Origin of the sequence: Photobacterium rosenbergii (assembly GCF_003026455.1) — a bacterium.
Classification (GTDB): domain Bacteria; phylum Pseudomonadota; class Gammaproteobacteria; order Enterobacterales; family Vibrionaceae; genus Photobacterium; species Photobacterium rosenbergii.
Map to the genome: position 1 here is coordinate 57672 of NZ_PYMB01000005.1, position 115343 is coordinate 173014.

Genomic DNA, 115343 nt, shown 5'->3' on the forward strand with positions numbered 1-115343 from the left:
GCTAAATAGCAGTGCTGATGTGCCGAAGAAGACCACGGCTAGCAGCGCTGGATATTGCTCAAGCACGCCACCAGCTACCGCTTCAATCGATGGGATATGCACGCCGATAATCGTTGCACTGAGCCATACAATGCCCAGAATAACCACCAAGCTTTCAGCGCCATCGGCAAAGATCGGCGCTTTCTTGATAGAGGTTAGCGGTACCTTACAAACCATGGCCGTCACAAAGCTTACCAGCATCATGACGATAACAATGATGTCGCGCGAGCCTAAGTCGTGGCCAAGCAGTGGTTTGAATAACAGCAGGGCGACAATGAATACAACACCCGCAAGGAACAGCCATACCGAACGTTTTGCCTCTTCCGATGGCGCCTGATGCTTCTGCTGCTCAGGGGTGAAATTAACCAGCCCTTTTTCAACGCGCTCTTGGAAGATCGGATCATCCTTTAGCTCGCAGCCTTGGCGACTGGCAATGAAAGATGCAACGATAACCCCAAACAAGGCCGCAGGCATAATGACGCTCAATGCCGTACCGAAGCCAACGCCCATTTGCTCAACCACTACGTACATTGCTGCTGTAGCTGCCGAAATCGGAGAGGCCGTAATGGCTATCTGGGAGGCAACCACCGCCGAGCTCAATGGCTGGCTAGGACGTACACCATTTTCTTTGGCCACCTGCTGGATAACGTTCAGTACTGACATGGCGGTATAACCCGTACCCGCTAAGGTAGTCAGAATAAAGGTCGTGGCAGGCGCGAGAATATTAATGTGACGCGGGTGGTTGCGCAGCATACGTTCGGCGACATTGACCATGTAGCTCATCCCACCAGCCTGCTGCATCACAGACAAGGCAAGGATCACCGACATGATAATTAGGATAACCGAGACCGGAATATCGCCCGGCGGCAAGCCAAGGCCAAAGACAGCTATTGCCATCCCAAGCCCTCCAGCCAAACCTACCCCGATCCCGCCGAGGCGGGCAGCAAGAACAATCGCACCTAATAGTAAACACGCATGGATAATAATCATTGGATACCTCCGCTCCTGTTATTGTTTCAGGAGTTCATTAATTTCGGCACTGCTGGCCGATTCAAATTGAGCCAGTAACGCCAACCACTGACGGCTTCTTCCCTCGCCGACTTTGGGCACTACACAGGCCGTGAATTTTTTCTCGATATCTTGGTTGGAAAGGGGCTTTTCCGGATTGCCTTTGGCAAGGTCATTGGCGATTGCAATGGTTTCCCCAGAAGTCAGGGTTACCCGGATCTTAACTGGTGCGGTACCAATGAAACCCAGCTTTTCCAATTCGGGATCAACCCGCATTTGGATCCGAGCCATTAATGCCTGAATGCGCTCATCCTGCACTTTGTCATCAACAAACTCTGCCACGCCCACCCCGCCGTATATCAAGCGGGCAGCTAAGGCGTATTGCATCGAGAATTTGGCTTCAATAGCATTTTGCGGATTTGAGCAGACAAGTTCCCTAGGACCGAGCAAGCTAGCACCTACCTGAATAAACTCAATGTCTTCTGGAGCAAGGTGACGCGCCTGTAGCAACTCATCCCAACAGTCGATGGCAGGGTGGCTGCCGCTGCAGCAAGGATATTGTTTGAAGACCAAGCCGTTTTCCAACAAGTCCCAGTATTCGCCCAAAGAAACAGAAGCTTGGGCAAAGTCTGTACGCTGAGCAAAACACTGGCCAAAACCATCGGCTGCTTCGATGACATTCGGCTGCCCAGTTACACCTATGTGCGCCAGTTCAGCAGCGTTGACACCATTGAAGGCAGCAAGGCCGGCATGCATGGCCTTGGTTTGGCTACCGAAGTTGCCACGAACACCCGACGCCGATGAAGCTGCAATCGCCAAGGCATGGGTTAAGCTATCTTCATCAAGATCCATCAAAATACCTGCCGCTACTGCCGCGCCGAACACACCTATGGTCGGTGTGGTATGCCACCCCTGTTCTGATAAGGCCGGCATCAACCAACGGGCGATCTGATGCTGGGCTTCGACACCTGCAATATAAGCCAGCAATATCGCTTCACCGCCAAGTTGACGCTCTTGTGCCACAGCAAATGCAGCAGGGGCTACCGTCACGGTAGGGTGACCTATAGTGGCCCAACTGACATCATCAAAATCCAGGGCATGGGAAGCTGCACCGTTGGCATAACTGGCATACGCTGCCGAACTTGTCTGGCTAGTACCAAATAGGTTGCAGTGACCTGAAGGAGCCCTTAAAGCAGACAGTTTCTGAATATTTTGCGCGACAGGCATCTCGTTGCCCGCAATCGTAACCGCGATGTAATCTGTTAAGGCAGTGCGCGCAACCTCAACCACAGGCTCAGGGATATCCTGCCATTTGAGGTTGACGCACCAATGGGCGATCTGGGCCAATAAGGGCGTATTCATCATGCCATTTCCTCTAAAGTGGCACTCGCTTCCTCTTTCATCTCAGACTGGTAACGTTTTACCGCTGCAGCGCTGGCTTTTGGATCTGTCATCACCATTGGGTCCAGCAGATAATCAGCCTGCTCTGGGGTAAGCAACTTCTCATCCAACACGACATCCCGGACGGTGCGGTTTTCCTCAAACGCCCTTACAGCGACTTTGCTGCCTACCTTGTAGCCGAACAAAGTGGCAATTACCGTCGCCAGAGCGGTACTTTTCTCGGCATATTCGCGGCATACCGCTTCATTGGGTAGCAAGTCTTTGAGGCATTTCTCGACAAACAGCGGGATGGCATTGGTCAGTAGGGAGCAGGACTCGAACAGCGACTTGATAATCACCGGCTCCCAAACGTTGAGATCCAGCTCACCGCCCTCGACGGCCATGGTGATCGCGACATCATTGCCAATAACCTGATAGGCGATTTGGTTGATAAGCTCAGGCATAACAGGGTTGATCTTGCCCGGCATAATGCTCGAGCCAGGCTGTACCGCAGGGATCAACAATTCATTGAAACCGGCGCGAGGACCACTGCCCTGAATACGGAAATCTGTTGCCATTTTTGATAAAAATGCCGCCAATTTCTTCAATTGTGCCGCAACTTCCAAGTAGGCATCACCATTTTGCAATCCGTCGAAGAAGTTTTCCTCAGCAACAAAAGGCTCATTGGTGATAGCCTGCAATTCAACATATACCTGCTCTAGGTAGCCTTCATGGGTCGACAAACCAGTACCGACAGCCGTTGCCCCGAGCGGCAAATCCAGAGTCTGCTGGCTGGCAGCAATCAAAGCTTGGTGCAGGCGACGGGTCTGGTAAAGGTAACCACTGAACTGTTGGCCTAGGGTGATGGGTACGGCATCTTGCAGGCAGGTACGAGCGAGTTTAACCACATGGTCGAACGCCTGGGTTTTCTCTTCCAGCATGGCTTCAAGCCCTGCGACTTCAGCAATTAAGGCATGCAGATTCATCCGGCAAGTCATCTTCATTGCCGCCGGAATAACGTCATTGGTTGACTGGCCCATATTGACATGGGTGTTCGGATGAACGGCCTCTGAGCCCTTGTTACCCGTTAAGATTTCATTGGCACGGTTTGCGATGACCTCATTGGCATTCATGTTGGTCGAGGTGCCGCCGCCACCTTGGAACACATCGATTGGGAACTGGTCATCAAACCTATTATCCATCACTTCCTGAGAAGCCTGGACGATGGCATCAGCAATGGTTTTATCCAATGCACCGATATGGCAGTTTGCCTTTGCCGCTGCCTGCTTGAGCGCTGCTACCGACCAAATATAGTGGGGAACTTCTGCAGCTGTACGGCCTGAAACTGCAAAGTTCTCGACAGCCCTTTGGGTTTGGATGCCGAAATACGCCTCATCCGGCAGCATCATTTCACCTAATACATCGACTTCTTTTCTCATTGCTCAATTCCACTGATTTTTTTAACTGAGGCAATTGTATTGCAGATGATGTAAGGAAAGTTTGAAGTCGATCGGTACTTGGCTAGCAGTGGGCAATATAATGAATACTATTAGTTGTTCTTATAGTAAGCACAAATTATGGATAATATTGCTTTTGATCTCCGCCAATTACGAACTTTCATTTCCGTGGTTGAATCTGGCTCTTTCAGCCAAGCGGCCAAGCAACTCAACCAGACCCAGTCAGCGGTTTCCCAGCTGATCCAAAGCCTTGAGCTTGCCTTAGATAGCAAGCTACTCGACCGCAGCAAACGGCCAATCCAACTGACGATTTCTGGCCGGGAGCTCTATGAACAAGGCAGCAAACTGTTGATTGAATCACGCAAATTGCAAGACTGGATGCATTCCATTGAAAAAGGGAAATTACCGCGTTTACGGCTGGGAATGGTGGATTCCGTCACCCAGCTGGCCGGTATCGAGATCCTTAAGTACCTGCAACCCAAGGTTGCCCATGTACATCAGGTAACAGGTACGGCACCTGAGCTATTGGCTTCGCTACAGGCAGGCAAGAGCGACATCATCATTACCATGTCTAACCAGGATGTCCCACAGGGTTTGGCAATGATGCCTTTATTGAACGAACAGTATGTCATCGTCACCCCCAAAGACTGGCCGCAAAAGGACATCAAAAACCTTGCCAGCAACCAGCCTTATCTCGGCTATGAAAACTGGACGCCGACTGGCACCCAAACCAACAACTGGCTTAAGTGGCGAAATATCAATGTCAGCAGCCAATATTCGCTGGACCGGGCAGACAATGTGCTGGGCATGGTCGCCGAAGGGCTTGGCTGGTCACTGACTGCCCCTACCTTCCTCGCGCGCCAGATCAACCTGCTCGATCATGTCGACTGCCACCCACTTCCGCCGCCGAGCATGACCCGCCAACTCGTGGTGATCTCCCGCAAAGGTGAATCAGACAGTTTATTGCAGCAATTTGTTACCGATGTGCGCGATATTATCCTCAACCAAAAAGTCTTTGAGGTTCAACGCCGATGGGAGTGGATGTCTGTCGGACTGGAGACAAACCCAGCCCACTGAATCAAAAATCCAACAAAACGGCACTCTGCTTATATAGCTGAATTGGCGGAATCAGCCGTTTTGGCCTTCCCTTTCCCGCTAGTAGAAGAGAATGTATCCGCACTATCTCTTCTGAAGGATAAACACCTGATAGCCAAACAGCTCGAAGCCCTGATGGTAGATATCCAATTCAGTCTGGATATCTTTAATCGCCTGCGACCCGGCCATGGCCTCTTTCAGTTCGTTGACCCGTTGCTGAAGCGGCAAGAAGTACGCCTGCCATGCTTCGTCGCTCAGGGTAAAATGCTTGAGCACTTCATAGCCTGCTGCCTGCGCCTGTTTGATTCGCTCGTCGACAGTTGTCATATCTGGGTATTCCTTGCTCCAGAATGCTTTCCTTTCCGCGCTTGGGTTGTCGGTATGCCAGACCAGATCGCTCAGTACCAGCACACCACCGTCTTTCAGCAACCGCCGCCATTGATTGAAGGCGTTATTGACCCCCATGATATAGGCGCAGCCCTCGGCCCAAATCGTATCGAAGCTACCATCGCTAAATGGCAAATCCGTCATGCTAGCGCACTGGGTAACTACTCTCCCTTCGACACCGGCCTCAGCAGCGCGCTCTTGCAGCCGGCTAAGGGCGTCTTCATGATTGTCGACGGCAGTGATCACCGCGTCGGACTGATCTGCCAACACCGTGGTAGCAATGCCCTGTCCGCAGCCAATTTCCAAAATACTCTCAGGCTTTGATGGCAGCATACCGAAAGCCTTGATGGTCTCGGCTTCCAAACCCGGTCCCCAACGGTCAAGACTTTGAAAAATCCTGTTGAAGTCCGCCATATATTGTTCGTGTGTATTCATGTCTTTTGATAACCACTTCAGTCTCAGAGCCTGCTTCTCATCAAAGCCCTGTTTCATTAACCAATCCAAATGTGCATCTGGGGCTGTTTGTTCCAACGACTGGTGCCATGCCGTCATGTCCGACTCCCCCAGCATCGCGGCGAGCAAATCCCGTGATTGCTGTTTGTGAGCAATCTCTTGGTCAAGCTGATACATCCGGTTTAGCAGTAGATCACGGTCAACCTTGGCCTCGAGGCAGGCCTGGCATTCCTTGAGGGTCAGACCACCGGCCTGCAGCTGCTGCAACAAGCGTAAGCGCTGGAGATCCCTCTCACTATAGATGCGGTAACCGTTATCAAGCCGCTTACCGGCAATCAAGCCAAGCTTCTCGTAATACAACAAGGTAGAGCGCGATAGTCCCACTTGCTCTGCTAATTCTGAAATCCGATACATGGCCAAGCCCTATGCAATGAAGCCGTAACCTTAAACTATGAAGCTATAGACAGGTCAAGAATACTCATTATCAAACCATTCTTTTGTTCTAGCACCAACAAAGTAGCCACTAAATAGTGATAAATTATTCATTCTTCAACAAAAGGATAGTTTGGCTGCCATGAAAGAAATCACCACCCTTGATAGTAAAGTCGTCTACCAGAATAAATGGATGACGGTCCGGGAAGATAAGATAAAGCGCCAAAGCGGAAACAGCGGGATCTACAGTGTTGTCGAGAAGGCAGATTTTGTTATCGTCCTGCCTATCGAAGATGAGCACATCTACCTGGTCGAGCAATACCGCTACCCGCTGGAAAAACGTTGCCTGGAATTACCGCAAGGTTCGTGGGAAGAAGAGCCAAATGCCGATCCCGCAGAACTGGACGCAGGTGAACTTCGTGAGGAAACAGGATTGGTTGCCAAGCAGCTCACTTATGTTGGCTTCCAGCACCTGGCCACAGGCTATTCCAGCCAGGGTTACCACATTTTCCTAGCAACCGGGCTGGAACATACCGAGACCGATTTGGACGACGAAGAGGAAGGCTTGATCAGCCAAAAGGTCAGCCTGAAGGAATTCGAGGCAATGATTATTGACGGCACCATCACCGATGCCAGCAGTGTGAATGCCTATGGATTAGCCAAATTGAAGCAGCTGATCTGACACAAAGGCTCAAATCACACCCAGCATCACCAGCACGTAGCTGATTGCCGAGAGCGCGACAGCGGTGGAGAAAAACAGATTCATACCGACACTGCGCAGATTAAGCAAGGGAAGGGAATATCGATAATCCACACGCCGAAGTTCAACCAGAATCAACAAAACGAACGAGGACACTGCCAGCATCCCAGCGGTCACAAAAAGCACTGGGGAGTCTTTGCTCCAACCGATTTTCACCAACACGGCCGTGTGAAGGAACAACACCAAGATTGTCCTCGACCATGACAAGAACGTACGCTCCGGTTGGAGTCCGATATCACGGTTACGCTCAATCGGTTCTGGCGAGGACGGCTCAAAATGGTGGGCTATCTGTTTTTCAGCCATCAGAACAACTTCATGATCAAGACGACTATGGTCAGCACCAGCCCCATCATAATGACGCTCATCACCTTGAGGTGCCGGGTATAGGGCAACGGCTTACTGCGGCGCATTGCCATCTCATTACGTCGCCAACGGCGGTAAGCAAGAATCGAAAGGTACGCCGATACCAAGGCAAAGGATACCGAGAGGATTAACCTGACTTCAGGATTGGCAAATTCCGGAGTGAGCTGGTCTAGGGCAATCGCAGCCGCGAGAAAGGCCAGTGCAGTTCTGATCCAGGCCAGGAACGTCCGCTCATTGGCCAAGGTAAAGCGGTAGTCCGGCTCTTCCCCTTCTTTGCTCCACTTCATCTATCCCCTCCCCTGATGCATTTGCTGCCTGATCTGCTGTACAGTATTTTTCATAAAATCAGAGGTGTGGGCAAATAGTTTTTTGTATGAAGGGCACAGGTAGTTGTGCCGGTATGCCTCTCCAGCATCGATAATTCTTTGTTTTGGGCAACCGCCATGGCACAGGGGTCTGAACTCACAAGACAAGCATGTAGACGGTAAAGTCTCGGATTTTGCCAGACCAAAATCACGTTGCTGGGGTGAGTCCACCATGGCGGCAAGTTCCAGCTCATCAAGGTTACCCAGCTTGTATTCGGGATAGACAAAGTGATCGCAAGAGTAAATGTCCCCATTCGCTTCGGCGACTAGGGCATTGCCGCAATTTTCGCTGAAAATACACAACCCTGGGGAATAACCGAGCCAAGTTGCCAGGACACTTTCTAGCAATTGGATATGGATCTGCCCAACATCTTGCTTGCGCCATTCATCAAAGACTTCAACCATAAACTGGCCATATCCTTCACGCGGCACAGAAAAAGGCTGGATGGCGGGTGTCTCCTGAAGCGAACGCAGTTGGCTAGGTTCTGTTTCAGCCTCAACTATCGGGATAAACTGCATATGCTGGGAGCCGAGGGATTTCAGCAACTGGTAGGTCGCCTTGCCATGCTTCCAGTTTTTGTCGTTCACCACTGTCATGGTATTGAATTCGACCCGATACTTTTTCAGGAACCCAATTGCTGATTTGACGCGCTCGAAAGTGGGTTTGCCATTGACCGAAATTCGGTAGGCGTCATGCAGTGGCGCATCACCATCGATGGAAATCCCGATCAGAAAACGGTGTTCGGCGAAAAACCTAGCCCATTCCTCATCAATACCAACCCCATTTGTTTGAAAGCTATTGGTGATCGTTTTACCCTTGGCATATTGGCGCTGCAGCTCGACCGCACGCCGGAAAAAAGCCAACCCAGCCATCATGGGTTCTCCCCCTTGCCAGGCAAAATGGACAATATCATCGGGCTGAGCGGCAATATAACTGGCAACATATTGCTCCAACGCCTGTTCGTCCATCTTACTCTTGCTATCACCGTAATAGGTTTCTTTCTCGAGGTAGAAGCAGTAATCACATTTGAGGTTGCATTTGTAGCTGGCTGGCTTTGCCATCAAGTGGAAGCGCTGCTGGGCCGGTTTCGTCATGGTCGTTTCCCACAAAATGGAAGCTCCCCCCTGCACTGGCTGGTGGATGCAAGGAGGAGCTATATTTCGTTATTCAGCTGTTTCCAGCGATTTGGATTTCAGGTTCTTGGCATTAAATTCAAGCCCGATACCCTCTTGCTTCAACCACTCTTTCATCCGAGTCGAGGCATAATCAGACACTTGCTCGTAACCTGGCTGGTTAAATACGTTCTTGGTCTCGTTAGGGTCCTTTTCAAGATCAATCAGGATTTGGTAATCCTCACCGTAAACATGGCTTTCGACATATTTGTACTGCTTGAAGCGGAACATTCTGGCAAAGTAACTTTCACAGAATGTTTCCTCATGAGTCATGGCATTGTCTGTCATGCTGTTCTTGAAACTACTGCCATCGATCCCCTCAGGAACATCCAAGCCACACATATCAAGCAGTGTCGGCATGATATCGACAGTGGAAACAATATTGTTGTCGTCGACTTTTCCAGGATTCACCGCTGACGGGTAACGAATGATCATCGGGGTTTTTACTGATTCTTCGTAGAATACCGTCTTGGCGATCAGGCGGTGGCTACCCATCATCTCACCGTGATCGGCGGTAAACAGGACAATGGTGTCCTCTTCAAGTCCCTGTGCTTTGAGGGTTTCAAGCACCAACTCGATAAACCAGTCGGTATTTTCAATCAACAAGCCGTAGGTCGAAATAAACTGCTGCCAGTAGTTTTCATCCAGCTCCTCGAGCTCTTTGTACATGTAATCTTCATGCTTGATCATGCCCGAGATAAACCGGTCGGTGAAATTGTCCGGTAATGGCTTACGATCTTGGCCACGTAGGTATTTCTCATCGTCGTCGCGGCAGAAGAAAATCGCATCGGAGATATTCTTGCCACCGACCGGACCACCCAATGTTTTACAGATATCGTGAGGGTTGATAAAAGACAGCGTCATGTAGAACGGGTTATCACGGTCACGTTTGATAAAGTCCAGTGCATCTTTAGTGAAAATCGGATCAAACACTGAGCCCTCTGCCAAGTAGCCGCCACGGGAGCAGGTCATGCTGCCGAAGTCTTCAATCCCTTTCCAACCGTAACCGGCAGCGTGTTCCTTACCAAAAAAGCCAGTGTCATAACCTGCTTTTTCGAACACCTCACCCATGGTTTCTGTTTGAGCCAGGAAATTCTCCGTGGTCGGAAACTCACCGGTAACATGCTCAATGATCTCTTCGTTATCAATCAAGCCATGGTTATGTGGCATCAAACCAGTAAACAAACTTGCCCGGGCCGGGCAGCAAAGAGGGTATGAGCTGTAACTTTGCTCATAACGAATACCTTCTTCGGCCAAACGGTCGATACCAGGGGTATTTAACTTACCCTCATCACCGGAACCATCCGCCATCTTGGTTGACCACTGATCAGCGATAATCACAATCACATTGGGCTTTTTCTGCAAAGTAGTGCTCATACTATCCATGCCTTATATTGAAATTCACACTTAGACGTTCACGCTGTACTACTATCTACAGGTATTGTATTGAATTCATCACAGATGTCTATCAGCAGTTAGATGACCAGGATCACAAAACACGTAAAATTGTTGCTAGGAAAAATAGTAAGTTTCACTTATAAAAATCATTAAAGGTTGGCACTCTTTTAATTTGAATAAATCAATATTGTGACTAACATGAAAAAAAGAAGAATTAACTAATATATAAGTCAACATTTCAATTTTCATTAAGGGTTAATAACTATAATTAAATTAACCCCCGGTATGATAGAGGATAATATAATGAAAAGATTGTTCACCGCATTAAGCATAGTTGTACTATCTGCCTGTTCTTCAACAGAAAATACCTACTCAAACATTGATAACTGGGATGAACACGGCTACCGAACCGGTTTATCTGGAGAGGTTGCAAAGCAAGAATCAAAATTCTCATATGCAGACAAAGATAATTACAACGAATATTTAAATGGATATAAAAGGGGTCAACAAGCGTACTGTGAACAGGACGCCTATTTGTTAGGGTTGACGTCCCAGCCATATAAAGGCGTTTGCGATGAAATAGATAACTCTTTTGCTTTCGACTACCAATTAGGATTAAGTCAAATAAGAGATTACGGCTCTAATTTAAGGGATAATATTAACCGCAGTGTTAATTCAACCCGTTAGCCGCATCACACTGAAACCAAACTAGGCAAAGGAGTGGCCCCACTCCTTTGCCATTACGATTTTATGCGACTTTTGACGCCGAACGTCGGGCTTCGGTGATCAATTGGGTCAAAGACAGTACGTCTTGGCGTTTCATCATATCTTCGATGCAACAATTTAACTTGCGCCGCCAGTTAGGGTACTCATCGACTGTGCCCGGTATATTGACGGGCAGATCCATCTCAAGCCAATCTTCAAGCTGCAGACTCAGCAGTGACGACGATCCGGCAGCCAAGTGGCATTGCATACTGTGGCTAAGGACGCGATCCATCTCTAGGTAGCGGGCATCACGGCTGAGACCAGGCGGCAACATACCATGCCCGTCCATGCTGTTGATGATCTGCTGCTTGTCGTGAAGACGACTGTCATAAAGTGTCTGAAGTTGCTCCTCATCCGGATACAGGCCTAGCTCTTTGCCCATTTTTAAGTCCTCACAATGCCAGAAACCACGTAGGGTTGGCATATCGTGGGTACACAGTGTCGCCATAGACTGGACCGGATAGTGGGCTGGAGAATAGAAACCACCGTCTTCAGCAGCCTCAAAGAAGAAGACCTTGTAGGAGTGTACGCCGGCCTCTTGCAGCAAGCCCACAATTTCATCCGGTACCGTACCGAGATCTTCACCGATGACCGCACATTGGTGACGGTGACTCTCAAGCGACAGCAAACCAAGCAGTTGTTCTACCGGATAATTGACGTAAACACCATTGCTTGCCCCTTCACCTTTGGGGATCAACCAAAGCCTCAATAAACCCAGCACATGGTCAATGCGCAAAGCACCGCAGTGACGCATGTTTGCCCTTAGCAGTTCGATAAACGGACGGTAAGCCTGTTGCTTCAGCATCGAAGGGTTCAACGGCAGCAAGCCCCAATTCTGTCCCTGTGGACCCAAGACATCCGGTGGCGCGCCAATGCTGAGATCTAGGGTCAATTCACCCTCGCTGGCCCAAGCATCGACACCTCCCTCACTCACGCCGACAGCCAAGTCACGGTAAAGGCCAATCATCATGCCTTTTTCATGCGCTAGTTGCTGTGCCTCCTGGAGTTGGATTTCCGCATTCCATTGCAAATACATGTAGAAGCGAACCAGTTCCTGGTTATCAGCAATAAAGCTCTGTACTGCGCGTTTTGAGAAGTGGCGATATTGTTGCGGGAATACCGGCCATCCCCACACTGTCTCGTCCTCTTTCTTGAGCTCGGCATGGAGCGCATCAAAGGCAGCTTGTTTCAGCAACGAATCGCCCCCCTCCTCGACAAAAGCCTCAAACGCTTTGGCGTAGTCAGTTTGATTCGCTTCATGACGGGTACAAAATTCCTGGTATAACATCGCCAATACTTCAAGCTTGGCTTCCGTCACACCGGTATAATCTATCCACTCGTTATCCCGCATGGCTTTTAGGCGGCTTTGAAATGCCAGATCACCCACCTTCTCCTGGGCGCCAGCACAGAAAGCAAACTCCGGAATGGAAGGAACGTCCAAATATATGATGTTGAGCCAACGACGAGATGACGGGCTATACGGACTTGCTGCATCCGGCTGGGCCGGGTAAAGGGAGTGAATCGGGTTCAAGCCGACAAAGTCACCTCCCTGCTCAGCGATTTTGGCGATCAGTAATTTCAAATCACCAAAATCACCCACCCCCCAGTTGTGATGTGATTTTAAACAGTACAGTTGGACACTGGTTCCCCAACTCTTATGCCCTGCAAGCATCGCAGGTTGCTTGTAGCAAGATTTCGGTGTGACAATCAGATCCGCTTCATAAGGTGTTTTTTTGCGTTTGCGATGTAGGAAAAAGCGGTGATACCCCATTTCCATGGTATATGGCAATGAGACAGTCAGAGGCCCGTCTGCATCCCTTTGATCGGAGATAACATGCTGCTTGATCTCACCACGGATAGTCTGGCCTGATTCGCTGATAATCTCCCAGTTGAAATCAGCAGGGCGAATGCTACGTCCAATATAGAGATCGACATGGATCGGGTGGTTTTCTTTGGCAAAGATCACCGGCTCGATCAACCCCTTGCAACTATGCACCTCTGCTGCCGACGCCTTCATTTCCTCATCGGTCGTGGTTTGATAACCCAATCCCTGCAACACTCGGGTAACGATAGTTTCTTGCGCTTTCTCTTGCTCACCCCAGGCGTTGGTATAGCTATCAGCGATACCGGCTTGAGCAGCAACCTGGTTTAGTACTGTTTTTTCAATCATCACTGGCTCCAATAGCGGCCTCCCGGCCGCTACCTATTTCCTTATTGACGGTGGGCTGGGGTCAGCCCCCAAATGTTATTGGCATAATCACGAATACTGCGATCCGAGCTGAACTTGCTCATGAGTGCGGTATTCAAAATAGCTTTGCGGGCCCAAGTTTTCTGGTCGCGGTATTGGGCATCGATTTTCTCTTGCGTCTTCACATAATCGGCAAAGTCAGCCAGCACTAGGTATGGGTCGCCCCCTTCTAACAGGTTGTGGCGAATTGCCGCCAACTGGCCAGGGTTACCTGGTGTGAATTCATCGGTATTGAGCAGATCCAACGCTGCACGTAACAGGCTATCAGCATGGTAGTAGCGGTAAGGGTCGTAACCCTCTTGCTTGAGTTTTTGTACTTCATCAACCAATAAGCCGAAGATGAAGATGTTCTCGTCGCCCACTTCTTCCCGCATCTCAACGTTTGCGCCGTCCATCGTACCTATGGTCAATGCACCGTTCATCGCGAACTTCATGTTGCCCGTGCCAGATGCTTCTTTACCAGCCGTCGAGATCTGCTCAGACACATCCGCTGCCGGGAACAGGATTTCTGCTAAGCTGACACGGTAATCAGGAATGAATACCACTTTCAGCTTGCCGCCAAGACGTGGGTCGTTGTTTACTTTCTCTGCCACCTTGTTGATGGCAAAGATAATGTCTTTCGCCAGTGCGTAACCCGGCGCTGCTTTCGCGCCAAAGAAGAATACTCGAGGGTGCATATCAAACGTTGGGTCGTTTAATAGGCGGTGGTATAGCGCCAGGATGTTCAGCAGGTTTAGGTGCTGGCGCTTGTATTCGTGCAGTCGCTTGATTTGGATATCGAAAATAGCATCAGTATCAAGCTCGATACCCATGTTTTCTTCAACCCAATCAGCCAAACGCTGCTTGTTTTCTTTCTTCACTGCCATGTAGCGCTTCTGGAAGGCTGCATCGTCAGCGAACTTCTCTAGGCCAGCAATTTTCTCAAGGTTGGCCGGCCAGTCATCGCCCACTTTTTCGCTAATGAGAGCAGATAGACCAGGATTACAGTATTTGATCCAACGACGTGGAGTGACACCGTTTGTTACGTTGGTCAAGCGGCCAGGGAATAGCTCGTTGAATTCAGGGAATAGATCGCGCTTAACCAGCTCTGAGTGCAGGGCTGCAACACCGTTTACGGCGTATGCGCTGACAACACACAGGTTAGCCATGCGAACCATACGCTGTGGACCTTCCTGGATGATAGAAAGCTTGCGCTTCACTTCGTTGTTACCCGGCCAAGTTTGCTCAACCAGCTTCATGAAACGGTGGTTGATTTCGAAGATGATTTCCATATGACGCGGCAGCATCTGCTGGATCAAAGCTTCGCTCCACGTTTCCAGTGCTTCTGGAAGTAGTGTGTGGTTGGTGTATGCAAAGGTCTTCGAAGAGATTTCCCACGCCTTGTCCCAGCCTAGTTTGTACTCATCTAGAAGGATGCGCATCAGCTCTGGGATAGCAATGGTTGGGTGAGTATCGTTAAGCTGAATTGTCTCAAGCTCAGATAGTGACTCGATAGAGTTACCCGCTGCTTCGTGACGGCGCAGAATGTCTGCAACCGAACATGCACAGTGGAAGTACTGCTGCATTAGACGTAGAGCTTTACCTTGGTCGTGGTTATCGTTCGGGTAAAGAACCTTGGTCACGTTGCCCGCTTCCAGTGCAGAGTACTGGGCACCAACATAGTCACCGTCGTTGAAACGGGCAAGGTTGAACGGAGCGTTCGAACGGCACTCCCAAAGGCGTAGCGGATAGACGCTGTTGTTGTCATAACCGACAATCGGTAGATCCCAGGCAACACCTTCAACGGTCATTGCTGGTACCCAGCGGCGGCACTCTACACCGTTCTCATCGGTGTAAGCTTCAACATGGCCATACAGGCAAACTTCTTGGTTCAGTTCTGGGCGAAGAATTTCCCATGGGTAACCTTCAAGGCCACGCCATGCATCCGGCGCTTCAACCTGACGACCATCAACAAAAGACTGACGGAACAGACCGTACTCATAGTGCAGACCGTAACCCACTGCAGGGTATTCCTGTGCTGCTAGTGAGTCCATGAAACAAGCCGCTAGGCGACCTAGACCACCGTTACCCAATGCTGGGTCACGCTCTTCTTCCAGAAGGTCAGTCAGGTTCTGGCCCATTTCTTCCATTGCGTCAGCAACATTTTGGTAAAGGCCCATGCTGATAAGGTTGTTGCCGGTTAGGCGGCCGATCAAAAATTCCAGTGAAAGGTAGTTAACACTGCGGGCTTTCTGCTCGGCAAGATTCTTTTCGGTAGCTAACAAATTACCGGTACTGATCTCGGCTAGCGCTTTGCCCATAGCTAAATACCACTGGCGAGCAGAAGCTGTCTGAGGAGTGGCTGCATAGTGAGATGAAAGAAACATTGCTACACGTTGTTTGAAGGTGTTTTTATCAAACTGTTGTTTTGTCATAGACATAATTAACGCCATAAAAGTAATGAATTGTTGTTCTGCAAAGCTATTGCCTTGAACTTTTGAAGCTGTCATGTAGCAAGAAGATTCAAGCTGGGAATTTGCCCCTTCAGCAAAGTTCCTACCAGTATCAAAGCACTTTCCGTGACCATTAACGCTACCCACAACATCGCCAACCTCATCCTGGTTGGTTTGCCCTCTCGTTCCTCTGCCGACCACCTTGGCTATAGGGATTAAGTAGCAACAAATGGGCTATGTAGCATGTCTTACTTCGATAAAGCCTTTTCAAACAGATATCTATCCGATAAATACCCACTTAGGCCCAACCGTTAAATTGTAGTCGTACATGACGTACTACCAAATTAATCAGTTCATACTTTGGACTAAATACCCTCACCGATGAATTGTGATGGAATTCACAATCGGTGGGCGCAGAGTTTGAACGAAATCACATTTCGTACACCTCTAATTCCCAGCAGGAAAGTACTCAGAAAAGAAATAAAAAAACGGCATATTGCCAAATAGACAATATGCCGTTTCATCCAGAGACCGATCCGTTCTAATGACTGATTTTTAGGGTCACTATCTCGAAGGGTGAAAGGGTTATGACTTTATTTTCGGTCGGCGCACTCTGATAAGAAAGCGGCCTCTCCATCAAATCGACTTCCTGTACCCGACTGCCCAGGCGGCTATCCCACCGCAAGGATGTCTGTGACCGGCAGCCAAAGGTTTCAAACAAACGAACGATAATGCCACTACCGTCTTCTGCTGGTTTTACTGTCTCTACAACGATACCGGGTTCGCTTGAGCTAACCAGAGTCATCGAATCGGGATAGGACATTGCCGCAGACGCTTCCTTATTTTGTGCCTTAACCTGAAGCAATGGCTCAAGGGACTTAACCCGCAACGGGTTGTTCAGTGCATAACCTTGCTGGACTACCCCCCCCAGACTGGTAGTCACCCTCGTGGGTATAAATAGAGTAGATAAAGAAATGCTCACCTATATCCCCGAAGTTATCTGCGGTATACCCTGCCTCTCCCTCATGGCCAAACTCCGATCCGGGCTTCTTCTGCGAACGCAGCAACGTCACCTCAAGCGACTGATCTTTAACCCGATAACCGTATTTCGAATCCGACATAATGGCTACGCCACATTCACCATCTGATAGATCAACCCATTTATGGGCAGGGATCTCATCTTTCGCTGCGGCATGCGAGTCATCACTATGGGTCGGGCGGTTGATAACCCCAAACTGGATATTGCACTGCGCCTCATGGGCCACCACCGATACAGGGAAACGAGCCTTCAGGGATACATCCTGCTCATGCCAGTCAATATAAGTCTGGAAATCAACACGGTAGCTGCCTGCGAGCAGTACAATTTCCTGTACCACAACAGATTGGTTGTAGCGATAGTATTGTTTAACCGCCGCTCGCGGCCCATCGACAATAGCCTCAGCACGCTCAAAACACAGCACTGATGATTGTCCCTCGCGGTATCCATCGGCAAAGTCCCACGCCGCATACTGGCTGGCGCGCTCATGGTAAGCCCTCAGTTCATTTCCGATAGTGCCAGTGCTGCTATCCGGTGCAATAAACTCCTTGGCCAATTGCTTGTCGAACATAGAGCGGATCCCACCATCAGGGGCAAATTCCACCCTCATGCAATCACTTTCCAGATAATACGGCGTGGCCTGCATCAACACTTCAGACTGTTGTTCAACCTGTTCATTCACCGCATAACCCAGCGGGCCAACTGCCACTTCTTGCCATCGCCCATCAATATTGATCCACTCATTGCGAGCGAATGGCGCTGTATTGTAGGCAATAAATGGCTTGTTGAAGCCACCCAGGCTGAGATTTGTCTCTACCCTTACTTCTAAAACGGCCAACAGCTCCCTGGCTTGCTCGAGCATACGCCGGTAGTCGCTTTCTGCTTCCCGGTAGACCCTGACAATCGACGAGCCCGGTAGAATATCGTGGAACTGCAGGGTAAGCGTTTCTCGCCACAGTTGGCTGACAGCTTCACGCTCCTCGCGACTACACGGGGTGACAGACATCATCATCTCGAGATCATGGAGGATATGTTCCATGTCACGGTTGCCCCGCTTGGTTCGGGACTCGGTGGTAAAACACCCCTGGTGTGCCTCGAAATACAATTCCCCCTTGAGCGAAGGTAACTGCTCCCGCTTACTTTCGGCCCTAGAGAAAAAATCATCTACCCGGCCATTGCGGGCTTTGGGCAAGCCCTCGAGATCCTTGATCCGCTGGAATCGTTCGATATGCTCTTCAGCGGGGCCACCGCCGCCATCACCTACCCCATATACCATCAAGGCTTGATTGAAAATGGCCTTCTCCTTGTAATTAGCCTCCAGCCGCAAAGAGGATGTGGCACGTGCACGGCTATCATAGGTATCTTCGGGGAAGTTGTGCATAATCACCTCCGAGCCATCTAGTCCCTGCCAGCGGAACAGATGGTGCGGGAATGGATTGATTTTGTTCTGTGACAGCTTTTGCGATGCAATGTAGTTGACGCCCGACTTCACCAGTATCTGCGGTAATGTAGCCGTGAAACCAAACACATCCGGCTCCCACAGGTAATTGACCTCCTGACCGAAGTGTTCAAGGGTAAACTGGCGGCCAAACATAATTTGGCGGATCAAAGATTCTCCGCTCACCAGATTAAGATCTGACTCTACCCAGAAGCAGCCTTGCAATTCAAACCGCCCTTCGACGACATGGTGCTTGATACGTTCGAATAATTGCGAGTAGTCATCTTTGATCCAATCAAACAACTGGTACTGGCTCGCCCCAAACAAGTAATCTGGGTACTTATCCAAGTTGGCAACTGCTGTAGTAAATGTTCTCATCGCCTTGCGCTTACCCTCCCGCAGGGGCCACATCCAAGCCAAATCCAAATGGGCATGGCCGGTAGCGGTGATATCAACGCTTCCCCCAGTTGATGGCTGGTCGTAAATATCGGCAAGCAACTGCCGACATAGTGCAATTTCCTGATCAGTAAAGTGCACCAGCGCCTGATCAACGCGATCTAAAACTTGATGAAAGCGAGCAAAGCGGGCCTCGTTAGAAATCAACTCAGGCTTATCTTTGGTCGACACTCCTTTCGGTTGGTGGGAAACTTGCCCGCTATCCCCCTTGAGCCAGTCGACCAGCACCTCAACATCGTAATACAGAGCTTTTAGCTCTGAATGACAAGTACCCAAATGTGCATCAGTGATTACCCCGCCATTTTGGACATAACCAAATAAGTCGTTACACCCGGCATCCACCCAAAACTCGATGGTCTCACCGAGTACCCCTTTACTTAATTCCACCAGCCACTTGCCTGGTTTATCCGGTGGGATCCCGTAAGAAGACATTTTGTTGGTAATGCCACGGATAGGGTTGCCTGCTGCATCGTGCACCAAGCCTTCCCCACCAATATCGACCATCAACACCAAATCCAATCCTTCATCGATAGCAGGTATTTGGCCAGATAATTTCATCCAAGCACAATCAAATAACCCTCCCCACGAATCTCCAATTCTAAGCTGGCAATGCTCTCCCTTTCGCTTATCAGCAAAAGAAAGCGGCTCCTTTGATAACCAGCCTTCTATTTTCATTTCTGACAATGGGATATATACTTTCCTACCAATTCTTTCGAGCAGGTTCGAAGCATTTTCTATTTTGTTTGGGTTCATAAGAAAAGCCTATCAATGAAATTATTTATAGGTGGAGTAAAGAATATTTTAATCAGCAAGCATCAATATGACTTAAATGATGATTCATTAATAAGTCATAATGGTGATTTTGATATATTAAATAAATGGCCATCTAATAAGACGACCAGTCAATATAGATTTAAATAGCGTTAATTATTTAAAAAATAAATTAAGCATATCAGGAAAGCGTTTGGCCCATGCCGATTCAGTATGCCTCGCACCTTCATCCACCGCATAATGCAATCTGAGGTGAGGTTTGGTTTTCAGCACAGCACTCATAGTATTGGCACCCTCTAAATAAATTTGCTCAAAGTTAACCCCCCGACTGCTGCTCTCTTCTGTTCCTATATCCATATAGACGAGTACATCTTGGTCAAGTTGGCGATGGTTGAGGTAGTTAAGCATTTCAGGTTGGTTAAACCAAAAAGCAGGAGAGAACACGCCGGCTTTGGCAAAAACATCAGGCCGCTCCATCACACCATACAAACTAATGAAGCCACCCATCGAGCTGCCTGCAATCGATGTATCGAGGCGGCCGGGAAGCGTGCGGTAGTGAGTATCAATGTAAGGTTTGAGGGTGTCAGCGATAAATGCTATGTAATCACTTCCCTGGCCTCCACTCTGGTAAACGCTGGTATCCCAGTCTGGAAGATCAAAACTTTGATCCATCTTCCATGGCGAATATTCATACATTCGACAAAGGCCACCATACTCAGCGCCATTATCAATCCCTACGACAATGACACCTTCTTCACCGGCAAAGAACTGATCGACATTTTGCGGTATTTGCCAGGTCTCACCGCCATAGCTAATTGCAGGATCGAAGAGGTTTTGACCGTCATGCATATAAATAACCGGGTAATCACGTCCTGACTGGTGATAACCTTTTGGTAGCAACACCCGGACGATTCTCTCACGCCCTAATTGAGGCATGGTGAAATTATTTATAATGTGATAACGGTCAGTGCTAAGCATAATTAACCTTAATCCTTAGGTAAATTTAATTGATCCTGAACCATTTCATTGGTTTGCTCATGAATGGTTCTAATGCGAACAGGTTGAATATCTGATGACTTTTCAAATTCAGTCAAATAGATATCATTGTGAAAATGCTCTGCTGTCATTTTCACCATCAAGCGATTATTGGTATAAAGCCCTTCACTTTCCTCACGATGAGAAAAAATAAGTGCTTGCGACATATCGACAACCATCATGAAGCGGTGAGATGGATATAAATCTTCGTCTTTGTCAAAGCGGGAATAAAGCTCCACTTTTTCGTGCGGCGTTTCAATGCGGTTAAACGAGAAGCAAATGATCCGAACACCACGCTCGATAGCCTGGCAAATTTCATCGCCAAAAATACCCAACCTGAAGTCTGAGTTGAGATAGATCTCCACTTTTGCCTGACTGATCATCTCCCTGGCTCTCTGCACCAGGTTATCATAGCCCGTCAGGTTGTAGATAAACTCCTTCTCTTCCTGCAGCATCATCTTGGAAAGTTCTTTTTTCAAGATGCTGATATTTTCAACCGTTTTTTTCTCGATTTGGCTGAAGATAAGGTCAGGAGACTTCGCCTCATACTCCTTGGTATCACCTTCCGACATGAAGATGTAGCCATTGTTGTAGAGGTTATCGATAGATGAATATACCGATGAACGGGAAAGTGAAATTTCTTTAGCGATTTTATAACCACTTGCCCGGCCATTTTTCAGCAAGTTGATGTACACGAGTGCATCCGTTTTAGTAAACCCGAAGTCCATCAGTTTAGTCACGAGATCTGGCACAATTTGTCCTTTAAAGCTATTCACAATCAGCCCTTTAGAATATCACTAAGTCACAGAGGCGTCCAAGCCGTACCACTAATTGTTCGCGCCCAATCACATTCAGTGATTTAACTCGATAGCAATAGGCACCCAGCGAAAATGCCGATTGATATCGAGTCGGGGGGATAATTCCCCCCAACACGGTTAAAGCCCTAGAATTTGATAGCCGTAAGGTTCAAGTTCTACCTGCTGTAGGCCGATTTGGACTGCCTTTGCGCTGTCTGAGTTATTCAGGACAAACGTCAAACGGCCACGCTGGTAAGCAATACACTGCTCATCAGCCACATCGACCCAAGAAATAGAAGGGTCATTCAATTCAGGATGGCTCAGACGTAACTGGATCATCTGCTGGATAAACTGACGGAACTCCAGATCCTGCTTGTTTTCATCCCAAACCATACAGCGGCGGTTTTTGTCGTAACTCATACCACGGTCACCGTCCATGCCCACTTCGCCACCGTAGTAGATACAAGGCGATCCGACTTGGGTAAACATGAACAGGTAAGCCAATTTGGCTTTGGCCTTGTCACCGCCGCAAAGGGAAATGATCCGCGAAGTATCATGGCTATCAAGCAGGTTGAACATAGCCTTGTTCACATTGCGCGGGTAAGACATGTAAGAGCGGCTGACATCATTGATAAAGCCTTGCTTGTCCGACAGGTTGTGGGCAAAGAAATCGGTGATAGCTTGGGTCATCGGGTAATTCATCAATGAATCATATTGCTCGCCCCGCAGCCATGCCATGCCTTCATGCCAGATTTCGCCCAGGATGTAACAATCGGGCTTGACCCCTTTGACGACCTTGCGGAAGTCACGCCAGAACTCGTGATCCACCTCATTGGCAACATCCAAGCGCCAGCCATCAATATCAAATTCTTCAACCCAGTGGCGGGCAACATCCAACAGGTACGCGCGGCACTCTTCGTTTTCGGTATTTAGTTTTGGCATCTCCAGTACATTGGCAAAGGTTTCATAATTGAAGTTCCAAAAATCCCACTGATCTTTTGGCGTATCTGGATATACTGGGAATTCATTGATCCAGAACCAATCGGCATATTTGGAATCCTGACCTTTTTCTACCACATCCAGCCAAAGTGGTGACTTGTCACCAATATGATTGAAGACCGCATCCAGCATGATTTTCATACCACGGCGGTGGGCTTCCTTCACAAATGCCTTAAACGCTTCATTGCCGCCGAAGTGCGGATCAACGTTGTAGTAATCGACGGTATCGTACTTGTGGTTGCAATTAGCCGTAAAGATTGGGCAGAAATACAAACCATTGACGCCAAGATCCTGCAGGTAATCCAACTTGTCGATAACACCCCATAGATCGCCGCCCATGAAGTTGTGCTCGGTCGGCTCGGTTCCCCACGGTTGGACACCGGCAGGGGAAATCTCAGGGCGACCGTTAGCAAAGCGCTCCGGGAAAATCTGGTACCAGATGGTATTTTCAACCCATTGCGGTGTTTCCAGCACATCACGGGGATTGATATAAGGAAAACAGAAGAAGTTACTGATATTACTCATCTCGACTTCTTCAACCGCCGGATCAGAGATATCGACGATACGCTTTTCACCATATACAAGCTTCTCACCCGTCTTGCCATGCAAAATAAATCCATAGCGCGAGCGGCGTTTGGGTGGTGTAAACTCAGCAAACCAATGGTCATGGTGCTCTGTCTGCCCTTCCAGCGACATCTTCACTTCATTGCCACCGACCCAGCCATGGGCTTCACTGCCACCGAGGTTACCGCCGTCCAAGCCGCCTTCGGCCCAGTGGTATGGGTCACCGATCCACAGAGTTACTTTTTCGACTTCATTTATTGCCGTGCGCAATCTCAGGTGTAATGTCTCTTTATTAAAGGCGTAAGCATCCGCACTCTTTGGCGTATGCACAATAGAGCTTTTCGTTATCATCATTTTTTCCTAATTTTTTACTGGCATACCTGATTAATAGGTATGCCTTTGAATTATTCTTTTACAGCGCCACTCACAAGGCCTTTGGCAATATGTTTTTGGGTAGCAACAAACAATAGAGTAATAGGGACAGCAACCAATAAAGCACCTGCGGTAAATAAGGTAAAGTTTTCCGCCGTACCCGTTCTTATCCAGCTAAAAATACCAATTGCCAATGTCATTTTTTCTTCGCTACGTAAGATCAATGTCGGCAATATAAAGTCCATCCAAGGTGCAGTGAACGACATTAATGCGACGAAGACTAAAATAGGTTTGGCCAACGGTAATATAATCTCGAAAAATATCGTAAAGTGACCGGCACCATCTATTTTTGCCGCTTCGTCAAGCGATGTCGGTATCGCATCGAAATACCCTTTTACCAACCATGACAGGAAAGGTAAGCTCCCCGTTACATAGACCAGCAAAAGCCCCCAGTAACTATCAATCAGATTTAGCTTGGACAACAATACATAGATTGCTGTCATCGAAAGGAACGCTGGGAACATCTGCAACACAAGGATGCTTAGCATAACGTTACGCTTGCCCTTAAAACGATAGCGCGAAAACGTAAATGCCGTGATGGTCACCAGTACCAAGCAAATAAGCATATTTGCAATGGCCAACCAGAAGGTATTTTTATACCACTGGATATAAGGCGTATCATTTAGCAGAGTCCGGTAATGTTCCAAAGTAAAATCGAAACCGGAAAAGCTTGTCGAAAATAAATTCGTACCTGGTTTGAATGATGCCATTACGGTCCAGATAACAGGGGCAAGCACTGCCAGGGCATTTAACGTCAAGAATATATATACAAATACCGTACTTGTTTTTAAGGGTTTATTACTTGCCATAATTACATACCTACATCTTCTTTGAATGATTTCATTCTTCTGAACTGCCAGATAGCTATCGTTGACAAGAAGAGGAAAATCACAATCGAAACGACCGCTGCAATATGATACTGCTGGAAGTCAAGAGTCAGCTTATATATCCAAGTGATCAAGATATCGGTATGACCCGCAAACCTGTAATCTGGATTAATCGGCCCGCCCTCGGTAAGCAGGTAAATAGCACCGAAATTATTAAAGTTATGGGCGAATGTCATTACCAGTGATGGTGCCAATTGGCTTAGAACCATAGGCAAGGTTATTTCCCAAAACTGCTGTAATTTACTGGCACCGTCAACCTCAGCCGCCTCATAAAGATCTGCTGGGATATTGGTCATAGCGCTAGATATCATCAGCATGAAGTAGGGTGCGCTCGCCCAGACACTAACCAAGATCACCGTAATTTTGGCAATAAACGGGTCGGATAGGAAAGCGATAGAATCAAACCCCATGCCGTTAAGCAAATTGTTGACCGGCCCCACCCCGTTAAGCAATAACCTAAATACCAATAGCGATACGAATGCCGGTATAGCGTAAGGCAAGATAAAAATAAGGCGCCAGGCTTTCTTAAACTTGATGTCCTTGTTTTCAACGGCAAGCGCAAGCAGGAAGCCAAAACCAAACGTCGCCACTGTTGCACATACAGCCCAGGTGATGGTCCATGTTGCCACCCCAAAGAAAGTGCCGGACCAAATATCGAGTTCGAAGAGGGCAACAAAGTTCCTGAAGCCAACCCAGTCCACCAGGTTCCTTGGTGGGATATGGTTCGGCGCAGAGTAGTTGGTAAACGCCACCATTACCGTAATGGCAATTGGCAGGATGATGAACAGCAAAGTTGCCGCGGCAGCCGGTGACAGCATCATAAAAGCAAAGTGCTTTTCATAGGCCTTTACCAGTTGCTGCTTGAGGCTCAATGTCTCTGGCACCAAATGGCGAGCATCTTTGACGTTGGCAACGTACACCAAGGCAAACAGCCCAATTAAGAGTAGTGACACAACCCCTTCTACCAACATAAAGATGGAATTGTCACCTTGGATAATATCGAACCCTTTACGCTGCTGGGCCACTTCGCCCAGAGTGATCAGCCCTTTTGCTGCCGCCAATAAATCCACGGCAAAATACAGAAAGGCCAATTGAATAAGCAGGAATGTGAACCCCCGTAAATAGGCACCATTTTTTATTTGGCTCCCCCCCATCACAAGGAGGGAGATAGGCGCATTGAGCGCCTCAACTCTCGCAGTTAATTGCATACCGGCTACCTAAGGTTAGTTATTGCTGCATTGAAATCTGCTGTTCGATAATTCTTTCAGCACGGTTCAAAGCACCTTCAACATTGCCGCCGTTATTCCAAATATCAGTGACTGCCGCAGCCATTGGCTGCCAGATGTAGCCCATTTCAGGAATAGATGGCATGGCATCTGAATAGAAACCCTGCTGGATCATCGCCTGGGTAAGCTCATCGGCTTCGTCTGCAACATCATTCATCACAGTTTCAACCGGCGGAATAGCACCAGTCATCTCAAAACGTTTCTTAGCCATCTCCTCGGAAGAAACGAAGTCAGCAAATAACTGGGCCGCTCGAGGGTACTCGGTGAAAGCAGAGACAACCGCTAGGCGAACAGTAGAGAATGTGCGTGGGTGGTGGCCATCAAGGGTCGGGATTGGAGCAACACCCAGGTTGATACCGGACTTTTCATATCCAGGAGCGGCCCACGGACCATCGATAATGGCCGCCACTTTACCTTCCTGGAACAAACCACGACGCACCTGCGGGTCACGGATATCGGCAGAGTTTGCGCCATTGGCCGCTTTTAGCTTGAGCATTGAGGTTAAACCGGCAACTGCCCCTTCGTTGGCAATCCCCAAGTCTTTGGCATTGGCACCATTATCACCAAACTCATAGCCGCCCTTCATGGCAAAAAACATTCGTGACTCGTAATAGTTCTGAACATCCCACAGCAAGCTATATTGCTGTCGGCCAGGCTTATTAAATTCTTTAGCAAACTCAATAAGTTGCTCGAAAGATGTTGGGGTTTCTGCTAACAAGTCCTTGTTATAAAACATAGTGACTGTTGCAAAAGAGACAGGGAAGCCATAACTCTCACCATTGATCTTGGCGGCTGCAGCGGCACTGGAGATAAAGTCGCTTTCGATACGCTCAGCGCTAACTAGGTTTTCCATTACGCCACCGGCAACAACTAGGCGTCCCAGTGTATCGTGCTCGACTTCAACCACATCGCCGACGACTGTCGTACCACCATCTTGAATAAGGCGGGTTGTCGTATCAACAGGTGATAGCGAGCGGAAGGTGAACTCCACATCATAATCATTTTGCTGGTTGAACTGTTCAGCGGCGTACTGCATGAACTGAGAGCTGGCACCATGGTCCGCCCAAATCATCAGTTTTGCATCAGCTTCAGGGACAATCTCCTGGGCCAGTACCGATCCGCTTATACATACTGAGGCAATTAATGCGGGTAAGATGGCTTTATTCATTTTTAGTTCCTTTCTGCATTTCACGATTAGTAGTACACCCTGTACTTCCAATTAGAGCGTATAGGTGAAATAAAGGTCAACCACTCTCTGATAGTGATTTTCTCTTTTTGTGACTGCAGTCATTAATTGGGTGTTTTTTTATATAGGCGGATAAAAGAAGGGCTGCCTATTAACATCGATATTTTCAGTACGCCCCGACAATTTAAATTCCACTTATTCGATAACTCTTAAAAATACCAACGCGAATAATTATTGAGATCTCGCTCAAACTTCGTAGCCAACAGAAAAGATATAGATCACAGAATTCACAACATTGCAGTGACTAAAAAACCAACATCAATAAACATAGTAGTACACCCTGTACCACCACCTAAAAATTACATTTGTCTAGCAAGGAACTAAACAGAATGAACAAGACAATCTTGTCCGTACTCGTTGCAAATGCGATGTTTGCTTCAAATGCAGTGGCTGATACTTTTTCAACCAGTCCAGACTCTGCAGAGCAAGACTTTTTTGCAACCATCGTTGACGGTACAGGGGGTAGCATTGGGGCTTTCTTCGAGAAAGAAGACAAAAAAGCCTACAACGAAGACGGTAGCCTGATCGGGAAAAATGAATACACCGAGAACAGCATTATTACCGGTTTCCTCTACAACAAAGAACTTCCGGTATCGCTGAACTACTCGCTGAAGCAAATCCAGAATAAATGGCGCACCGCAGACGGATCCTTCTCCCAAATCGATGACGGCTTTCAGGTATCAACCAACCTGCGCTATAACCGGGGCCTTGGCCGTGGTTTCAGTACCGGCTTGGGTTGGGCGACGGAATTTGAACGCAGTGACCGCAACCAGAGCAACACCAAAGGTGACCTGACACAGGACCAGCATGAGTTCTACACCTTCCTCGGTTATTGGAATAATGACTGGAAAGGGGGGTTCTACTCTGAATTGAGCTACGGTATGACCAACGAGACCAACTCGCTGGACGCCGGGTTATGGGGCGACAAAGATACCACCTACTACAAAGTTCTATTCAAGCCCTACAAAAGCTTCGGTAAGTTCTTCGCTGGTGTTGAATTCTATTACGAAGACAAAGATACCGATGGCCGGGACGGTTCCTTCCTAGAGAACTTTGAAGAGTGGTACATTGAGCCAGAGCTAGCCTATAGCTTCGATTTTGGTGGTCGCCTATTCGTGAAACAGCGCTACAGTGAGAAAACAACGACCCAGACCAATGGCGACAGTTACTTTGGTACAGTGAACAAAACCACGGTCGGTTATCAGCATAACTTCAAAAACTGGTCTGTCAGTGGCGAAGTGGAAATCTTCAATGAAGACAAAGATGCAAAAGCGGAATGGACAGGCAACGAGAAAATCGGCAACGGCCATGAAGAATACAACAAGCTCAAGCTGATGGCTCAGTACCGCTTCTAACCCTACAGGAAACAACATTATGATAAAGGTCACCGACATTGCCGAGATCCTACAAGGCACTGTAATAGGCAATACGGATATCAATGTCGACAGCATTGTCGAACTCGACTCTCCTACCCAAGGAGGATTGGCTATTATCCGCCAGCCCGGTGACCTCAAAAAAGTCGCTTCCTGTTTAGCCGATGTCATCATCGGACCGGAGTCAATCCGCCTGGATACCCAGGCCACGGTCATCGCTATCAACCAACTTGACGCCAAGCTCATCAATCACTTTCTGACTTGGTTCAAGGTGTCGCAATACCGCCTCGACGATCAGGGCAACACCTCGGACATCGAAGGTGTCTACATCGGTAAATACACATCTATCGGTGAAGGCTGCCACTTTAAACCAGGGGTCAAAATCATGAATGGCGTAAAGATTGGCAACAATGTCGCTATTCACGCCAATACGGTGATCAAAGAAGGCACCATCATTGGCGATAACGTCACTATCGATTCCAATTGCTCTATCGGCAACTATAGTTTCGAATACCTGACCGACGAACGGGGCGAATACATCCGGCTCGAGAGTATTGGCCGCGTGGTCATCGAGGACAATGTCGACATTGGCTGCAACAACACCATTGACCGCGGCACTATCGGCAACACCGTGATCGGTGCCGGCAGCAAACTCGATAACCTGATCCAAATAGGTCACGATGTCAAAATTGGCCGACACTGCCTACTGATATCACAAGTTGGTATTGCTGGTTGGACAGAGGTTGGTGATAACGTCATTATCCATGGCCAGGTCGGCATTACCGGCGGGATTAAAATTGGCCACAATACCCGGATCAAAGCACAAGCTGGAGTGACCCGATCTTGCCCGGACAACAGCCATCTGTCGGGTTACCCTGCGCGTGACACCAAACAATACCTAAAGACCCTCGCCGCACTGAACTCCTTGATAAAGAAAAGCGAACAACCCGAGCAGCGAGCCCTACATTCCAGCGAACCCGCCCCGCAAACAGGCTGGTTCAGCAAGATTTTTAATTTTAAATAAGATTTTCGGAGTAATTCATGGCGACGGTAAGCCTACGTAAAGTAGAAAAAGAATACGAAAACGGCTTCAAGGCAGTGCATGGTATTGACCTTGATATCCAAGACGGTGAATTCATGGTTTTTGTCGGTCCATCAGGTTGCGCAAAATCAACCACTCTGCGCATGGTCGCCGGGCTTGAGGATATCACCGGCGGTGAAATTCGCATCGGGCAGAAAGTTGTCAATGACCTTGCCCCGAAAGACCGTGGGATTGCCATGGTATTCCAGAACTACGCCCTATACCCTCACAAGACGGTCTTTGACAACATGGCCTTTGGCTTGAAGATGCAAGGCAAGTCGAAAGAAGAAATCAAGCAACGGGTTACAGAGGCCGCCGAAAAGCTCGAAATCACTGATTTGCTAGACCGCAAGCCGAAAGAGATGTCTGGTGGCCAGCGCCAGCGCGTTGCGGTAGGGCGTGCCATTGTCCGCAAACCGGATGTGTTCCTGTTCGATGAACCGCTTTCCAACCTCGATGCCAAGCTAAGGGTTTCGATGCGAGTCAAAATTGCCCAGCTTCACCAATCCCTCAAAGAAGAAGGCAACCCGGCAACCATGATTTACGTCACCCATGACCAAACCGAGGCGCTGACGCTGGGAGACCGTATTTGCGTATTGAACCAAGGCCAAATCATGCAGGTCGACACGCCGGCAAACCTCTATAACTTCCCGGCCAATAAGTTCGTGGCCGGCTTTATCGGTTCGCCAGCCATGAACTTGGTGGATACGGCGTTGCGCGAACAGGAAGGCAACTATTACATTGAAATGGCCCCGGGGCAGCAAGTGGTGATTCCATCGAACAAAACCCACGCTCTCAAGCAACATACCGATAGCAAAGTATGCTTCGGGATCCGCCCGGAACATATCAGCATTGCCAAAAACAAAACGGACCTCAATGTGATTGAGGGTAAGTTGGCGGTGGTCGAGAATATGGGTAATGAAAAATACTTACATTTCCGGGTTGGTGCGAATGTCATTATTGCCCGTGTGTCATGTGTTGATATTTCCACCTCAGATATCGGTAAGAGTTTTTATTTCAATTTAGATACCAGTTTCTGTCATGTATTTGATGGCGAAACAGATGAGAATATATCGCTATAAATAAAAAATAATTTAAAAGAAAGGGAGTTAGACACTCTCTTTCTTTTGCCTCGCAGTAATAAAATTAAATATTTAATCAATTAGCCTAATTCCCAAACATTTATTCGCAGCTTGCATATAGCCGCGAAGGTTCACTTATTGGCATGGGCTACGCATTAGTAATTTTAAGCGGCTTTATCATTCACCCCCAATGAGAAAAGGATCCAACATGGCAAACGCCCGTCCCCTACCCCAGGCTTTTCAATGGCTGACCTGCAAACACATTCGCCCAAGCGGTTGGCTAGCCGAGCAAATGCAGTTTGACCTCAACCATGGTTTTGTCGGTCACCTTGACCAACTAGTGCCAGAGTTGATCACCGAAGATGATATTTATGGCGAGCACCGCAGAACCCTCGCAGATAAAGCCAAGGACGTCGGGTCTATTGCCCAAGATGCCGACTGGGAGGTGCAATACCTGTGGTGGAACGCCGAGACCCAGTCCAACTGGTGGGACGGTTTTGTCCGCCATGCCATGTTAGTCGGCACCGAAGAGCAGCAAAACAAAGTTCACCGCTATATCGACCATATCCTTTCAACCCAGGATAACGATGGCTATATCGGAATTTATGCCCCTGACTTGCGCTATAAGGCGAAAGGCGAGAACGGAGAATTGTGGGCACAAGCCGCTCTGTTCAGAGTGCTCATCGCCTACTACGAAGTGACCCAGAACCAAGATGTACTCGATAGGGTGATCAAAGCTGTCGAGCGAACCATGACGGCATGGCCAATCAATGAAAGCAAACCTTTCGATGTCACCGAATCCTACGCGGGTGTTGGCCATGGTTTGGTATTTACCGATGTCTTGGACAGGCTCTACCAGCTTACCGGCAAACAGCAATATCTTGATTACGCCCATTTCCTCTACCGCGATTATTGCCGCTATCCACTGTGCGACATCGACATCCAGCTTGATGCACTGCTTGACCCGGATTACCGCTACCAAGGGCATGCCGTCCACACTTGGGAGCATCTTCGCCCGCTGCTAACGGCCTACTTCGCCACCGGAAGTAAAGATCTCAAGGCAGGCCTTGAAGCCTTTGTCGGCCGATTGCCGGATTACCTCACCCCGTCGGGTGCCCCAATTGGTGACGAATTTATCTTGGGCAAACAGGCCAATGCCACCCAAGTCGGCTATGAGTATTGCTCAATCCATGAGTTACTCGATGGGTTTACCCACATGCTGCAAAAAACCGGCGAGTTCAGCTGGGCCGATCATATTGAAAATATGCTGTTCAATGCTGCACAAGGTGCCCGCCACCCGGATGGGATGGGGATTGCCTACCTGAAAACCGACAATTCCTATTCGATGCTTGGTGAGGCCGGTGTTCATAGTGATGGCTGTACTGCCCATGAGGTCCAAACCCGCTATAAATATTCCCCAACCCACCAGGAAGCTGCAGTCTGCTGCGTCCCCAATGCCGGACGTATCTACCCGTACTACCTCAAAGCCATGTGGATGCAGCAACAAGACACCATCATCAAGCCGCTATACGGACCGAGTGAGTTTACAACCGAAATCAAAGGCCAGCGCCTGACGATTTCCGAACAAACCAATTACCCAGCCGAGCACAGTGTGGTGCTGCAGTTCTCTGCCGACTCACCGGTTCAAGCAACACTGCGTTGCCGCCTGCCAGGTTGGGCCAAAGGTGTCTGTGTCAAAGGGGCCAATGTCGAACTGGGTGAAGGTTGGTTTGAGATAAGGGGCCAATGGCAGGGGCAAAGGGTTGAAATCCAGTTCAACACCCAGCCGCAACTGTGTACTGACAACTTGGGCGACCATTATTTCCGCTATGGCCCGTTGGTTTATAGCTTGCCGATCAAAGCTATCGAAACCATCGACAAACAACTGCCCCTCGTGCCATTCCAGGAGCGCTGTTACCAGACTGAAAATGGCTGGTTGCCGGTTGAATACAACCACAACCCGCACACAGAGCTGGCCAGTCTCGAGGCAACAGCAGCCCTCCCTTGGGGGCAGTACACCCCGCTCCGTACCGACCTCGGATATCAAGGCCAACAATTTGTCCTACAACCTATGGCCGCGCATATTTTGCGTCAAGTCACTTTCAAACCAAAGGCATGGTAACCCGACATGGATACGAAAACGCTCACAGTCAGCATTATTTGCGGCTCGTTATTGGCAACACTTTCTCTATGGGTGGCGGATTATAGCTTGGCAGCACTGGGCAGTTTGGCGGCATGCTGTACGACCCTTGCCTACTTGCCTCAGGTCATCAAGATTATCCGCTCCAAAGATACCCAGAGTATCTCATTGCACATGTATGCGCTGATGGTGTTCGGGGTATTTTGTTGGTTTATCTATGGCATGAAGGTCAATGACACCCCTGTGATGCTGGCCAATGCAATTACCTTGCTGTTATCAATGGTGATTCTGTTTATGAAGCTTAGCGAGCGTCCACAGTAAAATAAAAAGGCCTGCACGGAGGCAGGCCAAACTTTGCTAATTAATAGCTAGGTAGTCACAGCTTGTTATTTTTCGACAATGCTTTTTGAGCCCTTACATTTTTTCAGTAAAGGTACGGGTTATCACATCCTGCTGTTGCTCTTTGGTCAGCGAGTTGAAACGGACCGCATAACCCGATACACGGATTGTTAGCTGCGGGTATTTCTCTGGGTGCTCGACAGCATCAAGCAACATGTCACGGTTCATCACGTTGACGTTCAGGTGCTGGCCACCTTCAACGCCTACCCCATGCTCGCCCGCTTCGTGATGGAAATAGCCGTCCATCAGCGCTGCCAAGTTTTGCTTCTGGGTCTCGCTATTTTTGCCCAATGCATTTGGCACAATCGAGAAGGTATATGAGATACCGTCTTTGGCAAAAGCAAACGGCAGTTTCGAAACAGACGTCAGTGAAGCGACCGCCCCTTTTTGATCCCGGCCATGCATCGGGTTGGCACCTGGACCAAACGGCATACCGGCGCGGCGGCCATCTGGCGTATTACCGGTCTTCTTGCCGTACACCACGTTAGAGGTGATAGTCAGGATCGACTGGGTCGGCGTTGCCTCGCGGTACATGTTCATTTTCTGGATTTTCTTCATGAAGCGCTCAACCAGATCACAGGCAATGTCATCGACCCGGGCGTCATTGTTGCCGAATTTCGGGTAATCGCCGTCGATCTCGAAATCTACCGCCAAACCGTCTTCATCACGGATAGGCTTCACTTTGGCAAACTTAATCGCTGCCAGCGAGTCGGCAACTACCGACAAACCGGCTATCCCGCAGGCCATGGTACGCCTTACATCACGATCCATCAGTGCCATCAGGGAAGCTTCGTAGCTGTAACGGTCGTGCGAGTAGTGGATGATGTTCAGCGCCGTCACATATTGGGTTGCCAGCCAATCGAGCATCTCATCAAAACGAGGCATCAAGCTATCGAAATCCAAGGTTTCATCAGCAATCGGTGCCTGCTTAGGACCCACTTGCACTTTCGATTTTTCATCAACCCCACCGTTGATGGTGTACAACAATGCTTTCGCCAAATTGGCACGGGCGCCGAAGAACTGCATGTCTTTACCGACTATCTGCGGGCTGACGCAACAGGCAATGGCATAATCATCGTTGTTAAAGTCCGGGCGCATCAAATCATCATTTTCATACTGCAGCGATGAGGTATCGATAGACACTTTCGCCGCATATTTCTTGAAAGCCTCAGGCAGTTGCTCTGACCACAATACCGTCATATTGGGCTCAGGTGCCGGGCCCATGTTGTATAGCGTATGCAGGTAACGGAAGGTGGTTTTGCTGACCAGGGTACGACCGTCGACACCCATACCGGCCATAGCCTCGGTCGCCCAGATAGGGTCGCCAGAGAACAGCGAATCATAATCTGGAGTACGCAGGAATCGCACCATGCGCAGTTTCATGATGAAATGGTCCACCAGCTCCTGGGCCTGTGACTCAGTGATCACCCCATTAGCCAAATCCCTTTCAATATAAACATCAAGGAAAGTCGAGGTACGGCCCAGCGACATCGCCGCGCCGTTTTGTGATTTCACCGCGGCCAAGTAGCCGAAATAGGTATATTGGATTGCTTCTTGGGCCGACGTGGCCGGCGTCGACATATCAATACCGTACTTCAGGCCCATAGTGCGGATATCTTCCAGTGCCTGAATTTGATCGGCTAGCTCTTCACACAGGCGAAGGGTCTTCTCGAGATCTTGGCCTTGCTCAAGGAATGCCTGGGTCGATTTTACTTGCTCTTGCTTGTCTGCTTTAAGGAAATCAATGCCGTATAGGGCAATGCGGCGGTAATCACCAATAATTCGGCCACGGCCGTAAGCATCGGGAAGACCGGTAATGATGCCTGATTTACGACAAGCCAGAATATCCTTGGTGTAGAGATCAAAACACGCTTTATTATGGGTCTTGCGGTATTCGGTAAAAGTTTTTTCTACCATAGGGTCAAGCTGGCGGCCATATACCTCACAGGAGGTTTTCACCATGCGGATACCGCCATTGGCAATAATAGCCCGCTTGAGCGGTTTGTCGGTTTGCAGGCCGACAATGGTTTCCAGATCTTTATTGATATAACCCGCATCGTGGGAAATGATGGTTGAAGGCAGGTCGGTATCAAAGTCAACCGGCGCATGGGTGCGGCTCTCTTCTTTGATGCCCTCTAAGACACTATTCCAAAGCGCGGTGGTCGATTCCGTCGCGTCGGCAAGAAATGACTCATCGCCTTCATACGGTGTATAGTTGGTTTGGATGAAATCGCGGGTGTTAACCTCAGTCTGCCAATCGCCAGCGGTAAAACCTTTCCATGCTTGAAGCATTTCAGTAGTTGGAATAGTCATAGTAAATACCTAACAATAATCGTGTTCTGAAAGACTTTAATTGTTTAAAATCTGAAATAGAGACAAAGCAAACCTATCTTGCTATTGATAAATAAAGACTGGGAAAGCACCCTTTCAGGTATTATTTAAACGCTATTTATCAAACTGCTTGATACACAAATTAGATTCGGTTTGTTCACTTCATCTTGATGACTGAATGGTAGGACAAATCGCACTATGATTAAAATGAATGCTTTTCATTTTTTTAATGCGCAGAATGCATATATTAAGTGACAACCAATTTACACATTTGATTTCAGTTACTTAATTACAGACCTCGTGTTCAGCAAGACTTATATATCGCTTAATTTTTCCCTGTTTCACCTATATTTCTGATTATTGCTCGCTTCCAGATGCGATAAAGCCTTCAGCAAACATTCTCGCAATGTCTGTTGAAGGCTTTTAAAAGTAATAGGCTTTGATCTACGGTTATATTGGGTTAATACCCAAAACCAAATCCATCTGTGGAACTTTCCCGCTCCATTTCCAATACAAACTCATCATAGCCAAACTGGTATTGCCTTCGGAATTCATTGCCATCAGGCATGCCATCACAAATCCCGAAATAGCTCTGCCCTGAATTACCCAAATTCCATGCCTTATCGATATCGCAGTATTCAGCTCGGCCCATTTCATAGCCAACAGAATACTTTTGCTGCGCAGCAAACAAATCACCACTTACCAGCAAAGAGAGATCCCTGACCCGATGGCCTTTCAATGCATCTTGCTCGCCCAGAGACTGCCAGTCATTGGCTTCAGCGTATGTCTCAACATAGTTATTGGCACTACATGCGGTCAAAGCCAGCACCAGTGAAACGCCCAATAAGGTACGCATCCGTTTGTAGTTGTTCATCAATGAATATCCAAACTAGAAATTGTATTAAATATAACCGAAATTCTGCAAAGGATAATTATGGCACAAGGCGATAGGCTTTTGATATCGATGAAAGATTTGGCAATGAACCAAAGGTAATGAAGTGTTTAGCTGGGTGGCCTGTGGGGCAGGCGCTGCTGACAAATTCCAGCAGCGCCAATTAACAGCATTAGGCAAGGATAAGCAGTGGTGCGATCATCGACAGAGAGATGGCTGCAGAGAAGATAATCGCAAACGTCATTTTTTCGCTCATTTTATAATTTCCTTATGATGCGGGTGGCAAGCCACCACAAACAATACTTTCAAATGAATGTTATACCACCACACAACATAAAGATACATTTTATATATTACTTAACAGAAAATCCTTGTCTTAATGTGCTGGCACCAATACCAATTTGCCGACAAACTTTTTGGCTAAGAAGTCTTCCTGCGCTTGGTGGATTTGCTCCAGCGGATAAGTTTTAGAGACAACCGGTTTGATTTCCCCCGCTTCGATATAACTTACAAGGTTTTCAAACACATGGCGCTGCTGGTAGGTACAACCAAAGAAACTGAGATCTTTGAGGTACAAAGTACGTACATCCAACTCGGTCAGCGGGCCACCGATTGCACCGGCTACCGCGTAGCGACCGCCACGACGTAATACTTCTGGTAATTCCGGCCATTGCTCGCCAGCGACTAGATCAATCACCACATCAACAGCCATGGTCCCAAGCGACTCGATCAAGCTATCACCACGTGCAATAGTTCGGTCAGCGCCCATCTCTAGCACTTGCTGATGCTTGTCAGCACCGCACACTGCTATAACACTGGCACCACGGCGCTTGGAAAGTTGGACTGCCGCCGCCCCGACACCACCGGAGGCGCCGGTTACCAATACCACATCACCGGCTTTGACATTGGCACGGTCGACCATGTTTTCCGCCGTTGAAAAAGCACAAGGAAATGAAGCCAGTTCGACGTCAGTCATGGTGCTGTTGACAGTAAATGCCTCGCCAGACAATGCCTTGGTGTATTGGGCAAAACCGCCATTGCACTCAGAGCCGAAAGTGATGCAACGGAATGATTCATCTGTTTGCGGGTGCTGCTGCATGGCACGGACCATCACCCTTTCACCAATACGGGACGGGTCAACCTGCTCGCCTACTGCCACAATATGGCCGGCAACATCTGCACCCTGAATACGCGGGAAGGTCAGCGGGATCCCCGACCAACTGGCATCCTGATCATCGATAGTGTCAAAACCCTCTGAACCACCTGCATTGGTATCAGTGGTCACTTGCTTGGAGTACCAGCCAATCCGGGTATTGATATCGGTATTATTCACCGCGCAGGCACCGACCTTGATCAACACTTCGTCCCCGGCAAGTTCAGGTAGCGCTAAATCGTCACGCAATACCAGCTTATCCAAGCCACCGTGGCCGGTTAGCACCACGCCTTTCATCGTATTTGGCAATGAAGTTGTCATTACAGTCTCTCCCACATCATTCAGAATGCCTTCGGCCTTGATCCAAAGAAAAAGTAGACTCCAACAATAATCGCAACAATCAATTTAGCCAAACGAATAAAATTAACCTATAGATTTAGCAATACTAAATCTATAATGATTTTTAGGCCGTTACCCAACTAAAGGTGACCTACCTTTACGCTCCCCAAAGAAGACGTCGAAATGGACACGCTGTTAGATTTAGAGTTGTTGAGAACCTTTGTTGCCGTTGCAGAGACCGGTGAAATCAAACTTGCCGCCGAGCGGGTATATCGCTCCAGCGGTGCCGTCAGCATGCAGATGAAACGCTTGCAGGAGTTGGCGGGATGCGAGTTACTGCTCCGCAGTCACCGTGGCGTTGTCCTAACCGATGCCGGAAAAGTCTTGCTCAGTCGCAGCCAGCAAATGCTGGCCCTCAACAGCAGTACCCTTGCCGCCCTCAGCGGCAAAGATATCTCAGGCCAGTTGACTTTCGGTATACCCACCGACTACGCCGCAGATTTCACCCGCCACTTTATGCCGCTATTGAGAGCGAAAATGCCCAACTTGGCAGCGAAAGTGGTATGTGATAGAAGCCGTCACCTCAGGAAAAAGCGCCAAGCCGGCACTGTCGATATAGCCATTGTCGCCGGAGAGCCAGGGATTAAGGACGGCATGCCGCTATGGAGTGAGTCGGTTAACTGGGTAAAATCGCCCAAGCTCTCGCTGAACACGGAGCAACCGGTGCCTATAGCCCTGTTTGACGGCGATTGTCTGATCCGCGATCTAACTCTCGCAACACTCGAAAATGCGGACATCCGTTACGAAGTTGTCTTTACTAGCCCAGTTCTCGATAATATTGCCGAAGCAGTATATAACGGCCTGGCCATCTCATTGTTGCCAGAATCACTGCACAAATTCGGCCAGACCCAGCAGATGTTACCCTCTGAACCTTTCCACGACATCTTTACCCTAAACGAACGCCTGACCTTCAATCTTATCTATACCCAAGGGCAGAACGCGCATACGGTAGAAACCATTTCTACCTGCTTTCTCCATGCCCACCAGCAACTCCAATCAGTATCGACCTAATTGCCCGTCTAGGGCGTTGCCGTGACATAAAGTTTGACCATAACATACAATATTGAGACCCCATCAAAACGGACCCCAGAATGAAAATTGATTTGACTAAGATGGTGACTGAAAGCCGCAACAGTGCCAGTGCCGAGATTGATACGCTATCGACTGTCGATATGTTGAAGGTCATCAATCAGGAAGATCAGAAAGTCGCCCTTGCTGTCGAAGCGGTTTTGCCTGAAATAGCCCGTGCAGTCGATGCCATTGCCGATGCCTTCATGCAAGGTGGTAGATTGATATACAGTGGCGCAGGTACCTCTGGCCGTTTAGGTATCCTTGACGCTAGTGAGTGCCCGCCTACTTTTGGCAGTAAACCAGAGCAAGTGGTAGGCCTGATTGCAGGCGGCCATAAAGCCATTCTCAAAGCGGTCGAAAATGCCGAGGACAACCGTGACATGGGTGCAGGCGACCTGCAAGCGCTGGACTTCAGCAGCAAAGATGTTTTGGTCGGCATTGCCGCCAGCGGCAGGACCCCTTACGTATTGGGCGCGATGGAATATGCCAAGTCTGTTGGCGCGACCGTAGCCTGTATCAGCTGCAACCCTGATAGTCCGATGAGCCAATCGTCTGATATCGCCATCACGCCTGTCGTAGGCCCTGAAGTCGTCACCGGATCATCACGCCTCAAAGCCGGTACAGCACAAAAACTGATCCTCAATATGCTAACGACAGGTGCAATGATCAGAACCGGTAAGGTCTACGGCAATTTGATGGTCGATGTCGAAGCCACCAATGCCAAGTTGGTCGAACGGCAGAAAAACATTGTGATGGCTGCAACGGACTGCAGCCGGGAACAAGCCATTGATGCACTCAATGCCTGCAACGGCCACTGCAAAACTGCGATAGTTATGCTGCTAGCTGGCGTTGATGCCAACCAAGCGGCTTCACTACTAGATGAAAATCAAGGCTTTACCCGCAAGGCTATCAGCAGTAAATAAAGCTGGAATCAAGCTCGGTCGAGGCAATGTGATGGAAAGTGGCAGGGCAGAAATAAAAATGCCCAGCCGAGGCTGAGCGAAATTTGCGAGTGTCCAAATCAAGACACAATTAGCGAGTCAAATTCTAGCAAGTAGATACAGGTAAACATTGTATCTGCATCCATCATAGCCACAGTTTCCTTAACCAAAACTGGCGCGACTACATTAATATTAGTCCATCTCCCATATTTGAGACTGGTCAGATGTCACCGTCAGGAAAAACCATTCACCACTATTATTTGTGGCATGGGACTCCTTGCAAAAACAGATAGATAAAATCAAAAAACCGCCGCTAGCAACAATGTACGGCTTTGTACCAGGTTATTGAGCCCAGTTTCACCAGTCGATAAAATCCACGCCAAACTAATAAAACAGCGTATTTTATGACAAAGTTCATTCCGGCCATTCTCCTGCTTTGCCCTCTCGTCAGCCAAGCCGCCAGCCAGCCTATTACCCATGAAGTGGGAGTCCGCTTGGGCGGCGGTGGGATGTCCAATAATCACCACAGTGATGGTGATGCAGGCTTCACTTTCGAGCTTGGCTACAACTACCACTTTAACCGCTATTTCTCACTCGACACCGGCTATTTTGCCAACAGCGGCGGTTTGAGTTACCTCGGCACACTTGGCCTTTCCCAATCGGTTTCCAGCTATAGCGGTGGCTTACTAGGCGTAAAAGCGGAGTACCCTGTTACCCGCTTTACTAATATCTATGCCCGTGGCGGGATTAACTACGCTGCCCTAGACCTTGATACACGCTACCTTGAAACCCGCAAGGGCAAAGACAATTGGCACACCCGTACCGAACGCGGGTTCTCTCCATATGTTGCCCTCGGTGCCGAACTCGCTCTCGGCCAGCACTTTGGCATTAGTGCGGAGTACCAACGCATTGAACTACCGCAGCATTTCAGCAGCGACCATTACTTGTTAGGGGTTAATTTCAAGTTTTAACAACAACATACCGCTTGCAATCATAATATCACTACATAGTTCATTCGAATTTTTAGAACGATTAGCTCAAGTTCACCTGATGTTGATCTCAGGCGAAGCTGCCTATTCTGTATCCAACAACACAGGACAGTTACCCGGCATCAGGAATTGCCGACAGATTCGAGGACAGCACTATGAACACATTGATCAACAAAACACTTTCGTCATCAGCCACTTTCGCCCCTCTTGCCCTACGAGTACCGGCAGGGATCATTTTCATGGCTCACGGCGCGCAGAAACTATTCGGCTGGTTTGGCGGTTACGGCCTTGAAGGTACGGGCAAATGGATGGCATCCATCGGACTGGAGCCGGGTTTTCTGATGGCATTAATGGCAGGCGGTGCGGAGTTCTTCGGCGGTTTGTTCATCCTACTTGGCCTGCTCACCCGACCAACCGCGTTGGTACTGGCCGTTACCATGGTGGTTGCCATTGTTACCGTACACTTGGACAAGGGCTTGTTCATATCAAACGGTGGCTACGAGTTTGGCCTCGCATTACTGGCAATGTCTGTCTCGCTGCTGGTTTCAGGTGCTGGCCGACTCAGCGTGGACAGCCTGTTGCTATCGAGCCGCCAACAGAATAAAAGCCCAGCTTTAGCCTAATCAGCTTAGGCAGTAAAAAACAAAAACCACATAGATATATCCAATCTATGTGGTTGTTCTTTTATATTATGGCCCGAGACTATATGTTCGCGACATACCTAACCATAATAGAAAGCCGTAGAGTTAATTACTTTCCCCCGCTTTCAGGCGACGTAGCAATTCTTTCACCTCTGCCCTGCCGGCTTCAGATTTACACAGGCTAGCTGGCGAAACCAACCCCAAGGCGATGTTCTCGGTATGCAGCCAGTCATCGGCTTTTGCGTGATCGCCAAAATAAGCCAAGGCATCATCGTATAACGCATCGGGAATCTGTTGTTTATCCATAAACCTTCTCCTTACCGGTACTACTTATCCTCTCAATATTAAACTAGCCTGATTTCATAACAGCATCAGTTAGCGATATCACAATTGACCGACAAAAGTGAAAACCATACTCTTATAGCCAATTAAGATAACGACAAAAACAACAAGCCCAACCTCCAGCTGGCTGCTTGCGTTTGCAACAAGGAAACCTGCATGAGCAACACCGTTGATTTAAGCCTGCTCATTGAGCGCATCTCTGCCGCAGATACCGACGAACAGCGTCAAATTTTCAATGAACCCGAGATCCAACAGCTCGAAGCCGGTGCCTTCGCCACCTTGTTCGAAGCCCTGCCGCTTGATGAGCGTATGGAGCTATGGCGACAGTTGCCGCTCAACGATCACGTCGATGTGCTCACCGCAATGCGTGGGGACACCCGGCAATGGGTGATCCAGTCGCTGAGTGATACCGAGCTGGATCTCGTACTCGGCAAGCTCGATAACCTGTCATTGATTGAATGGGCCGACTCACTGCCCGAAGACATTATTGAGCGGGCAATTGAAAAGCTCAGTAAAGAAGATATCGAGCTGTTTGACCGCGCCAACCAATACGATGACGATCAAATCGGCCGTTATGCCAACCCCAAGATACTGTCTCTGCCGCAGGGGATCTCAGTCAAGCGCGCCATGGTGCTTCTGGAGCGTTACGGTTACCAATACCCCGCCTCTATTTATGTGGTTACCCGCGATACCAAGTTTGTCGGTACCGTCAATTACCAGCAACTGATCGAGGCTGAGCCGCTGACCAAATTGAGCAGCCTTGCCGATACCGATACGCTGGTGTTGGAAGATGACGCCTCATTGACCGAAGCCGTTGAAGCGATGGAGCACAGCCAGCAGTTCAGCCTGCCGATTGTTGATGAGAATTTCGCCCTCATCGGTGAAATTGATACCCACCTTGCGCTTGAGCTAATGCGGGAGAACTACGAAAGTACCTTGATGGCCAATGCCGGTATGAGCGAGGAGGATGACCTTTTCGCCCCAATTACCAAAAGTGCCAAGAAGCGTGCGGTATGGCTGGGTATCAACCTTATCACTGCCGTGCTGGCTTCAATGACCATCAGCCTGTTCGAAGACGTCATTGCCCAGGTGGTCGCATTGGCTATCTTGATGCCAATCGTGGCTTCGATGGGGGGGATTGCCGGTAGCCAGACCCTGACCCTGATGATCCGCGGTATGGCCCTCAACCAGGTCACTGCCGGTAACCGCCGATCGTTGCTGCGCAATGAGCTGGGAATAGGCTTCCTCAACGGGGTGCTGTGGGCAGTTTTGATCGGTTTGATGGCGGGGCTTTGGTTCCAATCGCCGATTATCGGCGCAATCATAGCGGTCGGTATCGTGGTCAATATCATCACCGCCGCACTGTTCGGGGTAATCATCCCGGTCGTGCTCGACAAGCTCAAGCTTGACCCAGCACTGGCCGGCTCGGTGATCCTAACTACAGTCACCGATGTAGTCGGCTTCTTCGCTTTCCTGGGAACCGCTAAGCTGTTACTTCTTTGATACTCCTTTCCAAGCCGGGTAGCGATGAATACGCCTCATCGATGCCCGGTAGATTTTACTTTCGCCGCCGTATCCTGATCGACAATTTCGCGTATCGCTGCCAGCAAAGGATGCTGATCGGTGTACTTCTTGCCGTAGTGAAGATTGAATTCATAGTCGAAATCATCAGGGTTCAAGCCTTGGTTGTGCTGGATTAGGGTTTCCAGTTTATCTAACCCCTTAGCCACTTTGGCCTCCGGCGTCTCGGCCTGCTCATACTCATCCCAAAGCGCTAGGATATGCTGCTGCATCGATTGATTCAGAGGTGCTATCAGGGTCTGGAGATCCAACCTTTCCTGATGGGACTTATCGATACTCGGGTCTTGGTCAACTGCAGCAATATCACCGGATATCGCCTCACCTAAATCATGGATCACGCACATCTGCATTAGCTTGGCGTGATCGATTTCTGGCATTTCCCGCTCGAACAACATCGCCATTAAACACAAGCGCCAAGTATGCTCAGCGGTGCTCTCTTTGCGGCCCTGGGTAGTATGGGCACTTCTCAATGTGTCCTTCAATTGTTCGGCCTGGTGGAGGAAATCCAACATACCCAACATGTCACTTTGCTTCATCAAACTGTCACCTGCCTTTAAAAAGCCATTAATCCAATCGTCATAAATCGCATCAATAATACTCCCAAATCGAATGTGTACACGTGTTCACATCTGATTTCCTTTTTCATTCTATGAGCTTTTTTACCTTTTTGGGAGACACGCAGTGATACATTCTGGAACGCCACAACGTGCATTGAAGCACAGTCTACTGTGCCTTTCTCTTGCTTATGCCGGCCTTGCCAGCGCAGCAAACTATGAGATTTCGGTTGTTGCCGGTGGTGCTGGTCCTAATGACCATTACCGCACCGACGCCATTGAGATGGCAGCCAATATCCTGATGCAAGAGGCTGATGCCGCAGGCGAAGAACTCAAAATCACCGTGAACAAGCGCAACTATGCCGACTGGGATAGTTTCAAGCAAGCCGTCACCCTGTCTGCCGAATCTGGCTCAGCGCCGGATATCGTGGTAACCGGCCACGTAGATATCGCCCCTTGGGCACAGTCGGGCATTATTGCACCGGTCGAAGACTATGTAGATATGGATGCATGGCCGCTGAATAACCTGTACCCGAACCTTGTTGATATCTCTTCTTTCAACGGTATGGTTTACGGCATTCCCCAAGACTCAGAAGCGCGTCCTTTCTTTGCCTGGAAAGAATACCTAAAAGGGATTGGCTACGACGATGATGCTATCGAAGCCCTACCAGAACGTATCGAATCAGGCGACTACACCCTTTACGACATGCTGGAAGATGCGAAAAAGGCACAAGATAAGGGCCTAGTTGCCAAAGGCTACGGCTTCTACCCGCGTGTTACCAATGGGCCTGACTTCTGGCAGTTCTACACTAGCTTTGGTGGCCAGCTACAAGACGAAGAAACAGGACGTTTGATTTTCGATAAAGCCGCGATGGAAAAAACCTTCCAGTTCTTTGCCGATGCCGTTGAGATGGGCGTAACACGCCGTAACCACATAGGTACGCCTTGGGATCAGTGGTACGCCGAGGTTGCAAGCGGTAAAGCTGCATTCTGGCACGGCGGAACCTGGCACTACTCCCGTTATACCGAAGCAGAAGGTCTTGACGACTTCTTCGGCAACGTGCAGTTCGGCCTGATCCCTGCCGGTAATGAAGAAACCAAGGACTCAGCCAACACCCTGACTCACCCTGTCGTCTATCTGATGACCGAGCAAGGCGATGATGACAAGATGGAAGTCGCAGCCAAGCTTATCAAGATTGCTTCCGAGCCACGCATCAACACCCTACATGCGATTAAATCGGCCCACTTGGCTATCAGCCCTGAGCAGATGAACATCGGACTATACAGCAACGACCGCTGGACGATGGAAGCGACTGAGCGCCTTCTTCCTCATGCGACCTCAATGCCAAACAACGCTGACTTCGGTGCGTTCTGGAACATTTACTGGAAAGGTCTGGAAGCAGCTTGGACCGGTCAGAAAACGGCGAAACAAGCGGTTGCTGACGCAGAGCAAGAGCTACGCGGCACCCTTGGCAACGGTGTGATTATCCAATAATCCAACCGCAATCCCTCCGGTTAGTCATTCCTGATTAGCCGGAGGGCAACAGAGAGAGCCCCATGAATCGTTCCAAAACCCTGGGCCCGGTGATGATGTCACCCGCCCTAATCTTTGTCGTTCTATTTTTCCTGCTGCCGGTTGTCATGACTGCTGTATTCTCCTTTACCAACATGAGTACAGCGACTGGGATCAGTGGCGGAACATACCAAATTACTCCGTCAGCACTGCGTTCGCTCAGCGCTGATCATGATATGGCCTCACTGGCCAATGAGCTCAGGGAAACCCGCTTCACCGTCGATCAAGCAGGGTTATCTGACCTAACTGAAGGCAAGACAGACACCCGTTTTATCGAGCAGCTACAAGTTAACCTGCTGGATCAGTCGTTTGGCAACCGCCGTGAGCTCACCCGTGAAATGCGCACACTGCGCTACAGTCCACGCAGTGCACGTGAACTCAATACCATCGCCAACCAGTTCCAACGCTCTGTGGGTACCACACGCTATGACAGCAAAGAAGAGATACTGGCTGCGGTGAGTGCTGCCGGGATCAGCCTCGACGAACAAGAAGCCGATGCCCTGTTGAAGGCATCTTATACCGGCTGGGTCTGGACCAAGGAAAACTACCAGCGTATGACCTCGCTGCCGGATACCAAGACCGCGCTAAGCAACACGCTAATGTACGTATTCACCACATTGACTTTGTTCAATGTCGGCTTCGCGCTGGTGCTGGCCATTGCCACCCACTACATGCCGAAGAATATTGCCGGTTTCTATCGCGCAGTATGGCTACTGCCACGTATCACCCCGCCGGTACTTTACGTCCTGCTTTGGAAATGGCTGGCTTGGGATACCGGTTTTATCTCCAACCTACTTGGAATGTTCGGTGTGCAATCGAAAAACTGGATGCTCGACACCCCAGCCCACGCATGGACATTCGTGATTCTGATCAACGGCTTTGTCGGGGCCTCAATGGGGATGCTGGTGCTGTCCTCAGCCATCAATGCCATTCCTAAAAGCCACTTTTGGGCCAGTGAAGTGGATGGCGCCAACCGCTGGCAGCAGATCCGCTACATCATCCTGCCGCAACTGCGCTGGCCAATTCTATTCATGACTTGCTACCAGACTTTATCACTGCTGGCTTCATTCGATTACATCCTGCTGGCAACAGGTGGTGGCCCGGGTGGGTCAACCGAAGTGTGGGCACTGCGGGCTTTCCACACCGCCCTTAGCAACTATGCCGGTAACCTGCAGTACGGCTACGGCGCAGCACTTGCCATGGTACTGGTTGCCATCGGTATGGTGATGTCGATTGTTTACCTCAAATTGTTTGGCTTCAACAAGATGGTCGCCAAACCACGTATCGAGATCTAGGAGGCGTTATGTCAGATATCCGAACCAGTCGCAAATCTGTCATCGCACTCGGTGTGCTCAGTGCACCGCTATTGCTGATGTACCTGTATCTCATCATAGATACGTTCTCAAATACTGCTCCGGGCGCACTGCTGCCTTATGAATTTACTCTAGAGCACTGGCGCTTTTTGTGGGAAGACTTACCGGGTAAACCTAACATCTGGGGAGTGACGTTCAATACCTTGGTGTTTTCGGTGGTATCTACCCTGCTGACCCTGTGTATTGCATCAACCGCTGCCTATGCACTGTCGCGCCTGAATATCCCAATGCGCAGCTTCTTCCTCGGCGGGGTAATGGTGCTCCACTCTTTCCCGACGGTTACGCTGCTGATTGCCATCTTCCTGATCCTGCAATACGTCGGCCTTTACGACACCTTGATCGGGGTGATTTTGGTCAAAGCTTCGCTGGAGTTGCCATTTGGCATCTGGATCCTCAAGGGCTTCTATGACTCTGTGCCATGGGAGATCGAGATGGCCGCGATGCAAGATGGCGCCAGCCGCTTCACCGTATGGCGCAAAATCGTCCTGCCGCAAGTGGGCTCGGCATTGACCGCACTGGGTATCTTTTCGTTCCTCGCCAGTTGGAGTGAGTTCATCCTGCCGCAGGTGCTGGCACCGGGCAATGACGCGCAAGTGCTGTCGGTGTACTTGGCGGGCTTGATTGCCGATGACAATAACTTCGACATGGCAATGTTTAAATCGGTCGGGCTGTTCTACGTCCTGCCCGTGATCATTCTTTTCGCAATTTTCCAAAAACAGCTGATGAATATGTACAGCGGAGGCAACAAAGGCTAATGGGTATTCAAATTAACCACTTCACCAAGACGTTTGGCGATACCACCGTCATTGACAACATGAACCTTGATATTGGCTCCGGTGAAATGATTGCACTGCTTGGCCCTTCGGGTTGCGGTAAGTCGACGACGTTGTTCGCGATCAGCGGTATCCACAAAATCGACGGCGGCAGCATTGTTTTCGCTGGCAAGGATGTCACCAAACTGCCGCCGCAGGAGCGTAACGTCGGGGTCATTTTCCAGTCCTACGCGCTATACCCGCACATGACGGTCGAGCAGAACATCGCCTTCCCGTTGATGATCCGCAAGGAAAGCAAAGCCGAGATCAAACGCAAGGTTGAAGAGATCGCCAAACTAGTGCGTATCGATAACCTGCTGCACCGCAAGCCTGCCGAGCTATCGGGTGGTCAGCAACAGCGTGTATCGCTGGCCCGTGCCATTGTCAGGAAACCGGATGTACTGCTGCTCGACGAACCGCTTGCTAACCTCGATGCCAAGTTACGATTGGAAATGCGCTCTGAGATCCGCCGTATCCAACAAGAAACCGGTATCACAGCGGTACTGGTTACCCACGATCAGGTCGAAGCAATGAGTATGTGTGACCGCATCGCGATCATGAACGGCGGCAAGATTGTCCAGGTCGATACCCCGAATGAGATGTACCACAACCCAGTCAATGACTTTGTTGCCGGCTTCCTTGGCAACCCGCCTATTTCATTTATTGATGGCGAGCTGTGCGCAGGTCACTTCATCAATGGTGAAGACGGTATCAAGCTGCCACTCGTCGATGGCTACCCAGAGAACCAAGCTGCAAGAATCGGCCTGCGCCCAGAGCATGTGATCCTTACCGAAGATAGCAATGAGGTGACCAACTGTGCGACGGTTTGCTTCATTGAAAACCAAGGTCGCGAGAACCTATATGACCTCAAATTGGCTGATGGCAATGTTATACGCACCATCCAACCTGTGCGCGATGACCTGAAACTGGGCGACACCGTTCACTGGAGCATTAACGCCGAAAACATCCTACTGTTCAGCCTTAACGGAGACCGCCTGTATGCTACGTCAGCAGCGCTTAAACAAGCTAGTTAATCGTGCCAGCGAGAAGCCGCTGTGTATCGCCCACCGTGGTGCCAGCGGCCACAAACTCGAAAACACCTTGGAGGCCTTTGCCTATGCTGCCAGCTTGCATGTCGAGATGTGGGAAATCGATGTCCGGCTAACCCAAGATGGCGTATGTGTTGTCAGCCATGATGACAACCTGATGCACACCGCTGGGATTAATGCCGACATTTCAGCAATGACCTTTGCTGAACTACAAAACCACCAGCTTTTCAACGGTGAGCAAGTACCTACTTTCGAGCAAGTTCTGGCACTAGCTTTAGAAACTGGCTGCGGGCTGTATATCGAACTCAAGGGTGAAGGCGCAGGCGTTGAAGTACTGCGAATTCTGGAACAACAACCTGCCCACAGCATTGATATCGGCATCGGTAGTTTTATTCCAGAGTGGGTTGCCGAACTGAATAATATCGACTGCCCATACCCGCTATCGGTTTTAGTCCGTGTTGGCGATTGCCCATTCGAGCAGGCCGAAAAAGCCAAGGCCGATATGATCCACCTCTGTTGGGAGCGGGCATCCGATACCCCGCATGAGTTCCTTACCCCGGAGATGATCAATAAAGCACAATCGCTCAACCTGCCTATCGTGATCTGGCATGAAGAGCGACCGGCCGAAATCGAAAAGCTGCTGACCATGCCGGTTATCGGTATTTGTTCGGATTTGCCGGAGCTGATCACCGGTTATCGCCCGGATGACAGCAACCCGATTGAATTGGTGCTGCACCGTGGTGCCAACGATGTGGCACCGGAAAATACCAAAATCAGTGCCGAGATTGGCTACCGTATGGGGGCCAAAGTGATCGAGCTGGATCTTAATACCAGCAGCGATGGCGAGCTAATGGTGATACATGATCTCACCGCCGATCGCACCACCAACCTGCAAGGGCCAATTGAATCGCTAAGCTGCGAGCAACTGAACCAATGCGATGCCGGCAGTTGGTTTGCGCCAGGCTTTAGCCAGCAAAACGTCAGTCGCTTTTCGGACTTCCTCGACCTTGCCAAACAATATGACGGCGAGCTGTATGTCGAGTTGAAGCAAGCGGATGTCGATCAGGTTATCCAGCAAGCCCGTGCGAGTAATGCGCTTTCTCGCTGCTTTTTCTGGAGCTTCAATAACGAGTACCTTGAACAAATCAGCCAGCGCTATCCTGATGCCAAACTCATGAAGCGCCGTCAGGATTTCGCCTCATTGGATACGCTGATTGAGGCTGGTAAGCCTACCATTATCGAATATGACTACCTTATCGATGATTTGAACGAATTCAGCCAGTGCCGCGATGCAGGTATCAAGGTGATGCTACGCTATCCTGGGCAAGATATTGAAAAGTGGGTCGAGCTTATCGGACTGCAGCCTGACAGCGTCAACATCGACCACCCTTTTGCTTTTGCCAGAGCCTATGAGCAATGGTTACGAACGGAGCAAGGTCTGAAACTGGAGCAAACTGCTTGAGCACCACCAAGTTAAAACAAGTCACCTCTGTGGATGTTGCCAAGGCGGCCGGGGTTTCCCGCGCCGCCGTTTCACGGACATTTTCCAATAACGGCTATGTGTCCGAGGCCACTAGAGAGAAAGTTCTCGCTGCTGCCAAAGCGCTAGGCTATCGGGTCAATCATCTGGCCCGCAGCCTCAACCGCCAACGCTCCGATCTGATTGGGTTGGTGGTTGCCGACATGGATAACCCATTTCGTAGCCAGCAAGTCAACGACTTGAGTGAAGCCATTCTTGCCAATAACCACCGTCCCTTGCTGATCCCGACCGCCAAAGGTCGAGACAGCTCACAGGTGATAGATATGTTGCTGCACTACAATGTGTCTGGGGTCATCGTCACCTCGGATACCCCACCTGCAGCCATCTTTGAAACCTGTGCGGAAAATCAGGTGCCCGTGGTTCTAGTCAACAAGCAGGACAAACATCCTCTTGTTGACCGCGTGCTATGTGATAACGCTGGCGGTATCCGCCTGTTGCTGAAAGCATTTGCCGAACAGTGCTGCAAACATATTACCGTCATCAGTTCGCAAGCCCACTCCTACAGCATCCGCAAGCGCGAGCAGTTGTTTTTCCAATACGCCGAGCAGATGGGCATCCGTGTCGATGTGATTTATGCACCCAGCCATTGTTATCAAGGCGGGCTAGAAGCGGCTGAAAACCTGTCGGCATTTGAGACTCGACCAGACGGCGTTTTTTGTACCAATGACTACCTTGCCCTCGGCCTAATTGATGGCCTCAAGGACAAAACCGGCAAACATATAATCGATGACATGTTTGTTGCCGGATTCGATGACATGCAACAAGCCAGTTGGAAAAGCTACCAACTGACGACTATAAAACAAGCCACCGATGAGATGGCAACACAATCCGTCGAATTGCTGATCAGTCGCATTCAGCATCCCGACCAAGCAGCACGTACCTGCTACCTGGATGTCTCCCTGATCCGCCGACAATCACTGTAATGGAATAACAATGAATAACGACTTACAACAACGTTACACCTTTGCCTGCCAACTCGCTAAAGAAGCCGGTACGATTGCCCATACCTACCAAAAGAAATTGGTTGAAGAAGGCTTGGATATTGATATCAAAGGCCGACAGGACTTCGTCAGTATCGCAGATAAAGAGACAGAGAATTTCATCCGCCAGCAACTCAGCCTCCACTACCCGCAAGATGGTTTCCTTGGTGAGGAAAGCGGCGTATCCAACCCTGACAGCGAAGGGACCTGGGTGGTCGATCCGATTGACGGCACCACAAACTTCCTGCGCCAGCAACCAATGTGGTGTGTGTCGATTGCCTATGTGGTAGAGGGTGAGCCGGTGATTGGGGTGATTTACGACCCATGCCATGACGAACTTTTCTCAGCTCTAGTGGGTCAAGGCGCTTGGTTAAACAACCGTCCTCTAGAGGTCAACCAAGGTGATAACGCCATTGTCGGCTTGGTTAACCTTGGTTATTCGGCAAAGATGCCGCTGGAAAACTACCTAGCCACCATGACCCGCTTGCTAGAACACGGTATTGAGCATCGCCGTCATGGCTCCGCCGCACTCGGCCTTGCCCACGTAGCCGCAGGACGCTTTGACGGCTACCGTGAAGACTTTATCAATGCGTGGGACATCATGGCGGGTATTGCTATTTTGCGTGAAGCCAAAGCCGACGTCACCTTCAACCAAGTTGAAGGTGGTTATGCTATTCAGGCCTCGATCCCTGCAATCTCCGACTTGCTAAAAGGTTAACACTCCTGCCTGTGCGGCTACCTCTTCTCCAAAAACATCGGTAGCCGCCTTCAGCCACTTATCGCGTCAGGTCCAGCTTACAGATGAAAAGAAAATCTACACTCAGCCACCAGCAAAGCTTGTGGCTGATCAGTCTTGTGCCATTTATATGGGGGATGCTCACCGCAACCACCAATTTATTGGTCCCTTATTTACAGGATGTCTACTCGCTAACCTATACCCAGTCGATTTGGGTCCAGGTTATCTTCTCTTCAACGCCTATTCTTGCCAGCCTGCCTACAGCAGTGCTGATAGGTCGGGTCGGCTTCAAACCCAGCATGTTGCTAGCCCTTGGCCTGTCGGCTATTGGCTGCGCAATGGTATTGATGGCGGGTAGCTATGCCTCATATGGCCTGACTCTATTCGCCATTGCCGTTATTGCTATGGCAGTGACAGCCTTGCAGGTGGTGGCCAACCCCATCATTGCAGAGATTGGCCCCGAATCAGGCACTTCGCAGCGGCTGACCTTCAGCTCCACCGTCAATGCCCTCGGGGTAACGCTAGCCCCGATGCTCGCAGCAGGATTTTTGTTCCGGGAATATGAACAGTCAACAGCCGAGCAAGCCAACAACTTGTTGATACCTTTCCTTGCTCTCGCTGCCACCATCATCCTTATCAGCATTGCCCTAGCAAGACTTCCCATCACATATCCTGCCACTCCCAACTCTCCACAAAATCAGAACCAGACGAAAAGCCGGCTGATCAAACACCGCCATTTCTGGTTTGGTGTACTCGCAATATTCTGTTATACGGGCACGGAAGTCAGCACCGGGACTTATCTTATTAGCTACCTGAGCCATGCTGGCGGAATGAGCTTTGCCGAAGCGAGCCGTTTCATTGCAATGTACTGGGGAGGGGCGATGCTAGGTAGGCTTGTCGGTACATTCCTGTTCCTCAAGGTCAGTGCGCGCAAAACACTCATTTTCAATGCACTGCTGGCTGCCTGCTTTACCCTCACCGCCATCATGCTGCCGGGCAGAACCAGCGGATTATTGCTGGTCGCTCTCGGCCTGTGCCACTCCATTATGTATCCGGTGATTTTCTCGCTGGCGGTCAAAAAGCTAGGCGGCGATATGGCAAAGGCAACCGGCATTTTAGTCATGGCCGGCTGCGGCGGCGCAGTCCTGCCTTTCGTTCAGGCACTTCTGGCGGACACCTTCTTTATCGCCGATACCTTCTGGCTAACATTCAGCTGCTACTTGGTCATCGCCTCCTTTGCTATCAAGGGCTACCAGCCTAAGCCTTGTGAAGAAGAAGCTATGCTTAAAGAGGCGGTTTGAGTATTGCGGCAAGATAAAGCCAATAAAAAAGGGATCTAACAAACGTAGATCCCCTATCACTTATCAACCTGGGCGGGCTGCCCAGTTTTTACTTCACAATGTTCTGCGCTGTTGCGTAGAAATCACGTGCCCTTGCCCAAACGCCGTTTGGATCTTCACCTTTGCACAAGGTCAGAAGATGCGGCAGCAATTGCCCAGCGAAATCTTCGCTGCTTTCTTTTGGCAGTACTGTCGGTAGGTGATCCACCGCCTGTACATATAGCCCGCTGACATCCGATTCGATAATCGGCTTGGAGAGCTTGGTGCTTTGGTTGTAGATGCGGATTGGGTTATCCGGGTTGTTCGGATCGCAACTGACATCGCTAACCATGCTCAGACGTGGGTTTTCACCCAGGCTTTCCTTGGTAATGAACGGAGGCGTACCTTCAGCAAGGTAAGCACAGTTGACCAAGATGTCGTAATCATTGATAGCCGTAAACGGGCCGCCCGCTTTGGTTTCTTCGATATCCCAACCATCAGCGTCGATACCTAGCTCGGCAAACAAGTCCAGTGCACCACGGCCACAACGGCCAAACTGACCGATAACCAACACCTTTGGCTTCTCTGACAGTGTAGCAACCTGCTCGCGCAGTACTGCTAGGTAATGGTCGCGGTCTGGGTAGCTGCCCACCGCGCCGAATACGTCTTTACAGTGTAAATGGTGGATAAAGCCCGACAGGCCAATCGCTGCGCCGACATAGCCCGCCCAGTAGCCAAAGGCACAAACACGCTTACCCATTTCATCTTGCAGGAACTCTAGATCAAGGATTTGACCACCACCAGCGTTGAAGCGAGACAGAATCTGTACCGCTTCATCTTGGCCTTTGAATGCATGGGCAAAGTAAATGTGCTGGTGCTTGAGCGGGAAGTCGTCTTCTGCCAGTTCTTTCAAACCCAGGATATAGGCGTGCTCCGGTGCGTCAGTCCAGCTATGGCCTGCCGCCAACTCACAGCCTACATCAACATAAGCCTGATCAGGAAAAATACGGGTGTCGCTGCGCTCGACAATCACCTGAGCGCCTGCATCAATCAGGGCTTTGGCTCCGGTAGGTGTCAAAGCTGTACGGTGCTCACCCACTTTTACTTCATCTCTTAGCCAAAATAGTGTGTTCATTTTCAATCCTTTCTAAACGATAGCCAATTAAGCTATCTCAACTTAAGCGGTAACAGGGCTGGCTGCGGCCTGACGGCGCACCATCAAAACAATCAACGCAACTTGCAATACAGCGGCCAATACAATGGTGTACGGGCTACGGGTGATTTCGGCAATCATGAAACCGATGCTGGCGGTTACGCCAGTCAAAATAGCGTAAGGGAACTGGGTACGGACGTGGGACACATGGTCACACCCGGTCGACATCGAACTAAGGATAGTGGTGTCTGAAATCGGAGATGAATGATCACCCAGCATACCGCCACTTAGCGCTGCACCAATACAAATCAGCGGGTCAGCACCCAACGCACTGGCAACAGGAACGGCAATTGGGATCAGGATGGCAAAAGTGCCCCACGACGAACCCGTTGCCACCGAAATAAAGCTACCGATAACGAAAATCAGGGCAGGCAACATAAACACCGGCAGGCGATCATTCATCACCTGACTGATGTAATCCCCGGTACCCAGAGACTTACAGATATCACCCAAGGTCCATGCCAATAGCAAGATAACCAAAATTAGCATGATTCGCTGCATACCCGACACAAAAGTGTTGAAGGCTGTCGAGGCGGTCATAGTTTTGGTATAAGCGTAATAAGCAATCGCCGTCACCGAAGCAATCAGGTAACTGGTACCGAGCGATGCACGGATCACCGGGCCATTGATAGTGCCATGAAGGTGGTAGTTATACGTGAACAGCGCAACCAGCGACCCGAATAGCACCGCCAGCGGCAGTACAATCAGTGAAATACGGCCTGATTTCACCGGTTGGTTGTCTGCCTGCTGCTCACTCACCTCAGTTTGCTGGCGCGCTTGCTGCTCGGCTTCAGCCATTGGTCCCCAGTCTTTTTTCAGCACCGCGTAAACAGGTACACTGAACAATGCCAGCAAGGCATACAACTGGTAAGGGATCACCTGAAGAAAAGTCGTAAATCCATCGACCGACTGGCCCATATTATCGAACGCGTTTTCAATTAGGCCCTGTGAGTACACACCCCAACTGATAATCGGGATAAGCACACAAATCGGCGACGAGGTCGAGTCAATGATGAACGCCAGCTTCTCCTTGCTCATCTTAAGCTTGTTGAAGATTGGCGAGAACATCGGGCCGAGGATCAGCGAGTTGCCCGAATCGGTAAAGAATACCCCGATCCCGGTAGCCCAGGTTGCTAATTGGGCTTTCAATGGCGATGACACATAACGGGTCGCCATGGTCGAAAACGCCGCCATGCCACCGCTTTGCTCAACCAAATAGATAAAGCCGGAAATGATGGTGATAACAATAATGATCTGTGCGTTACTGCCCGATGCAAGCTGTGTGAACGGCCCATCAGACAAGAACATCAACGCAGTATCGACAGGGTGACCCTTGGTTAAGATCAGCATGCCGCTGATCACTGCAACGCCTAGGGCCAAAACAACATGCCGGGTAGTAAAGGCGAGTATCAGCGCCAACACCGCGGGTACGATGGACAATAATCCGTAATCAGCCATTCGTAGACTTCTCCTAAAAAACAACATCAAAAAATGTGAGTATGTAGAGGAGGGCGTAAGGAGTACGCGAGAGACAAAGGCCGTACGAAATCGGTAGGCGAACTTACCTGTTCGAAAACAAAAATTGCTGTAGCTCTCCATCCGGACAAGGTCCGAGATGACAGTGCTGCTCCTATTAAGAACAACCCCAGCAGCTTGGCTGACGACCAAAACCACTTCGGCATTGACTCCTTTCGTTTAGCTTCACCGGTTGTCGACCTTCACTAAACTACTCTTAGGCAATGCGCCTCTACGTTGCAGGCAGTGAATAACCACCCGCTCTGTATTGAATAAAACACAAAAACGTATAATCCAAATCAACTTGACGCCACTTTGTGACAAAGATCACACAATATATTTCACTAAACACTTAATTAACAAAACATTGCACTACTGGTTACCACGGTTGCAGCAACAATAACCACAAAGGCTGTTTTTTGCTTTCAGGCGGCAAATCTCATATCAGTATTTATCTGAATTAGGAATCACGGTGTCAGAATTGACCAGAATGGGAGTTAAAGTAAAGGTGCAACAATGGAGGTTAAGGGTGCATATTTACCCATTACTGCCCACCTTACCCGAATAAAATGAGGGTAAAGGGATGTTGAGGGAAGAGTTTAAGATCAGAAATAGCAGGTATAAAAAATGCCGGCCTAAGCCAGCATTTTCTTCTGATAAGTTCGACGACTTATAGAGTAACTACGTTCGCAGCTTGAGGACCTTTCTGGCCTTGCTCGATGTCGAAAGAAACTTTCTGACCTTCAGAAAGAGTCTTGAAACCTTCAGAAGCGATAGCGCGGAAGTGTACGAATACGTCTGCACCGCCGTTCTCTTGAGTGATGAAACCGAAACCTTTTTCTTCGTTAAACCACTTAACGATACCAGTAGACTTAGACATGTGTTGTCCCTTATGTAAATTCATTTAAACCGCTAGCAAATAGCTACGGTCAGGTAAAAGTGAATTATTAATGTGACGATAAATATAAGGGAAACAGTTAGATACAGTACGAAGACGTAGCAGTATCAGATGGTTTAACTTGTACTTGATGTTGCATTAAATAACTCTTCTCAAATTGAGCCTGCGTATCATAACAACAGAGTGAAAAATATGCAGCGTATTTTTGACATTTCTTCGTTTTATTTTTTCGGACGTTAACTATTCATTCAGTAATCACCCTGCTGACGAACACATTTCGAAACACTTCCCCAAGGCATTTTTCAGCATCTATTCAATCAGCAAAGTTATGATGGAGGCGAAATATCCATAGGAAAAGTATTGTTATGAGTGTGTTCGACCTTATCGCTGAAAACCAGATCCAAGACTACAACCGCCGCAAGGCCAATGGTGAAGTGAAGGAATCACGCACGATCCAGCCGGAAGAAAGAACCAGCTTCGAGTCCCACCTGTTCAAATCGATTATTGGCTGTTATGAAAAAGCCGCTGAAAAGTCAGAAGGTGAACGCCAGGCACTCGAAGAGCGTGCCGAAAGCCTGCGGATGCAACTATTGATCGGCTTGGAGCAAAAAGGGATGCGCATCACTGCCCAGTCAATGGCAAAAGAACTAATGGCTAAACGCCAGGCTATTTTAGGCACAGCATAACCACTGAAATATGTCTTTTTGTAACAACAAGTTACGCATTGTGAATTCTTGCTGAGGCATCGATCTCAAATATACAAAACTTCATTGCAACGTCACGACGTCAATTGATAAACCTGATGCATATCAAGTTTTGCGCTGGCAACTTCTGGTTAATTTGTAACCAAGCAGAGCGGTCAGGAGGACGATGTTATGAAAGTACCTATTCGATGCCCAGAGTGTGATAACACCTCAGGTTTAAACCGAGTACGACGTAAATGGCACGAAAAATCACTGGTTACCACAGGACAAGAGAAATTGCAGTGTCCTAAGTGCCTTTCCTTCTTTATGCGGGGGATCGGCCAGAATGAGTTGCTCTATGTCGGTACCCATGATGCAGTGAAGAAAAAAGAACCCGTGTTTGAGGTGTAGTTTCTCCATTTGCAACTAGACAGGCTCAACCAATCAAAAAGCGCCAAGCAGCATGCTGGCGCTTTTTTTGCTATGAGGCTAGCTTTCGAGTTCGTGCTGCAACTTGTCGAGCTCTTCAAGTATCCGCAAGAACTTCTCGCCGAACGGAGTTACATGGTACTCCACCCGTGGCGGTAGCTCGTTGAAAACGACTTTATCCAAAATACCAAACTCAACGTTCTTCCTAAGACATTCATTGAGTACTTTGGTTGATAACCCTTCTACGGCTCTAACCATTTCCCCCGGCCGGTTGATACCGTTTGCCAACAATTGGTACACCGTCAGTGACCACTTACACCCGTATATCGTTTCAACCATGCGCGCAGCGCGCTCAGGGGCGGATTTACGTGAAAAAAAGTTTTCTTTTGTTTTCATAAAGATGTACCAAAAAGTACCTACCCCACCGATTTGTACTGACTATTCAGCAGGTTAATTGTGAACCTAAGATTAGCTTATCGCACACAGGCAGGAGAAAACAAATGACCTTTTCCCACACAGGCGCAGCCCTCATTATCGGTGGCACCAGCGGTATGGGCCTTGAGACAGCCAAACAGCTAAGCAGTCAAAATATTGATGTCATTATTGTTGGTAACAACCCCGATAAACTCGATAAGGCTTTGAATGAACTTAAAGTCAAAGGCAGCAAGGTTACCGGCCTACAAGCTAATCTCTATCAGCCACAAGATGTCGACAAACTGATCGATAGTATCAATAGCCATAGTGCCATTAGCTACATGGTGAACGCTGCAGGATATTTCAATCCGAAAGCCTTCATTGACCATTCGATGGCCGATTATGATACTTATATGGAGCTCAACAAAGCGACATTTAGGATCAGCCAAGCCGTTGCGATAAGCATGATTTCACATGGCGGCGGCAGTATTGTGAACATCGGCTCGATGTGGGCAAAGCAGGCTATAAAGGCAACGCCGTCTTCGGCCTACTCAATGGCAAAAGCTGGGCTCCATGCCTTAACCCAACATATGGCGATGGAACTGGCCGAGCATAATATTCGCGTGAACGCCGTCTCGCCTGCGGTGGTAAAAACGCCAATTTACGGCGCGTTTATCGAACCTGAGCACATTGATGATGCCTTGGCTGGGTTCAATGACTTTCATCCTATCGGCCGAATTGGTACACCGACAGATATTGCCAGCAGCATCTCCTTCTTGCTATCAGATGATGCCAGTTGGGTAACCGGTGCTATCTGGGATGTCGATGGCGGCGTGATGGCAGGCCGAAACTAACTTTACATCAAGACCTGGGGAGAGGGACAACATGCTCAATATGGATTTTCAACAACGATTGGTCATTGGTACCGAGCAGATGGACTGGCAGCCAAGCCCGGCCAATGGGGTATGGCGCAAACCGCTGGAAAGGGAGGCCAAAGAGTCGGGCCACACCACCAGTGTCGTCCGCTATGCCGAGGGCTCATCATTTGCCCCCCACCCTCATCCAATGGGCGAAGAAATTTTTGTCCTTGATGGCGTTTTTTCTGATGAAACCGGTGATTTCGGTCCAGGCACCTATATCCGCAACCCACCGGGTAGCCAGCATGCACCGTTCAGCAAGGAAGGGGGTACGATTTTCGTCAAGCTCAACCAGTTCTTGCCTGACGATAGCCAGCAGGTCCGGATAGATACCCGCCGCACACTATGGCAACCGGGAATCGGTGGGTTGCAGGTCATGCCGCTGCATGAGTTCGGCCACCAGCATACTGCCTTGGTAAAATGGCCGGCAGGTGAACGATTCCAGCCACACCGCCACTGGGGCGGAGAAGAAATCTTGGTGCTTTCCGGTGAGTTCAAAGATGAATTCGGCAGTTACCCAACAGGTACTTGGCTACGCAGCCCGCACCTGAGCGAACATTTTCCTTTTGTCGAGCAGGAGACGGTGATTTTGGTGAAGACTGGCCACTTGCCCGATTAAGCGCTTTGCAGGATATAGTAATCGACCTCATGCTCGGAATAACTGTAGGCAAAGCCGAGTTTCTTTAGCACATTGACCGAGCCGGCATTCTCCGGCTCGACACCGGCAATAAAACGGGCTGCGCGCTCACCCTCGGATAGATAATCCACCAAACCTTGCATCGCCTCAGTTGCAAAGCCTTTTCCCCAATGAGCTTCAGCCAGCACATACCCAAGGCGGAAGCCGTTTTCTGGCTCTGGGAAAACAAACAAGTATCCCACGGCTTGTTGTTGCTCGGTAAGTCTTAGGACAGAGCCTGTCTGTGCCATAGCTTCGAGCCAAATGTCGACATCCTCTGCAGTACGGAAATTCTGGCAAGAAGGTGGCAGGTGGCGGCTGACCGGTTCGGTAAACATGGTCATAATTTCGTTCTGGATTCCCGCAGCACTGCGATCAAGCGTCTTGGCCGATAACCTATGGGTTGAGAAGTTGATGTCGATTTTCATTACTTGGTTTCCTCTTAGTCGCTCCCGCTATCTTAATCAAAAATGCCGCTGGTGAAGATAAATATTTCTCCATGTTCATCATGCCATCGAGTCGTTATGTTCCAACTTGTTAACTATCTCAACATCTACGTTCACTACAACACATATGCTTAGAGGCAGTAGCCTCGAACATGAAGGAGAACCTCATGGACGTGCTTATTTTGGCCGGCCTTATCCTGCTCAATGGCGTTTTTGCCATGTCAGAAATCGCCTTGGTCACTGCACGAAAAAGCCGCCTGCAAAAGCTGGCAGGCACTGGCGATAAAGGCGCAGCAAGTGCCATCAAACTTGGCGAAGAGCCGACTCGATTCCTCTCTACCGTACAAATCGGTATTACAGCTATCGGTATCCTAAACGGGATCTTCGGTGAAGCCGCCCTCGCCGGACCATTGGCTCAATACCTACAGCAGTTTGGCCTTGCCGCCAAAACCAGCTCCGTCGCTGCCACCACCATCGTTGTTGTCGGGATCACCTACCTATCCATTGTGATTGGCGAGCTGGTACCCAAACGCCTTGCCCAGCTCAATCCGGAAGGTATTGCCCGTATCATGGCCCGCCCGCTGACGGTATTAGCGAGCCTATCAAGGCCATTTGTGTTTCTGCTAGCGACATCTACCGAGCTGACTTTGCGGCTATTGGGCAAACAAAATGCAGACAACCAAAGCGACACCTTGACCGAAGAAGATATCAAAGCGGTTCTGGCTGAAGGCTCACAAAGCGGTGTCATCGAGAAGCAAGAACACGCCATGGTCAAGAATGTCTTTCACTTTGACGATCGCAAGGTGACCTCGCTGATGACCCCGCGCAGTGAAATCGTGGCACTGGATCTCGACAAGCCCGACGAAAGCAACCTCAATTACTTGGTAGCCTCGAACCACCAGCACTTCCCGGTCATCCAAAACAGCATCGATAACCCAAGAGGGGTCATTACGACCAAACAGTTATTGCAGTACCACATCGCGAGGCCGCGCAGTCCAATTGAGCATTACCTGTTGCCGCCTGTTTTCATCCCTGAGAACTGGACCGGCAACCAGTTGCTAGAGCACTTCCGCCATTCGGGGGATGTAATGGTGTTTGTGGTGGATGAGTATGGCGACGTACAAGGTATCGTCACACCTAAAGATATCCTTGAAGCCTTGGCTGGTGAGTTCAAAACCCGTGCCCCCGAGGATATCTGGTCCGTCGAAAATGAGGATGGCAGTTGGTCGATGGATGGGCTGATCCCTATCTTGGTAATGAAGGACTTACTCGAGCTCGATGCCCTGCCCGATGAAACCCAGCATGGCTACCATACCTTGAGCGGTATGTTGATGTGGAGCCTCAGCGGACTTCCTTCTGTCGGAGACTGCGTTGACTGGGAGGGATGGCACTTTGAAGTCACCCAAGTCGATGGCAACCGGGCTGATAAAATCACTGTGACACGAATAGCGCCAATAGAGAACGATACCGAAACAGGTACTTCATCAGAGATAGAACAAGAAAGTTCGCTAGGCACCCAAGAAGGGGCTCCCGAACACAATACCAAAAATGCACGTTAGCGAGCGATGTTTTACACAGTCCTGTCTTTACACATAAAGATCAGGCGTATATTCCGCTGCCCCCATTCATCACGGCCACACCGTGTGACTTAGCAGGGCAAATAACAGGTGGGCAGCATCGCCCACCTTTGTAATTGGCTTAAACAGCTTCGCTGTTATTTCTGAACAATATCAATGAAAACACATGTTATGTATCTGGCACTGAGCCTTGGTTTGCTCGGTGCCTCTTCATTTGCCCATGCCGATGACAAAATCACGCTGGGAAGAACCATCTTGCTGGGTAAAAGTGATCATGGGGCGCAGATCCCCTTGTTGGTATGCCGCCGTGTTGATGCAATCAAGGTAAAAGCCGAGCGTGATATGCGGCTGGAGCGAGTTGTAGTGACCTTCAACAATGACGACACCAAGACCATCCATTTTCACCGCAAGCTAGACAAGCATGACCAAACAGACTGGCGCAAATTTGCCTATACACGATGTGTGAAAAGCCTCGAGGTATATGGCAAGGCTGAAGGCTCATCGGCTGGCGTTAGGGTTTACGGCCGACAATAAATCCATTGTAAGCACAAATGCAAAAGGGCAGTAGCTACCGCTACTGCCCTTTTATCTGTCACCAATGCGACTGGTTATTCTGTCCGGTAAGCCAACTGTGTCATCTCCGAGGCCTCTTGCCACTGTTCGCTGCCCTGCCACCAATAAGTAGTCTGGAACGGTTGTGACATATCCAAGCTCTGGCCAATCAAAGGTGTCACCAATTCCACACCATGTACTTGTGCCTCGGCAATCAGGTCATTGACTGGCTCATCCCACTTGTGCAGGAACAGTTCATACGTTGACCAATGGACAGGGAACAACTTATCGCCCCCCACATCCAAATGCGCCTGCATGGTATGGGCTGCCTGCATATGGCCCCAGCCTTCTACTGGGTAGCCCTTGCCATCTTTTACGTTAGCGGCAACTTCGATAAAGGTCATATCAAACGGCCCCAAACGGTCACCAATTTGTTTGAAGTGCTCACCATAGGCCGAGTCGCCACTGTAGAACATGCTTCCCGCTTCAGCCTGAATCGCCCAAGATGACCACAATGTTGTATTGCTATCGAACAAACCACGGCCTGAATTATGGTTAGCCGGTGCCGAGGTGATACGGACAGTACCGACGGCAACACTCTCCCACCAATCAAACTCTTCGATATTACCCGGCTTCACACCCCACTTTTCAAGGTGGCGCCCGACACCCAGCGGGACAAAGAACCGTACATTCTTATCGGCATAGAAACGGGCCGTTGCTTCTTCTAGGTGGTCATAGTGGTCGTGGGAAATCAGGATCACGTCTGGCAGCGGTAAATCTTCACGGCTAACCGGTGCATCGACATTACGCGAGAACATTCTGGCAAATGCTGATGGCGACGCATAGTCAAATACCGGGTCAACCAACATACGCACACCGTCTGCTTCCAAGAATAGCGATGAGTGGCCAAGCCAAGTCACACGCAATGCATCACTTGCAGTTTCCAGCAATGGCGTATCCACCGCTTGGAATTGCAGACGCTGCTGAGGCTTGTACTGGTCGCGCTGCATGAAAAATTTCCACATCACAGACAACATACCTTCTTCACTTTGGACACTAGGCATGTTGGTAATGGCTTTACCATCTTTAAACTGAGGCGAGCTGGCGATTCTAGCTTCACGGATTTCCTGGCTACGTACATAGCTGCCATCTGTATCTGCAGCATTTCCACTGTTGTAGGCCACCAGGCCAAGGGCGCCCATTACTGCAACCAGAGATGCTTTCAGTGTAGTTTTCATTTGTCGCTAGCCTCAAAAGTAAACGATGGTGTATACTTTCAATCATAGCTATTAAATTTAAAAAGTAAACACACCCGTTTACCTTTTAATTCTACGTCATCACGCATTTGGGTAATTTTTATGGGTAAAGTCGCTGAAATTAAACAGGAAAATATTGTCTGTGCCGCACTGGAAATTTTTTCTGAAAAAGGGCTCGAACAAGCCAGTATGGAAGCGATTTCGAAGAAAGCAGAAGTCTCCAAGCGGACGCTTTATAAGTACTATCCAACCAAAGAGAGTCTGTTCGAAGTCATTGTCGAGCGGTTGGTATCCAATGTAAAAGTGATCAGCTCGATTCCGTTTAACCCTGATCAAAGCATCCAAGATCAGCTAACCCATATCGCTCGAAAAGAGGTCGAACTACTGTGCAGCCCATGCTTTATGGCTGTTGCCCGGGTAGTGATGAGTGAGTGTATCCGCTCAAAAGAATTAGCAGCTTTGATGGTCGAGAAATTCCAGCCCCTTGATGGCTGCCACGGCCTTAGCCAGTGGATTCAAGACGGCGTTAAAGCTGGCAAGCTCGAAGTTGCTCATCCAGAAATTGCCTCTGAGCAGTTTATCGCCAGCCTCAAGGCGACAATTTTCTGGCCACAAATCATGGCTCACATGCCAGCTCCTGGCCCTGAGGTTCAACTGGCGACTATTGAATCGGCGGTTAAACAGTTTGTTGCAGCTTACAAAATTGACTAAGCCTTGATGATCCATGGAAAAATGGCATCTACACTTGTTGTACTATCAACGACAAGGAATTTGCCATGCATCGTGTTTTAATTTGCCTTTTTGCCCTTACCCTAAGTTCAGGGGCGGCAGCTGACGTAAAGATATCCGGTGACGGGTTTGAACTCAGTAAAGACTGCCTGAAGCTAGAGTCTGACAACGTCAAAATCACCTCAGAAGAGTGTGAACAATGGAAAAAGAACCAAGAAAACCGCAGTATCCACGGTGATGACAACCCAGGCAAAGGCAACAAGAAAGACAAAAAGCCTAAAAAAGAAACATATTAGTCCTTGATACCTCTGGACGGGTTGATTCCGTCCAGTCGCACAGCAAATACAATTCAAGCTTCAGAACAGTAGGGCTTACACAATTTTCTATAATCGATTCAACTTGTCGATGCCCATCTGATTGAGTACATAAGAAGCACTAGGATCACCATAGGAAGCACCTTCCTTGAGCCAATAACGAACGAGTGATTCATCGCTTGGACCCATTTCGCCCTGTGCCTGCAACAAGGCAAGCATATAGTGCGCATGGGGGTGCCTTTTTGCTGTTGCTGCCAAATACCACTCATAGGCCGCTGTCGCACTTTTCTCGACACCAAAGCCAAAATAATACATATCACCGAGGTTATATTGGGCCATGGTATTCCCCTGCAACGCGGCTTGGGTCAGCCATTCCACGGCTTTTTCCTCACTGGCAATCAGGCCTCCGTAGCCCAGCGCATAGGCCTCGGCCAAGGCAAGTTGTGACTGACTATCACCCAGCCCAGCCGTCAGTTGCAACCGTTTAATCTGCTCGGGGGTTTTCTCTGCAAATACTGGCGCCGAAACGACAACAGCCCCAACACCACCTGACACGACAAGAGCACACATCACATTGCTGATTTTACGCTGCATATCCATCTCCTTGTGTTGAATATCGATCCTAATCACGATTTATATTGAATTTATGAAAAAGTGATGCCAGTTTTGTGACCTTGTAAATCAGTAAATTAGCTTTGGTTTATCTCACCATTTCCCAATCGGAGTGCAAATATGCACCAGAGCCGTTTCTGACATCCAAGGTTCACAGTTATTGTGTACATTATTACTAAGTAAGTTGATCGCTTGCTCGCCTTTTGGCGTTTATCTCAGGACAGACGCAGTCTGCTTGTTCTTGAACGGGAGTGTTGATATGACTCAGGAAGCGTTACTTTCATTGATGCAACGGGGGCAGTTCACGCCAACCATCCTCAATACTGCAGATTCAACCTGCTATTTGATTGGCGGGGAGGACGAGAAGGGCAATTTTTACCACTTGAAAGATGAGGAACATCATTCTGTGACTTGTCCATCACTACAAGAAGCAAAAGAGAAGCTGAGCAAATTGGGGATTCACCAAGCGGTATTCGAGATGGTGACACCCTATGATGAGATGATAGGCAGCAGCGATAACACCGGCGGCAAAGTCCGATACGATATTACCTTCTGACTGCCCATGTAGATCTAAAAAATTAGGCTGACTGACGGATCATCAACTCAGTGCCGAGTTCAATTCTACGCTCGGTTTCTAGCTCTTCAATTAGGTTGACCAGCATGGTCGCGGCCTGTGACCCTAGCTGGAAAATCGGCGTATCTACGGTAGTTAGCCCAACCGGCAACATATCGCTGTTGGGAATATTATCAAAACCAGCAACGGCGATATCCTTTGGAATCGACAACCCTTTCTCCAGCAGGGCTTTCATTGCACCAATCGCCATCAGATCCGATGCTGCAAATACCGCATCAAAGTTGACCTCTTCCATATCTTTCACGATCTGGTAGGCATCTTCCTGATAATAGTCGGCCTTGTAGGCCCAGCTTTCATCGTAATCGATACCATTATCGAGCAATGCCTGGCGATAGCCCTCGAAGCGATCCCGTGCCGCCTTGATCACATCCAATTTACCGAGGAACATGATTTTGCGATAGCCACTATCAATTAGGTATTGGGTCATCCGATAGGCTGACTGGTAGTGCTCCACCAGTACCGCGTTGACGGCTTCGTCCTGCAAGTCCCTAGCAATAGAAACAATCGGTACGCGATGGTCAAAAAGCGATAGGAACTGCTCATCTGGCATACGGGTACCCCAAATTAATACACCGTCATAGAGGTTGGAGTTCAGCTCGCCCTGAATAAACACCAACTCATTATCTGCCTTGGCCATACGCAAAGTCAGCTCATAGCCATGCTGATTCAATGACGAGCCAATACCATTCACCAGTTTGTAGATATACGGGTTGGTCAGGTATTCATAATCAGGGCCGGAGATAACCAAACAAATATGCTTGGTTGACTTGCTGGCCAGCATTTTTGCAGCGCGGTTCGGTACATAGTTGAGCGTTTTCGCCGCTTCCATCACTTTCGCTTTGGTCGCTTCGCTCACCCGATTTTTATTATTCAGTACATACGACACCGTTACTGCCGAAACACCTGCCACCTTGGCAATATCTTTTAATGTCGCTGCCATTTACTACTCCACCACCTCAGCCCAAAAATTGTTTTCGAGCCTCAGTTGTATGCCTCAAAGAATGCTTGCTTAACGACGTCCAGCCTACTATTCAGCGGGTGAACGTCAATGCTGTTGGCATTATACCGAAACATGAGCCAGCGCACACAGCGACGCTTGGCAACTTTAACGAGATCACATTTTCACAGGGAAAACGTTTTCACTTTATACCTGCCTGCTTATTATCATCTCAAACATGCTTAAACGCTTAAGCAAGCAAAAAAGCGATTATTTAAATGAGAGAAACAGGTATGAAATACACCTTTGAAGCCCGCCAGTATGAAATTGTGGTCGTTGGCGGTGGGATCTCCGGCGTTTGCGCCGCACTGGCAGCAGCGAGACACGGCGCGAAGGTCGCATTGATCCAAAACCGCTCTGTATTAGGCGGCAATGCCAGCTCAGAAGTACGCATGCACATATGCGGCGCGGATTATCATGCCAGCAAGCAAAATGCCCGCGAAACCGGGATCATTGAGGAGATCCTGCTCGATAACCGCTTGATCAACCCTCAGCACTCATTCTCGGTGCTCGATACGGTGCTTTGGGAAAAAGTGACGTTCCAAGATAATCTGGATCTGTTCCTTAATACCCATATGACCGATGTCGAAATGGATGGCGGACGTATCGTCTCCATCAAGGCAGAACAAACCACAACAGAACGCCGCTTCGAATTCTTCGCCAACAACTTCGTCGATACCTCGGGCGATGCCGTGCTGTCACTTCGTGCCGGAGCCGATATCCGAACAGGCCGCGAGGCACGTCACGAATATGATGAGGAGCTTGCCCCCGAGCAAGCCGACAACGTGATGATGGGCAATACCCTGATGTTCGAATCCAAGGACATGGGCTACCCGGTACCGTTCAAAAAGCCAAGCTGGGCCAACACCTACAGCGAAGAAGATCTCAAAGATCGCAGCCACCGCGATATCACCGCCGGTTATTGGTGGATCGAGCTGGGCGGTACCGAACTCAACACCACCCGCGACGGCGAGGTGATCCGTGATGAGCTACTCAAGGCGGTTTACGGTATTTGGGATCACATCAAGAACGGTGGCGACCATGGTGCCGACAACTACGTGCTCGATTGGGTCGGCATGCTACCGGGCAAACGGGACAGCCGCCGAGTGCTTGGCGACTATGTGCTTAACGCTAACGATCTGTTCGGCGCACGGGTATTTGAAGATACCGTTGCCTACGGTGGCTGGCCGATGGATATGCACGTCAAAGATGGCCTGAAGAGCAAAGAGTCTCCTACCAAGTGGATCGAAACCAACGATATGTACGCGATCCCTTACCGCAGCCTATACTCCCGCAACATCTCAAACCTGTTTGTCGGCGGCCGCAATATCAGTGCCTCCCACATGGCATTCGGCTCAACCCGTGTCATGGCAACCTGTGGTGTGATCGGCCAGGCCATTGGTACAGCGGCAGCAATGACTATCGAAAAATCACTGAGCCCGCGTGAAGTGAATAACCACATTCAAGAGTTACAACGCCGCCTGCTCAAGGACGACTGCTACCTGTTCGGTATTCAGGACACCGACCCCAACAACCTTGCCCTACAGGCAACCGTTTCTGCCACTTCCCAACAAGAAGGCTATGAGGCCGGCAAAGTCATCAACGGCTTCCAGCGTAATATTGGCGAGCAGCGCAACCTGTGGGCCTCACAACCACTCTCCCCTGAGGGTGAAACGCTAACCCTGAACTTTGGCAAAACGATCAAGGCGTCAGAAGTGATCCTCAACTTCGACTCCAACCTGTCGAATGAAATTATGATCACTATCTCCAAACCCAATAAAGCAGCTCAACGAGAAGGCTTCCCACTGGAGATCGTCAAAGACTACCGCATTGATTACCTACAGGGCGGCCAAGTCGTCCACCAACACTCTGTTACCGACAACCACCTACGCCACAACAAGATCGCACTCGACCAGCCCGTTAACTGTGACGCTATCCAGATCACAGTGACAGCAACCCACGGCGATCCTTGTGCCCGAATCTTCGAAGTTAAAGTATTCTAATAACGATATAGGAATGAAACGATGAGCATCTTAGACGTAATTGTCCTCATAGCCTTCCTGGCCGGTATGGTCGGGATCGGCTACTGGTCCTCCAAGCGGATGACCAACAGCGCCGAAATGTTTTCTGCCGGAGGGAAATCCCCTTGGTGGATGTCAGGCATCTCGGCCTACATGACCATGTTCTCTGCCGGTACCTTCGTGGTATGGGGCGGGGTTGCCTATCGCCTTGGTGTGGTCGCCATTACCGTTTGTATGAGTATGGGTGTCGCGGCCCTGATTGCCGGTTACTTTTTCGCTGGCAAATGGAAAGAATCCGGCGCAACCTCAGCCGCTGAGTTTGTTGGTGAAAAATACGGCCAAGGCGTACTGCAGATGTACACCTGGCTGGGGATTGTCACCCGGATCATCGGGGTATCGGTAGCCCTGTACTCAGTGGCTGTCATTGTCAGCTCGCTGATCCCCGTTTCGCCTGACAACTTCTTTGCCGATGAAAATGGTTTCTTTAGTGTCAACTGGCTGATCATTATCGTTGGTACGGTGATCATCCTCTACACCTTCCTTGGCGGCCTATGGGCAGTATTGCTGACCGACTTCACCCAGTTTGTGGTTTTGATGTTGTCTGTTTGCCTGATCTTGCCAATGATTTACAGCTTAGGTGGTGGTAGCGAAAATATTATTGCTAACCTGCCAGAAGGACACTTGTCGTTCTTCAACAGCAGCTACACCCAGATTTTCATCTTCGGTTGGATCTTGGTGCATGTGTTCAAGGTCGGTGGTGAGTGGGCATTCGTCCAGCGTCACCTTTGTGTCGAGTCACCAAGAGATGCCCGCAAAGCCTCTTACCTGTTCGGCGCCCTATACATCATTACGCCAGTGCTTTGGATGCTGCCTCCGATCATCTACAGCACCATCAACCCAGATGCCAACCCTGAGCAAGCGTATATCTTGTCGGCACAAGCCGTGCTTCCTGTCGGTATGCTTGGCCTAGTGGTTTCATCGATGCTGGCTGCCACAGCGAGTATGGCCTCGTCCGAACTCAACGTGTTCTCAGGTGCCCTGACCACCGAGTTCTACGGCAAGCGAATCAACCCGCAGGCCGACGATGGGCAAATGATGAAGGTTGGCCGTATCGTAACCATTATGCTGGGTATGCTGGTTATCGGGATCAGTATCTCTATTCCTTACTTGGGCGGGGCTGAAAAACTGATTGTCAGCATTACTAGCTTGTTTGTAGGGCCGATGGTTATGCCTACCCTGTGGGCATTGTTTGTCGGCAAGGTCACCAAGCTTCATGCCTACCTGACAGTGGTCGTCACTGCCGGTGCTGGCTTCCTGCTCCAGTTTGTGCTTGCCAAAATTGATTGGTTCGCCGCAAATATGGGTGTGATGAACCAAGCGGTTGGCTTACTTGTTCCTGTTGCCATGCTATTGATTGCGGACAATATCATGAGAAAAAAGCAGCTGACTGTCGCCTCTACCGCTAGCTAATTAGAACAACAACTCTGTACGACCTAACAAAAAAGCCATCCCGAGGGATGGCTTTATACTCTTACAAAACACTGACTATGATTCAGTTTCTGCTGCTGGCTCTGCTTCCATTTCGGCATCACCTGCATCACCTGCATCACCTGCATCACCTGCATCACCTGCATCACCTGCATCACCTGCATCACCTGCATCAGCAGGATTGTCATCATTCAGAAGCAAGGTGAATGTTCCTTCGGTAACATCATCGGCAGCAACCGCAGAATAAACTCCACCATCTTCGACTGAAGCCGTGGCCTCAATAGCAGGGGTAAAGGTATCATCGCCTTGCAGGATGACGCCGAAGGTATAGGTTCCAACTGGAACATTGAGCACAGCACTTTCGGTAAAATCAACACCTTCAAGCACAACCGTTGATTCATTGAACATGCCATCAGCAGAAGCGTGGATATCCACTAGCCCTAGATCACCAGCGGTTGGACTAGCATGCACAACACGCACTTTGGCATAGGTTGCAACTGGACGTAGATCTTCTTCAATGACCACAGGCTCAATGGTCTCATCTGTGATGTCATTTAGTTTACCCATGGCGTAAATGCTGGTCTCACTACCCGCAGCAAACTCCACTCCCGGCGCTTCGATAACCACTAGCGAGTTGTCAATTGAGGCCGCAACCTCTAAGTCATAGCTATCCGCAGCAACATCCAAGCTTCTGAATTCTTTGAATTCGATGCCGGTTAATCCATCCACAGGCATACCAGAGGCAAGTACATCAACGGCAGGTGCATCACTGACAGCATGGACTACCCTAACGGTCGCTTTTTCACCGTTATTGCGCAGTACAGCAACGCCATCTCCATCTGCTACCAAAAGATTAACAGGTGACACAGCTCCACCATCGACATTAGGCACAGCAGTGATCATTAGGTCACTACCGCCGGCCAACTCCAACTCACCACTGTCAAAAGCAACATCTTTCGAACCTGCGACGGTAACTCGAATGCGGTAGGTACCAGAATCAATCGTTACAGGCAGAATGTCACTGTCGATGGCGAAGCCCAATCCGGGCACTGCCGGGTCGGCATCAGTAATTTCTTCATCTGTGGTAAGATAAATATCGACAGGAGGTACATCAGGATGAGCATGCAACACATCTAAACGTACATCAGTTCCTTCAGGAGCAATATCCTCTCGGCTCAGCACAACTGGCATTATGCTGGCAGTCTGGCCTAAAGCGAACACGTCGTATTGCATGTCCGGTGCAAATTCGAGATTTTCGTTGATAACTTCAAGGGTGTCTTCCCCCGTGAGCAAAGCTTCAACAGCGACTTCATAAGTTCCACTATCGATAGTTAGCAACCCACTGGCGACTTGATAGTCAACCATTTCTAGGCCTTCAACAGTTTCACCGTTCAAATTAATGGCAACTAAAGGGGCATCGCTACTGGCATGGGTGACGCGCAACTTAGACATTGTTTTTGTATCGTCGTCATCGGTAATTGGGCACCCGGCAAGTGCAAGGGCCGAAATAATAGCAAGGGTTAGTGACTTGGCTTTCATCAGATCATTCCTTCATGACTGTCTGTAGCGTTAGATACGCATGCCTTGCTTTCACCCGATCAAAAAAAATATCTTCACAAAAAATAATCTCAATTTTGAGAAAACTTCTTCTGAGCCGACAAATAACAGTCATCCAAACCTTTGTTAGCCGCGTAACTAACAAAAACGGAGGATGAACAGTGCCATTGATCAGTAACGAATTTAAATGCTTACCCTACTTGAAGTGCCGAGAGCACTTCATGCCTATGAGTAACGGCGACATCAAGGGCAAAGGCTACCATTTCACTCACACCGTTACTGACGGCCTGCGTGCAGGAGGCCTATGGCTTGTCATGCAAGATGATTCTGGCCAAACAGCAGGCAATAGTGGTGACATCATTATGTTCGCAGCCATTGAAGATGTTGATTGGCTCAGCGGTAGTCAAATCCAACTCAAGTTAGCAATCCGGCATTGGGGAAAAGTGACATCCACGGGAATCCAACACCAGCAACTCGAAGGCCAAGTCTATCCTTTATGGCAAGACAGTTACCTGCCTTCCGATGATGTACTTGTCATGCGCCTGATCCAATGCACGAATGAGTTTCATAACAGCGAGCTCAACAACGCAACAGCCCCCTTATCTACAACACACTTCAACACCAATTGGATTTGTTGGCGTTGGCTGGAGATCCTCCCTATCCCCCTCGACAAAAAACAACGTCTGCTCAAATACCCTACATCCAAGCTATGTCTCAGATATCTGAAAAAAATCATCCGCCAAAGTGATCGCATTAAATAGTTTTGGCGTTTATTGCAAACGGACATAAGCTTGCAGATAGGGTTAACATGAAAACACATGCTGTTATGCACTCCGGGATCAGCAAGGAGTCTATGATCAACGAAGAAGCACCGGCTATTGATGTAGCTCTGCTACTCAACAATATTGCCCTTTCACGTTGCCGTGCGAGTTACGAACGGCTATTTACTTTTGTTGCGCCAAAATTATTGAATTTCTCCCGCAAACAGTTGCGAGACGACTCTATGGCAATGGAAATTGTCCAAGAGACGATGCTCAAGATTTGGCTTAAAGCCCACCTGTATGACGAAACTAAAGGCGCCGCCCTTACATGGATATATTCTGTTGCTAGGAACGTTAAATTCGACTTGCTCAGGAAATCGAAACACCAACAAGATTGGGTTCAGGGTGATGACTTGTGGCCAATCCTGCATGAAGAGCAAGATGCTGACAAACTCCCTGCTGAATTCCACTCTATTGTCAGCAAAGAACTCGAGTCTGCAATCAATAACTTGCCACCTGCACAAGCTGAAATTGTCCGTATGGTTTGTATGCAAGGCGCGTCCCATCAAGATGTTGCCGATGCACTAGACGTTCCACTCGGCACAGTGAAAAGCCGACTACGCCTTGCCCTACAAAAAATGAAGGAGGCCTTAGATGGCTAATATCCACTTCCATCCCGACCATGACCTCCTTAGCCGCTACGCCAATGGAGAGCTTGAATCAGCGTCAAGCATTTTGATCAGTGCTCACCTCGAATTCTGTCCTCACTGTCGGCAGAAGCTTGCGGCTATCGAAGCCAAACAGGCGCGCCATCTAGCTAATAGTGAGCCTGCAACTATGACACCTTCACTCAACGCTATGATGCTCGAGATTATGGCGCAAGAGCCCTCGGAGCCTATCGCTGAAGAGGTTTTGGACAATGAACTGCTGTTGGAAGATAAAACTTATCCACTTCCCTCTGCATTACAGCGCCATAGTGACAAAATCGGCCCTTGGTCACGCCTACCGGGCAACATTAAACGTGCACAGGTCGAAGTCAGCGGGACTAGCAAGATGAATTTTATCTATATGGATTCTGACAGTTCGCTGCCTGAACACACTCACCAAGGACAAGAAATTACCCTCGTTCTGGCGGGTGAATTCTACGATGAGAACGGGACCTACAAACCCGGTGATTTCATTATCCAGAATGAAGAGCACAAACACTTGCCAAGAACCCGTGAAGGCCAAGACTGCTTATGTTTGACCTTACTCAATGCACCACTGCATTTCACTTCAGGCTTGGCAACTTTACTCAATCCGTTTAGTCAGCTGTTCTTCAGGCGTTAAGCTACACACAGTTGTAAATTATAAAAAACCCCGTTGTGCATGGCGCATAACGGGGTTTTGTTTTTCTCAGCAGCTAAAAAACTACGCTTTGGCTGGCTGTTTAACGTTGTAGAACAGGGCAAACAGCACAGGCACCACTATCAAGGTCAGGACCGTGGCAAAGCCTAGGCCCGCCATAATAGTGATCGCTAGCGAGTTGAAGAAGGCATCAAACACAAGCGGGATCATACCCAGAATTGTGGTCAGTGCTGCCATACTTACTGGACGAACACGGCTAATAGCGCTGTCTACAATCGCATCATACGGCTGCTTACCAGACTCCAGCTCGATATTGATTTGATCCAGCAAGACGATACCGTTTTTCAAAATCATCCCGCTCAGGCTCAATAGACCAAGCAAAGCCGTGAAGCTAAATGGGATGTTGGTCGCCAACAGGCCAAATGCCACACCGATAATCGACAGCGGTACCGTGGCCCAAATCACCAACGGCTTCTTCACTGAATTGAACAGGAAGATAGTGATGACGAACATGAATAGGTAGCCCATCGGCATCGAGCCCATCATGGCTTCCTGCGCATCTTTCGATGACTCGTACTCACCACCCCATTCAATGCTGTAGCCAACGGGTAGCGGCAAGGCTTCAACTTGTGGGCGGATACGATTGAACAAGGTTGCGGCTGTTTCATCACCCAGCACGTCATGGTCTGCTAGTACCGTCAAGGTACGCTTACGGTCGCGGCGCTGGATCAGCGGCTCAGACCAGCCTAGGTCAACGCCATCAATCACCTGCTCAATTGGCACGTAAGCCTGCTGAACCGGGCTCCAAAGCTGGAGGTTCTGCAAGGTGTTGTAATCAACACGCTCTGACTCCGGCAAGCGGGTAATGATCGGCAGCATATGGGTTCCGTCACGCAGTAAGCCAATAGTGTTACCGCCGTAGGCCATCTGCAGGGTATTGGACAGATCTTCTTTTGAAATCCCCAAACGACGCGCTTTGGTTTCATTGAACTGCGGCACAAGCTCCTTGGTGCGCTCACGCCAGTCGTGACGGACGTTACGTGCACCCGGGTCTTGCAACAAGACATCTTCAACCTGCATGGCGATATCACGCAGGGTTTGCGGATCAGGACCGATAATTCGTGCCTCGATCTTCGACGCTGGAGATGGGCCAAATTCCATCAACTTGAATTGGAATGTCGGCTGGTCAAACTTGGCAGGCAGGCCTGCATCCAGCTTATGCAGCAAAGCAAACATGTTGTCGCGGCTAGTAGTACGTACCTGCAACTGGGCATAAGACTCGTAGCTTTTCTCCGGCTGGTAAGTCAGCATGAAACGCTGCATACCTTGGCCAACTGAGGTTGTTACGAAATCAACATCGTCTTGGCTACGGATGTACTGCTCAACCTTCTCAGTCTGGGCCATGGTCTCGCGGATATCCGTGCCTTCCGGCATCCACATATCCACGTAGAACATCGGCGTATTAGACGGCGGGAAGAACGACTGCTTGACCTGACCGAAGGCAATAACCGCACTCACCAGTAGGGCAAGCATGCTCACCATCGTCAGCCAACGGAAGCGCAGGGCAAATTTCAACAATGCGCCAAAAATGGTAAACAACGCCCCTTTGTAAGGGTCTTCGTCGTCCTGCTGGTTTTTATCTTCCTCTTTGAGCAATAGGTCGGCCAAGAAAGGTGTCAGTGTCAGCGCGGTGATCCAGCTCAGGAACAAGGAGTAACACAGTACCCAGAACAAAGAGCCCATGAACTCACCGGTCGCATCCGACGACAAGCCAATTGGTGCAAACGCGGTAATGGCAATCACCGTCGCACCCAGCAGCGGCCATTGGGTCTGCTTGGCAATATCTGCCGCAGCTTGTACCTTGGTACGGCCTTTCTTCAGCCCCACCAAAATCCCTTCGACCACCACGATGGCGTTATCCACCAGCATACCCAAAGCAATGATCAGGGCACCCAAGGAGATACGGTGCAGCTCAACATCATTGAGCTTCATCATGATAAAGGTGCCGAATACCGTCAGTAGCAGGACTAAACCGATGATCACACCACTACGTAGGCCCATGGCAAAAAGCAGCACCACAATAACGATTGCAACAGCTTGGCCCAGGCTCACGACAAAATCTTGCACTGACTTGTCGACTTCCTGCGCCTGGTTGTAGAAGTAGTTCAGCGAAACGCCGGCTGGCTTGATGTTTTCCAGCTCAGCCAAACGGGCATCAAGTTGTTTGCCCACTTCCACTACGTTGACGCCAGAGGCAAAAGAAAGACCAAGGTTAATCGCCTGCTCACCGTTGTAGGTGACAATATTGCCCGGCTTTTCCTGCACGCCACGGGAGACGGTGGCGACATCTTTGAGACGAATAAGGTTACCGGTGTCGCGACCATGGATAACCAAGTTTTCCAATGACTCAACGCTGTTCATCTCGCCGTTAGGACGGATAATCAGGTTCTGGCCATTGATCATCATCTCGCCCGAGGCAGTCACGCTATTCTGTTGGTTCAAAAGACCAACAACTGTGTTCATGTCTAGGTTCAGTGCCGCCATGCGCTCGACAGAGATCTCGACAAAGATCTGCTCTTGCTGATCGCCCGCAAGGCTCACTTTGCCCACACCATCAACCAGCTCCAATTCACGGATCAGGTAATCGGCATACTGCTTGAGTTCAACGTAGGAATACCCTTCACCGGTCAGCATGATCATCACGCCATACACATCACCAAAATCATCGATGATTTGCAGCGAACCCACACCAGATGGCAGCGTCGGACGCAGGTCATTAACCTTACGACGCATTTCATCCCAGATCTGCGGCAGCTCGTCTGGACCGTAAATCATCTCCATGCTGACCATGATCTGGGTCATTCCAGCCGATGAGGTCGAGGTCACTTTGTCGATGTACGGCAACTGACGCACCGCTTTTTCCAGCGGGTAGGTTAACTCTTCTTCTACTTCAGTGGTGGTTGCGCCCGGATAGGTTGCAACAATCATGGCATCTTTGATAGTGAATGCCGGATCTTCCAGCCTTCCCAAATCGAGGAACGAGGTAACGCCCCCGACCGCCAAGATAATCAAGAACAGCCAGCTAATGACTTTATTTTTTATTGAATACTCAGCAATATTCACTGTACTGCTCCCATGGTGGCTACTGCCATAGTCAATCCCCAATCTTCTTCACCAAGCCCGACCGCTGTGGTTACAACGGGCTTGGCCTGAATTGATAACTCTAAATACTGCATGCCTTCTTCAATCAGCTTCCAAGCCATTAACTGACCCAGCTCGGTAAAAAAAGCGAGGCCGGCTAATGTGATCAACAGCCAAATCACCCATCGGATAAGGGATTGGCGTATGGTAGGCATGTTCAACTTCACTGGGCTTGCGCCTCTGCTGCTGGCTTGGAAAGCAGGCTCACTGCCATCCCTTCGCGCAGTTTACGCAGGCTGGATGTCACCAAACGATCGCCTTCGCTGACACCGCTGCTCACAATGGCACCGTGGTTATTCAGCTGACCAATCCCCACTTCCACTTTGTGGACCTGATTGCCGTCGAGCTTCCAGACAAAAAACTGACCTGCTTCACGGCCTGCCTCAATGGCTGTCATTGGCAACTGGTAACCTTGCAAGGTGCTCAAGCCTGCCTCGGCCATATCAACACGCAAGGACACACTGGTTCCTGGCAGGATGGCAGGATCGCGCTGCGGCATTTCAAACCACACCCGGTAGGTTTGGCTCTGCGGCTCAAGCTCACTGGTATGCTCGAGGTAATTCACCGGATAGGTCTCGGATTCAGTACCAAAGCGAGCCACCGGCTGGTAACCGTGATTCGTTTGCAGAGGGTTCAACATCGCCAGTACGTTGTCGGACACTGCGATGTTGATGTACAGCAGATCATCTTGGTAAAGGCTAACGACGGCTTCACCCGGCGACACTGCTTCGAACGACTCTTTCGGCACGTCCGCTACTACCCCATTGAAAGGAGCGACTAAGCGGGTGTAGCCCAAGCGGCGCTCCGCCGAATTGAAGTTCACTTTTGCTAGCTTGTGGTTGGCTGAAAGCTCATCTAGCTCAGCCTTGGAAATCATCTTGCGTTCAAACAACTCACGGCCACGCTGCAACTGCTTGGTTGCCAACTGGTACTGCACCTGCGCATCATTGCGCTGCTGCTTGAACTTGTCAGCATCCAGTTCGGCAAGTAGTTCGCCTTTTTTGACCTGTTGGCCCGATTTGACCAGCACACGCTGCAACTCGCCTTCGACGCGGAATGCCAACGGGGTATTTTCGGCCGCTTCCACCTGCCCCTTGAAAGTGCGGTACTGACTGGTCACCGACTGATCAACCATCAAGGATGACACTGCAAGCGGCGCGGTTATTTGTTGCTGCGGCGGCTCTTGGCAACCGGCCAATACCATCATTGAAAGGACGGCGAATGACATCTTCTTCAACATCTTAGATACCACCCTCACGTTCCCAGGCTCGCACTTGCTGGCCCGGTAACAAATCCGTTGCACCGGCAATCACCACCATGTTCCCCGGAGCTAGGCCAGATACCACCTCGCCCTCATCGTTGAGTACAACTTGTAAGGCATCAACAACACCGGTTGCAGGGTCAAACTGCCACAGCGTTCCTTGGTCGTTTTGTTTCTCGACCCAGGCACCTTCCGGTAAACGCAGGGCAGTCGCCAGTTCAGGCTTGGCAAAGTGCACCTGACCGACCATCCCAGAGAGCAAATTCATCGCTTCCGGACGGGAAAGGGTTACCTTGGCGGTATAACTGTTGGTATCAGCATCAGGCTTGGTCGACAACTCTTTGAACTCCGCCTGGATCTGCTGGGCAGGATGATTATCCATTTCAACCCACACCACCGTCTGGCGAATTGCTGACAGGCTGGTCTGCTTAACAAAAGGCACCGGCAGGTTGAAGCTCACATCCATCTCATCAACGTTCTGGATATTCATCACCGGCTGGTTGGCGCCAACAAACTGGTTCTGATTAACAAACTTCAGAGAAACGACACCGTTGAAAGGGGCTTTGATCAAAGTATGTTCAACGTCTGTCTTCGCTTGCTCCAAGTTGGCGGCTGCCGTCTTGTATGCGGTCTCGCGCTGGTCAAATTGATCAGTACTGATCAGTTTCTTGCCATATAACTGCTTGGCACGCTGAAACTGGCTCTGCGCCAATTCAAACTCTGCCAATTTGGCATCAAAAGCTAAGCGGTAGTCCTGATCATCCAGCACTGCCAATACTTGGCCTTGCTCGACGCGTTGACCAACCCTGACCGTCAACTTTTCAATTTCACCAGGCACCTGGAAAGAAAGCTGGGCGCGCTGCGTCGCTTCTAGCTTTCCGGGGAAGGCATTGCTTGCTTGATTGGCTGGCATAGGAATTTCCAGCAATTTCACAGGCTTGACGACCTCTTTGGTGATTTCTGAGTTGGCTTGGTTACATCCGGCTAGGATGCTTCCCAGCAACACTATTGTTGCCACCCTGACAAACGGGGTGAACGAAATGGATGTTCCTTTCACAGGCGTTTCTCTCTAATTGTTTATATTACACACCTGTGCAGTATAAGTTGATTTATGCTGAGATCAAGTATATTTTACAGGTGGACAATATAAGTATTTTGTGAGCACACAGATGACGCCTCCGCGTTTTTTTGGTAAAAATAGCGTGGGCTATGAAACAGATAGAACGATGACCGAAAGAAAACAGGGCCGTCGCAGCGCACAGGCCGCCGAAGAAACCAAGCTGCTGATCATCAAAACCGCCGCGGAAATGTTCTGCGAACTGGGGTACGAAAGGGTCTCGCTGAGAAATATCAGTGAGCGGGCTGGTGTATCCCACAGTTTGATCCGCCACCATTTCGGCAGCAAAGAGAAGATCTGGCACAGTATCAGCGACTGCCTGCACGCCTACTTCCTCAGCTATATGTATAAATTGCTGGAAGAAATTCCGGCAGAGCTGCCAAGCAACGTTATCCTTTACCGGTTCTCGACCATGTTATTGGCCCAACAACTTGTTCATCCAGAACCGATACAGCTCATTGCGGATGGTATGAGGCAAGGTGATGTCCTCATTGACTATTTCTTTGATAGCAATGGTGAGCTTGAACGTTTTGTCACTGAACTTGTCGACAGCTGTAATGAAGGCTTCCCTACGACCCCAGTCAAGGTCTGGGAGATCAAGTGGCAAATGTTGATGTTTGCCCATGGCGCCGCCAGCATGAAACCCTTCCTCATTGAGACCTGGCGTGGAGAGAATGCCAGCCATGAGCAATGCTTACTTAACCACTGGGAATTGTTCAACCGAAACATGGCTAGCCTACTCAATGTCGAAGCCGACCAGATGCTCCACCCCAGTGACCTGAAAGAAATATTAATTGAACTGCCGTGTGAGTGGGGATGTGGGGTATAGCTGGGAAACCACGGTAACCACTTATTAAGCACGCAAAATCAAACTCTTAAAGTGATGAATTAGTAAGGGCTTTCACACTTTTGCATGAACTGCTTGACCAATTTTAATTGTTCATTATGATTGCGAAGGAGTGCATTGGAAGAGCCTAGAATTCATCATGATACCCTTCGAACCGAAAAGACCTTACCAAGAACTTGGGTTACTGCTAAGGCAAGAGCTAATTGATGGCCTTTACAAGGTCGGTGAACGTTTGCCTCCCGAGCGGGATATTGCCGAGCGACTCAATGTAAGCCGCACTATTGTCCGCGAAGCAATCATTATGCTTGAGTTGGAAAACCTCGTTGAGGTGAAGAAAGGATCAGGAGTCTATGTCCTCAGCATCCCAAGCCACTCTGGTGGTAGGGAAAACATTCTCAATGATGATGTCGGCCCTTTCGAAATGCTACAGGCCCGGCAGTTGCTGGAAAGTAATATTGCTGAGTTTGCCGCAACCCAGGTGACACCAAGCGATATTGTAAAAATGCGTGCGGCATTAGAGCTCGAGCGCAGTGAAATTGCCTCAGGTGCTAAAGAGTGTGCCGGGGATGAGCAGTTCCATATGTACATAGCTGAAGCCACTCAAAACTCAGTTCTAGTCGACATGCTCAAGCAGTCTTGGGAAAGACGTGAACAGAGCCCAATGTGGAAACTACTGCATTCCCGTATTGTTGATCTTGGTTACCGGGAAGAATGGCTGCAAGATCATGCCCGCATCCTAGCCGCAATCCAGCGTAAAGATCCTATTTCAGCGAAAAACGCGATGTGGCAGCACTTAGAGAATGTGAAACAACGGCTATTGGAACTTTCAGACATTGATGACCCTAATTTTGATGGTTATCTATTTAGTTCCAACCCTGTTGTCCTACACAACGAACAATAACATTATTGCTTCCCTAGTAGCAGTATGTTACAGCCATAGCAGCTGAAGTAAGCCATCCAATACCCCAACTGAGGATTATTGGGTGGCTTTTCTCTTTAGCGCTGGCGTTAAGCTTTAAGCCAGCTCCGCCTCTTTCTTCACTTCGTTCAAACGGCTGTTCAAGTGATGTACCAGTTGTTTCGGGAACGCATCAGGCTTGAAGTCGATAATAAACTTGAAAGGCATACCAAACATCATTTGCGCTTTTTCGTGTTCTAGCAATGGCTGGAACAACTCTTCCATGATCGCCTTGCCTTCAGGGTAAGCCAAGATGTCACAGACCTTATCCTTTATTGATAGATAGCCATCCGGGAAGACAAGATCTGGAACAGCAGCCCCTTCAGTTGCATCGGTAAACCAGTTTTTGACATTGTCACCACCATCGCCAAAATTCAGCATCTCGTCGATCATGTTACCAGAGTCACTCTCGGAGAGCTGATAAGCCGGGTTGGGCTCACTCACTTTTCGGAACTGAGCAGAATCGACAATACCACCAGCGCTAGCAACAACGTTGTTGTAACCCGCCTCGAGCTCAAGTTCAAACCAGTGGATTGTCTTACCGTTGGTACCTTCCCTTTTCAGCATCGGGATGGCCTTGCCATTGTTCGTCAAGGTCAAGCCTTCCTGATTACAGTAGACTTTCACTTTTATCGTATCGAGATGGCGGTCTTTAAAACGTTTAGAGGCTATATGGACAACTGGCTCAGCACTCCAGACCGATTTATAGAAGAAGAATGCATCTTTCTTTATCGCTCGGTCAAAGGTGACTAGCCCTTTGTTATTACGGCCTTTTACCCCGCCTTCATCGCGCATATCTGAGCCAAAATCGAAGAAATTCCAGACATAGCTACCCCAGACACAGTCATGGCGGTTAAACGTTGCCAACACTTCTTCATGGTACTTGGCGTGGTATTCCTCTGAGTAGTCTTTCACTTTTGGCTCATCGCTATGCCAATGAATTATCCCTTCGGCGCCATACTCGGAATACCCTAGGCAACCATTCGGGTTGGCTTTGCGGAACGCCTGGATAAAGTCCTCATAGCCTGAGGTATCTCCGAGATACCACCCGTGATATTGGTTAAATGCCACAGTGTCAGTCGCAAAGTTAGCCGGGTCATCCTCTGTGATCACCATAACTTGGGCTTGAGTAGTCAGCCTTGTCGTATCTTCTTCCCGGACCACCGCATGCATTTCTTCCACAATATCCAGCAGCGGCCGTTCATCAGGGAACATACCCACTTCATTTTGTACGCCCCAAAGGACTATCGAGGAATGGTTATAGGCCTGGCGGATGAGTTCTCGCATTTGGTCCTTGGCATTCGCACCTGTCAGGTCAGTTTTTGATGTACGCGAAATGTTAGGTGGCTCAGCCCAAACCACCATCCCAGCTTCATCGCATAAATCGTAGAAAAAGTCGCTATGCTGATAGTGCGCAAGGCGGATAGAGTTTGCCCCGACTTCCTTGATCAGCGCCATATCCTGGATTTGATGCTGCTCAGTCAGTGCATTCCCGACAGCTTCGCGATCCTGGTGCCGGCTGACACCACGTAACTTCGTTTTTTTGCCGTTCAAGACAAAACCGTCGCTACCATTAAACTCAAAATAACGCAGCCCGGTCGCGATATTGATCGAGTCTTTGGTATCACCGTCAGCCATCAACCGGACACGGCACTCATAGAGGTATGGATCCTTTGTTGCCTGCCATAAGTGGGGGGTATCAATTGCTAGGCTAACCGTCGCGCTATTGCCTGATACATCAGCCTCACCTTCGGCAACCACTTGATCCTGTCGGTCGACAAACTGAACATGCAGGGTTGCCGTTTCCTGGCTGTTATTCGTAACCAGCGCTTTTACTTCAACCTTCGCCTCAGCCTCAGAGACCTCACGCTGTGATACATAAACACCCGAAGACCCCATATCCATCATATCGAAATGGACATCTTCAGCGATAACCAGATTGACATCGCGGTATATACCGCCGTAGAAAGTAAAATCTGCAAATAGCGGGTATACATCTTCTATGTGAGAGTTATCGACGCTGATAACCAACTCATTGCTACCCTCGGTAAGTAGGTTGGTGACGTCGAAACGGAAACGAGAGTAGCCACCACGGTGCTCACCTAGGTGCTCGCCATTAAGGTAGGCGTTAGCCACGCTATTGGCAGCCCCTACTTCTAGGTAATAAGACTTACCCGCCTCAATAGCATCGATTTCAATGGTTTTCTTGTACCAGCACAACCCTCGGTGGTAATTGTCACCTCCGGTTTGGCCATCGACCGCATTCCAACAATGTGGGATTTGGACAGGCTCAAGCTGCTCAATGTTTAACCCCTGAACGTCATTAAGTGCCAGTGGCTGCTTGGTAAAGTGCCAGTCTGAATTTAGGCTAACTCGTTTGCTCACGTTTCGCTCCGATATTCGCGTCTGTTCCTTTCTCTTCATCGTAACGGCCAAAGAATAAGAAAGTATCCACCATATTGATAAATTAATGCATAATATTGATTGAATTTAATGAGCCTCATCAATATATGACGGAGATCACGTGGATAACCTAAAGCAAAAAGCCGACATCCTTCATGGCTTACTTTATGTCGAAGTGCGATATGCCACCCAAGGTGATGGCGCAAGCGCAATGGTCATCAACAGCCAGCCACCTATGATCCGCAATGAAGGCTACGAGCTGATCAACTACATATTCACACGACCTCAGGGGCGGCAGGTATTGTTGCTTGAAGGGCAGTTTGGCAGCCGGTATTTCGGCTTACACAACCAGAACAAGGCTGTGCTCGTTGGCCCCTTCTGTATCCAGCAGACAGACTACAGCCTGTCGATGAAAGAGGTGTTCGAAAATTCAAACCTGACGACCGATCAACTTGATTTGTTGGAGAGTTATTTGCTTAACCGGCCGATCTTTGAACCCCAGGTGATGAAGCACTGGGCACAGGTTGTCGGTAGTTTGATAGTCAATGACTTAGTCGATCTGGAGACCCAGGCAGAGCCAAAAGAGAAAGAGGTAAAGCCCTTACCAATCAGTGAGTCAGCAGTAAAATTTGCTGAAAACCAAGAAGTGATTAATGGCTATATACAAGAGAAAAAAATACTGAGTGCGATTACCCACGGCGATTTAGAAACCGTTGAAGCCCTTATGCTCAACGCTTTTGCGGATGAACACATTCCAAACCGGGTCCAGCACGCACTCCATGACCTAAAATACATGGCCATTACCATGAATTCCCTTTCAACCCGCGCCGCCTTCAACAGCGGGGTAAACCCACAGATTGTTGACTTCCTATCCAACCGTTACGTAAAGGCAATTGAACGCCAGGATAACCTTAATGATCTAAAGGCACTTATCAAAGGCATACCAGCCAACTATTGCCAAAACGTTATTCGCTACAGCCTCAATCAATATTCAACTATCGTCCGCCGGGCCATCACCCTTATTCGCCTTAACATTCAATCAACCCTAAGTCTCAGGGATATCGCTAGTGAGTTAAATGTCACCAAGGAGCACCTTGCAAGGCAGTTCAGGAAGGAGACGGGACTGACGGTATCTCGCTATACCAACCAGTTGAAAATTGAAGAAGCATTGCCCTTTTTAGGTACCGAACAGGGGAACATCGATAATCTAGCAGAGCAATTTGGCTTTTGTTCAGCCGCTTATTTCAGAAAAGTATTTAAAGAAGTGATGGGAGTGACGCCAGGGAAATACCATGCCCGTAATAAATGAATACCCAGCCTTTACGTTAAAGGCCGGGCAGAACTGCATGCTTATTTGACCAGATCAGCCGCTTCGCGGGCTAGGCGGCCAATTTCCTCCCAGCGACCTTCATTGATCAACTTTTTGTCGACCATCCAGGTCCCACCGCATGCGTAGACACGGTCAATCGCCAAGTAATCTCTCACGTTCGCTGTATTCACCCCTCCCGTTGGCATCAATTGAATCTGGGTATATGGCGCTAACAAGGACTTGAGCATGTTAATACCACCAGACGCTTCGGCAGGGAAAAACTTCAAGGTAGTGATACCTAACTCCAGTGCCGCTTCAATGGCACTTGGGTTATTGACTCCAGGAACAATATCGATACCGATTTCTTGACACGCTTTTACCGTCGTTGGGTTCAATCCTGGAGAAACCACAAACGTCGCGCCAGCATTCTTAGCTGCAATAGCCTGCTCCCGATTGAGAACAGTCCCTGCCCCGATCAACATATCTGGCTGGGCTTCGCGTAACAGGCGGATCGCCTCGGCAGCAGCATCTGAGCGGAAGGTAATTTCCGCCGCTGGCAAACCATTTTCTGCTAACGCCTTCCCTAGAGGGATAATATCTTCAGCGCGATCGATCGCGATTACCGGGATCACTTTAATTTGTGCAAGTTGTTGTGCAATTGTGCTCATTTTGCCTACTTCCTTTTATTCGGCTAGGGAAAGGGAGGTCTCATTAAACTGGATGTGGGACATCACTTCTGCTGGGATAATCGCCCCTTTGTGCTGAATGACAGTACCGGCCAACAAGTGCCCCTGCTCGGAACATTTAACCGGCGACAGCCCCTGCAGCATCCCGGCTATGAAGCCAGCATTGAATGAATCCCCGGCTGAAGTTGTATCAACAACCGCTTTGACCGGACGGGTAGCCACAAATGTACGGGTATCAGTGGTAAAGTCTTCAAAGTAATTACCTTTGGCCCCCATTTTTACTACCGCTTTTTTCACTCCCGCGGACTTAAGCCGGACCAACGTTGCTTCTTCATTGGCATCCCCCCATAGGGCAGCCTCATCGTCATTGGTCACTAGCGCAAGGGACGTTAACGCATAAACAGCTTCATAGCAGTCCCTTGCGTGCTGGACAGATTCCCAAAGTGCAGGCCGGTAATTGGAATCAAAAATAATTTCAACGCCAGCACCAGACAATGCCTCAAGCAGCTTAATCAGCTGGAGTCGATCATTGTGCGGTAGGATGGCTAGGCTGATACCACTGAGATAAACCATATCCATACCTGCCAGCTTGGTGGCTACCTCCGAAAACCCAGGGTGTTGCAACATATAACGGGCTGCGGATTGGTTACGCCAGTATAAAAAAGTACGTTCGCCTTTTTTATCTAGCTGGATCAGGTACAGGCCTGGCTGGCGACTATTGTCCCGTAATACAAGTTCAGTCCCCACGCCCTCTTGCTGCCAACGTGCCAGCATACCATCGCTAATAGGGTCACAACCAAGTGCAGAAACATACTCGATAGAAGCGTCTTTGCCGGCTGTACGGGCCAGGTAAACAGCAGTGTTGAGCGAGTCACCACCATAAGTTTGGTGCATGGCGCCGAAAGGGGCGCCATTTAGCTCAATCATGCATTCACCAAGGAGGGCAATGCGCTTCATGCTTGCTCCCCTGGTAGGCGGAAGTATGATTTAGCATTGTTGAAACAGATGTCTTTCACCATCTGCCCAAGCATGTTGATATCGTTTGGTACTTCGCCATTTTCCGCCCACTGGCCAACCATGTTACACAAGATGCGGCGGAAATATTCATGGCGAGTGTATGACAGGAAGCTACGGGAGTCAGTCAACATACCCACAAACTGGCTCAGCAAGCCAAGCTGGGAAAGTTGCTGCATCTGGCGTTCCATACCGTCCTTCTGGTCGTTGAACCACCAGCCAGAACCGAATTGAATTTTGCCCGCAATACCGCCGCCCTGGAAGTTACCAATCATGGTTGCCATCATTTCGTTATCACGTGGGTTCAAGCAGTAAAGGATCGTTTTAGGTAACTCGTTAGTAAGATCCATAGCATTTAGCAAAGAGGCTAACTCAAGCGCAAACGGGCGGTCAGCGATGGAGTCAAAGCCAGCATCAGGACCTAGCAGTTTGAACATGCGGGTACTATTGTTGCGCTGGGCACCAAGGTGAAGCTGCATAACCCAGCCACGCTTGGCGTATTGGCGGCCTAACCAAACCTGGACGGCTGTCGTGAATTGGTCAATCTCTTTTTCACTTAACGGCTGGGCATCAAGACGACGGGCTAGAATGGCATCAAGATCGGATTCAGACGGTACCGCAGCATAACGCATGATCTCAATACCATGGTCAGCGGCCCGGCAGCCATGGGCAGCAAAATGGTCAAGTCGACGGTCCAGCGCGTTGAGCAAGTCTGCAAAGCGGCGAATTTCAACATCTGCGACTTGGCCTAATTGCTGTAGGTAATCTGCAAAGCCATCCAGCTCAATTTTAAACGCACGGTCTGGGCGCCAACTCGGGGCAACTTCAATGTCAAAACTGCTGTCCTCTGCAATAGCTTTATGATGCTCTAGGGTATGGATTGGGTCATCTGTGGTCCCTGCCATCACCACGTTCATTTGTTTCATGATGCCACGGGCAGAGAACTCTGGGCTGGCCAGCATTTCATTACATTGGTCCCAGATCCCTTTCGCTGTTTTAGGGCCAAACAGCTGGCCTGTAATACCAAATGGGCGGCGAAGTTCAAGATGGGTCCAGTGGTAAAGCGGGTTACCCAAAGTTTGCGGTACCGTTTTTGCCCAAGCCATGTACTTATCGAAATCAGAACTGTCCTTACCGGTGATAAGTGCTTCTTCAATACCGGCTGATCGCATACCCCGCCATTTGTAATGATCGCCTTCCAACCAAATTTGGCCAAGGTTATCAAAGCGGCGATCTTCCGCCACTTCTTGTGGGTTCAGGTGGCAGTGGTAGTCATAAATCGGCATGTCTTTTGCGAATTCATGATAGAGGTGACGGGCAGTTTCATTCGACAGCAGGAAGTCGTCACAAAGAAAGTTTTTCATATTACACTCCGAAAAGAGCGCTACCCCGCTAGAGAGTCAACGGCAGAGCTTGTAGGGTAGCGCTAAAACACTCAATTACAGGGAAGCAACGGCGGCACGGGCGCCTTTGGTGATAATCAACTGGTAAGCTTTAGTGACTTCAGCAACAAAACTGTCGTTCTGAATCAAGTCAGTACCAAAAATGGCTTCAATGCCCAAGATTTCCCTTACGACTGAAGTATTGATACCGTGTTGCTTATAAAGTGCCTTAAACTGGTCAACCATAGGGTCGCGGACATCAATCGTCTTGGCCTTTTCATCAACACCACTGATATATGTCATCCAGCCCGCAATCCCCATTGCCAACCATTTGTAGTCGGTTCCAGCGGCAAGGTGGTGGCGCAAAGAGCCTCCCATGCGCTGAGGAATTTTCTGACTGCCGTCCATCGCAATTTGCCAAGTCTGGTGTTTTAGGCTTGGGTTGGTGTAACGCTCGATCAATAGGTGGGCATAACCTTCAAGATCTGTCCCTTCCGGCATATTTAGCGTTGGCGCTTGCGCCTTCATCATCATGTCGAAGGCAGCTTTGCGGTAGTGTTCGTTGGTCATGGTGTCTGAAATATGCGGATAACCACCAAGGTAACCAAGATAGGCAAGGAATGAGTGGCTGCCGTTTAGCATGCGCAGTTTCATCTCTTCAAACGGCACGACATCAGCAACAAATTTTGCCCCATCAACTACATCCCAATCTGGGCGGCCATTGACAAAGTTGTCTTCGATAACCCATTGGCGGAACGGCTCGCATGCAATACCACATGGGTCTTCAACCCCGACTAGCTTAGTGATTTCAGCCAGAGTTTCAGGCGTTGCCGCAGGGACAATGCGGTCAACCATAGTACAAGGGAATGTCACGTTTGCTTCAATCCAACCAGCCAGCTCTTGGTCAACCAGATAAGCAAAATCAAGTACGGCGGCACGGGCAACATGGCCGTTTTCTTGCACATTGTCACAAGACATTACCGTAAATGGTTTAATGTTGGCATCACGGCGGATACGTAATGCTTCAACAATATAACCAATTGCTGAGCTTGGCTCATGAGGGTTGGCTAAATCAGCTTGGATCAAGCTATTCGTTTTATCTAAACGGCCTGTTGCAGGATCGGCGCAGTAGCCCTTTTCGGTAATTGTCATCGAAACAATGGCAACCTGCTCCTCAGCCATTTTAGCTAGAACCGCTTGCTTACCGTCAAAAGTGGGGTGCAAAGACTCAGTTACGGAGTGGACAATTTTAACCTCTGTCGACTCAGCCCCTTTTTCTGCGACAGTGAACAAGTGGTCTTGCTCACGTAGCTGAGTCACCAGATCCTCGCCACCAAAGAGGTTAATTTCACAAATACCCCAGTCACTGGCTGTCTTTTCAAGCATCTCATGAGTGAAAAGTGCTTGGTGGGCGCGGTGGAAAGCACCAAATCCAAGGTGAACAATTCGGCTTTTTAGCTTCTCACGATCAAAGCTTGGCTTTTTCGCAGCTTCAGAAATTGCGGATAATGTTGTTGTCATGTTGCACTCCGTTGCCGAAAAAATGGTGATATACCAAATCTCAGGCGATCTATGGGATGAAATAGTATACATAGGTGCCCAGCATTTTTGGAACACCAATTTAAACAAGGGATAATCAACTTCAATTTCGTGCTTCTATGAAGCATAAAGCCTTATTAATCATCAATCTCATGCTTTGCAACGATTATAAGTATAAACCCTCTCCGGAAAACAGGACACAGATCACACTTAAAAAGTGGTCAACCAAAATGCTTGGCAATTCGTGATATTGGTCAATCAATAGCAATTTTAAGTTTGACAATCATTCGGTACGAAGCAAAGATAACGGTGAGCTTAGCATGATTGGTATACCTGAATTGGTAGAAAGGCCAAATTCAGCACCACAATTTATAGAAGGTAGTTTACATGGAACAAACTTGGCGATGGTATGGCCCAAATGATCCAGTGTCCCTTGATGATATTCGTCAGGCTGGTGCAACGGGTATCGTGAATGCACTCCACCACATCCCGAATGGTGAAGTATGGACAAAAGAAGAAATCCTCAAACGCAAAGCATTGATTGAAGCCAAAGGGTTGACTTGGTCAGTTGTTGAAAGTGTCCCTGTGCATGAAGAAATTAAAACCCAAACAGGTAACTTCCAGCTGTGGATAGACAACTATAAGCAAACCCTGCGCAACCTTGCCGAGTGTGGCATCGATACGGTTTGCTATAACTTCATGCCTGTACTGGATTGGACGCGTACCGACCTCGAATATGAGATGGCAGACGGCTCAAAAGCGCTTCGTTTTGACCAAATCGCTTTTGCAGCATTTGAGCTACACATCCTAAAGCGCCCGGGTGCAGAGCAAGACTATACGGCTGAAGAGCAATCTCAGGCACTGAACTACTTCCACAACATGTCAGAAGCCGATGTCGCTAAACTAACCAGTAATATTATTGCTGGCCTACCTGGCGCAGAAGAAGGCTACACGCTGCAAGAGTTCCAGGCCCAGCTTGATCGTTATGCAGGCATTGACAAAGACAAGCTTCGTCAGCATATGGCGCACTTCCTGAAAGAGCTGATGCCAATTTGTGAAGCCAATGGCTTGAAGATGGCTGTGCACCCAGACGATCCACCGCGCCCAATCCTTGGCCTGCCACGCATTGTATCAACGATTGAAGATATCGATTGGCTAACGACAGAAGTCCCAAGCCAAATGAACGGCATCACAATGTGTACTGGCTCGTATGGCGTCCGCGGTGACAATGATCTGGTCAATATGATCAAAAAGCATGGCGATCGCGTTTACTTCACTCACTTACGTTCAACACAGCGTGAAGAAAACCAAATGAGCTTCCATGAAGCAGCCCACCTAGAAGGTGACGTTGATATGTACAATGTTGTCATGGCTATTTTGGAAGAAGAGCAGCGTCGTGAGAAATCAGGTAATAATCGCCTAATTCCAATGCGACCTGATCATGGCCATCAAATGCTTGATGATCTGAAGAAAAAAACTAACCCAGGCTACTCAGCTATTGGCCGCCTGAAGGGTCTAGCTGAAGTGCGAGGACTGGAGTTAGCCCTTAAGCGTTCACACTTCTAATTTGAATCTAGCTTGAGCAAGCAGGTACCAGTTTTCATGCTGGTACCTGTTTTTTATAATCATTTAATGTCTGCATCGCCACATTGGAGGATGCCGCTCCCCCTCACTAACTGGCCAATCACACCAATGTTGAATCTTGCTCTCCTAGTTATTGTTTATATCTCGTTGAGGATCGCTTGAAACATCATTAAACACGCTTGATAACAGACTATAAATTCGGTCAATACGTTCATCTAAGTCCGGAGGTTGAATATCCCATCCTTTTAGATTGCGCTTTAGTATTTGTTTATACAGGAGCCAATAAGGATCGGCATCTGTATTTTGAGTACACATCAATCCAATAAAGCCACAGACAGATTCTTGGTATAAGCCTATCGTGCTGCCAAAAATGCCATACAAAAACATTTCAATACCTGAGCGATCTAACCCCAGTTGAAATTCAGTATTGACCTGTGTAGCAACATGCTTCATTTTTTCCAAAATCTCGCCAGCAAGCGCGTTCATCCTATCAACCCGGTAGGGAGAGGCTGCACTCCAAACATGCGGATTCATGACAAATTGCTTCAATGCATATTGGCTAATGCTGTTATGGGAGCTGACCCAGTAAAAAATGTTGGCAGCCAATATCTTATCCAAAGGGTCTGGCTGGCCGATAACCATACGGTCCAACAATGCCATATCTAATTTCATCTGGTGGTTAGCACACGCCAGCAACAAGTCTTCTTTACTGGGGAAATGTGAATAAATGACCCCCATTGAGCATCCGGCTAACTTAGCAATATCAGACATTCGTAATTCAAGCACTCGCTTATGCTCTAGTTGAGACAGCATCATCTCAATGATGCCTTGTTCGCGTCGTTGACGTTGTTCTAGCTTAGACACAGACCCTCCTGGCACTTATTCAACTAGATTGATCATTGGCATACCAATATACCATATATTAGCTTCACTTTTCTCAACGAAGCCAAAGAAGCTTCGTGACAACAGCCACAACTTATCAACTTAAGCGGTCCATAAAACGGTAAACCAAACCCATAGAAGCACACAAACCACCCGAAAATTAGTATTTCAAGCTATAAAAAAGCCAAAAACAACAAAATAAAGTTTGAAGTAGATCGTGTTTCATAACAAAGGAGTGATAACACCGTCAAACTTTGGGAATACCAATATATTAATTGGTTTATCAAGATTTAATAATTGGTACACCAATAACGATAAGTGATAGAACAATGAACCTTTGCCCTACGACCAGAACAATAATCACTGCTGCTATCATGAGCGGCTCTGTCGCGCTGCCAACAGCTACTGCAGCATTATTAGATGACGCCTCGCTGAACCTGCAATTGAGGAATGAATACCGCAATGCCGACCGACCAAGTGCTTCAGGTGACTACGGTCCAAAAATCGATGCGTGGGTACAAGGTTTCTTGTTCGATTTCGAATCCGGCCAAGTGGCTGATACCGTCAGCCTCAATGCAGGGCTTTACCATGTTGAGAAGCTACTTGCCAACCCTAACCGCTCAACCCGCTTTTACCTTGATGGCCATGACAGTATTTCTATCCCATATGCCAACCTAGCTTTTGATTTCTCGGAAAAAGCCCATATCACAATCGGTCAGTTCGGCACTGACTATTACTACGGCAGCTTGGACTACCTCCTGCCACTCGTCGATGAATCTTCTGCTCGCACCGTGCCAACCCTGCGCCAAGGTGCCTTTTATGAAGGTCGTTTCAATCAATTCTACCTGTATGGCCTTTATTCCACCCGAGCAGCCGGTGGCTATGACACACAATGGACTGATGAGGGCCGGACCTACTTTACTTTCAATGAAGACGGCTCAATGAACATCCTTATTGATGAGTCACCTTTCTATGCCATTGGGGGGCTATGGGAAAATGACCAGAGCCAGATCTCACTGACCCTTTCCTACCAGGAAGATGTTGCCAATCAGGTAATGTCACGAGGTAGCCATAGCTGGCTCAATGAGGATAACGCTTACTTTAAGCTGGAATATGTCGGCCTATATGCCAAGACCACAGGGGATACCAAAGCCAACGAAAGGTTCCATGATGACTCGTACGGAATCTCTGGCCAACTAACCTACAACAAAGACAAGGCTACCTTCCTTGCCTCAATCGGGTATGTCGGTAACAAACTCGATTCACCAGAAGTGGATACCGATATTGTTTTCCCTTTTGACCAAAGTATCGATCGTAACGGCCACCATATGACCTCATGGCAAATGGGCGGCTTCTACCAAGCCCTCGAAAACATCAACCTTGGCCTAGCGCTCGTCGTCACCGACGGCTATAGCGATGCCACTAAAAACGAAACCATTGAGGGCGTTGGGGCGAATTTGATTTTGATGCATACCACACAAGCAGGCCCACTCAAAGGGTTACGCTCAAGCATTATTCTCAATAAAGCCAATGAGTACAGGGAGCGAAACTCGGTCACCGAAACCCTTAAATACTACGACATCAAATTCACAGGTCATTACGACATCCAGTTGCTGTGACATTAACACTTATTTCTACAGATAGGCTGTTATTGATATTGCATTGGCAGCCTATTTCATTTTTATTTTTGCATGGACAATTAACATGAAGACCTTAACAAAAATGAACCGGGTCGGTTATGCCTTTGGGGATGTAGCCAATACCCTTACCTTTGGCATGACATCAGCTTTCCTTCTTTTGTATTACACCGATGTACTTGGCATCTCTGCTGCTGCAGCAGGTACACTATTTCTAGTCGCGAGGATGTGGGATGGAATTAATGACCCGATGATGGGCGCCTTTTGCGACAAAATGTTTAGCAAACGCAAAGGGGAAAAATTCCGCCCATTTCTGATCAAAGGAAGCTGGCCAGTAGTACTATGTGCCATTTTGGTATTCTGGGCACCCGCCGGCCTGACTGATATTCAAAAGTTAATTTGGGCTTATGCCACTTATATTCTATGGGGTATGGCATACACTTTCGTCAATATCCCTTATGGCTCATTGGCTACCGTTATGACTAATGACCCAGAGGAGCGTGCTTCACTTGCTGGTGCTCGCTCTGTCGGAGGCCTAATTGGTGGTATCTTACCGGCTATCGTGATGCCAATGCTGCTGTCTCTCTATGCCGATGACCTAAGCAAAGCCTATTTGTATGCCATTACTATTATGGGTGTATTTTCATTCATCTCCTACCTGATTGCATACCGCTATACCGACGAACACATCAAGCATGAACCAGTGCCAGAAACAGAGGCAGTCAGCTTTTCCGCGACAGTAAAAACTATCGCCAAGAACAAGCCTTATCTCTGTGTTGCTATTGCTTCTATGTTCCTGTTAACGGCAATGCTTGGCCAACAAAGCATTCTTTATTACTACCTTGCTGAAAACTTATCAGGGGGAGTTTGGCTGATCTCTGTAAACTCCATCATCATGATGGTCACAATTGGTATACTTGCCCCTCTTGCAGGTAAGTTGGTCGGTAAGTTTGGCGTCAAGAAAATCATGCTGACCTGTTTTGCTCTCGGCGCCATAATCAATATCGGTGTATTCCTGCTTCCGTCATCGACTTACATTACCCTTGGGTACCTGATCCTCCACGCACCATTCATTATGCTGCCAAGTATTTTATTCTGGGCCAACATTGCAGACTGCATTGATTACAACTATGAAATTTCAGGCCAACGCGGTGAAGGTGTCCTTTACTCGAGCTATTCGTTCATGCGCAAAATGGGCCAGGCCATTGCAGGCTTTATTGCCGGTATGGGGCTGAGCCTAGTTGGTTATACAGCAGGTTTAGAAGCCCAGTCTGATGCCACGCTGTTTGGAATTAAAGCGGTGATGTTTGTCCTGCCTGGCATATGTGCTGTCGCCTGCTTCATCCTATACAAAACAATGTGGACCCTAAAAGACAAGAAAAGTGTTAGCGAGGTTGAAGAACAGGCCGAGCTTGCTGAAGCTTAATCTGCAATAAACCTTTTCTTAAAACACCTCACTGCATCAGTGAGGTGTTTTCTTGTTTATAAATCCTATCGTTTGGTAAGCCAGTTATACATCAGATAAACCACCCTTATCTAATTTCCAACATACGCCTATGTTCACTGCAACATGCTAGCAAACCCCAACCAAAAAATTTGAAGTAGATCTTCATTTGTCATGAGCAATTGATAACAGGGTCATGTTTTCAGAATACCAATATATGAATCCGCTCTCAGATATTCGATTATTGGCACACCAAACTTAAGGGTGTGATTGGTGGTACCTAACTTTAACGATTTAACTAGATTGGCTAAGTACAAATTTTATAACTAAGGACCCAGAATGAAGGCCCTAACGAAAATGAACCGGGTAGGTTATGCGCTCGGTGATGTAGGAAATACCCTTACCTTTGGCATGACATCCGCTTTCTTACTGCTCTACTATACCGATGTGCTAGGTATTTCTGCTGCCGCTGCAGGTACCCTTTTTTTGGTCGCCCGGATCTGGGATGGTATCAATGACCCTATGATGGGTGCCTTTTGTGACAAGATGTTCAGTAAGCGCCATGGGGAAAAGTTCCGCCCCTTCTTGATTAAAGGCAGTTGGCCAGTCGTACTCTGTGCCATTTTGGTTTTTTGGGCTCCTGCAGGTCTTAGCGATATCCAGAAGCTTATCTGGGCATATGCCACTTATATCCTTTGGGGTATGGCATATACCTTCGTCAATATACCTTATGGGTCATTGGCGACAGTCATGACCAATGATCCTCAAGAGCGTGCATCTCTTGCTGGTGCTAGGTCGGTGGGTGGTCTGGTGGGTGGTATTATTCCGGCTATTATCATGCCGTTATTCTTGTCCGTTTTTGCTGATGAGTTAAGCAAAGCCTACCTCTATGCGATCACAATTATGGGGATATTGTCTTTTATCTCCTACTTATTGGCTTACCGCTTTACTGCAGAACATATTACCCATGAGCCCCCGGCACAAGCTAATGCTGTCAGCCTGCCGGCAACGATAAAAACTATTCGCAACAACAAACCATACCTATGCGTAGCCTTAGCCTCTATGTTCCTATTAACCGCAATGTTGGGGCAACAGAGCATTCTTTATTACTATTTGGCCGAAAACCTTTCCGGAAGTGTATGGCTGATCACGGCTAACTCGCTCATCATGATGGTCAGTATTGCTGTTTGTGCACCACTGGCTGGAAAACTGGTGGCCCAGTTTGGCGTAAAGCCGATCATGCTTAACTGCTTTGCCCTTGCCGTTGTGGTTAACCTGATTGCGTTTTTGCTGCCATCAAACATTTATATCACGCTGGGATACCTCATCTTACACTCCCCTTGCATCCTATTACCCAGCATCTTGTTTTGGGCCAATATTGCTGATTGTATTGATCACAACTATGAGTTGTCAGGGGTGCGTAATGAGGGCGTTCTCTATTCTAGCTACTCATTCATGCGTAAAATGGGCCAGGCTATCGCAGGCTTTATTGCCGGTATGGGGCTTAATATAGTTGGGTATACTGCAGGGTTGGGAAGCCAGACCATGACGACCCTGATGGGTATAAAGGGCGTGATGTTTTTATTACCGGGTTTCTGTATGCTCGCCTGCTTCTTTTTATACCAAACCATGTGGACACTGCCTGATAAGACGATAAAAGGCGGTCAAACGCTTCCCCAGGCTTAGCCAACACTTTAACGACCAGTGCCTTATCACATCACGGTAAGGCACATACCCTCACAAATCAGCTTTTCACCTCGATCTCTTTCTTAATTTCCCATTAATTATCAATAGATAATGCACTCATCATATTAATGCTCATTGAGTGCTGATTATATCCCCTCCTCTTTAAACCGATTATTTGCCTAACAGTAAATAACAACAAAACTAAATTAAATACAATTGTCTTACTATAAGCCAAATTATCATCAATATTTACTGCACACTCGTACAATAAATTTAGAGACATACACCAACCAAGATAAATCCTTATAAAATAAGCACTTAAATCAAAAAGCATTGATAAAAAATCAAAGATATTCCTTATTACCTTTAGCGAATCAATTATAAAAATTAAGTAATTACTCAAATTTAAAATTCCTCTCAGTTAGGATGAAAACTTCTTTTAAGCGGCATAAAACTCGAATTAAACAAATATATTTATGGCCAACTAATTAAAAAGCTTGAGCTAGCTCTCGATATCTGTTCAGGGAGTGTTAAGGAAGTCATAGTTCAGGTATACCAATATTTAAAACTGGTCACCAAGGATCAATAATTGGCATACCGATACAGCGTGAACGATTAAAAAGATAAAGGATTACCTGACGATGACTTCTTACCTCCCCTCTAAATACACATGTTTAGCAGCCGTCATTTCAAGTTCACTGGCAATGCCAGCACTGGCCAATGTCATTGATGACTCAACACTGAACCTGCAATTAAGAAATGAACTACGTAATGCCGACAGGCCAAGTGTTTCCCCTCAAGGTGATATGGGACCTAAAATTGATGCCTGGGTACAGGGCTTTCTATTCGATTTCGAATCAGGCCAATTTGCAGATACGGTGAGTTTTGGCGGAGGCTTTTATGCCGTTGAAAAACTGAAAGCCAATCCAAATAGAGGTACACGCATGTATCTTGATGGCCATGATAGTTTCTCCTTTGGGTATGCCAATGTCGCGTTTGATTTTGCAGAGCAGTTTCACTTAACGGTTGGTCAATTTGGTACCGATTACTACTACGGTACCCTCGAACACATGATCCCTTTTATCGATGATTCATCGAACCGTACCACGCCAAGTTTAAAGGAAGGGGCGCTCTATCAAGGCCAGTTTGGAAATGTCAAACTGTATGGTTTGTACTCCCAAAGGGTCGCAGGTGTAGGCAACCACTCATGGACAGATGACGGGCGTATTGTTGTAGATTGGTCGGATTTCTCGATGGAAGTAGAGAAAGAGCCATACTATGCAGTGGGTTTAGCTTGGGATACCAATGACTACCAATTATTGTTTGGTACTTCTTATCAAAATAATGTCGCCAATCAAATTGGTGTGCAGGGTAGCTACAATTGGCTTGATAGTGATAATGCCTACTTCAAGTATGAAGCCCGTGCAATGTATTTCGGTCTTCTTGGCGATGAAAAAGACTTAAGCGAGGCCCTGAGCGGTGAAGACTCAAGTTATGTTGTTTCCAACCAACTAACTTACCACAAAGATAGAGCAACCTTTTTGGGTAACTTCGGTTATACCGGACCGAAGATGGCTTCTGCAAATATTGACAATGACTGGGGTTACTCATTTGACATGAGTATCGACCGTGGTTACCACGAAATGTTTGCATGGTCATTGATGGGGGTTTACCAATTCACCGATGGCTTCAATGTCGCGTTGAGTGGGATTGTAACAGATGGCTATAAAGACTCCTCAAAAGAAACTGAAATTGAAGGCTTTGGCGCAAACTTAATTTTTTCTTATACCCCACAGAGTGGACCGCTTGCCGGCCTGAGAAACACACTTGTCTTAAATAAAGCGCAAGAGTACCGCCATACTGGTGGAAACACAGAAACATTGAAATATTACGATATAAAGTTTAGCGCGCATTACGACCTGAAAATTTTCTAATTAAATCTACCTCTGGTGGAGGGAATATATCTCTCCACTCCGTATGTCTATTTTCTGTATTTTCAAATATTAATTTGAGGCAATGGAATGAAAACGTTAACTAAAATTAATCGTATCGGCTATGCGCTGGGCGATGTAGGTAATACGCTTACCTTCGGTATGACATCCGCTTTTCTACTCGCTTATTATACTGACGTACTTGGTATTTCGGCTGCGGCAGCAGGTACCATTTTTCTAGTGGCTCGTATGTGGGACGCAATTAATGATCCTATGATGGGCGCATTTTGTGACAAGATGTTCAGTAAACGCCGGGGCGAGAAATTTCGTCCATTTTTGTTAAAAGGAAGCTGGCCTGTCGTCGTTTGTGCCATATTAGTTTTCTGGGCACCCGCTGGACTGAGTGATATTCAGAAGCTAGTTTGGGCCTATGCCACTTATATTCTTTGGGGTATGGCCTATACGTTTGTCAATATCCCTTATGGTTCGTTGGCAACCGTGATGACCAAAGATCCTCAAGAGCGCGCCTCTCTTGCTGGCTCGCGTGCTGTAGGGGGAATGATTGGCTCTATCGCACCAAACATCCTAATGCCACTGCTGCTATCTATCTATGCCGATGATTTGAGTACTGCTTATTTATATGCGATGGCCATTATGGGCTTGCTCTCTTTTCTCGCATACATCATGGCTTACCGCTTCACATCTGAAAACATCCAGCACGAACCAACCACTACAACCGAGAATGTGAATTTCGCAACCACATTAAAAACAGTGGGTAAAAACAAGCCGTACTTATGTGTCTCTATTGCCTCTATGTTTTTATTAACAGCGATGATGGGGCAAGGTAGTATTTTGTACTACTTCTTATCTGAAAACCTACCGGGTGGGTTGTGGCTCATCTCTGCTAACTCTGTTGTGATGATGGTATCGGTTTTCCTACTGGCACCAACGGTAGGTAAAATCGTCGGTAAGTTTGGCGTGAAGAGAATCATGGTCACTTGCTTCTTACTAGCAACCATAGTTAATGCAATCTGGTTTGCGATGCCAGCATCGGTCTATGGCACTTTGGTATACTTTGTAATCCATGGCCCATTATTGATGGTGCCAAGCATTCTATTCTGGGCAAACGTGGCAGACTGTATTGACTACAACTATGAGATTTCAGGACAGCGCTCAGAAGGTATCCTTTACTCTAGTTACTCATTTATGCGTAAGATGGGACAAGCATTTGCAGGTTTCATCGCAGGTATGGGGTTGAGCATCATTGGCTACACCGCTGGCCTAGAGATGCAAGCAGAGTCAACATTACTCGGTATCAAGGGGATCATGTTTGCGTTGCCTGGTATCTGTATGTTTGCTTGCTTCCTTCTTTATAAAACGATGTGGACGCTAAAAGATAAAACAATACAGAACGACAGCGAAACAGAGCTTGCTGAAGCAGAAGCATAACCTTATAAACAATAAAAACACCTCGCTGGATACCCGGCGAGGTGTTTACAACCATAATAAAATGGATATTACATCGTAAAAACTAATTGAAGTACCAGCGACTTGTTACGCCAGTTGTCCACTCACGCATATACTGCAAGTAGTTATCTGAGCCCTTACAACGCTCAGGAGATGCCGAGTTCCTTGCGTCTCGCCAACCATCTCTAGCGGTGCAGCTCTCATTAAGTTTTACTTTCTCTGCCTGAGTCATAACTGTCTTACTTGATATGTATTGCGTATCTTCAGCGTGTACAGGGCTAATGACAAAGCATGCCATGATAATTAACATTTTAGATATAAATAACGATTTCATTTTATACTCCCTCTTATTTATTATTGACACTATTTATATTCTTATAGTTAAAATAAAGCACAAATGCCAATTCAAGACAAGATTATATTTAATTAATCAAAATAGTGGCTTTCGATGAATAGCAAAAAACACCATAACACAGAAAAGCATAACCCGTTGAATCAATTACTAAAAATTCAGCACTGGCAATAATGAGCCTTAGTCGAACTTTATTCCATAATTAAACACAATAAATTAAAGCAAATATATTCAGTCCGTATTCAAGATATCAGTTAATTTATCACACCAATATTATCAATATTCAATTCGATTATTATTCGATATTATTTCGATTAATAATCAAAAGCCCTTTCTCACTGAAAGGGCTTCAATTCAGACTATCTTCAGTAGATGTCATCGTTTATTTTCGGCTGGGGATAAGCCCCGCATTTATGTCGAAAATATCTTGCTCACTAAGCGAACCAGTAGCCTGCTTCAACTGTAGCGTGCTTAGAATGTAGTTATAGCGGGCACTTGATAAGCTTTGGTTCGCCGAATACAGCCGCCTTGTTGCATCCAGCACATCGACAATGGTTCTTGTCCCGACATCAAAACCCGCTTCTGTTGCTTCCAATGCGGTTTGGGCTGAAACGACAACCTGTTCAAATGCCTGAATCGAGCCTATGGATGCGACAATATCATTATTGTTACTGTACACAGTCCTCTGCACACCCCGGTAACTGGCCTCAAGCTGTTCACTTGCCGAAACATAATCATATTGAGCAATTTTGACTTGAGAAGTGATAGCCCCGCCAGTGTAAAGAGGTACCGACAAGTTAACCCCTAATGTGTACATGGTGCCATCACCATCCTGAGAACCCAGGTAACTATTGGAAATATCTTGGTAGCTGTAATTACCATTAAATGTTAATTCCGGCAGGCGGCTTGCCTTTGCGAGGGAAATCGCATTGCGGGCAATATCTTGTCCAATTCTTGCAGCAAGCAGGGACAAATTTTGCTGCTGGGCCTGTTCAAGCAAGGCCTGAATAGGTAATGGCTGTGGCGAGGCACTGAACCTTGCAACATCGAGTTCATCAATGTCGGTATATTCTATGCCTGTAATTTCCCGCAGGCTCTCGAAACTGTTGGCTACTTCGTTTTTTGCCAAAATTTCATTGGCTAACACCGCATCATACTGGGCCTGAGCATCGTGTACGTCAGTAATTGCGGATAACCCCACATCAAAACGCTGTTGGGTTTGCTCAAGTTGGCGTCCAACTGCACGCTTTTCAGCCTGTACAAAACGTAAGTTATCCTGTGCGCTCAGTACAGCAAAGTAACCTGTGCTAACCCTTAGTATCAGGCTCTGTTGCTCAGTCGCATAAATAGCATCTGCCTGACGGGCTTGCTGTTCTGCCAATGCAAGGGAAACCCAACTAGAACGGTTGTATAGTTGCTGTGAAAAACCTACTCCAACCATTGCCGTGTTCCGGTCGAAGCTACCCATGTCATTACTACGGGTAACATCATATCCTGCGGCCAGGCTGATTTGGGGCAGCAATACACTCTGGCTGCTATTGATAGCTTCAAAAGCCGCATCCCGCTGCGCCGCTATTTGCAATAGTTGGGGGTCATACTGTTTCGCTTGTTCATAAACCTGAACAAGATCAGAGGCATAAGCTCCATTTGCCACAGAGCTGCAAAGTAGAAAAGCAATGCTGCAACAAGCATGCTTTTGAGCATTTTGTTTTATCATTCAAAGATACATCCAAGGCTAGGCCCCTCCCCCACAAAAAGCCCATGGGGGAGAGGTGAATTTATTTATCGAACCGAACGCGATAAAGCAATGAATAAACCACTGGCAACACAAGAAGTGTCAGGATAGTGGCGAAGGCAAGGCCGAAGATAATGGTGACCGCCATAGACGCGAAGAAAGCATCGAATAACAACGGGCACATTCCCAATACCGTCGTTACGGCAGCCATACACACTGGTCGCATACGGCTGATACTAGCTCGCTGGATAGCGTCTTGTACTTTAAAGCCGCGCCCAAGCTCAATATTGATCTGTTCAACCAATACAATGCCATTTTTCAAGATCATCCCTGACAAGCTCAGTAAGCCAAGTAATGCAGTGAAGGCAAAAGGTATATCTAGCAACAACATCCCTGCAGCAACACCAATAATAGCCAGTGGAACTGTCGACCATATCGCCAGCGGCTGGCGAATGGTGTTAAACAGGAACACAGTGATCAAGAACATGGCAAGGTAACCTAGCGGCAGTGAACTGAACAATGCCTGCTGAGCCATTTGTGACACCTCGTACTCCCCTCCCCATTCCAAGCTGTAGCCAGGGGGTAGAAGTATAGCTTCAACACTTTGCTCCAGGCGCTGCCTCAGTGATTCCGGAGTATCACCACTAAGTGGATCCACATCCGTCATAACCGCAATCATACGGCGCATATTCCGGCGGATAATCAAGGAGTCCTCAAACTCTGGCTTGAAGCCTGTCACTATCTGCTCCATGGGCACATAGCCATTACTCTCGCTGCTCCAGACCATTACATCTCTGATCCTGTTGATATCCGTCCTAACCCCTTCTGGTGCTCTAACGACAATCGGCAGCAGATCCGAACCTTCCCGGTATAAACCAACTGATTGACCAGAGGTATTGAGAAGTAAGGTTGAATCTATATCTGACTTGCTTACACCACTGCGGCGGGCAGCTGCCAAATCAATTTGCGGGCGTAGCATCATGGTCTGCTCACGCCAAGAATGGCGTGTTTCAATAGCCCGTGGTTCCTGGGAAATCACCTCAATAGCTTGGTCGGCAAGTTGGCGCAAGACGACAGGGTCCGGGCCATAGAAACGTGCTTCGATATTGGCAGCAGGTGCAGGCCCCAACTGCATGAGTTTGATTTTATGTTCAATATCCGCATGCTGTGTGTCTAACATGTTTCGGATCTGTGGGATGAGGTGCTGAATCGTTTCCAGATCTTCTGCCTGAACTAACATCTGTCCATAGCTCGGGTAGATCATTTCTGGTGTATAGGTTAAAACAAAGCGCTGGGCTCCCATTCCCATCACCGACGTGACTTTCTCAACCCCTTCCAGATTTGAAATTTCATTCTCAAGCGTAGCTAATTTTTCTGATGTTGCATTGATGTCTGAGCCTTGCTGCATCCAAACATCGACAAAAAACAATGGTGTATTAGCCGGCGGGAAAAATGCTTGCTTCACATGGCCAAAGCCGACCAATGCCGCAATCAGGATCGCCATGGTTGCAGTCATCGACAGAATACGGTGGCGCAACGCTTTTGCCAGAATAAATCGGTAGGCTTGGAAAACCACTGACTGGTAAGGGTCAATTTCTCCTTGCTCGTTTCCACCCTGCTCAATGTCGTCCTTGAACAACAGGTCACAGAAAAACGGTGTCAGTGTGATTGCAAAAAACCAGCTTAGCGATAACGCAATAAGAAGGACATAAAACAGCGAACCGAGGAAATCCCCCGTCGTATCCGGTGACAGGCCAATAGGTGCAAATGCGATAATGGCGATCGCCGTTGCGCCCAATAATGGGAATTGGGTTTGGGAAACCACCTCTTTGATTGACTCTGCTTTACTCAAGCCACGCTTGATACCAACGATAACCCCTTCGGTAATTACAATGGCGTTATCAACCAGCATCCCTAAAGCGATGATTAGAGCTCCCAGTGAGATAATTTGGATCTCAATACCGAGTAGATTCATCCCGACAAAGGTGCCCAAAATTGTCAACAGCAATACCGCCCCCATAATCAGGCCTGATTTTAGCCCCATGGTAAACAGCAAAACGACAATAACGATGGCTATCGATACAAATAGGTTAACGATGAATTCATTAACGGATTGATCAACCGCCGCCGACTGGTCATAAACCGGCTCAACATAAATGCCCAGCGGCCGATCAGACTTAAGCTCCTCAAGGCGGGATTTGACCGCATTACCGACATCAACCACATTCACATTGTCTTTGAATGCAATACCCAGCGAAATAGCCTTGGTGCCATTATCCCGGTACAGGTTAAATGGCGTGTCATCGTACTGGTAATCGATAGAGGCAATATCACCTAAGCGGATCAGGTGATTGGAACCTGGAGGGCTGACGATCAATTGTTCTAGTTGCTCAAATTCAGAGAACTCACCGGTAGGGTGAAAACGGACAGCCTGTTGACCAATCCGCAACTGGCCAGCATTCGACACCACATTTTGGTTATTCAGCAAACCAAAAATCCAATTCGGGTCTAACCCCAACGCATTGAGTTTGCTCTGCTCAATTTCAATGACGACATTCTTATCGACCAAGCCAGCAACAGACACCTTGGACACCCCATTGAGCATCCCAAGATCTCGCCTTAGCCGATCAGCATAATGCTTCAAGTCACTATAGCTGTAATCTTCCGTACTAAGGTTGAAGAGCATCCCATAGACATCGCCGAATTCATCGATCACTTGCGGCGACATTGCACCCGGAGGTAAGTAAGGAGTCAAGTCTTCAAGTTTTTTCCTAAGTGTTGCCCATGTTTCGGGATGAGCACTGACAGGGTACTTTTCATCAAGCTCAACCAATATTTGCGAAAGGCCCGGGCTATTGTAAGCCGTGATATATTTCACCGCTTCAAGCTCCAGAATTTCCTTTTCTATCTGAACAGTCACTTCTTCTTCAACCTGCTCAGCAGAAGCGCCGGGATAAGCGGTATTTACCAATGCCAATGGCAAGGGAAAGCCTGGAAACTCTAATTTGCCCAAACCAAGGAACGAAACACTACCGCCAACCAGTAGCAACACGACCACTAACCAGCTTATTACTTTGTTTTTTATTGAATATTCAGCCAAGCTCATGCTACATACCCCGTTCACGAATAAGTGGCTTAACCTGCATTCCATCGACTAAGCGCGTCAGACCCGCAGTCACAACCTGCTCGTCTGGTGCTAGGTCACCCACCACGAAAACATGTTCCCCACTGATGCTTGCAATAGTGATATCACGTGGTGAAACCGTGGCCGTCTGCGGGTTGTATACCCATACCTGGGCATTTGATGTCTGGTCACTCGTCAAGACAGCGGTAAGAGGCAATGGAAACTGCTTGGTTTCCCCTTTATCGAGGTAGAGCTGGTCAAAGTCGATCTCAACCGTTGCCCCCATCCCGGCATATAAGGTCAGGTCATCGGGCTTAGGTAAGCTGAACACAACCTCATAAGACTGGGTTCCCTGGGTCTCTTGGGTCGCATGTTGTTTATAGGAAACCTCGTATCGTTTCTCGTTACCGGCATCACCAAATATCACCTGAGGGCGATAGCTGAGATCGACGCTATCTTGTTGTAATTGAGAAAGAATTCTTGCTGGCAATTGAATACGGACATCTAAGACATCGGTATTTTGCAGCATCATCACTGTTTGCTGGGGTTGAATATATTGGTGGTTTTCAACAAAGATTTGCGAAATTTGACCGGAAAAAGGCGCTGAAATACGGCTATCAGCCAACCTATCTTGGCTTAGAGTCAAAGAGGCTTTGGTTGCCTGTAACTGCGCGACAGCATTATCAAAATCAGCCCGGGAAACCATCTTTTTATCTAATAACTGCTCAATACGTTTGAAATTAAGCTCCGCCAACTTAAAATCTGCTTCGCGTAATTTCAATTCATTGAGATAGTCCCTGTCATCAACGGCAGCAAGCAACTCTCCCTGGTTAACTTGATCACCTGGTAATTTAGAAAACTCGGTCAACCGCCCGGCAACTTGAAATGACACCTCAACTTCTTTATTAGCTGAAAGCTGTGCCGGAAAATGTCGGATATTATTAGCTTGTAGTTCCCCGAGCGTTGCCAACTTCACCGGGCGCACAACGGGAACAGTGTTTTCAGCCGTCACAGCTTCATTACACCCTGACAGCACACCTAACAATGCAATGGCTGTGACACTCATGCAGATACGCCGACCTGCCTTCCTTGTTTTGATAAACATATGACACCACTTTCGAATTAAATGCGAATATTATTCGGGCATTGTTCAATAAAGTCCCTTACAACTGTTTATTAGAAATACCCATGAGTTATTTGGAAAATGAAAAGGCATAAGCTGCTGTTGGGTTCTTCTCTTGTACATAGCGGGGAAAAACGCTAACCAGCACCCCTTTCGGTCAACCAATTATCACCAAGTTAAAAACCAATTGATATATTGGCATACCTAAAACATGATCCTTATCACTCGATTGGATCAAATGGCGATTTGCATCAAACTATTAAGGAAAGCAGCTATTCAAACTGAAGACTCAGAGAGCGTGTAGGCGATTTACCAGTGATGGGCTAAGCATTGGTTGGCAATTTCAGGGGGTAGATAATGGTGAGCAAAAAAAAAGCTGGAAGAGAGGCTTAAACCATTTCTCTCAACCAGCAAAAAATCAGTGCAAATACCACAAGGCCTAAATAAAATGGCAAAAAAGATTCGAGGTTTAACAGTTAATTTCAGGAAAAATTAAGCATCAAAAAACAATATTAGGCGTAGGAAATGGCCTTTTCATCAAGGATTGACTTCAGTGCAGTTACAGCAAGGCCGAACTTGCTGGCATCACTTTTTTCAAGCTCTGCAACATCATCATTTTCCAAGTTTTCAAGAGCGGCGAAACCAGCAAAGTTCCCCAAGTGTGGCTCCAAAGACAAAAAGCCGTTGTAGCCGTTATCCGTAATAGATTCAACGATAGCAGCGATCTGACCATCACCATCACCGGCAGGAACAACCGTATCATCAGAAGCTTGTGCATCTTTGATATGGTAGTACAACACGTGTTCTTTCAGCAGTTGGTAGGCTTGCAGCGTATTTTCTTTACACTGGACAAAGTTTGCTGGGTCATACACCAATTTAAAATTGTCTCTATTGACGCTTTGAACTAGGCTCAAACACCTTTCAGAAGTATCACCATAGATATCTTTTTCATTTTCATGCAGCAGGACAATATCGTAAGGCTTAGCCATATCAGCTAACTCAGTCAGCTTTTCAACAACTTGAGTGGCATAATCATCGTGATTTACACCAGACTCCATGAAAAAGCTGAAAATACGCATGTATTTAGACTCTAGCACTTTTGCAACTTCAAGAAGCTGGGCAAACATTTTCTTGTGGGCTTCAAAATCATCTTTAAGGTAGATTTTACCCACTGGCGATCCCAGAGATGATATCTTAAAACCACGTGCATCAAGTTGCTTTTTAATTTCAATGGCTTCTTCTACAGTGACTTCACTAATATTCTTACCATTAACGCCGCGCATTTCGATATGTTTAATACCATGTGTATCTAACACATCCATCTGCGTGGTTAGATCCATATCGATTTCATCAGCAAATGCAGAAAGCAGTACTTTTTTCATATTAATCTCAATTCTTTAATTTACTTTTTTAAGCTGACCAAGGATATCAATCGACTTTATTGAATCAGTAAGGCTGATATACGCCCCTCCTACAGTAAAAGCTTGGTAAAAATGATTGATTGCTTTTTCATGGCTGGCGCCCCAGTAATTTTTACCTGTTTTACCTGGTTGGAAGTCACGCTCTATTTCGGTTAAATCGCCTTCTTGGTCAACCAAGAAAAGTTTACCCAACATATATTTCAGAAGCCCATTTTCAAAATGTAACTCCATTTCTACTGGCGAATTTGTTGAATAGGCATTAGTGCCGTAAAATAGCCCTTTTGCCCCATTTTTAAACTCGAAATAAATCTCAGCTGTGTCGTCTGTATCAATATAATCGTTGAAAGCCTTGATCGAATGACTACCATCAACCTTAACCAGTTCTCCTCCTAACCATTGAACCAAATCAATAGTATGAATGGCTTGGTTGATAATCAGGCTCCCGCCTTCCGTCGTCGTTTTACCTCGCCAATCACTAGCAGCATAGTAACTCTCTGGCTCTCTCTGCCATGTAACATAGCCTTTAATGCCAACGAGTTTACCTAGTGTATTATTATCGACGTACTCCCTCATAACGACTGAAGTCGGGTTGTACCTGTTTTGGAAAGAGACTGCGAGCTTCGCTGTAGAAGCTTCAAGAGCTTTATTAATCTCTTCTGCTTCGTCCATATTCATAACGACAGGTTTTTCAGATATCACATTTATATTTAAAGCAAGAGCTTTAATGATCATCTCTTTATGCAAATAGTGTGGTGTACAGACATGGACAACATCCAGATCTTCACTTGATAGCATTTCATTGTAATCGATATATCCATTACAGTTATATTGGTCAGTTGTTTTCTTTAACACATCCTGCTTCACATCACAGACACTAACCAATTTTGCATTGCTGTTTTTCTCAATGGCATCAAAGTGAATAACAGAGATAGCTCCACAACCAATAACACCGACTTTCAACATAAAGACCTCTCATTACATTTATTATTTTATTTACTAAGTTAATGGTACAAAAATAGAGGTACTGTAATTGGCATAATGCTTCTTATCAGTACCTATATATTTAAGTACTATATAAACCAGTTATTTTTCTTATTAAAAGTATTCGGCGTAACCCAACTTCTTAAGGTTATCCATACTGATTTGCAGAGATTCAAATGGGTCGCGGCCATAGGTATCATCTTGCTCGATTGGCAGGTATTTAACGCCTGTCTCTTCACAAGCCGCAATGATTTCCTTGAAATCAAGGTTACCTTCACCAATTTCAGCAAACTGAATCGTATTGAAGAATACGTCCATATTGCCTTTAGATAGTGCGCCGATAAGATCTTCTTGAGCAGGAGTAACTATACGATAGTCTTTTAAGTGAACGAGTTCTGCTCGGCCAGCCATCTTCTTGATAAATTTAGCAGGGTTCAGACCGGCACGTTGAATCCAGTGAACATCAATTTCAAAACCGATGTTCTCAGCAGATGTGTTTTCAACAAGGTGGTCAAATAGAACTTTTCCGTCTACTTTATCGAACTCACAGTGGTGGTTGTGGTAGAACAATTTAATGCCGTGCTCACGAAGTTTAGCACCCCACTGTTCCATTTCCTTTGCAAATTCAATGAACTTGTCTGCATGACCATAGTGCTGGAATGGAAGAGAGCCTATGCGTAGATATTTAACATCCAGACGTTTTGCATCAGAGACAATCTTGTCAAAGTGCAGGTCGAAAGAGTCAACAGGGAACGACGGGTGAACCTGTTGGGTATAAGCACTTAAAGAACAAATATTCATGCCTAGTTCGTTAACCGCTTTTTCCATCGCAGCCACGTTCTCTTCAGACATATCAACCTGAGAGATTTCAACGGCTTTGAAACCCATGTCGTTAACTTTTTTCAGTGTTTCAAATAGACCTAGCTCTTTGACCTTGCCAGCTAGCATCATCATTTGTACAGCAATTTGAGGTTTAGCCATGATTATGCTTCCTGTGCTTTAGCAATTTTTTCTTCTTCGATCTTCTCTTGTAGCTTCTCGAAGTACAGATCTTCATCGATAGGCAGAGAAACTTCTTCACCCAACCAGCTTGATAAGTGCATTGCATTCGTGATGCTTAGTGCCTTGATACCTTCAGCACCAGGTGCAACTAACTCAGCACCGTCAGAGACTGCAGCAGCGAAGTTCTTCAGGACATCGAAGTGTTGTAGACCCCAAACATTGTCAAACTCGAAAACTTCTTCAGAAATAACATCACCTAAGCCACCGCCCATGAACAAACGCTTCATATCTTCGAAAGATAGGTTGTTGCTGATATTCTGCTCAGTGTCATTTAGTTTCTTAAGGATGATCTTCTTGCTGTCTTCAACAATAATCTTGCCTTTGTCACCTAGGATTTCGAAACGGTCAGTACCTGCAAGGTCATGGACACAAGTGATGAATGCACCTGTCGCGCCGTTTTCGTACTCAACAAGAGCAGTAACGTCATCTTCTACAGCAATGTTACGGTGGCTACCGTAAGCTGCTTTTGCCGTTACTTTTGTTGGCATACCACATAGCCACTGCCATAGGTCGATTTGGTGTGGAGCTTGGTTGATAAGTACACCACCGCCTTCGCCTTCCCAAGTCGCACGCCAGTCACTCATTTGGTAGTAACCTTCAGGGCGCCACCAAGTGGTGATCAACCAGTTTGTACGACGGATAGAACCAATCACATCGCTGTCCATTAGTTCTTTTAGCTTCAGGTAAAGCGGGTTCATACGCTGATTGAACATCATCGCGAATTTAAGATGCGGCTTAGATGCAGCCATCTCATTCATTTCTTTAACTTTCTTGGTGTATACACCCGCTGGCTTATCACATAGAACGTGAATGTCACGATCCATCGCATCCATCGCCATTACTGGGTGGAAGTAGTGAGGAGTTACAACAAGAACTGCGTCAATTAGACCGCTATCTAGCATTTCAATGTGGTTAGTAAAGAAAGGTACATCGGCAATTTCTTTTTCAGCCCATGCTTTACGCTCTTCGCTGATATCACACACAGCGGCAAGTTCTAGACCTTCAACGGTGCCAGTATCCATACCCATGAATTTGCCGTTCTTCATTACTGAAGCATACATAGAGCCTTGTTGGCCGATACCGATAATACCAATTTTAACAGTCATCGCTTTATCCTTAATGAGATTATATCTACTACGTGTTTTGCTCTGTTGGTATTCATTAAAGGAAAATTGGTTTACACATTCAACTGCACAAACCGAAATTGGTGATCCAAATCATATTCATTGGCTCACAAGTCGGAATATTGTCTACCATGTCACACAATAAAAGCGAAAATCAGTATAAATCTAGCAACTAGGCAGGGTTATTGGTTGACCATGACAGGGAAGAGATATGTTTACCCATAAAACCGATAGGTGCTCCCCTTTGCAATCAGGCGAGGTATCTGGAATCCACTAAGCGGAAAAGATAATGAAAAAGAAGACAATTTATGATGCCTCCCTGCACAAGACGAACAGGGAGCGGAATGTGGCGTGGTAGGATAAGAGGAGGTTTTAGCTCAGCGGATACGATTCAAACAGGTAACCATCAAAGCCCTCATCAGAAACATCAGAAAGCTCAAACAGTGTGGTTTTCACATTTTCAAGATGCGTCCACATGGCACGCTTGGCTCCGGCAGGATCTTTTTTCTGTAAGGCCGCCAAGATAGCACCATGGTCGTCGATCCATTTCCTGCAGTAATCTGATGATGAAATATGGCTGTGAAGCTGTTGCCACATTTTGCTGCTGTTTCGCTTCGACCACATCAGTTCAAACACTTCAATTAGAAAAGAGTTTTTACTCGCCTGGGCAATAAGTAGGTGAAATTCTTTATCATATTGGTCAGAACTCTCTCCAGCATCCAGCGCATTTTTCTCATTTTGCAAGGCCTGACGTAACTTGAATATTTCAGCCTTTGTAATGTGATGGGCAGCCAACTCAGCCACGTTACTTTCGACCAGTTGCCGCCCTTGCAACATTTCAAAAGGGCCAATATCACCGTCATCAAACTGGGAAACAACGTCGCTAGATGGATCGTCATGGCCTGGCAATGCTGTGACATAAACACCAGAGCCCTTTCTTACCTCAACCAGCCCCTCAAGCTCAAGCATGATGATCGCCTCACGGACCACGGTACGACTGACATCATACTCCTCGGCAATTTCGCGCTCTGTTGGAATTTTGTCCCCGACTTCAAAGCCTTGGGATACCAACTTTTTCCTCAGATCCAACCCTATAGAAATATAGCGTCGACCTTGTTTCATCTTCACATCACCAAGAGCTTGTTCAATGACCACGACCACTCCAATTATGGCTTTCAAAGCCATAATCTTACGTTATCTCTTCTGCTATGTGTAGAATCAAAAATCACAGTTCAGCCAAGAAACTTCCAAGCCTCCACCAGCGATATATTGACTAAAGCAACAACATTCAATTTATGCGTACACTCACATTTTGGTAAACCAAAACAACCAAATGGTTGTCCAAACATCATTGAGCATGTACTGTTCCCCCATCTTTGGTATACAAACCTGCTAAACAGCAAGGAAGTCATTAAGTTGGGAGTGGCGTTATGGAACATATCAGTCAGCAAGCCAATGACTCAGGTTCAACTTGCCCAGTTAATCAGGGTAGTACTGAAAAGGGTTATTCAAGCATCAATCAATTTGCAGTTAATCTCGATGAGATCAGCAACCTTCTTCAACAAGACAAATGGGTGCAACAGCACAAAGAATGGCTTGTTAACTTGGTCAATGTTGGTATCAAAACGGTGAATTACTCATTCTACTCAAACTCCCAGCAGGAAAATGCCAGTATTGATGACTGCAATTCAAAAGACAGCGGTTCACTCTATTCACGGATGATAGCTGCAGCAGCATTTGATTTGTTCATTTTACGAATTCCTGATGCAGAGATGCTTTATAGTGAAAAAGAAATATCCCATGCCTCTGCTTATTTCCAATCATTAACAGCAGAGCAACTCGCAGCGTTAACTTCAACGTTGGGAATGGGCTCACCATTAGCTGTTGATACTCATGCGTTAAGCCATAAGGCGAAAGAAAACAATAAATCTATTCAGCGTTTCCTTGATTTCTTCACCTCAATTTTCAGGGAGCTGAGATTAAACGTGCTGCATGAATCAGAAGAAATGAGTCATCAACCTCATGCTTCTTTTCTACCGCACCCAAAAGAAACCAACTTTTTTAATAAAGCGACATGTTTGTTCTAAGTATCAAGCATTGAGCAATTTATATTATTTACTTTCCAATAATCGGAGACACTATGAGCACCGAAAAGTACACCCTTTGCTGGGATGATAACTCGATCCCCCACAGGCTATGGCTTGAGCCTGAGGGAACCTCCTCACGATTAGTCATGGAGGTGATAAAAGATGTTACCCCTGAGATATTATCTGTAACACTGCCGTTTAGCCCTCAAACCGTTGCTGAACGCTGGGGCGGTTCAGCGATACCGGTTAGTCCAGCATTTGACGACGGGCGTCTATTCACCCAAACCAGGGTGCTTTTCAACTTACCCACGGGCTGCGTGCTGTGGACTGTGACACATATTATGCAACCAAATGGCAAGAAAATGTCAGCAGATAAATTGGCGTTTATTCCAAACCTGAGGGCTAATGAGCAAAGTCTACAGGCTCTTTGGTCTTCTATTGAATAATTAATAGCTTTTCTGGCTATTTACTAAAGACAAACAACCTAGCTCTCCGTAACAATATAATGAAAGTGGATGCTCAATTGGGCAGTAATTACTTCATCTATCATGTTATGGCAGCTTGATTTCATTTTTACTGACTCACAAATGAATTAATGATGAAGAAAAACTATAACATTATTCATAATGAACCCAAACGAGCCTATCAAGAAGTCGGGATCACTTTAAGAAATTGGATTACTGACGGGAAATACAATATTGGTGAAAAACTCCCTCCCGAACGAAATATTGCCGAGCAATTAGCAGTCAGCAGGGCTGTTGTCAGGGAAGCAATTATTATGCTTGAACTTGAAAACCTTGTTGAGGTGCGTAAAGGCTCAGGCGTATATATCATCAATACCCCCAACCAAACCCAATATGTTGAAACAGGAATGATTGATGATTCAGGCCCTTTTGAGATGTTGCAAGCCAGGCAATTACTGGAGAGCAACATTGCAGAATTTGCTGCAATGCAAGTGACCCCCGGTGATATTGCCCGTATGCGAGAAGCGCTTGATCTCGAACTAAAAGAACTAGCCAGCGGTCAATCAGAGTATAAGGGAGATGAGCAATTCCATTTATGTATTGCAGAAGCCACGCAAAACACTGTTCTTGTCGATATGCTGAAACACTCCTGGGTACGTCGGGAAAGCAGCCCTATGTGGCAAAAGCTTCACTCACGCATCCTTGATCAAGACTATCGTCAGGAATGGATTGAAGATCACAAGCGGATTTTATCCGCGATGATGCGTAAAGATCCGGTAGCCGCTAAAAGTGGAATGTGGCAACACCTTGAAAATGTGAAACAACAGCTACTAAAGCTCTCTGATATCGATGATCCGGACTTTGATGGGTATTTATTTAACTCTAATCCTGTCGTCCTTCTCAACCAAGAGAGATAGCCTTAGCATTGATGATATACATCCAATCTATTTGTTCGGTTGTAAGAAAAGCTCCAACGATCAAAAAAGCCAACACCTAAGTGTTGGCTTTTGTCTTTTATTTCAATGATTAAAATGTTGCTGCTACCGGAAGTGCCGCTTGGGTAACTTCTTGTTCGGTGCTGTCTGCCTGCTCTAGCCAAGTCATCAGTAGTTTATAGCCTAGACCCAGAACCACCGCACCAACAAACAACCCGATAATACCTGACATCATCATACCGCCCAGTGCACCCAGTAGAATTACCAACATCGGAATATCTACACCACGGCCCATCAACATTGGTTTCAGTACTGCATCACTCGCACTTACCAGAATACCCCACACTGTAAATAGTACCGCAACGGTTGTTGTCTCTACTGCGAACAGGTATGCCATCACCGGACCTAGAACCAAAATGGGTGGTAGTTGGATAATCGCCAGAATCAATACCGCAAGCATCCACAGACCTGTTGCCGGTACACCTGCAACTCCCATAC

98 protein-coding genes and 1 riboswitch (2 of these 99 cut by a window edge) are annotated in these 115343 nt (G+C 48.0%); of the genes, 47 read left to right on the plus strand and 51 right to left on the minus strand.

What is annotated here, in order from left to right; genetic code table 11:
• The 3 genes in view from C9J01_RS13800 to C9J01_RS13810 are tightly spaced (at most 18 nt apart) and all read right to left on the minus strand, a layout consistent with a single transcriptional unit that may run on beyond the window.
• On the minus strand, positions 1–1029 hold the 5' portion of the coding sequence (locus tag C9J01_RS13800; protein ID WP_107298741.1) for an anaerobic C4-dicarboxylate transporter. The gene continues 276 nt to the left of window position 1, outside the view; the window shows 1029 of its 1305 coding nt (coding positions 1–1029); the start codon lies at positions 1027–1029; its stop codon lies off the left edge, out of view.
• A gap of 18 nt (positions 1030–1047) precedes the next feature.
• Positions 1048–2412: an MmgE/PrpD family protein gene (locus tag C9J01_RS13805; RefSeq protein ID WP_237156968.1), complete on the minus strand. Its 1365-nt coding sequence runs from the start codon at positions 2410–2412 to the stop codon at positions 1048–1050.
• Positions 2409–3866, minus strand: coding sequence for an aspartate ammonia-lyase (locus C9J01_RS13810; RefSeq protein ID WP_107298742.1), 1458 nt, complete (start codon positions 3864–3866; stop codon positions 2409–2411). Before C9J01_RS13810 ends, C9J01_RS13805 begins: the two co-directional genes overlap by 4 nt.
• Positions 3867–4004: 138 nt before the next feature.
• Here C9J01_RS13810 and C9J01_RS13815 point away from each other — a divergent pair, with 138 nt between their 5' ends.
• A complete protein-coding gene (locus C9J01_RS13815; RefSeq protein WP_107298743.1) occupies positions 4005–4961 on the plus strand; it encodes a LysR family transcriptional regulator in 957 nt (318 codons plus the stop codon).
• Positions 4962–5063: 102 nt separating this feature from the next.
• Here the strand turns inward: C9J01_RS13815 and C9J01_RS13820 are convergent, their stop codons facing one another.
• Positions 5064–6233: a MerR family transcriptional regulator gene (locus C9J01_RS13820; protein ID WP_107298744.1), complete on the minus strand. Its 1170-nt coding sequence runs from the start codon at positions 6231–6233 to the stop codon at positions 5064–5066.
• A 160-nt stretch (positions 6234–6393) separates the two neighbouring features.
• Here C9J01_RS13820 and C9J01_RS13825 point away from each other — a divergent pair, with 160 nt between their 5' ends.
• Complete coding sequence (locus C9J01_RS13825) at positions 6394–6933, plus strand: NUDIX hydrolase (protein ID WP_107298745.1); 540 nt, start codon at positions 6394–6396, stop codon at positions 6931–6933.
• A gap of 9 nt (positions 6934–6942) precedes the next feature.
• Here the strand turns inward: C9J01_RS13825 and C9J01_RS13830 are convergent, their stop codons facing one another.
• The 4 genes from C9J01_RS13830 to C9J01_RS13845 all read right to left on the minus strand — a co-directional run bounded on the left by C9J01_RS13830 (position 6943) and on the right by C9J01_RS13845 (position 10289).
• The gene (locus tag C9J01_RS13830; RefSeq protein ID WP_107298746.1) at positions 6943–7314 is read right to left on the minus strand and encodes a DUF202 domain-containing protein; all 372 of its coding nucleotides are present in this window, start codon (positions 7312–7314) and stop codon (positions 6943–6945) included.
• Positions 7314–7661, minus strand: a complete 348-nt coding sequence (locus tag C9J01_RS13835; protein WP_107298747.1) for a YidH family protein — start codon at positions 7659–7661, stop codon at positions 7314–7316. The genes C9J01_RS13830 and C9J01_RS13835 overlap by 1 nt, the downstream gene beginning before the upstream one ends.
• The gene (locus C9J01_RS13840) at positions 7662–8834 is read right to left on the minus strand and encodes an anaerobic sulfatase maturase (protein WP_107298748.1); all 1173 of its coding nucleotides are present in this window, start codon (positions 8832–8834) and stop codon (positions 7662–7664) included.
• 69 nt (positions 8835–8903) lie between these two features.
• Positions 8904–10289 (minus strand): sulfatase family protein, encoded by a 1386-nt coding sequence (locus C9J01_RS13845; RefSeq protein ID WP_158264541.1) that lies wholly within the window; start codon positions 10287–10289, stop codon positions 8904–8906.
• 324 nt (positions 10290–10613) lie between these two features.
• Between C9J01_RS13845 and C9J01_RS13850 the strand changes: the two genes are divergently transcribed.
• Positions 10614–10997 carry a DUF2799 domain-containing protein gene (locus tag C9J01_RS13850; RefSeq protein ID WP_158264542.1) on the plus strand — a complete coding sequence of 128 codons (384 nt, stop codon included), beginning with the start codon at positions 10614–10616 and terminating at the stop codon, positions 10995–10997.
• 61 nt (positions 10998–11058) lie between these two features.
• Here the strand turns inward: C9J01_RS13850 and malQ are convergent, their stop codons facing one another.
• The 10 genes from malQ to C9J01_RS13900 form a co-directional block, all read right to left on the minus strand.
• Positions 11059–13245 carry a 4-alpha-glucanotransferase gene (gene malQ, locus C9J01_RS13855; RefSeq protein WP_107298751.1) on the minus strand — a complete coding sequence of 729 codons (2187 nt, stop codon included), beginning with the start codon at positions 13243–13245 and terminating at the stop codon, positions 11059–11061.
• A gap of 41 nt (positions 13246–13286) precedes the next feature.
• Complete coding sequence (locus C9J01_RS13860) at positions 13287–15743, minus strand: glycogen/starch/alpha-glucan phosphorylase (RefSeq protein WP_107298872.1); 2457 nt, start codon at positions 15741–15743, stop codon at positions 13287–13289.
• 553 nt (positions 15744–16296) lie between these two features.
• The gene (locus tag C9J01_RS13865) at positions 16297–16698 is read right to left on the minus strand and encodes a glycosyl hydrolase-related protein (protein WP_158264543.1); all 402 of its coding nucleotides are present in this window, start codon (positions 16696–16698) and stop codon (positions 16297–16299) included.
• The gene (locus C9J01_RS13870; RefSeq protein ID WP_107298753.1) at positions 16634–19438 is read right to left on the minus strand and encodes an alpha-mannosidase; all 2805 of its coding nucleotides are present in this window, start codon (positions 19436–19438) and stop codon (positions 16634–16636) included. Before C9J01_RS13870 ends, C9J01_RS13865 begins: the two co-directional genes overlap by 65 nt.
• A gap of 174 nt (positions 19439–19612) precedes the next feature.
• Positions 19613–20434: an alpha/beta hydrolase gene (locus C9J01_RS13875; protein ID WP_107298754.1), complete on the minus strand. Its 822-nt coding sequence runs from the start codon at positions 20432–20434 to the stop codon at positions 19613–19615.
• Positions 20435–20442: 8 nt separating this feature from the next.
• Positions 20443–21243: a TrmB family transcriptional regulator gene (locus C9J01_RS13880; protein WP_107298755.1), complete on the minus strand. Its 801-nt coding sequence runs from the start codon at positions 21241–21243 to the stop codon at positions 20443–20445.
• Positions 21244–21426: 183 nt separating this feature from the next.
• The gene (locus C9J01_RS13885; RefSeq protein ID WP_107298756.1) at positions 21427–23202 is read right to left on the minus strand and encodes a glycoside hydrolase family 13 protein; all 1776 of its coding nucleotides are present in this window, start codon (positions 23200–23202) and stop codon (positions 21427–21429) included.
• A 53-nt stretch (positions 23203–23255) separates the two neighbouring features.
• A complete protein-coding gene (locus C9J01_RS13890; protein WP_107298757.1) occupies positions 23256–24092 on the minus strand; it encodes a sugar ABC transporter permease in 837 nt (278 codons plus the stop codon).
• A gap of 2 nt (positions 24093–24094) precedes the next feature.
• Positions 24095–25378, minus strand: a complete 1284-nt coding sequence (locus C9J01_RS13895) for a carbohydrate ABC transporter permease (RefSeq protein ID WP_107298758.1) — start codon at positions 25376–25378, stop codon at positions 24095–24097.
• Between the two features lie 19 nt (positions 25379–25397).
• A complete protein-coding gene (locus C9J01_RS13900) occupies positions 25398–26624 on the minus strand; it encodes a sugar ABC transporter substrate-binding protein (RefSeq protein WP_107298759.1) in 1227 nt (408 codons plus the stop codon).
• A 407-nt stretch (positions 26625–27031) separates the two neighbouring features.
• Between C9J01_RS13900 and C9J01_RS13905 the strand changes: the two genes are divergently transcribed.
• The 5 genes from C9J01_RS13905 to C9J01_RS13925 all read left to right on the plus strand — a co-directional run bounded on the left by C9J01_RS13905 (position 27032) and on the right by C9J01_RS13925 (position 32699).
• A complete protein-coding gene (locus C9J01_RS13905; protein WP_107298760.1) occupies positions 27032–28057 on the plus strand; it encodes a hypothetical protein in 1026 nt (341 codons plus the stop codon).
• Between the two features lie 19 nt (positions 28058–28076).
• Positions 28077–29099, plus strand: coding sequence for a UDP-3-O-(3-hydroxymyristoyl)glucosamine N-acyltransferase (gene lpxD, locus C9J01_RS13910; RefSeq protein WP_107298761.1), 1023 nt, complete (start codon positions 28077–28079; stop codon positions 29097–29099).
• A 17-nt stretch (positions 29100–29116) separates the two neighbouring features.
• Positions 29117–30238 carry an ABC transporter ATP-binding protein gene (locus tag C9J01_RS13915; protein ID WP_107298762.1) on the plus strand — a complete coding sequence of 374 codons (1122 nt, stop codon included), beginning with the start codon at positions 29117–29119 and terminating at the stop codon, positions 30236–30238.
• Positions 30239–30446: 208 nt separating this feature from the next.
• Positions 30447–32360, plus strand: coding sequence for a beta-L-arabinofuranosidase domain-containing protein (locus tag C9J01_RS13920; protein ID WP_158264544.1), 1914 nt, complete (start codon positions 30447–30449; stop codon positions 32358–32360).
• A gap of 6 nt (positions 32361–32366) precedes the next feature.
• A complete protein-coding gene (locus tag C9J01_RS13925; RefSeq protein ID WP_107298764.1) occupies positions 32367–32699 on the plus strand; it encodes a SemiSWEET transporter in 333 nt (110 codons plus the stop codon).
• A gap of 93 nt (positions 32700–32792) precedes the next feature.
• On the opposite strand, the gene pflB is transcribed toward C9J01_RS13925, so the two are convergent.
• The 3 genes from pflB to C9J01_RS13940 form a co-directional block, all read right to left on the minus strand.
• Entirely contained in the window at positions 32793–35090 is a 2298-nt protein-coding gene (pflB, locus tag C9J01_RS13930) for a formate C-acetyltransferase (protein WP_107298765.1), read from the minus strand.
• A gap of 478 nt (positions 35091–35568) precedes the next feature.
• A complete protein-coding gene (locus C9J01_RS13935; protein WP_107298766.1) occupies positions 35569–35982 on the minus strand; it encodes a DUF2799 domain-containing protein in 414 nt (137 codons plus the stop codon).
• A 394-nt stretch (positions 35983–36376) separates the two neighbouring features.
• Entirely contained in the window at positions 36377–37474 is a 1098-nt protein-coding gene (locus tag C9J01_RS13940) for an alcohol dehydrogenase family protein (RefSeq protein ID WP_170114908.1), read from the minus strand.
• Between the two features lie 201 nt (positions 37475–37675).
• Here C9J01_RS13940 and C9J01_RS13945 point away from each other — a divergent pair, with 201 nt between their 5' ends.
• From C9J01_RS13945 to C9J01_RS13960, 4 genes are all read left to right on the plus strand, one after another.
• A complete protein-coding gene (locus C9J01_RS13945; protein ID WP_107298767.1) occupies positions 37676–38563 on the plus strand; it encodes a LysR family transcriptional regulator in 888 nt (295 codons plus the stop codon).
• An 80-nt stretch (positions 38564–38643) separates the two neighbouring features.
• Entirely contained in the window at positions 38644–39546 is a 903-nt protein-coding gene (gene murQ, locus C9J01_RS13950) for an N-acetylmuramic acid 6-phosphate etherase (RefSeq protein ID WP_107298768.1), read from the plus strand.
• A gap of 422 nt (positions 39547–39968) precedes the next feature.
• Positions 39969–40535 carry a porin family protein gene (locus C9J01_RS13955; RefSeq protein WP_107298769.1) on the plus strand — a complete coding sequence of 189 codons (567 nt, stop codon included), beginning with the start codon at positions 39969–39971 and terminating at the stop codon, positions 40533–40535.
• A gap of 173 nt (positions 40536–40708) precedes the next feature.
• On the plus strand, positions 40709–41176 hold the full coding sequence (locus C9J01_RS13960; RefSeq protein WP_107298770.1) for a DoxX family protein: 468 nt from the start codon (positions 40709–40711) through the stop codon (positions 41174–41176).
• 123 nt (positions 41177–41299) lie between these two features.
• On the opposite strand, the gene C9J01_RS13965 is transcribed toward C9J01_RS13960, so the two are convergent.
• Entirely contained in the window at positions 41300–41500 is a 201-nt protein-coding gene (locus C9J01_RS13965) for an MbcA/ParS/Xre antitoxin family protein (RefSeq protein WP_107298771.1), read from the minus strand.
• 192 nt (positions 41501–41692) lie between these two features.
• Here C9J01_RS13965 and C9J01_RS13970 point away from each other — a divergent pair, with 192 nt between their 5' ends.
• Positions 41693–43039, plus strand: a complete 1347-nt coding sequence (locus tag C9J01_RS13970; protein ID WP_107298772.1) for a magnesium transporter — start codon at positions 41693–41695, stop codon at positions 43037–43039.
• Between the two features lie 35 nt (positions 43040–43074).
• Here C9J01_RS13970 and C9J01_RS13975 read toward each other — a convergent pair whose 3' ends face one another.
• Positions 43075–43653, minus strand: coding sequence for an HD domain-containing protein (locus tag C9J01_RS13975; RefSeq protein WP_107298773.1), 579 nt, complete (start codon positions 43651–43653; stop codon positions 43075–43077).
• A gap of 145 nt (positions 43654–43798) precedes the next feature.
• Between C9J01_RS13975 and C9J01_RS13980 the strand changes: the two genes are divergently transcribed.
• The 8 genes from C9J01_RS13980 to gluP all read left to right on the plus strand — a co-directional run bounded on the left by C9J01_RS13980 (position 43799) and on the right by gluP (position 53035).
• The gene (locus C9J01_RS13980; protein ID WP_237156969.1) at positions 43799–45166 is read left to right on the plus strand and encodes an extracellular solute-binding protein; all 1368 of its coding nucleotides are present in this window, start codon (positions 43799–43801) and stop codon (positions 45164–45166) included.
• Positions 45167–45228: 62 nt separating this feature from the next.
• Positions 45229–46539: a carbohydrate ABC transporter permease gene (locus C9J01_RS13985; RefSeq protein ID WP_107298774.1), complete on the plus strand. Its 1311-nt coding sequence runs from the start codon at positions 45229–45231 to the stop codon at positions 46537–46539.
• Positions 46540–46547: 8 nt separating this feature from the next.
• A complete protein-coding gene (locus tag C9J01_RS13990) occupies positions 46548–47372 on the plus strand; it encodes a carbohydrate ABC transporter permease (RefSeq protein WP_107298775.1) in 825 nt (274 codons plus the stop codon).
• Complete coding sequence (locus C9J01_RS13995; protein ID WP_107298776.1) at positions 47372–48463, plus strand: ABC transporter ATP-binding protein; 1092 nt, start codon at positions 47372–47374, stop codon at positions 48461–48463. Before C9J01_RS13990 ends, C9J01_RS13995 begins: the two co-directional genes overlap by 1 nt.
• Positions 48429–49940 (plus strand): glycerophosphodiester phosphodiesterase family protein, encoded by a 1512-nt coding sequence (locus tag C9J01_RS29635; protein WP_158264545.1) that lies wholly within the window; start codon positions 48429–48431, stop codon positions 49938–49940. Before C9J01_RS13995 ends, C9J01_RS29635 begins: the two co-directional genes overlap by 35 nt.
• Positions 49937–50941 carry a LacI family DNA-binding transcriptional regulator gene (locus C9J01_RS14010; RefSeq protein ID WP_158264546.1) on the plus strand — a complete coding sequence of 335 codons (1005 nt, stop codon included), beginning with the start codon at positions 49937–49939 and terminating at the stop codon, positions 50939–50941. Before C9J01_RS29635 ends, C9J01_RS14010 begins: the two co-directional genes overlap by 4 nt.
• A gap of 10 nt (positions 50942–50951) precedes the next feature.
• Positions 50952–51716, plus strand: a complete 765-nt coding sequence (locus tag C9J01_RS14015; protein ID WP_107298777.1) for an inositol monophosphatase family protein — start codon at positions 50952–50954, stop codon at positions 51714–51716.
• 83 nt (positions 51717–51799) lie between these two features.
• Positions 51800–53035 (plus strand): glucose/galactose MFS transporter, encoded by a 1236-nt coding sequence (gene gluP / locus C9J01_RS14020; protein WP_107298778.1) that lies wholly within the window; start codon positions 51800–51802, stop codon positions 53033–53035.
• Between the two features lie 88 nt (positions 53036–53123).
• Here the strand turns inward: gluP and C9J01_RS14025 are convergent, their stop codons facing one another.
• The 3 genes from C9J01_RS14025 to cspE all read right to left on the minus strand — a co-directional run bounded on the left by C9J01_RS14025 (position 53124) and on the right by cspE (position 56661).
• Positions 53124–54188 carry a saccharopine dehydrogenase gene (locus C9J01_RS14025; RefSeq protein ID WP_107298779.1) on the minus strand — a complete coding sequence of 355 codons (1065 nt, stop codon included), beginning with the start codon at positions 54186–54188 and terminating at the stop codon, positions 53124–53126.
• Between the two features lie 42 nt (positions 54189–54230).
• Positions 54231–55724, minus strand: a complete 1494-nt coding sequence (locus C9J01_RS14030; protein ID WP_107298780.1) for a Na+/H+ antiporter NhaC family protein — start codon at positions 55722–55724, stop codon at positions 54231–54233.
• Positions 55725–55846: 122 nt separating this feature from the next.
• A riboswitch (Lysine riboswitch) is annotated at positions 55847–56024 on the minus strand.
• A gap of 427 nt (positions 56025–56451) precedes the next feature.
• Complete coding sequence (gene cspE, locus C9J01_RS14035) at positions 56452–56661, minus strand: transcription antiterminator/RNA stability regulator CspE (RefSeq protein WP_107298781.1); 210 nt, start codon at positions 56659–56661, stop codon at positions 56452–56454.
• A gap of 383 nt (positions 56662–57044) precedes the next feature.
• Between cspE and C9J01_RS14040 the strand changes: the two genes are divergently transcribed.
• A complete protein-coding gene (locus C9J01_RS14040) occupies positions 57045–57365 on the plus strand; it encodes a hypothetical protein (protein ID WP_107298782.1) in 321 nt (106 codons plus the stop codon).
• 189 nt (positions 57366–57554) lie between these two features.
• The gene (locus tag C9J01_RS14045) at positions 57555–57773 is read left to right on the plus strand and encodes a hypothetical protein (RefSeq protein WP_107298783.1); all 219 of its coding nucleotides are present in this window, start codon (positions 57555–57557) and stop codon (positions 57771–57773) included.
• Between the two features lie 78 nt (positions 57774–57851).
• Here the strand turns inward: C9J01_RS14045 and C9J01_RS14050 are convergent, their stop codons facing one another.
• A complete protein-coding gene (locus tag C9J01_RS14050) occupies positions 57852–58187 on the minus strand; it encodes a winged helix-turn-helix transcriptional regulator (RefSeq protein WP_107298784.1) in 336 nt (111 codons plus the stop codon).
• Positions 58188–58291: 104 nt separating this feature from the next.
• Between C9J01_RS14050 and C9J01_RS14055 the strand changes: the two genes are divergently transcribed.
• Both C9J01_RS14055 and C9J01_RS14060 read left to right on the plus strand, forming a co-directional pair.
• The gene (locus C9J01_RS14055) at positions 58292–59059 is read left to right on the plus strand and encodes an SDR family NAD(P)-dependent oxidoreductase (RefSeq protein WP_107298785.1); all 768 of its coding nucleotides are present in this window, start codon (positions 58292–58294) and stop codon (positions 59057–59059) included.
• 31 nt (positions 59060–59090) lie between these two features.
• Complete coding sequence (locus C9J01_RS14060) at positions 59091–59741, plus strand: cupin domain-containing protein (protein ID WP_107298786.1); 651 nt, start codon at positions 59091–59093, stop codon at positions 59739–59741.
• Here the strand turns inward: C9J01_RS14060 and C9J01_RS14065 are convergent.
• Positions 59738–60226: a GNAT family N-acetyltransferase gene (locus tag C9J01_RS14065; RefSeq protein ID WP_107298787.1), complete on the minus strand. Its 489-nt coding sequence runs from the start codon at positions 60224–60226 to the stop codon at positions 59738–59740. The genes C9J01_RS14060 and C9J01_RS14065 overlap by 4 nt on opposite strands.
• 185 nt (positions 60227–60411) lie before the next feature.
• Here C9J01_RS14065 and C9J01_RS14070 point away from each other — a divergent pair, with 185 nt between their 5' ends.
• Entirely contained in the window at positions 60412–61803 is a 1392-nt protein-coding gene (locus C9J01_RS14070; protein ID WP_107298788.1) for a hemolysin family protein, read from the plus strand.
• Positions 61804–61977: 174 nt separating this feature from the next.
• Entirely contained in the window at positions 61978–62355 is a 378-nt protein-coding gene (locus C9J01_RS14075; RefSeq protein WP_107298789.1) for a DUF2541 family protein, read from the plus strand.
• Between the two features lie 74 nt (positions 62356–62429).
• Here the strand turns inward: C9J01_RS14075 and C9J01_RS14080 are convergent, their stop codons facing one another.
• Positions 62430–63611 (minus strand): MBL fold metallo-hydrolase, encoded by a 1182-nt coding sequence (locus C9J01_RS14080; protein ID WP_107298790.1) that lies wholly within the window; start codon positions 63609–63611, stop codon positions 62430–62432.
• Between the two features lie 120 nt (positions 63612–63731).
• On the opposite strand from C9J01_RS14080, the gene C9J01_RS14085 reads away from it, so the two are divergent.
• Both C9J01_RS14085 and C9J01_RS14090 read left to right on the plus strand, forming a co-directional pair.
• Complete coding sequence (locus C9J01_RS14085; RefSeq protein WP_107298791.1) at positions 63732–64340, plus strand: TetR/AcrR family transcriptional regulator; 609 nt, start codon at positions 63732–63734, stop codon at positions 64338–64340.
• Between the two features lie 65 nt (positions 64341–64405).
• Complete coding sequence (locus C9J01_RS14090; protein ID WP_107298792.1) at positions 64406–64654, plus strand: CG2 omega domain protein; 249 nt, start codon at positions 64406–64408, stop codon at positions 64652–64654.
• 87 nt (positions 64655–64741) lie between these two features.
• On the opposite strand, the gene C9J01_RS14095 is transcribed toward C9J01_RS14090, so the two are convergent.
• On the minus strand, positions 64742–65266 hold the full coding sequence (locus C9J01_RS14095) for a tetratricopeptide repeat protein (RefSeq protein ID WP_158264547.1): 525 nt from the start codon (positions 65264–65266) through the stop codon (positions 64742–64744).
• 277 nt (positions 65267–65543) lie between these two features.
• Between C9J01_RS14095 and C9J01_RS14100 the strand changes: the two genes are divergently transcribed.
• Complete coding sequence (locus tag C9J01_RS14100) at positions 65544–65840, plus strand: DUF6482 family protein (protein ID WP_107298794.1); 297 nt, start codon at positions 65544–65546, stop codon at positions 65838–65840.
• A 22-nt stretch (positions 65841–65862) separates the two neighbouring features.
• On the opposite strand, the gene C9J01_RS14105 is transcribed toward C9J01_RS14100, so the two are convergent.
• A complete protein-coding gene (locus tag C9J01_RS14105; RefSeq protein ID WP_107298795.1) occupies positions 65863–66858 on the minus strand; it encodes a LacI family DNA-binding transcriptional regulator in 996 nt (331 codons plus the stop codon).
• 290 nt (positions 66859–67148) lie between these two features.
• Here C9J01_RS14105 and C9J01_RS14110 point away from each other — a divergent pair, with 290 nt between their 5' ends.
• Together C9J01_RS14110 and C9J01_RS14115 are read left to right on the plus strand one after the other, a co-directional pair.
• Positions 67149–68918 carry an FAD-dependent oxidoreductase gene (locus tag C9J01_RS14110; protein ID WP_107298796.1) on the plus strand — a complete coding sequence of 590 codons (1770 nt, stop codon included), beginning with the start codon at positions 67149–67151 and terminating at the stop codon, positions 68916–68918.
• 21 nt (positions 68919–68939) lie between these two features.
• Positions 68940–70406: a sodium:solute symporter family transporter gene (locus C9J01_RS14115; RefSeq protein WP_107298797.1), complete on the plus strand. Its 1467-nt coding sequence runs from the start codon at positions 68940–68942 to the stop codon at positions 70404–70406.
• 75 nt (positions 70407–70481) lie between these two features.
• Here C9J01_RS14115 and C9J01_RS14120 read toward each other — a convergent pair whose 3' ends face one another.
• Complete coding sequence (locus C9J01_RS14120) at positions 70482–71963, minus strand: DUF4397 domain-containing protein (protein ID WP_107298798.1); 1482 nt, start codon at positions 71961–71963, stop codon at positions 70482–70484.
• Between the two features lie 239 nt (positions 71964–72202).
• Between C9J01_RS14120 and C9J01_RS14125 the strand changes: the two genes are divergently transcribed.
• Genes C9J01_RS14125 through C9J01_RS14135 form a run of 3 tightly spaced genes read left to right on the plus strand, consistent with a single transcriptional unit; the run spans position 72203 to position 74071 of the window.
• Positions 72203–72742: a hypothetical protein gene (locus tag C9J01_RS14125; RefSeq protein WP_107298799.1), complete on the plus strand. Its 540-nt coding sequence runs from the start codon at positions 72203–72205 to the stop codon at positions 72740–72742.
• Between the two features lie 47 nt (positions 72743–72789).
• Positions 72790–73404, plus strand: coding sequence for a sigma-70 family RNA polymerase sigma factor (locus C9J01_RS14130; RefSeq protein ID WP_237156970.1), 615 nt, complete (start codon positions 72790–72792; stop codon positions 73402–73404).
• Positions 73397–74071: a ChrR family anti-sigma-E factor gene (locus tag C9J01_RS14135; RefSeq protein WP_107298801.1), complete on the plus strand. Its 675-nt coding sequence runs from the start codon at positions 73397–73399 to the stop codon at positions 74069–74071. The genes C9J01_RS14130 and C9J01_RS14135 overlap by 8 nt, the downstream gene beginning before the upstream one ends.
• Before the next feature lie 81 nt (positions 74072–74152).
• Here the strand turns inward: C9J01_RS14135 and C9J01_RS14140 are convergent, their stop codons facing one another.
• From C9J01_RS14140 to C9J01_RS14155, 4 genes are read right to left on the minus strand one after another with little or no spacing between them, the layout of a single operon-like run.
• Entirely contained in the window at positions 74153–77212 is a 3060-nt protein-coding gene (locus C9J01_RS14140; protein WP_107298802.1) for an efflux RND transporter permease subunit, read from the minus strand.
• Positions 77209–77445: a hypothetical protein gene (locus C9J01_RS14145; RefSeq protein ID WP_146157083.1), complete on the minus strand. Its 237-nt coding sequence runs from the start codon at positions 77443–77445 to the stop codon at positions 77209–77211. The genes C9J01_RS14140 and C9J01_RS14145 overlap by 4 nt, the downstream gene beginning before the upstream one ends.
• A gap of 8 nt (positions 77446–77453) precedes the next feature.
• Positions 77454–78527, minus strand: coding sequence for an efflux RND transporter periplasmic adaptor subunit (locus C9J01_RS14150; RefSeq protein WP_107298876.1), 1074 nt, complete (start codon positions 78525–78527; stop codon positions 77454–77456).
• Between the two features lie 4 nt (positions 78528–78531).
• A complete protein-coding gene (locus C9J01_RS14155; RefSeq protein WP_237156971.1) occupies positions 78532–79608 on the minus strand; it encodes an efflux RND transporter periplasmic adaptor subunit in 1077 nt (358 codons plus the stop codon).
• Positions 79609–79777: 169 nt separating this feature from the next.
• Between C9J01_RS14155 and C9J01_RS14160 the strand changes: the two genes are divergently transcribed.
• Both C9J01_RS14160 and C9J01_RS14165 read left to right on the plus strand, forming a co-directional pair.
• Complete coding sequence (locus tag C9J01_RS14160; RefSeq protein WP_107298878.1) at positions 79778–80497, plus strand: TetR/AcrR family transcriptional regulator; 720 nt, start codon at positions 79778–79780, stop codon at positions 80495–80497.
• 157 nt (positions 80498–80654) lie between these two features.
• The gene (locus tag C9J01_RS14165; RefSeq protein ID WP_107298804.1) at positions 80655–81416 is read left to right on the plus strand and encodes an FCD domain-containing protein; all 762 of its coding nucleotides are present in this window, start codon (positions 80655–80657) and stop codon (positions 81414–81416) included.
• Positions 81417–81530: 114 nt separating this feature from the next.
• Here the strand turns inward: C9J01_RS14165 and C9J01_RS14170 are convergent, their stop codons facing one another.
• Positions 81531–83858 carry a glycoside hydrolase family 2 protein gene (locus C9J01_RS14170; protein ID WP_158264548.1) on the minus strand — a complete coding sequence of 776 codons (2328 nt, stop codon included), beginning with the start codon at positions 83856–83858 and terminating at the stop codon, positions 81531–81533.
• A 139-nt stretch (positions 83859–83997) separates the two neighbouring features.
• On the opposite strand from C9J01_RS14170, the gene C9J01_RS14175 reads away from it, so the two are divergent.
• On the plus strand, positions 83998–85185 hold the full coding sequence (locus C9J01_RS14175; protein WP_107298806.1) for an AraC family transcriptional regulator: 1188 nt from the start codon (positions 83998–84000) through the stop codon (positions 85183–85185).
• 41 nt (positions 85186–85226) lie between these two features.
• Here the strand turns inward: C9J01_RS14175 and C9J01_RS14180 are convergent, their stop codons facing one another.
• The 4 genes from C9J01_RS14180 to C9J01_RS14195 form a co-directional block, all read right to left on the minus strand.
• Positions 85227–85853, minus strand: a complete 627-nt coding sequence (locus tag C9J01_RS14180; RefSeq protein ID WP_107298807.1) for a bifunctional 4-hydroxy-2-oxoglutarate aldolase/2-dehydro-3-deoxy-phosphogluconate aldolase — start codon at positions 85851–85853, stop codon at positions 85227–85229.
• Between the two features lie 15 nt (positions 85854–85868).
• On the minus strand, positions 85869–86828 hold the full coding sequence (locus C9J01_RS14185; protein WP_107298808.1) for a sugar kinase: 960 nt from the start codon (positions 86826–86828) through the stop codon (positions 85869–85871).
• On the minus strand, positions 86825–88249 hold the full coding sequence (gene uxaC, locus C9J01_RS14190; RefSeq protein ID WP_107298809.1) for a glucuronate isomerase: 1425 nt from the start codon (positions 88247–88249) through the stop codon (positions 86825–86827). Before uxaC ends, C9J01_RS14185 begins: the two co-directional genes overlap by 4 nt.
• Before the next feature lie 75 nt (positions 88250–88324).
• A complete protein-coding gene (locus tag C9J01_RS14195) occupies positions 88325–89788 on the minus strand; it encodes a fructuronate reductase (RefSeq protein WP_107298810.1) in 1464 nt (487 codons plus the stop codon).
• Between the two features lie 405 nt (positions 89789–90193).
• Between C9J01_RS14195 and uxuA the strand changes: the two genes are divergently transcribed.
• Positions 90194–91372, plus strand: coding sequence for a mannonate dehydratase (uxuA, locus tag C9J01_RS14200; protein WP_107298811.1), 1179 nt, complete (start codon positions 90194–90196; stop codon positions 91370–91372).
• A 144-nt stretch (positions 91373–91516) separates the two neighbouring features.
• Here the strand turns inward: uxuA and C9J01_RS14205 are convergent, their stop codons facing one another.
• The gene (locus tag C9J01_RS14205; RefSeq protein ID WP_107298812.1) at positions 91517–92254 is read right to left on the minus strand and encodes a TetR/AcrR family transcriptional regulator; all 738 of its coding nucleotides are present in this window, start codon (positions 92252–92254) and stop codon (positions 91517–91519) included.
• A 392-nt stretch (positions 92255–92646) separates the two neighbouring features.
• Here C9J01_RS14205 and C9J01_RS14210 point away from each other — a divergent pair, with 392 nt between their 5' ends.
• From C9J01_RS14210 to C9J01_RS14235, 5 genes are all read left to right on the plus strand, one after another.
• On the plus strand, positions 92647–93891 hold the full coding sequence (locus C9J01_RS14210) for an OprD family porin (protein WP_158264549.1): 1245 nt from the start codon (positions 92647–92649) through the stop codon (positions 93889–93891).
• An 85-nt stretch (positions 93892–93976) separates the two neighbouring features.
• The gene (locus C9J01_RS14215; RefSeq protein ID WP_107298814.1) at positions 93977–95335 is read left to right on the plus strand and encodes an MFS transporter; all 1359 of its coding nucleotides are present in this window, start codon (positions 93977–93979) and stop codon (positions 95333–95335) included.
• A gap of 357 nt (positions 95336–95692) precedes the next feature.
• Positions 95693–97039 carry an MFS transporter gene (locus C9J01_RS14220; protein WP_107298815.1) on the plus strand — a complete coding sequence of 449 codons (1347 nt, stop codon included), beginning with the start codon at positions 95693–95695 and terminating at the stop codon, positions 97037–97039.
• 641 nt (positions 97040–97680) lie between these two features.
• Entirely contained in the window at positions 97681–98973 is a 1293-nt protein-coding gene (locus C9J01_RS14230; protein WP_107298817.1) for an OprD family porin, read from the plus strand.
• An 87-nt stretch (positions 98974–99060) separates the two neighbouring features.
• Positions 99061–100419, plus strand: a complete 1359-nt coding sequence (locus C9J01_RS14235; protein ID WP_107298818.1) for an MFS transporter — start codon at positions 99061–99063, stop codon at positions 100417–100419.
• Positions 100420–101171: 752 nt separating this feature from the next.
• On the opposite strand, the gene tolC is transcribed toward C9J01_RS14235, so the two are convergent.
• The 8 genes from tolC to C9J01_RS14280 all read right to left on the minus strand — a co-directional run bounded on the left by tolC (position 101172) and on the right by C9J01_RS14280 (position 112481).
• Positions 101172–102506, minus strand: a complete 1335-nt coding sequence (gene tolC / locus C9J01_RS14245) for an outer membrane channel protein TolC (protein ID WP_107298820.1) — start codon at positions 102504–102506, stop codon at positions 101172–101174.
• Between the two features lie 61 nt (positions 102507–102567).
• Positions 102568–105630 carry an efflux RND transporter permease subunit gene (locus tag C9J01_RS14250; protein ID WP_107298821.1) on the minus strand — a complete coding sequence of 1021 codons (3063 nt, stop codon included), beginning with the start codon at positions 105628–105630 and terminating at the stop codon, positions 102568–102570.
• Between the two features lies 1 nt (position 105631).
• Positions 105632–106753, minus strand: a complete 1122-nt coding sequence (locus C9J01_RS14255) for an efflux RND transporter periplasmic adaptor subunit (protein WP_107298822.1) — start codon at positions 106751–106753, stop codon at positions 105632–105634.
• 530 nt (positions 106754–107283) lie between these two features.
• Positions 107284–108153, minus strand: a complete 870-nt coding sequence (locus C9J01_RS14260; protein WP_107298823.1) for a sugar phosphate isomerase/epimerase family protein — start codon at positions 108151–108153, stop codon at positions 107284–107286.
• Positions 108154–108168: 15 nt separating this feature from the next.
• Positions 108169–109155, minus strand: coding sequence for a Gfo/Idh/MocA family protein (locus tag C9J01_RS14265; protein WP_107298824.1), 987 nt, complete (start codon positions 109153–109155; stop codon positions 108169–108171).
• Positions 109156–109287: 132 nt separating this feature from the next.
• Positions 109288–110154: a sugar phosphate isomerase/epimerase family protein gene (locus tag C9J01_RS14270; RefSeq protein ID WP_107298825.1), complete on the minus strand. Its 867-nt coding sequence runs from the start codon at positions 110152–110154 to the stop codon at positions 109288–109290.
• 2 nt (positions 110155–110156) lie between these two features.
• Positions 110157–111341, minus strand: coding sequence for a Gfo/Idh/MocA family protein (locus C9J01_RS14275; RefSeq protein ID WP_107298826.1), 1185 nt, complete (start codon positions 111339–111341; stop codon positions 110157–110159).
• 390 nt (positions 111342–111731) lie between these two features.
• Positions 111732–112481: an FCD domain-containing protein gene (locus tag C9J01_RS14280; RefSeq protein WP_107298879.1), complete on the minus strand. Its 750-nt coding sequence runs from the start codon at positions 112479–112481 to the stop codon at positions 111732–111734.
• Between the two features lie 308 nt (positions 112482–112789).
• On the opposite strand from C9J01_RS14280, the gene C9J01_RS14285 reads away from it, so the two are divergent.
• From C9J01_RS14285 to C9J01_RS14295, 3 genes are all read left to right on the plus strand, one after another.
• Positions 112790–113446, plus strand: a complete 657-nt coding sequence (locus C9J01_RS14285) for an apurinic/apyrimidinic endonuclease family protein (protein WP_107298827.1) — start codon at positions 112790–112792, stop codon at positions 113444–113446.
• 53 nt (positions 113447–113499) lie between these two features.
• Positions 113500–113892, plus strand: coding sequence for a hypothetical protein (locus C9J01_RS14290; protein ID WP_107298828.1), 393 nt, complete (start codon positions 113500–113502; stop codon positions 113890–113892).
• A 152-nt stretch (positions 113893–114044) separates the two neighbouring features.
• Positions 114045–114827 (plus strand): FCD domain-containing protein, encoded by a 783-nt coding sequence (locus tag C9J01_RS14295; protein WP_107298829.1) that lies wholly within the window; start codon positions 114045–114047, stop codon positions 114825–114827.
• A 109-nt stretch (positions 114828–114936) separates the two neighbouring features.
• Here the strand turns inward: C9J01_RS14295 and C9J01_RS14300 are convergent, their stop codons facing one another.
• On the minus strand, positions 114937–115343 hold the end of the coding sequence (locus tag C9J01_RS14300) for an AI-2E family transporter (protein WP_107298830.1). The gene runs 664 nt beyond the window's last position; the window shows 407 of its 1071 coding nt (coding positions 665–1071); the start codon falls outside the window, past its right edge; its stop codon occupies positions 114937–114939.

Coding starts and splice junctions, on each gene's coding strand:
- C9J01_RS13805 (WP_237156968.1), bottom strand. CDS start 2,412: ATGATGAATACGCCCTTATTGGCCCAGATCGCCCATTGGTGCGTCAAC.
- C9J01_RS13810 (WP_107298742.1), bottom strand. CDS start 3,866: ATGAGAAAAGAAGTCGATGTATTAGGTGAAATGATGCTGCCGGATGAG.
- C9J01_RS13815 (WP_107298743.1), top strand. CDS start 4,005: ATGGATAATATTGCTTTTGATCTCCGCCAATTACGAACTTTCATTTCC.
- C9J01_RS13820 (WP_107298744.1), bottom strand. CDS start 6,233: ATGTATCGGATTTCAGAATTAGCAGAGCAAGTGGGACTATCGCGCTCT.
- C9J01_RS13825 (WP_107298745.1), top strand. CDS start 6,394: ATGAAAGAAATCACCACCCTTGATAGTAAAGTCGTCTACCAGAATAAA.
- C9J01_RS13830 (WP_107298746.1), bottom strand. CDS start 7,314: ATGGCTGAAAAACAGATAGCCCACCATTTTGAGCCGTCCTCGCCAGAA.
- C9J01_RS13835 (WP_107298747.1), bottom strand. CDS start 7,661: ATGAAGTGGAGCAAAGAAGGGGAAGAGCCGGACTACCGCTTTACCTTG.
- C9J01_RS13840 (WP_107298748.1), bottom strand. CDS start 8,834: ATGACGAAACCGGCCCAGCAGCGCTTCCACTTGATGGCAAAGCCAGCC.
- C9J01_RS13845 (WP_158264541.1), bottom strand. CDS start 10,289: ATGAGCACTACTTTGCAGAAAAAGCCCAATGTGATTGTGATTATCGCT.
- C9J01_RS13850 (WP_158264542.1), top strand. CDS start 10,614: ATGAAAAGATTGTTCACCGCATTAAGCATAGTTGTACTATCTGCCTGT.
- malQ (WP_107298751.1), bottom strand. CDS start 13,245: ATGATTGAAAAAACAGTACTAAACCAGGTTGCTGCTCAAGCCGGTATC.
- C9J01_RS13860 (WP_107298872.1), bottom strand. CDS start 15,743: ATGTCTATGACAAAACAACAGTTTGATAAAAACACCTTCAAACAACGT.
- C9J01_RS13870 (WP_107298753.1), bottom strand. CDS start 19,438: ATGAACCCAAACAAAATAGAAAATGCTTCGAACCTGCTCGAAAGAATT.
- C9J01_RS13875 (WP_107298754.1), bottom strand. CDS start 20,434: ATGCTTAGCACTGACCGTTATCACATTATAAATAATTTCACCATGCCT.
- C9J01_RS13885 (WP_107298756.1), bottom strand. CDS start 23,202: ATGATAACGAAAAGCTCTATTGTGCATACGCCAAAGAGTGCGGATGCT.
- C9J01_RS13890 (WP_107298757.1), bottom strand. CDS start 24,092: ATGGCAAGTAATAAACCCTTAAAAACAAGTACGGTATTTGTATATATA.
- C9J01_RS13895 (WP_107298758.1), bottom strand. CDS start 25,378: ATGCAATTAACTGCGAGAGTTGAGGCGCTCAATGCGCCTATCTCCCTC.
- C9J01_RS13900 (WP_107298759.1), bottom strand. CDS start 26,624: ATGAATAAAGCCATCTTACCCGCATTAATTGCCTCAGTATGTATAAGC.
- C9J01_RS13905 (WP_107298760.1), top strand. CDS start 27,032: ATGAACAAGACAATCTTGTCCGTACTCGTTGCAAATGCGATGTTTGCT.
- lpxD (WP_107298761.1), top strand. CDS start 28,077: ATGATAAAGGTCACCGACATTGCCGAGATCCTACAAGGCACTGTAATA.
- C9J01_RS13915 (WP_107298762.1), top strand. CDS start 29,117: ATGGCGACGGTAAGCCTACGTAAAGTAGAAAAAGAATACGAAAACGGC.
- C9J01_RS13920 (WP_158264544.1), top strand. CDS start 30,447: ATGGCAAACGCCCGTCCCCTACCCCAGGCTTTTCAATGGCTGACCTGC.
- C9J01_RS13925 (WP_107298764.1), top strand. CDS start 32,367: ATGGATACGAAAACGCTCACAGTCAGCATTATTTGCGGCTCGTTATTG.
- pflB (WP_107298765.1), bottom strand. CDS start 35,090: ATGACTATTCCAACTACTGAAATGCTTCAAGCATGGAAAGGTTTTACC.
- C9J01_RS13935 (WP_107298766.1), bottom strand. CDS start 35,982: ATGAACAACTACAAACGGATGCGTACCTTATTGGGCGTTTCACTGGTG.
- C9J01_RS13940 (WP_170114908.1), bottom strand. CDS start 37,474: ATGACAACTTCATTGCCAAATACGATGAAAGGCGTGGTGCTAACCGGC.
- C9J01_RS13945 (WP_107298767.1), top strand. CDS start 37,676: ATGGACACGCTGTTAGATTTAGAGTTGTTGAGAACCTTTGTTGCCGTT.
- murQ (WP_107298768.1), top strand. CDS start 38,644: ATGAAAATTGATTTGACTAAGATGGTGACTGAAAGCCGCAACAGTGCC.
- C9J01_RS13955 (WP_107298769.1), top strand. CDS start 39,969: ATGACAAAGTTCATTCCGGCCATTCTCCTGCTTTGCCCTCTCGTCAGC.
- C9J01_RS13960 (WP_107298770.1), top strand. CDS start 40,709: ATGAACACATTGATCAACAAAACACTTTCGTCATCAGCCACTTTCGCC.
- C9J01_RS13965 (WP_107298771.1), bottom strand. CDS start 41,500: ATGGATAAACAACAGATTCCCGATGCGTTATACGATGATGCCTTGGCT.
- C9J01_RS13970 (WP_107298772.1), top strand. CDS start 41,693: ATGAGCAACACCGTTGATTTAAGCCTGCTCATTGAGCGCATCTCTGCC.
- C9J01_RS13975 (WP_107298773.1), bottom strand. CDS start 43,653: ATGAAGCAAAGTGACATGTTGGGTATGTTGGATTTCCTCCACCAGGCC.
- C9J01_RS13985 (WP_107298774.1), top strand. CDS start 45,229: ATGAATCGTTCCAAAACCCTGGGCCCGGTGATGATGTCACCCGCCCTA.
- C9J01_RS13990 (WP_107298775.1), top strand. CDS start 46,548: ATGTCAGATATCCGAACCAGTCGCAAATCTGTCATCGCACTCGGTGTG.
- C9J01_RS13995 (WP_107298776.1), top strand. CDS start 47,372: ATGGGTATTCAAATTAACCACTTCACCAAGACGTTTGGCGATACCACC.
- C9J01_RS29635 (WP_158264545.1), top strand. CDS start 48,429: ATGCTACGTCAGCAGCGCTTAAACAAGCTAGTTAATCGTGCCAGCGAG.
- C9J01_RS14015 (WP_107298777.1), top strand. CDS start 50,952: ATGAATAACGACTTACAACAACGTTACACCTTTGCCTGCCAACTCGCT.
- gluP (WP_107298778.1), top strand. CDS start 51,800: ATGAAAAGAAAATCTACACTCAGCCACCAGCAAAGCTTGTGGCTGATC.
- C9J01_RS14025 (WP_107298779.1), bottom strand. CDS start 54,188: ATGAACACACTATTTTGGCTAAGAGATGAAGTAAAAGTGGGTGAGCAC.
- C9J01_RS14030 (WP_107298780.1), bottom strand. CDS start 55,724: ATGGCTGATTACGGATTATTGTCCATCGTACCCGCGGTGTTGGCGCTG.
- cspE (WP_107298781.1), bottom strand. CDS start 56,661: ATGTCTAAGTCTACTGGTATCGTTAAGTGGTTTAACGAAGAAAAAGGT.
- C9J01_RS14040 (WP_107298782.1), top strand. CDS start 57,045: ATGAGTGTGTTCGACCTTATCGCTGAAAACCAGATCCAAGACTACAAC.
- C9J01_RS14045 (WP_107298783.1), top strand. CDS start 57,555: ATGAAAGTACCTATTCGATGCCCAGAGTGTGATAACACCTCAGGTTTA.
- C9J01_RS14050 (WP_107298784.1), bottom strand. CDS start 58,187: ATGAAAACAAAAGAAAACTTTTTTTCACGTAAATCCGCCCCTGAGCGC.
- C9J01_RS14055 (WP_107298785.1), top strand. CDS start 58,292: ATGACCTTTTCCCACACAGGCGCAGCCCTCATTATCGGTGGCACCAGC.
- C9J01_RS14060 (WP_107298786.1), top strand. CDS start 59,091: ATGCTCAATATGGATTTTCAACAACGATTGGTCATTGGTACCGAGCAG.
- C9J01_RS14065 (WP_107298787.1), bottom strand. CDS start 60,226: ATGAAAATCGACATCAACTTCTCAACCCATAGGTTATCGGCCAAGACG.
- C9J01_RS14070 (WP_107298788.1), top strand. CDS start 60,412: ATGGACGTGCTTATTTTGGCCGGCCTTATCCTGCTCAATGGCGTTTTT.
- C9J01_RS14075 (WP_107298789.1), top strand. CDS start 61,978: ATGAAAACACATGTTATGTATCTGGCACTGAGCCTTGGTTTGCTCGGT.
- C9J01_RS14080 (WP_107298790.1), bottom strand. CDS start 63,611: ATGAAAACTACACTGAAAGCATCTCTGGTTGCAGTAATGGGCGCCCTT.
- C9J01_RS14085 (WP_107298791.1), top strand. CDS start 63,732: ATGGGTAAAGTCGCTGAAATTAAACAGGAAAATATTGTCTGTGCCGCA.
- C9J01_RS14090 (WP_107298792.1), top strand. CDS start 64,406: ATGCATCGTGTTTTAATTTGCCTTTTTGCCCTTACCCTAAGTTCAGGG.
- C9J01_RS14095 (WP_158264547.1), bottom strand. CDS start 65,266: ATGCAGCGTAAAATCAGCAATGTGATGTGTGCTCTTGTCGTGTCAGGT.
- C9J01_RS14100 (WP_107298794.1), top strand. CDS start 65,544: ATGACTCAGGAAGCGTTACTTTCATTGATGCAACGGGGGCAGTTCACG.
- C9J01_RS14105 (WP_107298795.1), bottom strand. CDS start 66,858: ATGGCAGCGACATTAAAAGATATTGCCAAGGTGGCAGGTGTTTCGGCA.
- C9J01_RS14110 (WP_107298796.1), top strand. CDS start 67,149: ATGAAATACACCTTTGAAGCCCGCCAGTATGAAATTGTGGTCGTTGGC.
- C9J01_RS14115 (WP_107298797.1), top strand. CDS start 68,940: ATGAGCATCTTAGACGTAATTGTCCTCATAGCCTTCCTGGCCGGTATG.
- C9J01_RS14120 (WP_107298798.1), bottom strand. CDS start 71,963: ATGAAAGCCAAGTCACTAACCCTTGCTATTATTTCGGCCCTTGCACTT.
- C9J01_RS14125 (WP_107298799.1), top strand. CDS start 72,203: ATGCCTATGAGTAACGGCGACATCAAGGGCAAAGGCTACCATTTCACT.
- C9J01_RS14130 (WP_237156970.1), top strand. CDS start 72,790: ATGAAAACACATGCTGTTATGCACTCCGGGATCAGCAAGGAGTCTATG.
- C9J01_RS14135 (WP_107298801.1), top strand. CDS start 73,397: ATGGCTAATATCCACTTCCATCCCGACCATGACCTCCTTAGCCGCTAC.
- C9J01_RS14145 (WP_146157083.1), bottom strand. CDS start 77,445: ATGCCTACCATACGCCAATCCCTTATCCGATGGGTGATTTGGCTGTTG.
- C9J01_RS14160 (WP_107298878.1), top strand. CDS start 79,778: ATGACCGAAAGAAAACAGGGCCGTCGCAGCGCACAGGCCGCCGAAGAA.
- C9J01_RS14165 (WP_107298804.1), top strand. CDS start 80,655: ATGATACCCTTCGAACCGAAAAGACCTTACCAAGAACTTGGGTTACTG.
- C9J01_RS14180 (WP_107298807.1), bottom strand. CDS start 85,853: ATGAGCACAATTGCACAACAACTTGCACAAATTAAAGTGATCCCGGTA.
- C9J01_RS14185 (WP_107298808.1), bottom strand. CDS start 86,828: ATGAAGCGCATTGCCCTCCTTGGTGAATGCATGATTGAGCTAAATGGC.
- uxaC (WP_107298809.1), bottom strand. CDS start 88,249: ATGAAAAACTTTCTTTGTGACGACTTCCTGCTGTCGAATGAAACTGCC.
- C9J01_RS14195 (WP_107298810.1), bottom strand. CDS start 89,788: ATGACAACAACATTATCCGCAATTTCTGAAGCTGCGAAAAAGCCAAGC.
- uxuA (WP_107298811.1), top strand. CDS start 90,194: ATGGAACAAACTTGGCGATGGTATGGCCCAAATGATCCAGTGTCCCTT.
- C9J01_RS14210 (WP_158264549.1), top strand. CDS start 92,647: ATGAGCGGCTCTGTCGCGCTGCCAACAGCTACTGCAGCATTATTAGAT.
- C9J01_RS14215 (WP_107298814.1), top strand. CDS start 93,977: ATGAAGACCTTAACAAAAATGAACCGGGTCGGTTATGCCTTTGGGGAT.
- C9J01_RS14220 (WP_107298815.1), top strand. CDS start 95,693: ATGAAGGCCCTAACGAAAATGAACCGGGTAGGTTATGCGCTCGGTGAT.
- C9J01_RS14230 (WP_107298817.1), top strand. CDS start 97,681: ATGACTTCTTACCTCCCCTCTAAATACACATGTTTAGCAGCCGTCATT.
- C9J01_RS14235 (WP_107298818.1), top strand. CDS start 99,061: ATGAAAACGTTAACTAAAATTAATCGTATCGGCTATGCGCTGGGCGAT.
- tolC (WP_107298820.1), bottom strand. CDS start 102,506: ATGATAAAACAAAATGCTCAAAAGCATGCTTGTTGCAGCATTGCTTTT.
- C9J01_RS14250 (WP_107298821.1), bottom strand. CDS start 105,630: ATGAGCTTGGCTGAATATTCAATAAAAAACAAAGTAATAAGCTGGTTA.
- C9J01_RS14255 (WP_107298822.1), bottom strand. CDS start 106,753: ATGTTTATCAAAACAAGGAAGGCAGGTCGGCGTATCTGCATGAGTGTC.
- C9J01_RS14260 (WP_107298823.1), bottom strand. CDS start 108,153: ATGAAAAAAGTACTGCTTTCTGCATTTGCTGATGAAATCGATATGGAT.
- C9J01_RS14265 (WP_107298824.1), bottom strand. CDS start 109,155: ATGTTGAAAGTCGGTGTTATTGGTTGTGGAGCTATCTCTGTTATTCAC.
- C9J01_RS14270 (WP_107298825.1), bottom strand. CDS start 110,154: ATGGCTAAACCTCAAATTGCTGTACAAATGATGATGCTAGCTGGCAAG.
- C9J01_RS14275 (WP_107298826.1), bottom strand. CDS start 111,341: ATGACTGTTAAAATTGGTATTATCGGTATCGGCCAACAAGGCTCTATG.
- C9J01_RS14280 (WP_107298879.1), bottom strand. CDS start 112,481: ATGAAACAAGGTCGACGCTATATTTCTATAGGGTTGGATCTGAGGAAA.
- C9J01_RS14285 (WP_107298827.1), top strand. CDS start 112,790: ATGGAACATATCAGTCAGCAAGCCAATGACTCAGGTTCAACTTGCCCA.
- C9J01_RS14290 (WP_107298828.1), top strand. CDS start 113,500: ATGAGCACCGAAAAGTACACCCTTTGCTGGGATGATAACTCGATCCCC.
- C9J01_RS14295 (WP_107298829.1), top strand. CDS start 114,045: ATGAAGAAAAACTATAACATTATTCATAATGAACCCAAACGAGCCTAT.